We start from the raw sequence: 115,343 nt of genomic DNA, 5'->3' as shown, positions 1-115,343 counted from the left end.
GCAGCAGCATCGAGAGCCTTCGCGGGATATGCCCGTTCCTGAGCCAGGATTATCAGGACGCCGCCCTCGTGCCATTGCGTGACCGGCATGGACTGATGGGGTTGCTGTTGGCCCTTGCGCACCAGAAGGGCTATTTCGACCGGGATCGACTGAACTTCCTGCAATCGGTGGCCAACATTCTGGCCGGGTCCATTCAGCGCGGACGCAGCGAAGAGCAACTGGCGCATTCGCGGCGCCTGGATGCACTCGGTCAACTGACCGGCGGCATAGCGCACGATTTCAACAACCTGCTGACGGTGATTTCCGGCAATCTGCAGTTGCTGGAAATCGATGCGCCGGACGATCCGTCGACACGGGAAACCCTCGCCAGCGCGTCGCGTGCGGTTGAACGTGGCGCGGCACTTACCCGCAAGCTGCTTACCTTCTCACGCCGCCAGCATTTGCTGCCGCGTGCCGTGCGCACCGTGCAGCTGCTGGCCGATCTGAGCGGGATGCTGGGTCGGACGCTGGGCGAACGCATCACCGTGACGGCCGAGTGCAACAACGACGTACCTGCCGTATACGCCGACGAGGGAGAGCTGGAAGCGGCCTTGATCAATCTGGCGCTCAATGCGCGCGATGCGATGCCGCGCGGCGGTCGTCTTGCGATCGCGGCACGCTCCTTCACCGTCGCCAGGTCCGAGGAAGACATCCGGCTTGCGGCCGGCTCGTATGTGGTCTTCAGCGTATCGGATAACGGTGAAGGTATCGCGCCGAAAATTCTGGAGCACGTGCTGGAACCCTTTTTCACTACGAAGGAAGTCGGCAAGGGCAGTGGCCTCGGTCTCAGCATGGTGTATGGCTTCGTGAAACAATCCGGCGGCCATTTCCATATCGAAAGTCAGGAGGGCCATGGCACCCGTGTCGAGCTTTTCCTGCCGGCCGCAGCGTCAAGGCCTACGGAAGAGCCGACGCCCGCCCCTTCGCGCCATGGTCGCGAAACCGTGCTGGTCGTGGAAGACGAACCCGAGGTGAGGCGTGTTGCCATCACTTTCCTGCGCACGCTTGGTTATATCCCCTGCGAGGCCGGCGATGCCGTTGCAGCGCTGGAGCAGTTGGCGAAACAGCCGGAAATCGATCTGCTCTTTACGGATATCGTGCTTGGCGGCGAAATGACTGGTTTCGAACTGGCAGCGAAAGCACGCGAGCGGCATCCGCATCTTCCTGTGCTCTTCACCTCCGGCTACGAATACGCCTCGATGGATATCGATATCCGTACCTTTGGTGCCTTCGAATTGCTGCGCAAGCCTTATCGGCGCGAGCAACTCGGCACCGCCATCCGCCGCGTGCTCGATCGTGACGGCGACGCGTGACGTCGCTCAGTTCAACGCGGTGCTTACTCCCGCCATCGAACGCAGCCCGTTGGCATCCAGCACGCGTACTTCGCGACGCTGCACGGCGATGTAGCTCAAATCGTGGAGGTGCGACAGTGCCCGGCTTACGGTCTCATGCTTGAGTGCCAGGAAGCTGGCCATGTCGATGCGGCTCATGCGCAGGATAAAGTGTTTCGCGCTGTAGCCCAGTCGCGCATAGCGTGCGGCGACGTCAAGCAGGAAGGCCGCCACGCGACGCTCCGCGGCGAGCGTGCCCAGCATCAGCATCCATGAACGATCGTTGCGGATTTCCGCGGCCAATGCCGCGGTAAGGTGCGATTGCAGCTCCGGCGCGCTGAGGCAGGCACGCATCACCGCCGGGTACGGCAGTTCCCAGGCTTCGCTGCTTTCCAGAGCGATCACATCGCTCCCATAGGTTTTCTGGCCAATGGATTCCATGCCGATCAGGTCGCCACGCATGCGAAAGCCAGTGACCTGTTCGCGTCCGTCTTCCGCCAATTCGCAGATCTTGTAGGAACCAGCGTGCACCAGGTAAATCGCATGGAAAGGCTGGCCGGCGTGATAAACACCCTGTCCGGGGGCATGCTTGCAGCGCCGCACCAGAGCGTGTTCGCGGATCGCTTCGATATCCATGCCAAGGTCGATAGCGGAGGTCGCCGGGATCATGGCAGCCTGAGGATTATTTGCCTGCGTGGTGCGTATGCCAGTCGCCAGCGCTGTCATGTCAGGTGCTCTCGAGATGCAGTCACGATTGACTGCGGTGATGACTCTAGGCCCTGACCGCAACGGCAATAGTTCGACTCGGCAACGGTTTGTAACGATTTGCAACGCGGACCCGTCTCGGCAGACGCTTGATGCATATCAAGCCGCCCTTGCCGGGCCGACCCGGGACCGATGGCGTATTCCAGCCTGGTGACCACCATGCGCGCCGCCGACATCGGGACTTCCGCCGTCATCCAGTTGAACGAGTCGTCCACCATCCACGAATACCGGCATGCTTCCCGGCGGTCTCGTGACCGACCGTGACCTGAGCATCCGTTTCCGGCGAAGGACGCGGGTAAAGAAAAGGTCCTGCGCGACATTCAATCGCTGCGATTGGCGACCTGCCGTGCGGACGCGAAGTTCGATGAACTCGTCGACACGATGCTGGGCCGCCACGGCCGGCGCGTACCGATCGTGGATGAAAAAGTCCAGTTGATCGGCATCGTGTGCATGGACGATGTGATCGCCGCGCTGGTCGAACTGATGCAACGCGCCTCCCAGGCACTCACCGGGGAGCGGACTTTCGACCGAGCTGCCGTTCACCATGTGGCATGCATGCAGATGACGCGATGTCGACCATATGCATCACCAGACTCAGTGGGCCAACAGCACCGGCAACGGGGCGTGCTTGAGCACATGTCGGGTCGTACCGCCAAGTATCAGCTCGCCTATTCGCGAGTGACCCCACGCGCCCATCACCAGCAGATCTGCATGCATGGCGAATGCCTGAACAAGCAGCGCTTCACCGGCATTGGCTATTGCCGGGAACTGCTGCACCGAGTGCAAGGTAATGCCCTGCCGCGTGAGCCAGTCGCGCACCGGCAAGGGCGGTGGAGTGATGCCGGGCAATTCGTCGCCGGCACCATCGACAAGGCACACGCTTTTGGCCCTGCGCAGAAACGGCACGGCAGCGCGTAACGCACGCATGGACTCCTGCGTGCTGTTCCACGCCACAAGAATCCTCTCCTGCCGGAAGCTCCCATCCCATTCCCGCGGAACCAGCAACATCGGAGAAGCCGCCGTGAGCAATACCCGCGTCACATGGTCCATGCCGGAAGGATAGCCGGCTTCATGATCCGGCAGCCGGCTTACCGTGATGTCCGCCATGCACGAACGCCGTGCCAATACCGGCACGTAGACGCCGCGAATCACTTCCCAGGCACCATTGACGCCGTGTTCGCAACATTGCTTCGCCCACCAGGTATCGCATTGCCTGGCTTCATGCTCCTGCGTCGCCAGTACGGTCATGACATCGGGCATGGCCATGGTCGCCGGGAATACCTCGACGATATTCAACCCCGTCGCGTAGGCGTCATGGCGGCTCGCCAGCGCCAGGCCCGTTTGCACCACGGGATTGTCATCGCGCATTTCGTCGATATTGATGAGGACTTCGAACATGACGCTGCTCCGTGGCTAGATTCGATGCTTCAACATTCGTCCAAATGCGGGCCTCTCCCCTTGATCTGGGTCAACCGCCATCAACACCACTCTGGCTCGCCGTCCGCTCGGGCTCGCCGTCCGCAATGGTGCGATCTCCGCTTCACTTGATTACCGTCAAGTGCTCGCAGGCATTTACCCGCTAAAAGGCATGTGCAAAGCCCACAACCAAGCGAGGTCGTCATCATGTCTTCCATCCAGAAACAACCCGAGGGCGCTCTTGAAGGCGATCACTGGATCGAGTCCCTGCGCGACGGAACACGAGTGCTGGTGCGCCCGTTGCAGCCGCAGGATCGCGCCATGGAGGAGGAATTCATCCGCCGGCTTTCGCCCGAGGCGCGGCGCTTTCGCTTCCTGGGCAATTTCAAGGAGCCCGACAAGGCCCTGCTCGACCGTTTGATGCATGTGGACTACGTCCACGACATGGCTTTCGTGGCGATGGCGCACGACAACGGTCATCTGCGCGAAGTCGGCATCAGCCGCTATTCGACCACGGGCGACGGCGGGCAATGCGAATGCGCCGTCACGGTGGCCGACGACTGGAGGCATCGCGGCCTGGCGGTTCTTCTCATGCACCACCTTATCCACGTCGCGCGCCAGCAGAAACTGACCCGGATGTTTTCCATCGATGACGTCAACAACGAGCCGATGCGCGAGCTGGCCAACTATCTCGGCTTCAAGCGCGAATCGCATCCGGACGATCCGCGCTCGGTGGTGTATTCGCTGGCCTTGTGAAAGCCCATGCACTCGCCTGCAGGAGATATCGCCATGCTCGCCGATGAATCTCGCGAAACGTCCGACGCCAGGTCGAACTTGGCAAAGCCGGCGACAACGCAATTCCGCGACATCCTCGCCCTCGCCACGTCCACCGGTCCGTGGAGTGCTGCGGTATGGGCGGCCACCGACCTCGCGGCGCGGTGGCATGCCAATGTCACCGCTTGCTACGTACCCGGCAGCCTGCGCGAACAACGAGTTCATCAATCGGATCCCACGGTGATGAGTTTGCTGACGGATACGGAACATGAGCACCCGGACGAGTCTTCCGCGTTTCATGCCTTCGCCACCGGGCGCGGTGCGCATCGCGCTTCATGGGTGGTGACGCATGAGGGGATTGCACCTACGCTGCGCAAGCTCGGCGCGTGGCATGACCTGGCTGTCATCGAGCGTGACATGGTCGACGAGACCGGCGTGTTCGATATTCTCGGTGAAGCGATGTTGAGCAGCCGCATCCCCTGCCTCGTGTTGCCACCGCACTGGGGCCATTCCGTCGTTTTCGATCGCATCGTGATCGGCTGGAACGGCAGTTTCGAAGCCACCCGAGCCCTCCAAAGCGCTCTTCCGCTGATGCAGAACGCGAAGCAGGTGGTTCTGATCAATGGTGCAGCGCATGCGCCCCAAGACGGCCAGGTCAGCGTGAGGGAGCCCGATCCCATCCTCTACCTGAGGCATCACGGTATTGCCGCAAAACCACATTATCTCGATGTTCCCGCCGGCGAAGCCGGCAAGGGCCTCCTGAAAAAGGCGCGCGACGTGGGTGCGGACCTGCTGGTGATGGGCGCTTACGGGCATTCGCGTATCCGCGAACGCGTACTTGGCGGTGCGACGCGCCATGTCATGGCGAACGCCGATATCCCTGTCTTCATGCACCATTGATCGAAGGAGATCGTCATCATGCCTGAATCGATGAAAGCTGCCGTGGTGCGCGCTTTCGGTGCGCCGCTGACGATAGAAGATGTGCCGGTGCCCGCACCCGGGCCGGGCGAAGTCCTGGTGCAGATTCACGCCTGTGGCGTATGCCACACCGACCTGCACGCGGCAGAAGGCGATTGGCCAGTCAAGCCGTCCGTGCCGTTCATTCCCGGCCACGAAGGTGCGGGAACCGTGGTGGCCCTGGGTGCCGGCGTCACGCGTCTCAAGGAAGGCGACCGGGTCGGCATCGCCTGGCTGCACGATGCCTGCGGGTGCTGCGAACACTGTGTCGGCGGATGGGAAACCCTGTGCGAATCGCAGCACAACAGCGGCTACGGCGTGAACGGTGCCTTCGCCGAATATGCGATCGGCTCGGCAGCCTACGTGGTGCACCTGCCCGATGCGATCGACGCGGTATCGATCGCGCCGATTCTCTGCGCCGGCGTCACGACCTACAAAGGCATCAAGGAAACCGGCGCACGCCCCGGCGAATGGATTGCCATCTCGGGCATTGGCGGCCTTGGCCATGTCGCCGTGCAATACGCCAAGGCGATGGGACTGTACGTGGCGGCGATCGACGTGGGTGCCGAAAAGCTCGCACTGGCCAAGACGCTGGGGGCCGATATCGCCGTCGATGCGAAATCGGACGACGCCGTGGCCCAGGTCATCAAGGCCACCGGCGGTGGAGCGCACGGCGTGCTGGTTACCGCGGTATCGCTGCCGGCCTTTGACCAGGCGCTCAAGATGGTGCGCCGGCGCGGTACCGTCAGCCTGGTCGGCCTGCCGCCGGGTGATTTCCGGACACCGGTGTTCGATGTCGTGCTCAAGCGCATCACCGTGCGTGGATCGATCGTCGGCACACGCAATGACCTGGCCGAAGCGATCGCTTTCGCCGCCGCAGGCAAGGTGCAGGCGCATGTCCACCGCGCCCGACTGGACGACATCAACCGCGTTTTCAGTGATCTGAAAGCGGGGCGAGTGGACGGAAGGGTGGTGCTGGACTTCGGTTGATTGGAGAAAGAGCCACCAGGCGCCGGTCGTTCGCCTGATTCGATGATGCGGGCCACGGAAGGATGCCCTGGACGCCGGCAAGCGATCAGTGCTGCAGAAGCAGCGGTATCTTCGCGTTCTCCAGCATACACCTGAACACGCCGCCCGCCACCCGTTCACGAAGACGCGAATGGCTGAATGCGCCAAGCACAAACAAATCGGCACGAAGCCGCTGCGCCTCCCATATCAAGGCACCCCCGACGATCTCCACCTCACGATCAAATCGGCGCCGACGGGCCTCTACACCGTGTTGCGCGAGAAACCGATAGGGATCGAATCTGGGCATGTCAGGATTGTCATCGCCGTCCTCGTCGGCCCCGTCCAGGATCCAGACCTCTTTGGCGCCCGGCAAGAATGGCATCGCCGCGTGAATGGCGCGAGTAGCCTGAGGGCTGCCGTTCCAGCCGATGACGATACGTTCGAAGGGCGGCAGGTCCGCGCATCGCTTGGACAGCAGGACACAGGGCAATCGGCAGGCCCACAAGAGGTGCGTCAGGAAGGTCAGCAACTCGCGCACTTCCATCATGTCGCTTTCAACCACTGCCAAATCGTGCCAGGCGGCAAGTTGCGAGATGGCGCCTTCAACATCGACCTGCAGAGCCGCCCAGTTCGTCCCGGCGACGCCGTTCTGGTTGGCAAAGACCATGAAGTCGGTCGCGCTCGACATGTCGAAAAGAACATCGTCACGAACCAGCGCGGGGATCGTCGACTCGACATCCGACACCCCGAAGCCGCGCAGGATGGGGTCCACGAAGCAGCCTGTCAGCACGGACCCATGGCACGAAGCCAAGGAAGCGCCCATCACCGCGGCGGGGCTCCACGGGGTACTTGATGTCAAAAACGCCACGATATTCGGGATCGACATCGCGTTGTGCGTTTGCGATTTTTCGTCATCATGGGCAAGGGGCACCTCGGGCAGCTCAGCCATGGCGTTTCTCCATTCATGCTGGATTTTTCGGGGATATTCCGCAGTACGTGGCTCGATCGAGCGTCTACAGGCTACACGGATCGAGGGAGTGCCGATTGATCTCAATCAACCGTCCGCAACGCCAAAGCAGCGCCCTGGAGAACAGTCGTTTCGGGCCATCAACAGACGCCCCCGACGACTGACGCCAGGAGCCTCGCTCTTTGGCAATCCATCCGATATCAGTGGCAGACCAGCACCGGGATATCGGCGCAACTCAGCACCTTGCTGGTCTCTCCGCCGAGCACCAGACGATCCAGCCCGGTGCGGCCATGCGTGCCCATCACGATCAGATCGCAACCGTATTGTCGTGCCGCACCGACGATGGCGGTATAGGGGCGATGGTCGAAAGTGCAATCACCATCGAACGGTACATCCGCCTCGCTCGCCAGCGCATGGATCGCCTCGAGCCGCTGTTTCGCACGATGAATCGCTTCATCGCGGTAGTCGTCTGCAGCATGTCGAATCAGATCCGAAAAACAGGCGACGGCCGCCAGCGGTGCCGATACGTGATACCCATGGACGCGCGCACCGACCTGTTTGGCCAGTGCGATACCCAAGCGCGCAGCTCGCAATGATTGATCCGAGCCGTCGGTGGGCAGAAGGATATTCTGGAACATCATTTACACCGAGGTTGGAGAAACGTTGGGCTACTTGCGCGCGTCGTTGACCAGGCGGGCCACCAGCGCCACCACGCCGAAGCCACAGACCCAGGCTGCGATGCGCCGGACGGGTTCGTAGTCCCATACGACGCTGGCCAAGGCACCGACCACGGTGCCGGCCACCTCAATCAGCAGAAGACTGATCGACAGCGTTGAAAGCGCTCGTCTGGCGGCATGGCCTTTCATCGCACACCTCGCATGGATCTCCTCGTCATGGCATGCCAACAGCAACCTGGCGCCGCAATCAGCGCGCCTTGAGGAGCATTGGTCGGAACAAATGTCGGGCGCCATACCGGCGACTCCGTCAGGACACCAGGCAGAGCGCGACCAATGGCGCCAGGTTGAACAAGAGGATTCCTATCTTGTAGACGGCAAGGCCGGTGTAATGGATTGCGTCGAATGTCTCGATCGAAAACTTGAACCAGCGGCCATGCATTCTGTACATCCAGTCATGAGCGAGGACAAAGGCGCCGAACCAGATGAATAGAACCGCATAGTTGAAGCCCGCACACCAGAGAAGAAGGTCCTTGATCTCGTTCGTCGTCACGGCATGTCTCCTCGCTTCAGCATATTCATGATGACCCCCTTGCGATCAACTCGATGGCAGCTTACGCAAGCCTTCAGACCCCGCCTTGATGTCGATCAATTGATCACTGCCCTCTCGGCAGCGCAAGGCGACAGCCTGCCAACAGGCTATTACGCGACGAGTTGACCGCGATCAATATCACGGCCGGCGTTCAAGTCACCATGACATCCAGCGCAGCCGAGTGCAGGCGCGACTTCTCAAGACGCGGGGAGCTCTGTCCATGTCCACTGAAACTGCTGCAAGTCTGAAGCCAACCGATGCGCCACGAAAGGCGCTGTTCCAGCACCTGCTCCTGCCGATCGATGGATCGGATCTGTCACTGCGGGCCTTCAGCATGGGCCTGGACCTGGCCAGGACATTCGGCGCCAAGGTGCTGGCACTGCACGTCGTGCCGCCATTCAACTCCATCGCCTACATGACCGAGCTTCTAGCCGCGGCGGAGCTGAGTTTCAGCCAACATGCGGTGCAAACCGCTTCACGCTATCTGGACAAGGCAAAAACACTGGCCAAGGCCGCACAGGTACCCTGCGAATGCCACTACGCCTTCGGTGAACGCCCCCACCAGGCGATTCTGGACGCCGTCAACGAACATCATTGCGACCTCATCGTCATGGCCACACATGGCTGGCACGGCTTGAACCGAATGATACTGGGCAGCGAAACGCAAAAGGTTCTGCTGCAAAGCACGATTCCAGTACTGGTCTGCCGCTGAAATCTCGACGAAATGCATGCCGCGCGACGGGCGCTGCAACGGTTGAGCTGGTCACCACGAGCGACATGCAGTCATCACGGTTCGCTTCGCGGTCTGCATGCCTGTCGTGCGTGCAACGTGTTCCATCTCAAATTACCGGCGCCTTCGGCGGCATTTCCATGCCGGGGACAAGGTCGTGCAGATGCTGGCCGGGTGGGCACGTCTGTGTGCCTCCGCCACCTTCCGCGCTGGCTGGGCAACGATCGGTCAAGTCGCACCGGCCCCCCCCCCAGATCGAGCGCCAGATAGGCCGTGCCGGGCATCGGGTTGTCGTAATACGGCGCCACCGGCAGGAAGCCAAGCTCGGCATACAGTCGCCGCGCCGCCTGCATCGAGGCCAGCGTATCCAGCAGCGCGCGCCGGTAGCCTGCACACGCGGCCCAGTCGATCACCGCGATGGCCAGTCGACGGCCCAGCGCCTGTCCGCGCGCGGCAGGCCTCACATAGAGGCGCTTGATCTCGCAGATGCCCGGCTCCCGCCAGGGCCGCAGCGCGACGCAGCCCAGGGCCACGCCGGCGGCATCGCGCGCAACCAGGATGACGCCCCGCGGCGACGCGTACTTGCCGGGCAGTTGCGCCAGTTCCGCATCCACCCCCTGAAAGGAAAGGTCGATGCCGAGGCTGCGGATGTACTCCGCGAACAGCGCGCGCACGATCTCGATGTCGTCCGGCAAACGGGCGGGGGCAATATCGATGGATTCGAGAGGGGGCATGGCCAGAATATCTACGGAACGTCTTCGCCACACGATAGTCAATCTGGAACCTGCGCGCTTGGACAGTCCTGACCACGGTGACCACCGCCATCGGCAAGCGCGGGACCGATCACCGACGACGCGCGTGATGCCGTCGACGCACGCCATTCACGCGCCAACGTCACGCGCCGCCGTTATGATGGAACCTTGGATTCGCCCGATGGAGTTCGCCCGATGAAACCACACTGCACCGCGCTTGCCGTTGCCTGTGTCATGGCGCTGACCGCGCCGGCCGACGCCCGCGCGACGTCTGCCGCCAGCCTCACGATCTATCGCAGCGACAACGCTTCCCTGTACGCCAGCAGCGGCGACGGCAGCGTCGACGACGGTTACGCCGTGGTGCGCGAACAGCGCGCCCTGAAACTTGCGGCCGGCACGCAAGACGTGATTCTCGGCGACCTTCCGATCCACATCGACCCCGAGGCGATTGCCCTGGGCTTCCCGGATGGCGGCGCCAGGATCGTCTCGCAGCGGCTGTCGCTTGCCCAGGGCGCCTCTGGTGCGCTGACCGGGCTGGTCGGGCACGCGGTCCACGTGCTCGGCAGCAATGGCGAATCGCTGGCCGATGGCACCCTGGTGCGGGCCGGCGATGGGCTGCTGGTCAAGGGCGTCCTGGGTACCACCCTGGTGCGTCACTACGCGGCCGTGCGTTCGGGCGACGGCTCATTCCCGACCGGCTCCAGCCTGGACCTGCGCGTGGACGCCACCCGCAATGCCTCGGTCGAGGCCGCGCTCAGCTACCCCACCGCCGGGCTCGGCTGGCGCGCCGCCTACGTGGCCACGCTGCAACCGGGCACGGCATGCCGCATGCAGTTCGAGTCGCGCGCCAGCATCGCCAACCGCAGCGGCCGCGACTGGAACGATGCGCAGCTGACCCTGATCGCCGGCGAACCGAACATGGCCAAGCCGTCGGCACCGCGGCCGATGATGGCGATGGCGCGCGGTTTCAGCGCCAAGGCCGAGGCCATGCCGCAGCAGGACAGCCTCGGCGACTATCGCAGCTTCACCCTGCCCGGCGCGGTGAACCTGCCCGATGGCAGCATCAGCCAGGTACCGCTGTACGCCCCGCGCACGCTGGATTGCGTGCGCACCACGCTGCTCGAAAACGGCAATGCGTTCCAGCCGCAGCAACCCAATCTCAATCGCGACTCCTACGAGGGCAGCGGCGCCATCGTCAGCACGCTGAAACTGAAAGCGTTCGACAGCCTGCCTGCGGGCTACCTGCGTGTGCTCACCGCCGATCGCCGCGGCGTGCCGCAATTCGTCGGCGAAGGCCGCATCGACGACACGCCCAAAGGCAGCGATGCCACGATCAGCCTGGGCACGCCGTTCGACCTGCGCGCCCAGCGCACACGCACCAGTTTCCATGTGGACAAGGAAGGCCGCACGCTGGATGAGGCCTTCCGCATCGAGCTCAGCAATGCCGGCGACAGTCCACGCACGGTGACGGTGCGCGAACATCCCAGCCGCTGGCGCCAGTGGAAGCTGGTTTCCTCCAGCAGCAAGCCCGCCACCCAGACGGCCGACACGCTGGAGTTCCAGGTCGAGGTTCCCGCCAACGGCAAGGCCACGCTCACCTATGCAGTGCGCTACAGCTGGACTGCCGATCAGCAGTCGCAGTGACCCCTTCGGAGCCTGGGCGGTAGAAACGCAAGCGGCTGCGGCTGCGCCGTTTTGACCATCTTCCGCGCCGCTTTTCGGCCCATAGAACCACTATGGCCCTTCAAATCGTCACGCAAGCTGCCTCAAAACGGCTTTGCCTCGCCCGCTTGGTTTCTACCGCCCAGGCTCCCAGGAGTACACCATGCTCGACCTGACCACCCATGACCACGCGATCCGCGAAATCCGGCTGGCGCGGCCGCCGGTCAATGCACTGAATCTGGAACTGCTGCGGGCGCTGCGCAAGGCGATCGACGGCAGCATCCGCGAAGGCGTGCGCGGCATCGTGCTGTCCGGCGCGCAAGGGCTGTTCTCCGCCGGCGTCGACGTGCCTGCCCTGCTCCAGCGCGACCGCCAGGGCGTGCTCGAATACTGGCGCGAATTCTTCGCGCTGTGCGGCGACCTGGCGCGCGCACCGATCCCGCTGGTGGCCGCGATCACCGGCCACAGCCCGGCCGGTGGCGCGGTGCTCGCACTGTTCTGCGACTACCGGGTCATGGCCGAAGGCCCGTACCGGATCGGCCTCAACGAAGTACAGGTCGGCCTGATCGTGCCCGAGGCGATCCAGCTGGCGCTGCGCCGCGTGGTCGGAGCCTATCGCGCCGAGCGGCTGCTGGTATCCGGCGCCATGATCGATTCCGCCGAGGCGCTCGCCTGCGGTTTCGTCGACGAACTGACCGGGGTCGACCAGGTCACCACGCGCGCGCTGCACTGGCTGGGTGAACTGCTGGCGCTGCCTTCGCACGCGATGCTGACCACCCGCCGCCTGGCGCGCGCCGATCTTGCCGGAGCCTACGCCGACGTGGATGCGCTGCCGCTGGACGATTTCGTCGAGGCGTTCTTCCACCCCGAGACGCAGGCCGTACTGCAGCAGTTGGTCGCAAGCCTCAAAGCCAAGAAATGAACCACGCGTAGGAGCCCGCTTGCGGGCGATGCTGTTGTTCTTAATCTTCCATCGTGCATCAGAGCAACAGCATCGCCCGCAAGCGGGCTCCTACGCGAGCGGAAGCTCAATCGGTGGCGACGGGACGCGCCGGATCGCTGACCCAGCCGCTCCACGACGGTGCATACAGCCGCGAACCATGCAGGCCGGCGTATTCCATCGCCAGCAGGTTGTGGCAGGCGGTAACGCCGGAGCCGCACATGTGCACCACCCGCGATGGTTCGGTCGCACCGAGTACAGCCATGAATTCGTCGCGCAATTGCGCCGCCGGCTTGAAGCGGCCATCGCTGCCGAGGTTGTCGGCAAACGGCCGGTTCAACGCGCCGGGCACGTGGCCGCCGACCCGATCCAGCGGTTCGACGTCACCGCGGTAGCGCGGCGTGGCGCGCGCATCCAGCAACTGGCCGGAAGCACCATCGGCGACCGCCGCGTGATCGAGCACAACCTGGCTTTCGTCATAGTGCAACGACAGCTTGCTGCCTGCCCGCGAAGTGGCCGCGCCGGTTTCAATCGGCAGATCCGCGGCCAGCCACGCGACATAACCGCCATCCAGCACGGCAGCCTGGATGCCCACCAGGCGTAGCAACCACCACAGGCGCGCCGCGGCCAATGCGCCGCCGGCGGTGTCATAAGCGACCACCTGCATGCCGCTGCGCCAGCCCCAGCGCGACAGCAGCGCGTTGAACGCCGATTCCGGCGGCAGCGGATGCCGGCCCAGCCCTTCGGCCTGGCGCGACAGATCCGACAGGTCGCGATCGAGGCTGGCATAGACCGCGCCCGGAACATGGCCGTCGCGATAATCGCGCTCACCCTGCGCCGGATCCGCCAGCGCGAAACGGCAGTCCACGATCAGCACCGATTCCGGCGGCAGCGCCGCAAGCTCGGCAGCATCGATGAGGGTGGTCTTCAGCGTCATGTCCGCTCCATCCTTTGCAGCAGGTTGCAGAGCATCGCGGCGGTAGCACCCCAGATGCGATGCCCGGCGTGGATGAACTCCACCATCGGGCGCTGGTGGCCGCGAAACTCCATGGTGTAGCGGCGCAAGTTGGCCGGATCCAGCAGGAACGCCAGCGGCACCTCGAACACCTCGGCGACCTCGTCCGGCGCGGGGTACAGGCGCGCATGCGACGCAATCTTCGCCACCACCGGGGTGATGCAGAAACCGCTGATCGTCTCGAAACGATCCAGGTAGCCCAGCGGCATCACCAGGCTGCGATCGAGGCCGATTTCCTCCTCACTCTCGCGCAAGGCGGTGGCCAGGGCATCACCATCCTCGGGCTCGCTGCGGCCGCCAGGAAACGCCACCTGGCCAGCATGGTCCTGCAGGTGGTCGGTGCGCACGGTAAGCACCAGCCGCGGCTGCGCGCCCTCACGAATGCCGACCAGCACCGCCGCCGGCTGGCGCGTACGGTTGCCCAGCAGGTCGCTCATCTCGGCGTGGTTCCAGCCCGGCCCCGTCGGCGGCGCCGACAGCGGCAGCAGCGCCTGGGCCACGGCCTCCATCACGGCTGCCTGCGGCCCGGCAGGATCACCTGCATGACATGCAGCCGTTCGAAGTCGCTCATCGCCCGCCAGCGACCGATTTCCTCGCCCGTGCGCCGGCAGCCCACGCAGTAGCCACGCTCGTCCAGCCGGCAGACGCCGGTGCAAGGAGTCAGAGGAAGGTTTTGCAGGGGATCCGGGGCGTTCGACATGCCGGTTCATGGTAACACCGGCACCACTCAGGGCTGCTCATGATCGGACTTGATCGCCAGCAGCTTGATCTCGAACACCAGCGCCTCGTTCGGCCCGATCCGTGGCAACTCGCCTTCTTCGCCATACGCCAGCTGCGGCGGAATCACCACCTTCCAGCGATCGCCCACATGCATGCGCGGGATCACGTCGCGCCAGCCCGGAATGACGCCGTTCACCGAAAAACTCACCGGCGCCCCGTGCGCCCAGGTGCTGTCAAATTCAGTGCCATCGACCAGCATGCCGCGGTAGTTCACCGTCACCCTGCTGGTCACGGTCGGACTGACCGTACCGGAACCCTTGCTCAGCACCAGGTACTGGATGCCCGAGGGCAGTTGCACCACACCCGGTTGCTGCCGGTTGTGCGCCATGAAGTCGGCACTCTTGCGCGCATTGGCCGCGGCGATACGCTTGAATTCGGCCAGCGCATTGGCATGCATCTCGCGCTGGAGGCTGCGCAGTTGCGCATGCATGTCCTGCATCGACACGCTGGGATTGCGCTTGGCATAGGCATCGGCGATCGCCCGCTGCAGCGTGGGCAGGTCCACGTCCGGCGTGCCGTCGGCGAATCGGCTGCCGATCTGGTAGCCGATCGCATAAGACAGCTTGGCCTTGTCGGGCTTCGTCGCGGGGCTCGGCGCGGGAGCATGGCCCTGCGCGTGCAGCGCGCCGCCGAGCAGCATGCCCACGAGCAGGAATCCACCCAGATGTGTCGCGCCAGTCGCCATCGATCCATGCCTTGAGTCGTGAGAAGGATTCGCGTGCGCATCCCTTGCCGTCCGCGTGCATGCGCGTCGAGCACGCACACGGCCTTGAGAACCCCGCCGCCGGCAAAGGTTCCCGCTGCTACCATCGTCAGCCGAGTCTTCGAAGGAACCTGTCATGGCCTATCGCAACCTGGAAACCAGTAACCGCGGCGCGGTGCGCACGATCGTAGTGAACCGCCCCGACAAGCTCAACGCGCTGAATCGCGAGACCCTCAACGAGCTGACGCTGGCATTCGCCCAGGCCGCCCAGGACGATGCCGTGCGCGTGGTGGTACTGACCGGCGCCGGCGAGAAGGCGTTCGTCGCCGGTGCCGATATCGCCGAGATGCATGGTTATGCGCCGGTCCAGGCGCAGGCATTCTCGCGCACCGGCCAGCGCCTGATGAGTTCGATCGAGCGGCTGGGCAAGCCGGTGATCGCGCGCATCCAGGGTTTCGCGCTCGGCGGCGGCATGGAACTGGCGATGGCCTGCCACCTGCGCGTGGCCAGCGAAAAGGCCAAGTTCGGCCAGCCGGAAATCAACCTCGGCCTGATCCCCGGCTTCGGCGGCACCCAGCGCCTGCTGCGTCTGGCCGGTCGTGGCGCAGCACTGGAGCTGTGCCTGACCGGTGCCGTGATCCATGCCCAGCGCGCCTTCGAACTGGGCCTGGTCACCCGCCTCGTCGCCGCCGAGGCGCTGGATGAGGCAGTGAACGCACTCGCCGACCAGTTGGCCGCGGCCGCGCCACTGGCGGCAGCGGGCATTCTCGACGCGGTGCTGCAAGGTGGCGAAACCGCGCTCGACCAGGGCCTGGAGTTCGAGACCCAGGGCTTCGCGCTGGCCTTCTCCACCGACGACATGCGCGAAGGCACGGCGGCGTTCCTGGAGAAGCGCAAGGCCGAGTTCAAGGGGTGCTGACCCAAAGCCCCCGTAGGAGCCCGCTTGCAGGCGATGCTCTTCCGAATCCCGAATCCCGAATCCCGAATCCCGAATCCCGAATCCCGAATCCCGAATCCCGAATCCCGATTTCCGAATTCCGATTTCCGAATCCCGATTTCCGAATCCCGTGAAAAGAGCATCGCCCGCAAGCGGGCTCCTACGGGTGGGCGGCAATCCGTGGGACCACGATCAATCATGCCCGCCGGCGTATTTCTTCTCGCCGGCGGTCACGCGCAGATTCAGGCGATTTTCCGGTGGCGCCAGCGGGCAGGTGGCGAACGGCGTGAAGGCGCATGGCGGGTTGTAGGCCTTGTTGAAATCCAGCACGACCTTGCCATCCTTCGGCGGATCGATATAGAGGAAACGCGCGGCACCATAGGTTTCCTTGCCGCTGGTACGGTCGGCGAACACGATGAAGTATTGCGCGTCGCCGGGTTCCTCGATCACCGGCAGCAATTCGAAGTGCTTGCCGTCGCGGGTGAATTCCAGCTTGCCCGGCACCGGGAACTTGTCGATGGTGCCGATGGCGGTGCCCATCTCCAGCGTCTCGCCGGGTTTGGCCGGCACCCAGGCGGCCTCGATCCGCCAGGACGGGTCGATCGGGAACGAGTCGATACCGACGAAATGCCTGCGACCGGGTGACTCGGTGTCCTTCACGCGCAGCCCCTTGCGGCCGTCGCGATCGATCACGTAGAAGCTCGCGGCGCCGAAACTCACCGTGGTCGGCGTGGCGTCGCCGGCGTGCGCATCGTCGATCAACGTCGCTTGTTGCGCGGCCTTGCCGTCGACGAGGGCCCCGCTACCCGCGGCCAGGGTGATCTGCACGCTGCCATCTGCGGCAAACGTCACCACACCCAGATGCGCCGGCCCGGCTTTCAGCACGATGTCGTTGTCCGTCGCGCTACCGACCCGGTTGGCGCCAGGCTTGAGCCACTCCAGCCCGATCAGGCTCAGCCAGCCGTCGGGTGCGGTCAACCGCTCGACGCGACCGGCATGCCACTGCTCGATGCTGTGCTTGTAACTGTCGACGTCGGTGGCGTGCACGGTAACGACTCCCAGAATAGTGGCGGCAACAAGAAAGCTGGTACGAAACATCGTCAACTCCAGGGGAACGGTTTCATCGGGGCAGGTCAACGACCGCGCATGAACAACTTGTCGAGCTCGGCCACGCTCAGCTGCACCCAGGTCGGACGCCCATGATTGCACTGTCCGGAACGCTCGGTGGCCTCCATCTCGCGCAACAGGGCGTTCATTTCCGGAATGCTCAGGCGGCGACCGGCGCGCACCGAGCCATGGCAGGCCATGGTCGAGAGCAGCCCGTTTTCCAGTTCCTGCAGCCGGCGCGAACTGCCGTGCTGGGCCAGCTCCGACAATACGTCACGGCTCAGCTGCGCGACATCGGCGCCTTCCAGCAAGGCCGGAATGCGGCGAACCACAATGCTCGCCGGGCCGCTGCGCGACAACTCGAGACCCCAACCGGCCAGCGCTTCGGCGTATTCCTCCGCCGCCGCCGCTTCCTTCGCGCTGACCGCGATCGACAGCGGCACCAGCAGCATCTGCGAGCGCAGGTTGCTGCCGGAGCGGCCGGACTTCAGTTTCTCGTAGGTGATCCGCTCGTGCGCTGCGTGCATGTCCACCAGGATCAGCCCGTGCGCATTCTCGGCTAGCACGTAGATGCTCTTGAGCTGGGCGATCGCGAAACCCAGCGGCGGGGCCTCGCCGGGCTCGGCCTCGGCCTCGGCCAGCGGCGACGTACGCGGCGATTCGCCAAGCAGCGCGGCATAGTCGGCCAGCGGTTCGTCGCGCACGCCCAGTGACAAGCGGCTCTGGTCGGCGCGCGCCGACCAGGCCTGCGGCATGGGCATCGGCGTCGAGGTGCCGGACATGCGCAGACTGCCGCCAGCCTCCTGTGCCTGCGAAACCACCTGCCCGGCACGCGTCTGCGCCAGTGCCTCGTGCAGGGTGCGAAACAGGAAATCGTGCACCAGCCGCTGCTCGCGGAAGCGCACCTCGTGCTTGGCCGGGTGCACGTTCACGTCGACCCCGGCCGGATCGAGTTCCAGGTACAGCACGAAGGCCGCATGGCGGCCGTGGAACAGCACGTCGGCATACGCCTGGCGTACCGCATGCGCCACGATGCGATCGCGCACCAGCCGACCGTTGACGTAGAAATACTGCGAGTCCGCCTGCGCCCGCGATGCGGTGGGCAAGCCGACCCAGCCGGACAGATGCAGTCCGGCCGCGGCGTGATCGATGCGCAGACTCTGCGCCGGAAACTCTGCACCGAGCACCTCGGCGACCCGCTGCAGCGCGGCCTGCTCATCGCGCGCCACTTTCCAGATGCGCACCGGCTTGCCGTTGTGGCTGAGCCGGAACTCCACCGCGCTGCGCGCCAGTGCCAGCGACTTGAGCAGGTCGTCGATGTGGGCGAACTCGGTGCGCTCGGCGCGCATGAATTTCCGTCGCGCCGGCACGTTGTGGAACAGGTCGCGCACCTCGACGCTGGTGCCCGGCGGATGCTGCGCCGGTCGCGCCGCCTGCAACTTGCCACCGTCGACCTCGACCCGGAACGCCGCGTCCTGGCCGCGCACGCGCGAGGTCAGCGCAAAGCGCGACACCGACGACACCGAGGCCAGCGCCTCGCCGCGAAAACCCATGCTGGCGACGTGCTCCAAGTCGTCGAAACTGCCGATCTTGCTGGTCGCATGCGAGGCCACCGCCAGCGGCAACTCGTCGACGTGAATGCCGCCGCCGTCGTCGCGCACGCGGATCAGGCGTGCGCCACCGGCTTCGATATCCACCTCGATCCGCGTGGCGCCGGCATCGAGGCTGTTCTCGACCAGTTCCTTGACCACGGACGACGGCCGCTCGATGACTTCGCCGGCGGCGATCTGGTTGATGAGTTCGGGAGGAAGCAGGCGGATCGCGGACATCCGCGAACTTTAGCAGCGAACGAGTGCCGCGCCGTCAGCTCGACGGAATCGTCAGCAAGGCCCCGGCACGCACGCTGTTGCTGTTGATCTGGTTTGCGCTCTTCAGCGCGCCCACGCTGACCCCATATTGCCGCGCGATGCTGCTCAGGCTCTCGCCGGGCCCGACCTTGTGCGTGTCCGAACGCGAGGATGGCTGGCCGATCGCGGCGACCGCCGCGCCCGCACCGCTGACGGAGGCGACGCGGGTGCCGTTGCGCTGCGCGGCCTGCGCCGCGAACCACGTGCCAAGCGGCGGCGTCGACTCGAAATAGTTCTTCACGCCGCTCATCACCGCTTCGGCGAGCAGCTTCTGGTGGCCGGGGTCGCGCAGCTTGCGCTCCTCCAGCGGATTGCTGATGAATGCGGTCTCGACCAGGATCGAGGGCACGTCAGGCGAACGCAGCACCACGAAGTTGGCGCGCTCGACGTAGCCACGATGGGTCGGCCCCAGTTTCGCCAATGCCTTGAGCACGTTGCCGGCAACCTCGTCGCTGGCCTGCATGGCCCAACCCTGCTGCAAGTCCAGCAGCACCTTGGCCAGCCCGTCGTTCTTGTCGTCCAGGCTGACTCCACCGATCAGGTCGGACCGGTTCTGGCCATCGGCGAGCCAGCGGGCGGCCATGCTGGTCTTGCCGCGCGACGACAATACCCACACCGACGAACCCCTGGCGTCGTCACTGGTGAAGGAGTCGGCGTGGATCGAGACGAACAGGTCGGCGTTGTTCTCGCGGGCGATCTTGTAGCGCTGGGCCAGAGGAATGAAGTAATCGCCATCACGGGTCAGCACCGCCTTCATGCCCGGCTGGCGATTGATCTGCGCCGCCAGGTCGCGCGCCACCGCCAGGGTGACGTTCTTTTCCAGGGTGCCGCCGGGGCCGTGGGCGCCCTGGTCCTTGCCGCCGTGGCCTGCGTCGATCGCCACCACGACCGCGCGCTGCCCGTTGAGCATCGCCGCCGCCTGCTCGGCGGCCACCCGGCGGCTGTGGGTCGGGTTGCTGTACGACGGGGCCGCCGCAGGCGGTGCCTGGGTGGCAACGCTGCCGGCAAGCTTGGCCTTGCCCGGATAGAGATCCAGCACCAGCCGGAAATCCTCGCCACCGGCGGGGGCAAGCACGAAGCTCTTGAGCTGGCTGGACGGGTCGACGTTGGCGGTGAGCCGCAGATTGTTGCCGCTGCGGGCCTGGCTCAAGCCCCGGTAGAGCCCCTGCGCCGCAGGTGCGGAAAAATCGGCCGCCGCCTGGCTGTCGCCCAGCTCGACCACGATCTGGCCGCCCTTCTGCTCGATCTTGTATTGCAGGGGGCCATTGGCATCGAGCACCACGCGGGTGTACTCCGGGCCGGCCCATACCCGTGCATCCTTCACCTCGGCGGCGCGCGCGCCGCCCAGCGGGGCACCCGCCAAAAGCGCAGCGACGACAAGACCGGCCAAGTTGTTCAGGTAGCCCCTCATGAGCCGCATTGAAACGCAGTCATGGGTCGAATGCAATAGGGGTTTTTCTTTTAATATCCAAGGCCTGCGCGTCATTCATCAGGCGATATCAAGTTATTGGCTGCAAGTCGCGCATTCCGAACAGATCCTTGCCGGAATCAGGGGATCAGGGAAATATCAAGCAAAAATCGGCACTTGGCCACGTTCAAGACAACTGTCGGAGCAACCTGTCGCCACGCGGAGTGAACGCGCGCAGCTGCGCCTGACGGCCCTCGCCGGCATAGTCGAGGCGAAGCTCGAGATCAGCGGCCGGCAACGCACCCGCGCCGCGCTCCGGCCACTCCACCAGCACCAGCGCGCCCGGGTCGGTCAGCGCGTCCAGACCCAGCCATTCGAGCTCGCCCGGATCGGCAATGCGATACAGATCCAGGTGCCAGGCCGGCCGTTCCCGCGCCATGTAACCCTCCATCAGGCTGTAGGTCGGGCTCTTCACCCGCTCCCCCACGCCGAGGGCGGTCAGCAAGGCACGCGCGAAGCTGGTCTTGCCGGCACCGAGCGGACCGTGCAGGTAGAACACCAGCCCGTCATCCAGCAGCGTCGCCACGCGCATTGCCAGCGCCGCCGTCGCCGCCTCGTCGGGCAATGGCCAGATTGGACCGATTTCGATCTTCCCGTTCATGCCCCCGGGCCGCCGCTCGACAGGCCGTTGCCCAGCGCGCGCAGTGGCGCCAGCAGGTCGCTGGCCAGCAGGCCGCGTTCACCCGCTTGCGCGGCGCGGTCTCCGGCGCGAGCATGCAGGCCCGCCCCGATGCAGGCTGCCTGCCATGCATCGCAGCCCTGCGCCAGCAACGCCGCAATGATCCCGGTGAGCAGATCGCCCATGCCGCCGGAAGCCATGCCGGGATTACCCCACGAACAGACGTCCAGACGTCCATCCGGATCGGCGATCAGACTGCCGGCACCTTTCAGTACCACCACGGCGGCATGACGACGCGCAAGCTCCCGTGCGGCCGCAAAGCGGTCGCGTTCGACCTCGGCCGTGGACACGCCGAGCAGGCGGCCCGCCTCACCGGGGTGCGGGGTCAGCACGGTGGGCCCTGAGAACGGCCGCGGCTCGCTCGCCAGCAGGTTCAGGCCGTCGGCATCGAGCACCAGCGGCCTGCCGCTGTCCAGCGCCGTCAGCCACAATGCGTGCCCCCACGCGGAGCGGCCCAGTCCGGGTCCGAGCGCCAGCACATCGGCACGTTCGAGCATCGGCTGCAGCGCCTGCGGTCCGTCGACGCCATGCGCCATCAACTCCGGGCGCGCCGCGTTCAGCGCGAACACGTGCGCGGCGCGAGTCGCCACGCTGACCAGCCCCGCACCGGCACGCAGCGCCGCCATGCCTGCCAGTTGCACGGCGCCGGCCATGCCGTGGTCGCCGCCGATCACCAGCACGTGGCCGTGATTGCCCTTGTTGGCGTAGCGCGCACGCGGCGGCAGGTTTTCGGCGGACAGCAGTCGCGCATCGGGCAGCACGTGGGCGTACGCCGTGGCCGGCATGCCCAGGGTCGCCAGTTCCAGCGCACCAACATGATCGGCCGCGCGCCCCGTATGCAGTCCGCGCTTGTGCGCAATGAAGCTGACCGTGACCTCCGCGCGAACCGCCACGCCGGGACATTGCCCGCTGTCCGCGTTCAACCCGGAAGGAACATCCAGCGCCAGAACGGGTGCCCCGCTGGCGTTGATGCGTTCGATCAGGCTCGCCGCAGCGGGTTCCGGTTCGCGATCGAGGCCGATGCCGTACAGCGCATCCACGTGCAATTCGGCCTCGGGCAGGCTGCCGTGCGCCGCCCACGGAAGCACCTGGCCGCCACCCTCCTCCCACGCGGCACGCGCCGCCACGGCATCCCCCCGGGAAACCGGCGTCAAGGCCACCAGCTCGACATGAAAACCGGCCTCGCGCGCCAGCACGCCGAGCAGGAAGCCATCGCCACCATTGTTGCCCGGGCCGCAGTGAATGCAGATCCTGCGCAACTGCGGCCAGTGCCGTCGCAGGCTGTCCAGGGCAGCGCGGGCGGCACGTCGCATCAGCTCGACGCCGGAGATGTCCAGCGCGGCCAGCGCCGCGCGATCGATTTCGCGCATGCGCTCGACGGTATACAGATCGCGACTGTGCTGGTGCCCGGACATGCGGTGGATTATAGGGGCAGGCTTACAATGGGCCGATGTCCATGGCTGCTCCATCTGATCTTCCCGACTACGCCGCACTCGCGCGCGACATCAAGCGCTGGGCGATCGAGCTGGGTTTTGCCGAGGCGGGTATCAGCGGCACCGGGCTGGCCGAGGACGAGCGGCACCTGCAGCGCTGGCTCGATGGCGGCCACCATGGCGAGATGGAATACATGGCGCGCCACGGCACCCGGCGCAGCCGCCCGGCCGAGCTGGAACCCGGCACGCAACGGATCATCTCGGTGCGCATGGACTACATCCCGCCGGGCGCGGCGAATGCTTGGCAGGTGCTTGGCGATGCCGAGGCCGGCTATGTGTCGCGCTACGCGCTGGGGCGCGACTACCACAAGCTGATGCGCAACCGCCTGCAGAAACTGGCCGAGCGCATCCACGACGTGGTCGGCGACTTCGGCTATCGCGCCTATGTCGATTCCGCGCCCGTGCTGGAAAAGGCACTGGCACGCAATGCCGGCCTGGGCTGGATCGGCAAGCACACCGTACTGATCAATCGGCGCGCCGGCTCGTACTTCTTCCTGGGCGAGCTCTACACCGATCTGCCGCTGCCGATGGACACGCCGGCCAACGAGCACTGCGGAACGTGCACGCGCTGCATCGACGTCTGCCCGACCCAGGCGATCGTCGGGCCGTACCAGCTCGACGCCAAACGCTGCATCTCCTATCTCACGATCGAATTGAAAGGCAGCATCCCGGAGGAATTGCGTGCCCCGATGGGCAACCGCATCTTCGGCTGCGACGACTGCCAGTTGGTGTGCCCGTGGAACAAGTTCGCGCAGGTCGCCACCGAAGCGGACTTTGCACCGCGGCACCGTCTGGACGGCGCGAAACTGGTCGAATTGTTCGGCTGGACCGAAGAGGAATTCCTCAAGCGCACCGAAGGCATGGCGATCCGCCGCACCGGTTACGATGGCTGGTTGCGCAACATCGCGGTGGCGCTGGGCAATGCACCGCCCTCCGCCGCCGCGCGCGATGCACTCAACGCCCGCGCCGGGCACGCTTCGGCGATCGTGCGCGAACATGTGGCATGGGCACTGGAGCGTCAGGCTGACGCCGCCGTTGCGGGCTGAATCAGGCGGCCGCCATCTGCTTGGGGATCGAGCGGTTGGTGTGGCTGATGCGATTGTTCTCTTCGACGTAGACGCAGGTGGGCTGGAACTTCTCCAGCTCTGCCTCGCTCAGCTGGGCGAACGCCGCGATGATGATCAGGTCGCCCACCTGCACGCTGCGTGCGGCACTGCCGTTCACCGAGATGATGCCCGAGCCTTCCTCGGCGCGCAGCGCGTAGGTGACGAAACGCTGGCCGTTGTCGATGTCCCAGGCGTGGATCTGCTCGTACTCGCGGATGCCGGCGGCGTCCAGCAGGTTGCCGTCGATCGCGATCGAACCTTCGTAGTGCAGTTCGGCATGGGTGACCGTCGCACGATGGATCTTCGACTTGAACATGTTCAGTTGCATGACGTTACTTTCCCGCAGGGACAGCCTGCAAAGTCGGCAATTATCGAACCGTTGACGTTGCGCTGCAACATCGGCGATATCGACTCCAATATGGGTCTGGGTCAGTCAAACAGCAAGTTGTCGATCAGGCGGGTCGAACCGAGGCGTGCCGCGATCAGGGCGATCAGGCCGTCGCGCTGGCCCTCAACCGGCTCGGCCAGGTCCTCGGCGCGGCGGATCACCGCATAATCCGGCACGAATCCGGCACGTGTCAGGCGCGCCGCGGCGACCTGCTCCAGCGCATGCCAGGCATGGCCCTTGCCGAGCAATTCGCGCATTTTCAGCAGGGTATCGTGGATCAGCGGTGCCTGTGCGCGCTCGGCGGCAGACAGGTACTGGTTGCGCGAACTCAGCGCCAGGCCGTCGTCGGCGCGCAGGGTCGGCGCCGCGAGCACCTTCACCGGCAGTGACAGGTCGCGCACCATGCGTTCGATCACCTTCAACTGCTGGAAATCCTTCTGGCCGAAGACGGCCAGATCCGGTTGCACCAGGTGGAACAGCTTGCACACGACGGTGGCCACGCCATCGAAATGACCGGGCCGGTGCGCCCCTTCCAGCACCTCGGTGATTTGCGGCACGCGCAGGCTCACACCATGTCCGGCGCCGAACGGATAGATCGTGTCCACCTCGGGCGCGAACAGCAGGTCGCAGTCTTCATCGGCCAGCGCCGCCTGATCCTGCACCAGGGTGCGCGGATAGCGTTCGAAATCCTCGTTCGGGCCGAATTGCGTGGGGTTGACGAACACACTGGCGACCACCCGGTCCGCGCGCGCGCGCGCCAGCCTGATCAGCGATTGATGGCCGGCGTGCAGGTTGCCCATGGTCGGCACGAAGCCCACCGTCTGGCCCTTGCCGCGCCAGCCGCGAATCGCGGCGCGCAGGGCCGGAGCATCTTGTACGGTTTGCATGACGCGGTGACTCGCTGCTCAGTTGAAACAGTGTTCCGGCGCCGGGAAGGCGCCGCTGCGCACATCTTCGGCATACGCGGCGATCGCCGCACCGACAGAATCACGCCCGGCCAGGAAATCCTTGCTGAACTTGGGTCGCTTGCCCGGCGTGATGCCGAGCATGTCGTGGATCACCAGGACCTGGCCATCGCAGTGCGGGCCGGCGCCGATGCCGATGACCGGAATCGCCAAGGCCTCGGTCACCCGCTGCCCCAGCGCCACCGGCACACCTTCCATCACCAGCAGCTCCGCACCGGCTGCCTGCACCGCCAGCGCATCGGCCAGCACCCGATCGGCGGCCGCCTGTTCGCGTCCCTGCACGCGGAAGCCGCCGAACCGATGTACCGACTGCGGAGTCAATCCCAGGTGCGCGCACACCGGGATCGCGCGCGCGGTCAGTGCCGCGATCGCGTCGAGGACATGCGCCGCGCCACCTTCGATCTTCACCATCGCCGCTCCCGCTTCGCCGACCAGCCGGGCGCCGGCCTCCAGCGCGTGCGCCACGTCGCGGTCCGCCATGAACGGAAGGTCGGCCACCAGCAGGGTCGCCGACAATCCGCGCGCAACCGCCGAGGTGTGATAGACCATGTGCTCCAGCGTCACCGGCAAGGTGCTGGTGTGTCCCTGCACCACCATGCCCAGCGAATCGCCGACCAGGGCGACATCGACACCGCCAGCCTCCAGCTGCCAGGCGAAACTGGCGTCGTAGGCGGTGAGCATGACGATGCGTTGCCCCTGTGCCTTCATCGCGCGCAGGCCAGGCACGGTCACCGGCTTGCGGTCGGGGACACTCGCGTTTTGCACGTACACGGCACTTCCTGATCGAATGGCTGGTCGCCGATTATGGCTCAAGCAGCCTCTCGCAACCGGCCGGATCGATCCGGACCAGCAGCTCCGCTACCGTGCCGAGCCCCGGCAGGGTCAATCCCGGTGCCACGTCGTTGAGGGGCAACAGCACGAAGGCCCGATCGGCCATGCGCGGATGCGGCAGGGTCAGCTCCGGGGAGTCGAGCTGCACGCCGTCCACATGCAGCACGTCCAGATCCAGTATGCGCGGGCCGTTGCGCTCGGCGCGCACCCGACCCGCCCGTTGCTCGATCGCCAACAACGCCTGCAACAACGCCGATGGCGACAGTCCGGTATCGATTTCGACGGCCGCATTGATGAACGACGGCTGCTGCAGCACACCCCACGGCGGCGTGCGATAGAGCGCCGAACGCCGCAGCAAACGCGTTTCCGGCAAGCCGGCAAGCGCCGCGACGGCGTCGAGCACCTGTTGCCGGGGATCGCCGAGGTTGCTGCCCAGTGCAACGTAGGCCAGCGTCACACGGAACCCGGTTGGTCAGCGCGCTTGCGGCGGCGCCGACGCGGCCTGGGCGGTTTTTTTGCCGCCGACACCGGCGTCGGCTCGACGGCGGCAGGGCCGCCTCCCACCGGCAGGGCCGCGGCGAGTACCTCTTGCGGCAACTGCTGGGCGTGTGCCCACCATTGGCCCAGTTCGCGCATCGCGACGGATTCGTCGGCGCGCAGCAGCAGGAAATCGAAGGCGGCACGAAAGCGCGGGTGGGCCATCAGGCGAAACACGCGCTTGCGCTGGACCTGCTCGAACCGCGGTTGCAGCGACCAGATCTCCTCCATCGTGAAGGTGAACCGCCGCGGGATCGCCACGCGCTGGCACTGCTCGCCAACCACCTTGGTCGCTGCGCGTTCCCAGGCTTCGTTGCCGTCCTGGCCGCGCTCGATGGCCTGCAGGGCCAGGTCGCGCACCTCGCCCCACAGCAGCACGGCGAACAGGAAGGCGGGGGTAACCGATTTGCCCTCGCCGATCCGTGCGTCGGTATTGGCCAGGCCCTGCTCGACCAACGAGCGCAGTGCGGCGTCGCCGCGCTTGAGCGCCCGCGCGGTGGCCGGAAACAGGAACCTCAGCAGTCCGGACTGCTCCAGCATGCGGAAGCTCTTCAAGCCGTTGCCGCTGAGGAACATCTTCAGCGATTCATCGAACAGGCGTGCCGGCGCGGCATCCGCCAGCAGGGGACCCAGCGATTCGAACGGCGCCATGGCGGCGGCATCAATGCGCATACCGAGCTTGGCCGCCAACCGGGCGGCCCGCAGCATGCGCACCGGGTCCTCGTGGTAGCGCACTTCCGGATCACCGATCAATCGCAGCACGCGATCCTCGAGATCGCGCATGCCACCGACATAATCGCGTACGGAGAAATCGCTGATGTCGTAGTACATCGCGTTGACGCGGAAGTCGCGGCGAATCGCGTCCTCCTCGATCGTGCCCCAGATGTTGTCACGAACGATAAGGCCGTCCACGATATGCCGATCGCCTTCGCCGCCTTCCTCGCCGGTACCGCGAAAGGTCGCCACCTCGATGATCTCGGGCCCGAACACCACGTGCGCAAGCCGGAAACGGCGACCGATCAGGCGGCAATTGCGGAACAGCTTCTTCACCTCGTCCGGGGTGGCATCGGTGGCGACGTCGAAATCCTTCGGCTGGACCCCGAGCAGCAGGTCGCGCACGGCACCACCGACCAGATAGGCCGCATAACCGGCCTCGTTGAGCCGGTACAGCACCCGCAGCGCCGCCTTGCTGATGTTCTTGCGCGAAATGATGTGCTGGTCGCGCGGAATGATCCGCAGCGTCGGGGCGAGGTCGGTCCGTGATTCGAGATTCAAGCGGTTGAAATCCTTGCGAGGCCAGACCGCCTCGTGGTTGCCGTGAGTCACGATGCCGAGCATCGCCGATCGCCCCGCGTGACGGCAACAAGCGCATCCGCGAGGGCTGCCTCGAACGCTGCCGGCGGCGTCAACCGCGCATTGCCGTCCGAAACAATTCCGCTATACTAGCGCGCTTCGCAGGATAACGCTCCCTTCGTCTAGTGGCCCAGGACACTGCCCTCTCAAGGCGGGAACACGAGTTCGAGTCTCGTAGGGAGCACCATTCGCTTGTGCGATCATCCATGATCGCGGCTGTCTGGAAATATCCGGATAACCCGACGTTTCAGGCCGTTGGCTGAACTAAAGGCGGCCATCCATGGCCGCACTCTTCACAAGAGAAAGCCCTCCGCCGAACTTCGCAAGAGCCCTTCGGTGTACTTCGCGAGAGCACTCCGACGCTCTTCAACAAGAGCCCTCCGACCGCCTTCTTTACAGCTGAGTTGATCCCATGACTTTCGTCGTCATCGACAATTGCATCAAGTGCAAGTACACCGATTGCGTCGAGGTGTGTCCGGTCGATGCCTTCCACGAAGGCCCCAATTTCCTGGTGATCGATCCGGACGAGTGCATCGACTGCACCCTGTGCGAACCGGAGTGCCCGATCAACGCGATCTACCCCGAAGACGACGTGCCGGCCGGCCAGGAGGCGCTGGTGGCGCTGAATGCCGAACTGGCCAAGGGCTGGCCGGTGATCACCGAGCGCAAGGATGCTCCGGCCGACGCAAAGGATTGGGAAGGCAAGCCAGGCAAGCTCGAACTGCTGCAGCGCTGATCGACGCCGCATGACCCGGACAAAAGGAAACGCCGCCCAAGGGCGGCGTTTCCTTTTGTCCGTGCGGCCTGCTGCCGCGAGGAATCACTTCTTGCCAAGCTTCGATTTCAAGGTATCGATCACGCTGGCCACCGCAGCCAGCGAATCGCTCTGGGCGCGCACTTCGCTGGCATCGGCGCCACTGCTGGCGATGCTGATCTGCACCTGGTGCACGCCACCGCCGGTGGTGCTGGCGGCATCGCTCTTGTCGCGCCGGAACAGTCGGCTGAAGAAGCCCCGCTTCTTCTGCTTCACGTCGGCGCCGCTCACGCTGACCACGTAGGCATGCGTGGCATCGTCGTGGCTCACCGTCTGGCCCAAGCCACCCGCGGCCACGATCTGGCCCACCCGCTGGTAGACGCTGTCGACACTGCCGGGATGCACGAAACCATCGGAAATCTGACCAGCCTGGCCGGGAACCCCGGCCACGGACGCCGTTGCACCATTTGCCGTCGGCTGGTTCGCCCCCGGCGGCGGGATCACCAGGGCATCGCTGGTGGACGGACGATCGAGGCTTGGCGGAACCTCCAGCGGCGACTCCTGCTGGGCTTTCTCCCAGGCATTGTGCGAGCGGAACATGCTGCAACCGGTGAGCAGCAGGCCGCCGAGGGCCACTGCCGGCAGGACCAGGAGGAGTGAAGTTTTCTTCATTGAGTCAAATTCCGTGAGGTAAGTCGGGCAGGAATCAACCGGCCACAGTCGCCAAGGATGCCAGACTGGACAGCGCCTCGTGCAATCGGGCGCGATCCGGACCGTCGTTCAATTCCACCAGCGGCAGACGCGGCAAGCCCAAACCCAGTCCCAGGGCCGGCATGCCGGCCTTGACCGCGATCGGGTTGGGGGCGCAGTCCAGTGCCCGCAACAACGGCTCCAGTGCGGCATGACACCGTCCCGTCGCCGCCTGATCGCCGCCGGTAGCCGCGTCGCACAAGGCGCGGAATGCCTGCGGCACCAGATTGGCCACCACCGAGACGGTGCCCGCCGCACCAGCCAGCATCGCCTCGCCGGCGCTGCCGTCGTCGCCGGACAGATAGACGAAATCCGCGCGCACAAGTTCCGCCAGCGCCGAAATCCGCTCGCGGTCGCCACGCGCCTCCTTGATGCCGATGATCGCCGTGTGCTCGCGCAACCTTGCCACGGTGTCGGGCAGCAGGTCGCAACCGGTACGGCCGGGCACGTTGTAGAGAATCACCGGCAGGCCACCCTCGTCGGCAACCGCGGTGAAATGCCGGAACAGGCCCTCCTGCGTGGGGCGCACGTAGTACGGCGTCACCACCAGGGCTGCGTCGGCGCCCAGGGCCTGCGCGCGACGGGTCAGCGCCACCGTCTTGGCGGTCCCCGCCTCGCCGGTACCGGCAATGACCGGCACCCGACCGCCCACATGCTCGAGCGCAAACGCGAGCAGGCGGTCGAACTCGTGGTGTTCCAGCATGTGCGCCTCGCCAGTCGACCCGGCCACCACCAGCGCCTGCGTGCCGCCGCCGATCTGGTAGTCGAGCAAACGGCCAAACGCGGTCAGGTCGAGCGCACCGTTGGCCGCAAACGGGGTGACCAGCGCACAGATGCTTCCACGAATGTTCACGACTCGGGTTCCACGGTCAAGGCAAGCCCTGCATGTTACTTGCCGCCTCGCAACGCGGGCAAGTAAGCTCGACGGGAGTAACCTGATGCTTCCGCATCGGGCGATACGATGCCCACAGGTGGACTTTCTTGAAACCTTCCTCCACTGCTTCCCTCGCGGCCAACCGCACGGGCAGCGACAACCACCTGCTGATCCAGGCGCTCACCCCGGCAGGCAAGTCGCCGTTGCTGGCACTGGCGCGGCGCATTGCCGATGCCGGCTGCAATCTTTCCGAATCGCGCGTCTCGACGATCGGCACGGAAGTCTCGCTGATGTTGCTGGCCAGTGGCGCCTGGGACGCGCTGGCCAAGCTGGAAACGGCACTGGCCAAGCTCGCCCGCGACGAAAGCCTGCGCCTGGTGCACTACCGCACCGGCCCGCGCGAAAACAGCGCGCACCTGCTGCCCTACCTGGTGGAGGTGGTGGCGGCCGACCGGCCCGGCATCGTGGCCAGGATCGTGGAGTTCTTCAGCCAGCACGAGATCAGCGTGGAACAACTGAACTCCACCCGCTATCACGCCATGCAGACCGGCGCGGAAATGTTCCAGGCCCAGTTCACCATCGGCATTCCGGCGGATATCCACATCGCCGCGTTGCGCGACGATTTCCTCGAATTGTGCGACGGCCTGAATCTCGACGCGATCATGGATCCGGTGAAATTCTGAGATCCAGCAGTCCGCCGAGCATCGCGCGAACCTGTCGCCCTGACAAGGCCTGTCATCTGCTGCCCTGCCCGCGCTAGTCTGTGAGCGTGACCTTGCCGGAGGGACGTTGCATTGCAAGCTGCGAGTCGATTCATGCCAGCGTTTTCCGGCACGCCAGGACAGCTCGCCCGCCTCGCTGCAACGCCGCCATCCATGTCACGCCACCCAACCCTCAACCCTCTGGCACGGCGACCCGCCGCCGTGCAGGATCCGTCATGCTCGAAATCGGCAAAAAGCTGCCCGCGCTGAAAGGCACCACCGGCGACGGCAATGAACTGAAGCTGGCCGACCTCAAGGGCCAGTGGCTGGTGGTGTACTTCTACCCGAAGGACTCGACCCCCGGCTGCACCAACGAGGCAAAGGACTTTCGCGATCTGCACGCCGCCTTCCACAAGCGCCACGCGCAGATCATCGGCGTGTCGCGCGATTCGCAGAAATCACACGTCAATTTCGCCACGAAGCAGGAACTGCCGTTCCCGCTCGTGTCCGATCCCGACGAAACCTGGTGCCGCGCATTCGACGTGATTCACGAGAAGGTGCTGTACGGCAAACGCTTCATGGGCATCGTGCGCAGTACCTTCCTGATCGACCCCGACGGCAAGTTGGCACGCGAGTGGCGTGGCGTGAAAGTCCCTGGCCATGCCCAGGCCGTGCTCGACGCCATTCCCGTCCGCTGACTGCCCGCCTTCCATGGTTTTCGTCCGCCACCTCTTTCCACCCACCAGCGAGGACACTTCCGCATGACCGGAAGCAAGCGCATCTACGCTCTCGATACCAACGTCCTGCTGCATGACCCGACCTCGCTGTTCCGTTTCGAGGAACACGACGTCTTCATCCCGATGACCGTACTGGAGGAACTCGACGAAAAGAAGAAAGGCGCCTCGGAAGTCTCGCGCAACGGCCGCCAGGTCAGCCGCTTCCTCAACGAACTGATCGAACTGGGCAAGCAGCATGACCTTGGCGAAGGCCTGGAACTGAGCAATCCGCAGGGCATCAAGCTCAAGCGGGGCGGTTCCGTCGGCCGGCTGTACTTCCAGCACCGCACCAGCAGCAACGGCCACGCCAAGGCCGACAACCAGATTCTGGCCGCCGTGCTCGAACTGCGCGACCAGAATCCCGACCGGGACGTCATCCTGGTCACCAAGGACATCAACCTCCGGATCAAGGCCAGCATCAACGGCATCGTCGCCGAGGATTACGAGAACGATCGCGCGCTGGACGATTTCTCCCTGCTTTACACCGGGTCGACCGAGCTGCCGACAGACTTCTGGGATCGGCACCCGGAAGTCCGCTCATGGACCGAGCACGGCCGTACCTACTACGAACTGGGCCGGCGCGAGGACGAGCCCTGGCACCCGAATGAATGCCTGTACCTGCCGGGAGAAAACGAAGTCGAACTGCGCGTGCTGCGACTCGACGACGACCACGCCACCCTGGTCCTGCTCGACGACCACTCGCACGCCAACCACCACGTGTGGGGCATCGGCGCACGCAACCGCGAACAGAACTTCGCGCTCAACGCGCTGATGGATCCGGACGTCGACTTCGTCACTCTGCTCGGCAACGCCGGCACCGGCAAGACCCTGCTGGCGCTGGCCGCCGGTCTGGCCCAGGTGATGGATCAGCAGCGTTACCGCGAGATCATCATGACCCGCGCCACCGTCTCGGTGGGCGAGGACATCGGCTTCCTGCCCGGCACCGAGGAGGAGAAGATGACGCCGTGGATGGGTGCGCTGACCGACAACCTCGAGGTGCTGGCCAACCCCGAGGACGGCGGTAGCTGGGGCCGCCAGGCCACCAACGACCTGCTCGCCTCGCGCATCAAGATCCGTTCGCTCAATTTCATGCGCGGGCGCACGTTCCTCAGCCGCTACCTGATCATCGACGAGGCGCAGAACCTCACCCCGAAGCAGATGAAGACCCTGATCACCCGCGCCGGCCCCGGCACCAAGATCGTCTGTCTCGGCAACGTCGAACAGATCGACACGCCCTACCTCACCGAAACCACGTCGGGCCTGACCTACGCGGTCGACCGCTTCAAGGACTGGGAGCATTCGGCCCACATCACCCTGCGCCGCGGTGAACGCTCGCGGCTGGCGGATTTCGCGGCGGAGATGCTTTGAAGAGGGAAATCCGGGACGCACACATAAGGGAATGGGCGGCCTTGCCGGCGCCGCCCGCCCCCGCCCGGCGGCTGCCGCAGATCGCCGGCAGCCGCCTCAAGTGCAGACAGCGTCGGTTGCCGTGGATCCCGGCCAGCTTGCGGTAGCCTCGGCCATGCCTCTGCGCAGTCTCATCTATCGTCACCGACTGCTCGCCAAGCGAGTCATCGCGACGGCCGTTCGTGTATTGCCGGGAGCGGCAAGCCGCCGATTGCTGGCACTGGCCGAACGCGTGGCGTTCAGCGTCACGCCGCAATACCAGGGCGACACGCTGCCACCGATTTGCCACTACTGGACGGGACGCTATCTGGCAGACGAGGCGCGGCGCCTGGGTTTCGGTTCGGCCGAGGCGCTGTACCGCGACCGCATCGTGCAACGGAACCGGGAGACCGGTGAACCCGTGCGCGTGGCGAGTGCCGGCTGCGGCGCCGCCGGCATGGAGATCGAGCTAGCCCGCGGCCTCAAGTCCGACGGCATACCGGTGCTGATCACTTGCTTCGATTTCAACCCCGGGTTGATGCGGCACGCCACGGACATGGCGCAGGCGGCAGACGTGGCCGATACCATGCGATTCGAGGTACGGGATTGCAACCAGCCGTTCGCCCTGCCCGCGCAGGACGTGATCATCGTCAACCAGTTCTTCCATCACGTGACGGCACTGGAAACGTTTTGCACATCGCTGCGGCAATCGCTGGCGCCCGCAGGTGTGCTGCTCAGCTCGGATATCATCGGCCGCAACGGCCATCAGCTATGGCCCGACGTGGCGCTGGTGGTGGAGCGATTCTGGGCCACGCTCGCGCCGGCGCAACGGCATGACCGACATTTCGGTCGCGTCTGCGAAAACTACCGGTCGATCGACCACGCCGCCTATTCGAACGAGGGAGTGCGCGCGCAGGATGTCGTCGCCTGCCTGCTGGCCGCATTCGACTTCGAGCTCTTCTACAGCTTCGGTGGCGCGATCATGCCCTTCGTCGAGCGCCGCATCGGCTTCAATTTCGACCCGGCCAATGCTGCCGATCGCACCTTCATCGACAACGTGCAGCAGGCCGATGCAAATGTCCTCGCCGAGGAGCGCTACCCTGCGGCGAACATGGTGGCCGTGTTGCGGCACCGGGGCCACGCGGTGCAGCCCGTCCACGTACCCATCAGCCCGCAGCGCCACGTGGAACTGACCGAGCGGCAACTGCGGCGGCTTCGCGACGCTGCCGGGCCCGGCCCTGTCCCGGCGGAGTAGAATACGGCTACGCGACCATCACGATCCCCGTTTTCATGATATTTGCTCCCCGCCTCGTCCTGCTGGCTCTGTTCGCCGTCTTCGCGCTATGCGTGCTGCTGGTGCACCTGCGTGGCCGCGTGCGGTTGCGCTTCGATCGCCAGCTGGTCGATCATTCGGCGATCTTCGCGCCGTACAACCTGCTGATGTATGCATTCTCGGCGCTGCCCGCGCGACCCATCCTCGACCGCCGCGGCTTTCCGCAGCTGGACCTGCTGCAGGCGAACTGGCAGGCCATCCGCGACGAGGCGCTGCACCTGTTCGACGAGGGTTACATCCGCGCCGCGACGAAGAACGACGACGCCAGCTTCAACAGCTTCTTCAAGCAGGGCTGGAAGCGTTTCTACCTCAAGTGGTACGGCGAGCCACTGGCCTCGGCCGAGGCGCTGTGCCCGAAGACAGTCGAGTTGCTCAACGCCATTCCCGGCATCAAGGCGGCGATGTTCGCCACGCTGGCGCCGAACAGCAAGCTCAACCCGCATCGCGACCCGTTCGCCGGTTCGCTGCGCTACCACCTGGGCCTGATCACGCCGAACTCGCGCGATTGCCGCATCTTCGTCGACGGCGAGGAACACGCCTGGGGCGACGGCAAGGACGTGGTGTTCGACGAGACCTTCGTGCACTGGGTGGAGAACAAGACCGACCAGACCCGGGTGATCCTGTTCGCCGACGTCGAACGGCCGTTGCGCACGCGCTGGATGAGCGCGATCAACCATCGAGTCGGTGCCTTCATGGGCAGGATCACCGCCTCCCCGAACAGCGACAGCGGCGCGGAGAAAACCGGCTTCGTGAACCGTCTCTATGCGATGAGTCAGCGCAAGGGCGCCACGCATCGCTGGAAGGCCGGGTTCAAGCGCCGCCACCGGAAGCTGTACAAGGCGGGCAAGTACGCCGGCATCCTGCTGCTGATGTGGCTGATCTTCCTGGCCCCGTGGCCGCTGTTTCGATAGGTGACGTTCCGCTGAGCCTGTCACATCGCGCGATGCCCATGCGTCCTGGTTGACGACCTCGACGGAGACAAATCATGGATCCGCAAACCGCACTGTTCCAGCAACACCGCCAACGCCTGTTCGGGCTGGCCTACCGCATGCTCGGCACGCCCGGCGATGCCGAGGACGTGCTGCACGACGCCTGGCTGCGCTGGCACGCGCAGGACACCGATGCGCTGGACGATCCGACGGCATGGCTGGTCACGGTGACCACGCGCATCGCGCTGGATCGCCTGCGCCGCGCCAAGACCGAACGCGCGCATTACCCCGGCCCGTGGCTGCCGGAGCCGGTGATCGCAGACTCCGAGCAGCCCGAAGCGCAACTGGAACGCGCCGAAAGCCTGACCCTGAGCTTCCTGCTGTTGCTCGAACGGCTGAGCCCCGAGGAACGCGCCGCCTTCCTGTTGCGCGAAGTGTTCGATTACAGCCATGCCGAGACGGCGGCGATGCTCGACATCGGCGAGGACGCCTGCCGCCAGCGCGTGCATCGGGCGAAACAGCGGCTGCGCGAGGATCGCCCGCACCAGGCGATGCCGAATATCGACACCCAGCGGCGCCTGCTCGAACGCTTCATGCAGGCACTGCAGCAACCCGACATGCCCACGCTGCGCGCCCTGTTTGCCGAAGATGCGATGAGCGTCGCCGACGGCGGCGGCCTGGCGCGGGCCACCCTGCATCCACTGCACGGCGCCGAGCGGCTGGCCCGGCTGTACATGCAGCTTGGGTTGCAGCTGCAACACTATGGCGTGCGTCACGAGATCGGCCAGCTCAATGGCACGCCGGCCCTGTTCGGCTGGCATGGCGACACCCTGGTCTCGGCCAGCTGGATCGACGACGACGGCGAGCGCATCACCGCGATTCACTCCCTGCGCCACCCCGGCAAACTCGCGCGGCTGGCGGCAGTCACGAAATCGGCGACATCCACGTACCTGCACTGAACGGCCGACCCTGCAGAATCGCTACCTCGCCGACAGCCACGCGAGCGAGGCGACGACCAGCGTTTCGACGCCGGTGCGCAAGGTCGGCTGGATGACCGGCGCGAATTTCGGATTGTGATTGGTTGGCAGATCGTTGAGTCGCCCGGCAGCAAGCGCTTTCGCGTAGACCTCGGCATCGGTGCCGCCGATGAACCAGAACACCGAGGGCACCTTCCACTGTGCGCCGAAACAGCCGAAATCTTCGCTCGCCGAGGTCGGCAGGGTTTTCTCGACGCGTTCCTCCGGGAAATACTGGCGGAACGCATCGCCGACTTTCCGGTTCGCGTCGGCATCGTTGACGACCAGCGCGTAATGGTCCAGCGGCGTGATTTCCGGTGGCCTGGGCGCGCCCGATGCGGCCGCCTCGGCGTTGACGATGCGCGTGATCGCGGCCAGCACGCGCTGGCGTACGCCCTCGTCGAAGGTGCGCACGTTGAGCTTGATGATCGCCTCGTCGGGGATCACGTTTTCCTTGGTGCCGGCCTGCAGCGAGCCGATGGTTACCACGGCGGCTTCGGTCGCGGCGAGCTCGCGCGACACGATCGTCTGCAGGCGCAGCACGGTCGAAGCGGCCATCACCACCGGGTCGATGCTCGCCTGCGGCATCGAGCCGTGCGCGCCGCGGCCGAACAAGCGGATCTGCAGGCTGTCGCCGGCCGAGGTGATCACCCCGGCGCGGCCGCTGATCGTGCCGGCCACGCCGACCATCACGTGCTGGCCGAGCACGATGTCGGGTTTCGGGAAGCGCTGGAACAGACCGTCGTCGATCATCGCCTGCGCACCGGTGCCGGTTTCCTCGGCGGGCTGGAACACCGCCATCACGGTGCCGTTCCAGTGCTCGCGCGCCTGCGCGAGCAGGGTGGTCGCGCCGACCAGCCAGGTCACGTGCATATCGTGGCCGCAAGCGTGCATCACCGGCACCGTATGGCCGTCCTTGTCCTTCGCGGTGACCTTGCTGGCGTACGGCAGGCCAGTCGCCTCCGCGACCGGCAGCGCGTCCATGTCGGCACGCAGCATCACGGTCGGGCCGTCGCCGTTGCGCAGCAGGCCGACCACGCCGGTGCCGCCGACGCCGGTGGTCACTTCGAAGCCGGCCTGGCGCAGATGGGTGGCAGCAAGGTCGGCCGTGCGCGTCTCCTGCATCGACAATTCCGGATGGGCGTGAATGTCGGTGTAGAGCGCTTCGAGATCGGGCAGCAGGCTCGGCAGGTTCGCGAACCACTGGCCGGAAACATCCGCGTTTTTCGTGTTCATGCAACCCTCTCGGCTTGGACGTGGCAGGACAGTCAGGTCACTTTTCGCGCGTGCAGCCGGCGCATGGGCTCTCAGTCTTCGCGCGGGTGCACGGTCAGCACGCGCTCGACGAACAGGTGCAGCTCCTTCATGTAGTTGCTCAGGAACTCGGCGGTGGAGTCGTTGGTGACGGCGCCATCCTCGGTGATCAGGCCCGGGGTGAACTGGATATACGCCTCCAGCGTGTTCATCAGCGGCGAGTTGCAGAAGCACATGACCCCGCGCAACTGCTGCTGGGCGACCGCAGTGCCGATCGAGCCCGGCGAGGTACCGATGATTCCGGACGGTTTGCGCGCGAAGGAATTCTTGCCCCACGGCCGGCTGGCCCAGTCGATCGCGTTCTTCAGCGCGCCGGGGATCGAACGGTTGTATTCCGGGGTGACAAACAGCACGCCGTCGACGTCGGCGATCGCCTGTTTGAACGCGCGCGCCACCGCCGGGAAGTCGGCGTCGTAGTCGTAGCTGTACAGCGGCAGGTCCTTGATCGGGATCTCCACCAACTCCAGTCCCGCCGGTGCGAGGCGGGTGAGCGCCTTGGCCAGCAGGCGGTTGATGGAGCCCTTGGCGAGGCTGCCGACGAGATAGCCAACTTTGTAGGTTTTCATGCGGGTTCCCTGGATGAGGCTGCCGATGGACGGAGTTCGATGCGGGACGCGGCGTCAGTAACCGACGGTGAAACGTTGTCGCGAGTGTTTCGGCATTTCCAGCTCGTCGGCGAAGGCGACCGCGTAGTCCTCCATCGAGATCCAGCTTTTGCCGTTCGCGTCGCTGAGCAGTTGATCGCCACCCAGGCGGAATGTCCCGGTCCGTTCACCCGGGGCAAACTCGGCCGAGGGCGACAGGAAGGTCCAGTCGAGGTCATTTTCCGCACGCAGGGTGTCGAGGGCGCAGCGTCCGGCTGCTGCTTCGGCTTTGTAAGCCTCGGGAAAGCCCGGGGCGTCGAACAGTGCCTGGCCGGGGGCCACTTCCAGGCTGGCCGCGCCGCCGACCACCACCAGTCGAGGCACGCCGGCCTGCTTCACCGCGGCGATCAGTGCGTTCGGGTCGGATGACTGAAAGCGCATGGCGCTGATCACCACGTCGTGGCCCGCCAGCAGCGGGGCGAGCTGTGCCGGTTGGGTTGCGTCGCCGGCCTTCAGTGCCAGCCCGGGGCGGCTCGCCAGTTTCGCGGTGTCGCGTACGATGCCGGTGACGCTGTGGCCACGGTTGAGCAGTTCCGTCAGCAGGCGCGAGCCGACATGGCCGCTGGCTCCGATCAATGCGACTTTCATGAGAATCCTTGGGCAGGGTGGTTTCCGGGTTCGCACGTGGAGGCGCTGCCTGATAGCCTTCCCTCGGGTTCATCAAGGCCCCGCCGATCACGCCAGACTAGCGCGGCATGTGTAACCGATATGTGCATGCACTGACGTTGGTTCGGCCCGTTCATTGCCACCCATGGGAGATGCCATGACAACGCGTATGCCAACCGTCTTCTTCGGACACGGCAACCCGATGAACGCCCTGCACGACAACGACTGGACCCGGGGCTGGGCCGCGATCGGCGCAAGCCTGCCACGGCCGCGCGCGGTGCTGTCGATCTCGGCGCACTGGTACCTGCCCGGCACGGCGGTCACCGCGACAATCGCGCCGCGCACGATCCACGATTTCGGCGGCTTCCCGCGCGAGTTGTTCGAGGTGCAATATCATGCGCCCGGCGACCTCGACCTGGTGCGCCGCGTGCGCGAACTGCTGAACCCGCTGGAAGTGCGCGCGGACCTTGGATGGGGGCTGGATCACGGCACCTGGTCGGTGCTGCGCCATGTGTTTCCCGCCGCCGACGTGCCGGTGGTGCAGCTCAGTGTCGACGAGTCGCAGCCAGCGGCCTTCCACTACGGCTTGGGCAAACTGCTGCGGCCGCTGCGCGACGAAGGCATCCTGCTGATCGGCAGCGGCGATGTCGTGCACAACCTGCATGCCTATGCCTGGGGTCGGCATCCGGCGGAACCGTTCGACTGGGCGCTGCGTTTCGAGGAGCAGGCGCGCGCGCTGATGTTGCAGGGCGACCATCAGTCGCTGGTGGATTACGAATTGCTGGGTGAGGACGCGGAGTTGTCGGTACCCACACCCGAGCACTACCTGCCGCTGCTGTACGTGCTCGGCGCCAGCGACGAAGGCGACGCGGTGACGTTCCCGGTCGAGGGCATGGACGGCGGTTCGATATCGATGCTGTCCGTGCAGTTCGGGTGAACGCGTGCGGCTTCGATCTTGACCGTGGCCGTGTGTTCCGGAAAGCGTGCTAGAAAACCAGCCGCGCACCGAGCATCCAGGTGCGGTCGGGGCCGGGTTCGAAATAGCGGCCATTGCCATCGTTGACGATCACCGAACCGATATAGCGTCGGTCGGCCAGATTGCCCACGCGCACGCTGAGCTGCAAGCGTGCAGTGGAAGCCACGGCGAAGGTGTAGCTGACATCGGCGTCGACCAGGCCATAACCGGCCGCGCGCTGCGAGTCGGTGTCGTTGACGGTGACCGAACCCACGCCGCTCAGGGTGAGACCTTCACGCCAACCCAGGTCACTGCCATGCTGGATCCGCAGCGAGCCGTAGTCGTCAGGCACGCCGGGAATGCGTGAGCCGGCCACTACCGGCAGCTGGGCCACGGTGCACGGCGCGCTGAGGCAGGTGAAGAAGGTACTGCGGAAACGCGCCTGCAGATGGGTGAAGCCGGCGCCGATCTGCCAGGCGTTGGCGAGCTGTCCGGTCAGCGAAAGCTCGATGCCCTGGCGACGCGCGTTGCCTGCGTTCTGGTAGGTGGAGCGTCCATCCACGTTGGTCGCCACGGCGAGCTCGTCATCCGTATCGGAACGGAAAGCGGCCACGTCGAATTCCAGTGCATGGGTCACCTGCCATTTCGCGCCCGCCTCCAGGTGGCGGCTGCGCGCCGGCCGCAGGTTGAACGCCAGGCCGGCGCGACCATCGCTGCGGTAGCCCAGTTCGTTGAAGCTGGGCGTCTCGAAGCCCTTGCCGTAACTGACATAGAGGCGCAGCCTGTCGGCCGGCCGGAAATCCAGTGCGGCCACCGGTGTGGTCGCCGCATAGTTCGCGTCGCCGCTGTCGTCCGGATTGAGCGCCGTGATGTAGAAATCGTGTTCGCTGAAACGCAGGTCGTCATGCCGTACCCCCAGCAGCACCGCCCAGCGTTTGGTGAAGTGCCAATACCACTGCGCGTACTCGGCGACACTGTTGACATTGTCGTCCTCGTTGCGGCGGAGCTGGCCGATCACGCCCAGGGTATCGCCGATGAAGTTCTCGTAGCCCAGGCGGTGCTGGCGCTGGTAGTCGCCGCTGGCGCCCAGCACGAACTCGTAGCCGCCGCCGGCCAGTTCGCCGCGATGGGTCCAGCGCGCATCGAGGCCGCCGTAGCGGGTGGTCGGCGCCACCACGCCGCCGGACTGCAGCGGGTTCTTCTGCGTGCCGGGTGGAATCGACAGGTATTGCACGATGCTGCGCTGGCCGTAGTAGGCGAGGAGCCGCAGCTGGTCCCCGCTGTCGAACGACTGCTCATAGATCGCACCGATCTGGGTCTGCCGGCCACTCTTGCGCGTGTCGTACTGGCTGGCGACCGCCGTGGCCTGGCGCGGGTCGGCATCGGCCTGGGCCCGGGTGAGCCCGAGCGGATCCTGCGCCGTGGGCTGGTTGTAGCGGTTCAACACCAGGGTGAGATGGCGGCGCTTGCCGAGGTCGACGCCGAACTTCGCGTTGTCCGACTCGCGGCGCACCCGACTGTGCTGCCGGTAGCCGCCGGAGAGAAGTTCCGATACGACGATGTTGTAGTCGACCGGCCCGACGCTGCCACGCGTGTTGGCGCTGTAGCGGAAGGTGTCGTTGCTGCCGGCGTTCATGCCCAGCGTGGTCACTGGCGTCGGCGTGCCGCCTGCACTCCACACTTGCACCACGCCGCCGGCAGCGTTGCCGTACAACACCGAAAACGGACCGCGCAGCACTTCCACGCGCTCGGCGCTGTCCAGGTTGAAATGCGCGACCTGGCCCTGGCCGTCGGGCAGCGTGGCGGGAATGCCGTCGACATACAGCCGGATACTGCGCACGCCGAACGTGGCCCGCGCGCCGTAGCCGCGGATCGAGATCTGCTCGTCCTGCGCGTAGTTCTGCCGGTCGCGCGCCAGGATGCCCGGGATACCGACCAGCGCCTCGGAAAGATTCACGCCGGGCTGGCCGGCATCGGCCGGGGCCACGGCAACGACGCTGAGCGAGGCAGGCAGGTCGAATGGCGGGATGTCCATTCGTACGGCGTTGACCTGCACCGCAGGCAGGGTGGTGGTCTCGATCGCCCATCCCGGGGCCGCGAGCAGCATCCCTGCGACGCCGGTGCAGGCGATCAGGTTGCCCCCTGCTTTCCGCATGGTGCAGCATCCTTCATGTAGTTCGAGCTTGGCTTGGGACGGCACCCACAGAACCCGCCGCAGTCCAGCCACAGCGAGGATGCCTACGACCTCGGCTACATCAGCGCGCGTCCGCCGTCACCCGCCAGACCGTGTCACCGACATCGTCCGCGATCAGCAGCGCGCCATCCTTGTCCGTTGCCAGCCCGACCGGCGCACCGTACAGCTGCGTCTCGTCGTTCGAGTGGAAGCCGGTGACGACGGGCTGGGGCAGGCCGACCGGCTTGCCGTTCTGGAAGGCGACGAAGATGACGCGGTAGCCGCTCAGTGGCGAGCGGTCCCAGCTGCCGTGCTCGCTGATGAAGGCACCACCGTGATACTTCACTGGCAGCGCATTGTTGTCGGAGAACAACAACCCCAATGCGGCGACATGTGACCCCAGCGCGTAATCCGGCTTGATCGCCTTGCTGACCAGGTCCGGTCGCTGCGGCATCACGCGGCTGTCCACGTGCTGGCCGTAATAGCTGTAGGGCCAGCCGTAGAAACCTCCCTCCTGGACCGAGGTCATATAGTCCGGCACCAGATCCGCGCCGATCTCGTCGCGTTCATTGACGATGGCCCAGAGCTTGCCGGTGGTCGGTTCCCATTGCAGCCCGGTCGGATTGCGCAGGCCTGAGGCGTAGATCCGGCTACCGCCAGTGGCCACATCGACTTCGAGCACGTCCGCGCGGCGGTATTCCACGGCCAGCCCGTTCTCGGTGATGTTGCTGTTGGAGCCGACGCCGGCATACAGCTTGCTGCCGTCCGGGCTCGCCAGCAGTGCCTTGGTCCAGTGGTGGTTGATGGTGCCCGGCAGGTCCGCGAATGGCACGCCGGGTGCCGTGATCTGTGTTTCTCCCGTCACGTAGGGAAACTTCACGATGGCGTCGGTGTTGGCGACATAGAGGGAATCGCCGATCAACTGCACGCCGAACGGCGAGTGCAGGTGCTCGATGAAGACGTGCTTCTCCCATGTGCCATCGGTGCCATTCTTGCGCAGCAGGGTGATCCGGTTGCCGCCCTTGGCACCCTTGCCCGAGAGGTTCTTTACCTTGCCGGCAATCAACTGCTTGGGGGTCGTCACCGGCTCGGTACCGGGGCCATTGGACTCCACCACCAGCACGTCGCCGTTGGGGAGTGTCAGGAGCTGGCGTGGGTGCATCAGGCCACTGGCGATCTTTTCGATTTTCAGTCCAGGTGCCACCTTGGGTGCCTGGCCCTGGGCCCAGCCAACTCCCTTGGGAACCTGCATGGGCGGTACCAGGAAGTTCCGGGCCTGGGGCAGTGGCGGGTTGTCGCCCGACTGCTGCGCAGGCTCAAACGCCGCTTTTCCGCTGCAGCCGGCGAGGATGACCACGAAGGCCAGCGTCAGTGCGCTGCGATAGGCGATCTTATTCATGGACGAAATCCCCCGCTGCGGAGTGCTGCACGGCAATGGCCATGTGGGCGATCGACAGCAGGATGACCGTGCAGACCGAAAGCCAGAGGCCGGCGGGAACCACCGCGTAGGCATCGCGGCTGTGCACGAAAGCGTTGAAGATCCCCGCGACGATGGCAACCAGGTTGAGCCAGAAGTCGAGCTTGTCGGCGTTCGTGGAGTACCGCCTGCCGGTGATCCAGACCTGCACCAGGTTGATCAGGCGCGGGATCACCGCAAACAGCAGCCCGAACACGATGAGCCACGCCGCACCTTTTCCCCACATCACCTCGGCGCTGCGGGCATAGATGATGTCGAAGATCAGCGCGGCGACGAAGAAGCCGAACGGGATCGGGTTGAGAAGTCCGTAAACGGCATTGGCCACGACGGAGCGACGGGGTGCGGTACGAGAGCTCATGGGCTGCTGCCTCGATAGGATGAGGGAATAAGCGTGGGCTTGCGGCGCTGCGCGTTGCTGTTCCCAAGGTCCATGCGCGCCGTTGAATTATCGGTGCAGGCCAGCCGGTTCGATGTGTGGAGCAAGTCGGAATGCAAGGTGCGTTCTTGGGAACAGGAATCAGTCTACAGTTCTTTCAGGCATGTCGAACGGGTGCCTGGACTGACCCCGTTACGGTGCCACCGGTGCCAGGTTGTCCGGGATTGCGTTGTCAGCAAGCACTTGTAATTTGTGATGGGCATTCTCACCAAGTGGAGATGGTGCCGTCGGGGGATTACCCAACACTCAGAACGTCACCTGCGTGTACAGGCCGATCACGAAGGCATTGGGGATCTTGCCGGTGCCGTTGGGACGGATAACGTACTGCAGGTTGGGGCGCAAGGTGAGCCAGGGTGCGATCTTCGCGCCGTAGTCGATTTCAGCGACGCTTTCGTAGATCTGGATGCCCACGCTGCCGGGCAGCACGCGGTCGCGGTCGCGCTGGTAGCGGGTCAGGCGCGGGTTGGTGCGGCCGCTGGCAACCATGAACGAGACCACGTCGTTGTCGCGGCCGGGAAAAGTACCTTGGTAGTGGCCGCCGATCACCCAAAAGTAGCGGAAGCGTGCGGTGGCTGCGTCACCCACGCCGGCCATCGCGCCGAGGGTGAGTCCGCGATTGGAGTCGGGGCCTTCGCGGTAGACCATGCGGTCGGCGATGACATAGCCGCCGCTGCGGCCGTTGTGCTGCAGGAAGGCGGCGTCGGTGAGGCCGGCGGGCTGGCCGTTGACGTCGGTGTATACGTCCGGCGTGCCGGCGGTGTTGTAGTACGCGCCGAGCTTGAGATCGCCGGGCAACTGTCCGCTGCCGCGGCCGCTCGACCAGCCCAGTTCGACCGGCACGAACACGCCGCTGTGCTTGAAGCTGAGGTTCCAGCCCTGGTCCTTGTTGCCGGCGTTGGGGTTGTTGAGATAGGCGCCGACGGTGGCGTAGAAATTCGGCGTGACGCGCCATTTCACGTGACCGCCCCATTGCGCGGTGGGAAAGTTGTGCGCGCCGCTGTTGGTGGTCATCGCGTTGGCGTGGCCGCAGATGATGCCGTTCTGGAAGTTGCAGAACGCCGGCAGCCGCGCGAAGTCGTCACCCACCGGCGACCAGCCCAACTCCATGAAGACCCGGTGGTCGAGGAAATCCTGTTGCCAGTTCAGTTCGGCGAGGCGGAAGTTCTGCCCCGCGCCATACAGTTCCTGCACCGAGAACTGGTTGCCCAGTGCATCGCTGCTGAGGCTGCGGCCGTCGCGCTCGGTGACGGTGAACTGGATCTTCGCGTTCGGCACGCCCCATAGCTTGTCGAGGTCGAAGTCCGCGCCGGCGTCGAGCTGCTGGGTGTAGCGCGCGGTCTGGTAGTGGCCACCGGAGACGTTGCCCGCGCTTTCGGTGGTCCAGTGCGCGCGCAGGGTGATGCCGTCGTCCTCGAGCGTGCTGCGCGTGCCGCCCCAGTCGCCGGTCAGGGTGGGCTGGCTGAGCCAGCCGTCGCTGGCTTGCTGCGCCAGGGCCGGCAGCACGCACAACCACAACATGCCACCGAGGCTCAGGAGTCGGGTCATACGGGAAAGGGTGCGCATGAGCTCAGGCCCGCCCAGCGGAAGCCCGGCGCCGCCGGCGACGAACCCGCAGCACGATGACGAGGACGATCAACAGGGCGATGACGGCCAGCGCCAGTCGCGCCAGCGCCACCAGATGCGACGGCGCGCCGCCCGCGCGCAGTACCCCTACCCGTGCAGCATCGACCGTCGCGGCCGGGTTGCCGTAATGCCGGGTGAGGTAGTTGGCCAAGGTGGCGATCTGCTGGTCGCTCAGGTCATTGGCGAAGGCCGGCATGTGCACTCCGCTGGCGTCGGTCCAGTGGATGCCTTCGAGGATCACCAGCACCAGGTTGTCCGCACGGGCACGGCCGGTGGCGGTGTTGTGGAACAGCGGCGGCAGGCCGCCGTCGAAGCTGCCTTCGCCGCGGGCCTGGTGACAGCTGGCGCAGTGCGCGTCGTACAACTGTGCACCGCTCCATTTCTCCGCGTCGTCGGGAAATGGCGTGCCGCGTTGCTCGGCCACCCCGTCGAACGCCGCGCCCCAGCTGTCGACAGCCTGGATGTCGGCCGGGTCATGTCGCGCCGGAACCGTCTTCAGGTAAGTGGCGATCGCCTGCAGGTCGGCGGGTTCGAGATGCTGCAGGCTGTGCTCGACCGCCTCGGCCATCGGCCCGGCGGCCTGTGCCTTGCCACGGGCATGGCCGAGCTTGAGGTAGTCGACGAGATCCTCTTCGCTCCAGCCGCCGATGCTGCTGTTTGCGTCGGAGGTGATGTTCGGTGCCAGCCAGGTGCCGACGGCACCACCGGCCAGTTCGCGCGACGACTGTTCCGCCATCAGCAGGTTGCGCGGCGTGTGGCAGGTGCTGCAGTGGGCCAGCCCGCGGACCAGGTAGGCGCCACGATTCCAGTCGGCGCTTTTGCCAGGGTCGGGCGCGAACGGTTTGCTGTCGAGGAATAGCAGATTCCATGCCGCCATCGACAGGCGGATGTTGAACGGAAACGGCAGCCGGGTCGGTGCCGGTTTGCTGTCCACCGGGGCCACGTCGTGCATGAAGTACGCGTACAGCGCATGCACGTCGTCGTCGGTGATTTGCGCGTACGCGGTATACGGCATCGCCGGATACAGCCGCTTGCCGTCCGCGCGGATGCCCTTGCGCAAGGCATCGCTGAACTGCTGCTCGGTGTAGTGGCCGATGCCGGCCGTGGCCGACGGCGTGATGTTGGTGGCGATGATGTTGCCGATCGGCGTGGGCACGGTCAGACCGCCGGCGAATGGTTTGCCCGCGGGCGCGGTATGGCAGGCCACGCAGTCGCCGGCGGTGGCCAGGTACTGGCCGCGTTGCAGCAGTGCGGCGTCGGTGCTGTCGGCGGCATGGACCGACGCCGTGGCGAGCAGGCCGAGCAGCAGCAGGCAGCAGGTCGATGCGTTCATGCGAGGCTCGTTTCGTGGCCGACATGCGCGGTGGCTGCGTGTGAGTTCTTCGCCGGCAGGATGTGCTCGGCGGTGCGCAGCGCCAGCGCCACGCCGGTGAGCGTGGAGTTCATCGTCGCGGCGGTGGGCATCACGCCGGTGCTGCAGACGAACAGGTTCTCGTGGTCGTGCGTGCGGCCGAACGCGTCGACCACCGAGGTCGCCGGGTCGTTGCCCATGCTCATGGTGCCGGTGATGTGCTGGTTGTTGGCGAACTGGCCGTCCGCGCTGTAGCGCAGGCCGGTGCCGCCCATCAGTTCGGCGATGCGGGCGAAGTCGGCCTTGGACACTTCCGCGGCGCGGCGTGTGTAGTCGTCGATCGCGTAATGCGCCTCGGGCTTCGGAATGCCCATGGCGTCCTTTTCCGCGCTGAGCGTGATGCGGTTGTCGGGGTTGGGCAGCACTTCCAGCACGTTCTTCACGTTGATCTGGCGCGCGGCACGCCAGCGCAGTTGCTTCTCGAACTCGGCGCCGTACACGCCCTCCTTGATCAGGTCGTTGGTGACGTTGAGCACCTGCGAGATATTGGTGAAGTCCAGCCGGTACGGCGCGTGCTGGGAACGGAACGCGCCGTCGCGCAGGGTGTTGATCGAGCTGGGGCTCTGCGGGCCGCGGCCCAGCCACAGTTCCTCGTCGGCGTAGAATGTGAGCGAGGTGCTGGGGTGGTCCATCAGGTGGCGGCCGACCATGCCGGAGCGGTTGGCCAGCCCGTTCGGGTACGTGTCGCTGGCTGACAACAGCAGCAGTTTCGGGCTCTCGACGCCGTTCGCGGCGAGGATGAAGGTCGTGCCGGTGACGCGGTGTTCGCTCTTGTCCGGCGCGTAGTAATGCACCGCCGCGATGTGCCCCTTGACGTCGTGCTCGATGCGGTAGACCACCGCGTTGGGGATCACCTTCGCGCCGGCGGCTTCGGCCGCTTCCACCGCGTTGATGCCCAGGTACTGCGCGTTGACCGGGCAGATCGGCTGGCAGCTGTTGTTGCCCACGCAGGCGGGGCGGCCGTCGTAGCCTCGGCTGTTGCGCGCCACCGTGTTGGCGACCACCGGATACGCCGGGGCCAGTCGCTCGCGGACGCGGCGCATCGACCAGGGTTCGGCCACCGGCGCCATCGGGAACGGATGCTGGCGCGGCGAGCCGGTGTTGTCGGCGCCGGCCACGCCGAGGAGCTCCTCCGCCTCCTGGTACCACGGATCGAGTTCCTCGTAGCTGAGCGGCCAGTCCACGCCGACGCCGTACAGGCTCTTGATGCGCACGTCGTTCGGCACCAGCCGCCACGCCTGCGCCGCCCAGTGCCAGGTAGTGCCACCGACCGCGCGGATGTACTCGGCCGGGTACGGATACGGCCCGGCCTGTTTCAGGTAGCCGTTGTCCTGCGGCACGTAGATCGGATGCGGTGCCCACGGCGACGGCGGATAAGGTGCCATCCAGTTGCCCTTGAACGGCGAGTTGCGGAACGCGGCGACGACACGGGCGCGCTCCAGTCGCGGCCCGGCTTCCAGGATCAGCACCGAGGCGCCCTGCCGCGCCAGCCGCTGCGCGGCCAGCGCGCCGACGATGCCTGCGCCGATGACGACGATGTCAGCCGATAGCTCTGCGGACATTTCGATGGCGCTCCTTCAGGAGGGTTTACCAGTCCAGCTTCCGTACGCGCCGTAGGCATAGGTGGGCGGCTTCAGCACGTCGGCCACAATCACCGCGTCGAGCGCGGTTTCATAAGCGACGCAACGCGCGTTTTCGCCGCTGCCCACCACGCCGAGGGTCCAGGCGCTCATGATCGAGCGCGGCAAGGGCGCCAGCGGCGAGTGCTCGCCGTCCAGCACGCCTTGCAGCTGCAGCGGGTCGATGTGGCGTTCGTTGATCAGGGTCAGCAGCGCCTGCACGTCGGCCGGGAAGTGCGGGCTGGCGGTGGCGAGGGCGTCGTACAGGCGGGTCGCCTGCGCCGCATCGAGTGCCTGCCGGCCGACCAGGAGCGCGGAGAGTGCGGTGAATGCACCGCGATCGGCATGCGGTGCCGGCTGCGCCAGCGCCCACGGAATCAGCGAGGCGGTGTATGCCGTCAGCAGGCCAGCCAGCAAACGACGGCGCGACGGATCGGCGGGATGGTCGTGGCTTGCCGAAACGCCATCGAGTTTGTCCGGAACCATGGCCCGCCCCCGCGAAATGCAACGCAACCGGCGGCCGAAGCAGAGCCGACAGCACGGGACGTTACTCCGTTTTCCACGCAAGGCGACGTGAAGATTCAAACCGATGGCAGCGATGCAAACGGCGGCAGGTCACCGCAAGAAATCACGCATCCGACAGTCGTCCGGTTGGCAGCTGTCACGAAATCCACGTGGCCCACGTCCTTGCACTGAACGGCCACTACCGGCCGCATATCGCAAGGAAAACCCCATGCCCCGTTTCAATGCCTACAAACGCCCCGAAGCCGTCAAACCGCTGCTCGCCCTGGCCGATTACGTCAGGAACTCGGGCATCGAACAAAACCTGATCGAACTGGTGCTGATGCGCGCCTCGCAGCTCAACGGCTGTGCCTACTGTCTCGACATGCACAGCAAGGATGCCCGCGCCGCCGGCGAGACCGAACAGCGCCTGTACGTGCTGCAGGCCTGGCGTGAGGCACCGTTCTACAGTGCACGCGAGCGTGCCGCGCTGGCCTGGTGCGAGGCGGTGACCCGGCTCGATCCGATCCATGGCGTGCCCGACGAGGTCTACCAGCAGGCTCGCGCCGAATTCAGCGAGGAAGAGCTGATCGACCTCAACATGGCGGTGGTCCTGATCAACGGCTGGAACCGCATTGCGATTCCGTCGCAGGCGGAGCCCGGTCACTACCAATCAGGCAAGCACTGATCGCCGTCATGGCCACGATCAGGCTGTATCGCCACCCGGGCTGCGCGAGATGCGCAGGCTACGCGCGATGGCACCGCCGGCTTGACTGGCTTGGCCGTTTCGAGGATTCCACGGAGGTTTCGCCCGTGGGCCGGCTGCGCATGGGCGAAGTCGTGGTGCGGGATCTGCGCAGCGGCGAAACTTTGCGTGGCACAGCGGGGTTCGCCCTGCTGTGCCGACAGATCCCGGCCTACTGGCCGCTGCTGCCATTGCTTTGGATTCCCGCCCTGCGCCGGCGGGTCGATCGCCAGTTCAGCGGCTGCGCTGGTACCGGTTGCACGCTGGACTGAAGTCCGAATCAGCGGACCGTGCCTGTACGACGCGCAAGCGTCGTTGATGATGGCGGGTGGCGGCACCAGAGCATTCCACGAACCACATGACCCGGTCGAACATCCCGGCTGCCGAACCACGTCGGGCCCACCAAAAAGCCGCGGGGCAACCGCGGCTTTTTCATGGCGACGGTGAAAGCGATCAGGCCGCGAGGTGCCTCACGATCGCGTCGGCGAAGCTGTCGGTGCTGCCCTTGCCACCGATATCCGGCGTCACGCTGGCGCGGTCGTTCGTCATGGTGGCGCGGATCGCCTGGCGCAGCCGGTCACCCTTCGCCACCATGTCCAGGTAATCGAGCATGTCGGCCGCCGCCAGCAGCAGCGCACACGGGTTGGCGATGCCCTTGCCCGCGATGTCCGGCGCCGAGCCGTGCACGGCTTCGAAGATCGCCGCACCCTCGCCGATGTTGTCGCCCGGTGCCAGGCCAAGGCCACCGACCAGGCCGGCGCACAGGTCGGAAAGAATGTCGCCGAACAGGTTGGTGGTGACGATCACGTCGAACTGCTCGGGCTTCATCACCAGCTGCATGCAGGTGTTGTCCACGATCATCTCGTTGAACTCGATCTGCGGGTATTCCCGGGCGATCTCGCGCGCCACGTTGAGGAACAGGCCGGAACTGGTCTTCAGGATGTTCGCCTTGTGCACCGCGGTGATCTTCTTGCGTCCCTTCTTCACCGCCAGCTCGAATGCGTAGCGCACGATGCGCGTGCTGCCCTTGCGCGTGTTGCGCGCAACCGACTCGGCGATCTCGCCGTCGGCGGACAGCGTCTGCCCCTCGGAGCGGTACGCGCCCTCGGTATTCTCGCGCACCGTGATGATGTCGATGTTCTCGTAGCGCGACTTGGTACCCGGGAAACTGATTGCCGGACGCACGTTTGCGTACAGATCAAAATGACGGCGCAGGGTGACGTTGATGGAAGTAAAACCGTCGCCGATCGGCGTGGTCAGCGGGCCCTTCAGCGCCACCTTGTGTTCGGCAATCTTGTCCAGCGTGGCCTGCGGCAACAGCTCGCCATGCTTGTCCAGCGCGACCATGCCGGCGTCGACGAAATCGTAGGAAAGGCCACAATCCAGCGCGTCGAGCACGCGCAATGTGGCACTCATGATCTCCGGGCCGATGCCGTCGCCGGGGATCACGGCGATGGTTTTGTTCATGGGGATACTCCTTGGGGCTGATCGCGCGTGCGGCGCAATCGCGCACGTCAAGACCGCCCATTATCGCCCATGCGGCGGTTGGCGGACAGCAGACAGGTTACCCAAGGCGCTGCAAATCCTCGCACGGAGCGTTGCGAAAACTCGCACGCCCCTCTACACGTAGGAGCCCGCCGACGGGTGCTCAGGCGTGGTCGGCGCATTCCGGCGAGGCGGGCTCGCCGGACTCCAGCTTGTCCAGGAAATCCACCGCACGGCGCAAATGCGGGATCACGATCGATCCGCCGACCACCAATCCCACACTGAACACCTCGAAGAACTCGTCGCGCTGCACGCCGGCCTGCTTGCACTGGGCTACGTGGTAGCTGATGCAGTCATCGCAACGCAGCACCATGGAGGCGACCAGGCCAAGCATCTCCTTGGTCTTCACGTCCAGCGCGCCGGCCTTGTAGGTCTGCGTATCCAGCGCGAAGAAACGCCGCACGACCTGATTGTCCTCGGCCAGGATGCGCTCGTTCATGCGCTGGCGGAAGGCGCTGAACTCGGCAAGTTTGTCGCTCATGCCGAGTGCTCCAGCAACTGCTTCAGCCTGCCGCTGTGATCGGCCGCCGCCAGCTCCTGGAATCCACCGACGTGCTGATCGTTGATGAAGATCTGCGGCACCGTGCGGGCACCGCCGCTGCGCACCAGCATCATCTCGCGCTGGGCCGGATCGGTATCCACGCGCACCTCGGTCCACTCCAGTCCACGCGACTTGAGCAGGTTCTTGGCGGCCACGCAGTACGGGCATACCGCGGTGGAATAGACCTCGATCTTGGACATCACGACAACTCCGGACAACGGGTGGACTGTGGGTTAAATGGGGTTTGGCCGATCCCGAGACAAGCCTTGGAACCGACGCCGCCAGAGGCGGTCACAGTGCTATTGTCGCGTACCCATGGCCATGACACCACGACGCCCCGCCGCGCGCCTGTTGACCGCGCTGATCACCGCCAGCCTCGCCTGCAGCGCCGGCGCCCAGGACGATGTGCGCCTGCCCGACCTGGGCAGTTCGGCCGATGCGCTGATCTCGCCGCAGGAAGCGCAGGACTACGGCGCCTCCATGCTGCGCCAGATGCGGGCGCTGAACATGGTGGTGGACGACCCGCTGCTGGACGACTACGTCAACGATCTCGGCCACAAGCTGGCAGCCAGTTCCGACAAGCCCAAGGACCATTTCGCCTTCTTCGTCGTGAAGGACCCGGAAATCAACGCGTTCGCGGCACCCGGCGGTTACATCGCGGTCAACTCCGGCCTGATCACGATCGCCCGCAACGAGAGCGAACTGGCCGGGGTGATCGCGCACGAGATCGGCCACATCACCCAGAACCACCTGCAGCGGGCATTCGAGGCCTCGAAGAAGGATGCGCCGCTGATGGCGCTGGTGCTGCTGGGTGCGATCGCGGCCGGTGCCGGCAGCCACAGCGGCGACGCGCCGATGGCGGTGCTCGCCGGCGGCCAGGGCCTGCTCGCGCAGAAGTCGATCAATTTCACCCGCAAGGATGAGATCGAGGCCGATCGCGTCGGCATCCAGACCCTGGCCAAGGCCGGGTTCGACCCGAATGCCATGGCGGATTTCTTCCAGCGCATGCAGGACGTGCTGAGCGCGGGCGCCGGCGGCGAGGACGTACCGGCCCTGTTGCAGACCCATCCGGTGACCACCATGCGCATCAGCGACGCCAAGGCGCGCGCGGGCGCCCTGATCGCCGCGCAGAAACTGCGTCCCACCGCCGGCATGGATGCACAGCAGTGGGCCAGGACCACCGCACCGATCGCATTCGTGAAGAATCCGGGCGCCCTGCTCGGGCCACCGAAGGCCGGCCCGATCGACACGTTTGCACTGATGCGCGAACGCGTGCGGGTACTCGCCGGCGACGCCACCAGGGAGGCGACTTATTACGGCTCCAACCTGCAAAGCCGGCATGATTTCGATACGCCGGCAAACCACTATGGCTACGCCTTGGCGCTCACCCGCAGTGGCCGCGGAGCGCAGGCCATCGCCCAGTTGCAGCCGCTGCTGCTGATCTCGCCGGACAACCTGATCCTCAGGCTCGCCTTGGCCGACGCCAGGCTGCAGGCCGGGCAACGCGCGCCGGCGCTGGAAATCTACCAGGCCCTCAACGCGCAGTCGCCGCGCAATCGCGCCGTGGCGCTCGCCTACGCCAAGGCGCTGACGGCGGGCGGCGACAAGACCCAGGCCAGCCTCGCCGCGAGTCTGCTCCGCCCCCTGCTGGACGACGCCAGCGAACCGGAAATCTACAGCGCCTACGCACGGGCCAGCGAGGAGGCCGGCGACGACGTGCGCGCCAGCGAGGCGTATGCAGACGCCAGCTACTACGCGGGCCGGCCGTTCGATGCGATGGAACAGCTGAAGCGCCTGCTCAAGCGCAATGACCTGGATTACTACGCCCGCGCGCGCATCCAGGCCCGCATCACCGAACTGACCCCGCTGGTGCTTGAGTTGCGCAAGCGCAAGATCCAGACCGAGGACAACCCTGACGGACGGCAGCAGCTGCAGCAGGATGGCGACTGCCTCGGGCGGCTGTGCCTCGACTTCGGCACGGCGCCCGTGGACGCATGGCACTGAACAACGCGCCGGATTTGCACACCCGGACCCGCACCGGCTGAACGTTGCCGCGTGGCGCGATGTATTTGGCGCGCGCCATGCGCCAGAATGAGTCATGTCCAGACCCTCCACCCGCCTGACGACGCCCGTCGTCGATCTCTGCGCCCCGCAGCTGTATCTCAGTCGCGAACTGGCCGCGCTGGAGTTCAATTTCCGCGTGCTGGCGATGGCCCGCGAGGCCAGCGTGCCCCTGCTCGAGCGCGTGCGCTACCTGAGCATCGTGGCGAACAACCTCGACGAGTTCTTCGAGGTACGCGTGGCGATGCTCAAGCATCACCATGCCTACGGCTCGGCCGCCCCGGGTCCGGACGGCATCCCGTCGGGCGAATTGCTGGCGCGGATCCGCAGCCGCGTACTCGACCTGGTCGCCGAGGTCTACGCCGCGTGGCAGGAACAGATCCGCCCGCAGCTCGACGCCGCGAAGATCCACATCCTGACCCGCAAGAACTGGAGTCCGCGCCAGCGCCGCTGGCTGCAGGGCTATTTCGAGCACGAGGTGCTGCCGGTGCTGTCGCCGCTGGGGCTGGACCCGGCGCATCCGTTTCCGCGCATCCTCAACAAGACGCTGAACCTTGCCGTGGTGCTGAAGGGGCGCGATGCGTTCGGCCATGAAGGCCACATGGCGCTGGTGCGGGCACCGCGATCGCTGCCGCGCATCATCCGGGTGCCGTCGGAAGTCAGCGGTCCAGGCGAGCATTTCGTGTTCCTGGCCGAACTGCTGCAAGCCTTTGTCGACCTGATGTTTCCGGGCCTCAAGGTGGTCGGTTCCTATCAGTTCCGGGTCACCCGCAACAGCGAACTGATCGTCGAGGAGGCGGAGGTGGAAAACCTCGCGCTGGCCCTCAGCGAGGAACTGGTCGGCCGCGGCTACGCGCGTCCGGTGCGGCTGGAAATCGCCAACGATTGCCCGCAGGCGATCACCGCCATGCTGGTGCAGAATTTCCAGCTCGACGACAGCGACGTGTACCGCTGCGATGGTCCGGTCAACATCATCCGCGCCGGCCTGATCTACGACTGGCTGGACCGCCCGGAACTGAAATTCCCGCGTTTCACGCCACAGTTGCCGGCCGCCCTCGACAGCAGCCACAACAAGTTCGAGTTGATCGGGCGGCGCGACGTGCTGCTGCATCATCCCTACGAGAGCTTCGCCGCGGTCATCGACCTGTTGCGCCAGGCCACCGCCGATCCCCAGGTGCTGGCGATCAAGCAGACCCTGTACCGCGCCGGCGAAGACACGCCGCTGGTCGACCTGCTGGTGGAGGCCGCACGCCAGGGCAAGGACGTCACCGTGGTGATCGAACTGCGCGCGCGCTTCGACGAGGCGGCCAACATCCGCCTGGCCACGCGCCTGCAGGAGGCCGGCGTGCAGGTGGTCTATGGCGTGGTCGGCTACAAGACCCACGCCAAGATGATGCTGATCGTGCGCCGCGAAGGTGACGGCCTGCGCCGCTACGCCCATCTGTCCACCGGCAATTATCACCAGGCCAACAGTCGCGTATACACCGACATCGGCCTGATGACAGCTGACCCGGAGATCGGCGAGGACCTGCACAAGGTCTTCCAGCAGCTGTCCGGGCTGGGCCCGATCATCGAGTTGAAGCGACTGCTGCATTCGCCGTTCACGCTGTACACGGAAGTCCTTTCCAAGATCGAGCGCGAGATCGCCCACGCGCGCGCCGGCCGCCCCGCCCGCATCGTCGCCAAGCTCAACGCGCTGAACGAGGCGCGCGTGATTGCGGCGCTGTACCGCGCCTCGCAGGCCGGCGTGGAGATCGACCTGATCGTGCGCGGCGCCTGCACCTTGCGTCCGGGCCTGCCCGGCATCTCCGAACGCATCCGGGTGCGTTCGATCGTAGGGCGATTCCTGGAACACAGCCGGGTGTACTGGTTCGCCAACGACGGCAACGCGGAAATCTATTGCGCCAGCGCCGACTGGATGGAGCGCAACCTGATGCGGCGCATCGAAATCGCGTTCCCCATCCTCGACCCCGAGCTGGCGACGCGCGTGTTCGAGGAGACCCTCGCCAACGGCCTGGCCGACAACACCCAGGCCTGGCTGCTGGGCAGCGATGGCCGCTACGTGCGCGCCGAGCCTGGCGACCAGCCGCCGTACAACGCGCAACAAGGCCTGCTCAAAAGGCTTTGCCCGTGAGGGTCGGCGACTGCACCGACATTGCCCATGCATGCGAGAATCCGCGCTTTGCCGCTGCGGGAGCCATGGCGTGAGCCAGACCGAACAGACACCGATCCGCGATGGCGAGCTGATGGCGGCCGTGGACCTGGGTTCGAACAGCTTCCACATGGTGGTGGCACGCATGGAGCACGGCGAGCCGCGCGTGATCGACCGCCTGCGCGACACCGTGCGGATGGCCGCCGGCCTGCGCGCCGATGGCAGCCTCGATGCTGAACGGCGCGCCCGCGCGATGGCCTGCCTGGCCCGCTTCGGCCAGCGCATCGCCGGCTTGCCTACGATGCGGGTGCGCGCCGTGGCCACCAACACCGTGCGCCGGCTGGCTTCGCCGCAGACCTTCCTGACCTCCGCCGAGGCCGCGCTCGGTCATCCGGTCGAAGTGGTTTCCGGCCGCGAAGAGGGTCGCCTGATCTTCCTGGGCGCGGCGCACGACCTGCCCGCCTCGCGCGAGCCGCGCCTGGTCATCGATATCGGCGGCGGCAGTACCGAGTTCATCATTGGCCGCGGCCTGGCGCCGCTGCATACCGAGAGCGTGCAGGCCGGCTGCATCGCGTCGACCCTGCGCTTCTTTCCCGGCGGCAAACTGACCCGCGCGCGCTGGCAGCGCGCCATCAGCGAAATCGGCGTGCTGCTGCAGCAGTTCGCCGAGGACTATCGCGAGTCGGGCTGGCAGGACGCCTACGGCTCGTCCGGCACCGCCAAGTCGATCGGCGCGGTCGTCCAGGCAATGAATTTTTCCGATGACGGCATCACCGCGGCCTCGCTGGCCGCGCTGCGCGACGCCCTGATCGACCACGGCCAGATCGGCACGCTCAAGCTGCCGGGCCTGGTCGCCGATCGCGCACCGGTGATTGCCGGTGGCGTGGTGATCATGGAGGCGGCGTTCGCCGCGCTCGGCATCGAACGCCTGCGCGTGTGCGAAAGCTCGATGCGCGAGGGCCTGCTGTGGGACCTGCTGGGCCGCGCCGGCGGCAGCGACCCGCGCACCGCCAGCATCGATGCGCTGGCGACCCGCTACGGCGTCGATCGCGCCCAGGCGCGCCGCGTCGAATCGACCGCGCTGATGTTTTTCGACCAGGTGGCGCGCAGCTGGAAACTGGACGCCGACGCCCGCGAGTGGCTGTCCTGGGCCGCGCGGGTGCACGAGATCGGCCTGGCCATTGCGCACAGCCAGCACCATCACCACGGCGCGTACATCCTGCGCCACGCCGATCTGGCCGGCTTCTCGCGACAGGAGCAGGAATTGCTTGCCGCCGTGGTCGAGCTGCACCGGCGCAAGCCGGACAAGTCGATCGTCAGCGCCCTGCCGCTGCGCTATCGCGCGCTGTCGCGGCAGATCACCGCCCTGCTTCGCCTTGCCGTATTGTTCCGGCGCGCCCGCCGGGCCGAATCGCTGCCACAGATGCAGCTCGGCGGCAGCAGCAAATCGCTGCGCCTGAAACTTCCTGCCGCCTGGCTCGATCAGCACCCACTCACCGCAGCCGACCTGCAACAGGAACAGTTGCCGATGGCGGAACTGGGTGTGAAGCTGGACAACTCGAGCAAGTGATGGCGGGTGGAACGCAAACCGGCCAATCGCGTTGCCGCGTATCATGTACGCACATTCGGACCGCGCCATGCCCATGCTGAAATCCCTGCTCGCTGCCGCACTGCTGCTCCTGCCGTTGACCCTGGCGGCACAAACCGCCAAGCCGGTGCAGGCTGACTCGACGTCCGCCGCGGCCAGGCCGCAGGTGCTGCTGCACACTTCCCAGGGCGACATCACGCTGGAGCTGTACCCGGACAAGGCCCCCAAGAGCGTGGCCAATTTCCTGCAGTACGTGCGTGACGGCTTCTACGACGGCACCGTGCTGCACCGGGTGATTCCCGGCTATCTGGTGCAAGGCGGCCTGTATACCCGCGAACTGCAACCCAAACGCACGCGGCCGGCCATTCCCAGCGAGGCGGACAACGGCTTGTCGAACCTGCGTGGCACGATCGCCGTCGCCCGCGGCGCCGACCCGAATTCCGGCACTGCACAATTCTTCTTCAACCTGGTCGACAACCGCCGGCTCGATTTCGTCGGCAACCAGAGCGGCCTGACCTGGGGCTTCGCCGTGTTCGGCAAGGTGACCAAGGGCCTGGACGTGCTCGACAAGATTGCCGCGCTGCCGACGCGCCCGCTCGGCCCGTTCGCCGGCGACGTGCCGAATCCGCTGGTGGTGATCGACAGCGCCCGCGTCATCGGCGAGGAAACGCCCGCGTCGGGCGGCAGCGTCGCCACGCCGGCCAAATCCGGGCCCACCAAACCTGGCCCCGCAAAGCCGGGCAAGAAGCCCGTCAAGCACGCCGGCAACGGCTGACCGGCATGGCTTCGCTGTTCATCGCCGATCTGCACCTGGACCCCGCGCGCGCGCAGATCACGACCCTGTTCGAAAGCTACCTTGCCAGCGACGAGGTTCGTCACGCCGACGCCCTGTACATCCTCGGCGACCTGGTCGAAGCCTGGATCGGCGACGACGATGACGCCGAACTGCCGCAACGCATTGCGGCCGCCACCCGCGCCGTGCGCGATGCCGGCGTGCCGGTGTATTTCATGGTCGGCAACCGCGACTTCCTGCTCGGCAAGCGCTTCGCCGAGCGCGCCGGCCTGACCCGGCTCGACGACGGCACCGTGCATGACATCCAGGGCCGCCCCACTCTGCTGATGCATGGCGACGTGCTGTGCACCGACGACGTCGCCTACCAGGCCGTGCGCCGCCAGGTGCGTGCGCCGGAATGGCAGGCGCAGATCCTGTCGATGCCGCTCGATGCGCGCCGCGCGTTTGCCGCCAAGGCACGCGCGGACAGCAAGGCGCACACCGGCAGCACGATGGAAAGCATCATGGACGTCAATCCGGATGCGGTAGCCGAGGCGATGCGCAAGGCTGGCGTGATCCGGTTGATTCATGGGCATACGCATCGGCCGGCGGTGCATCGGTTCGAGCTCGACGGGAAAGCCGCTGGGCGGATCGTGCTCGGGGATTGGTATGAGCACGGGTCGGTGTTGCGGGTGAACGATGATGGGGCGGAACTGCGCGGGCTTGCGATCAGCTGAAACAGCCAGTGCGTCGAAATCCTCATCTTCGCCAGATACGCAAAACGCCGCTTCGATGGGGTGCGATGTCACGTATGGTCCGCAGGGATTGTTTGGCCCATCCATGGGCCGAACCCTTCCGCGCTGCGCGCTCCAGGGCCAGCCTTCGGCTGTCCAATTTTGTTCCAGACAAAATTGTCGAACCGTTAGGGTTCGTCCACCACCTCTCTCCGCCAGATACGCAAAACGCCCCTTGCGGGGCGCTTTGCGTATCTGGCGGAGAGAGAGGGATTCGAACCCTCGATCAGGTTTTTGACCCGATACTCCCTTAGCAGGGGAGCCCCTTCGGCCACTCGGGCATCTCTCCGGGGTTTTGCCGCATTGCTGCGGAGCCGGCAAGGATACTGACCGGCGTGGTCGAGGTAAAGTCCTGATTTGTTCGATCAGTGCTCGCCTGCATCGTCTGGCGTGCTGTCGGAGTCGTGTTCGCCCTTGATTCGCTGATAGATTTCTTCGCGATGGACGGCCACGGTTTTCGGTGCATTGATGCCGATGCGCACCTGATTGCCTTTCACGCCAAGAACGGTGACGGTCACCTCGTCGCCGATCATCAGGGTCTCACCGACCCGGCGGGTCAGAATCAACATGATTGCTACTCCATAAAAAGCTGCTGGTCACAGGCTTGCGGATCGACGCTGCCTCACCCCTGAGCGTCCGTCCATCCGCGGTTCGACGTTTCGATCCGCCGAAGGCCCTACCGCCTTCCCGGCTCACAGCCAAAACACCTCCTGAGGGTCCTGACTGGCGACTTTGCCGTGCTGGCGAAGCCGACCTCTGCGGATACTAGCTGAGCCTGAATCCCCGGCGCAATGCGGCCGGCCAAGGCATCACCCGCCGAAACCACTCAACCTCACCGGCTGGATACCCAATTTGCCAACCCCTCCAGTATCGCGGGCAGATCGGTGGCGTCGGATCCGCCGCCCTGGGCCATGTCCGCCCGACCGCCGCCCTTGCCGCCGATCCGCGCGGCCACGTGCGCAACCACGTCGCCCGCCTTGACCCGATTCAATGCGCTGCCGTGCACACCGGCGATCAGCGTCACCCTGCCCTCGGCGGCACCAGCCAGCAACACCACGCAATCACCCAATTGCTGCTTGAGCTGGTCGACGCTGTCGCGCAGCGACTTCGCGTCCAGCCCTTCCAGACGCGCCGCGACCACCTTGATGCCTTCGACATCGACAACTGCGGTGGCCAGGTCCGCGGTGGCGGAACCGGCCGCCTTGCTGCGCAGGGAATCCAGCTCGCGCTCCAGCTTTTTCTGGCGATCGAGCAACTGACGCAACTTGGTCACTACCTCATCGCCACTGCTGGACAGCAGCTGCGACAGCTCGTCCAGACGATGCTCTTCGTCGGCCACCCAGGCCAACGCCCCGTCGCCGGTCACCGCTTCGATGCGGCGCACGCCTGAGGCCACGCCGGATTCGCCGACGATCTTGAACAAACCAATGTCGCCGGTACGGCCGACATGCGTGCCACCGCAAAGCTCGGTGGAGAAATCGCCCATCTTCAGCACGCGCACCTCGTCGCCGTATTTCTCACCGAACAGCGCCATCGCACCGAATTCGATCGCCTGGTCGTAGCCCATGTTGTGTGTCTCGGCGGCGGCGTTGCGGCGCACTTCGGCATTCACCATTGCCTCGACCTGGTCCAGTTCCTCGCGGCTGACCGGCTTGAAGTGCGAGAAGTCGAAGCGCAGACGTTCCGGCGCCACCAGCGAACCCTTCTGCGTGACGTGGTCGCCCAGCACCTTGCGCAGCGCCGCGTGCAGCAAATGGGTGGCCGAATGGTTGAGCACGATCGCCTGGCGGCGCGCGCCATCCACCGCGGCATCGAGCCGGTCGCCACCACGCAGGGGCTGCTCGCCACGCCAGACGCCGACATGGCCGAAGAACACGCCACCCAGCTTCAGGGTATCGCTGACCTCGAAGCGGCCGGCGGCGCTCGATAGCGCGCCGGTATCGCCGACCTGGCCACCCGACTCGGCGTAGAACGGCGTGCGATCGAGGATCAGGACCCCTTCCTCGCCATCGGCCAGTTGTTCCAGCTGACGGCCGTCACGCACGATGCCAAGCAGCGTGCTGTCGCCGCCCGACAAGGCGTCATAACCCATGAAGATGGTGGGCTTGAGCTGGCTGGCGAGATCTGCCGGCAGCTGGCCCTTGGCCTCGAACTTGCCGGCGGCACGGGCGCGCTCGCGTTGCTCGCTCATGGCCCGCTCGAAACCGGCCATGTCCACTTCGAGACCGCGTTCGCGCGCGATGTCGGCGGTAAGGTCGACCGGAAAACCGTACGTGTCGTAGAGGCGAAACGCCTCGTTGCCCGGAATGGTCTTGCCGGATTTGCCGGCAACGTCGTCGAAGAGGCGCATGCCATGCTCCAGCGTTTCACCGAAACGCTGCTCTTCGGTGCGCAAGGCGTCTTCGACCAAGGTGCGCTTTGCAACGAGTTCGGGATAGGCCTCGCCCATTTCCTCGACCAGTGGTGCCACCATCTTCCAGAAGAAATCACCGCGCACGCCGAGCATCCAGCCGTGCCGCAGCGCGCGACGGATGATTCGGCGCAATACGTAACCGCGCCCCTCGTTGGACGGCAGCACGCCATCGACGATCAGGAACGCACAGGCACGGATGTGGTCGGCGATCACCCGCAGCGACTTGTTGCCCAAGTCTTCTGTATCGGTCAATTCGCCAGCAACGCGGATGAGGTGCGCGAAAAGGTCGATCTCGTAGTTGGAGTGCACGTGCTGCAGGATCGCCGCGAGCCGCTCCAGGCCCATGCCGGTATCCACGCACGGCGCCGGCAGCGGACTCAGCGTACCGTCCGGCGCCCGGTCGAACTGCATGAACACCAGGTTCCAGATCTCGATGAAACGGTCGCCGTCCTCGTCCGGCGAGCCGGGCGGGCCGCCGGCGATGTGCGCGCCATGATCGTAGAAGATCTCGGAACACGGTCCGCAGGGGCCGGTATCGGCCATCTGCCAGAAATTGTCGGAGGCGAACGGGCCGCCCTTGTTGTCGCCGATGCGGATGATGCGCTCGGCCGGCACGCCGATCTCGTCGCGCCAGATCGCGTAGGCCTCGTCGTCGGTGTGGTACACGGTGACCGTGAGCCGCTCCGGTGGCAGCTTGAACACCTGGGTCAGCAATTCCCAGGCCCACGCGATCGCCTCCCGCTTGAAGTAGTCCCCGAACGACCAGTTGCCCAGCATCTCGAAGAAGGTGTGGTGGCGCGCGGTGTAGCCGACGGCATCCAGGTCGTTGTGCTTGCCGCCGGCGCGCAGGCAACGCTGCACGTCGGCCGCGCGCACGTAACCGGGCTTCTCGCTGCCCAGGAACACGTTCTTGAACTGCACCATGCCCGAGTTGGTGAACATCAGTGTCGGGTCGTTGCCCGGCACCAGCGAGCTGGACGGCACGATGGCATGGCCACGGGAACGGAAGAAGTCGAGGAAGGCGGAGCGGATTTCTGAGGTTTTCATGCGTATCGCGGTGGCTGGCCCGGGAGATTCACGCTGCAGACGGGCCGTCCGATCCATGCCCCGGTCATCCCGGGGATGATGGATTTCAGGACATGTCGTCGGCGGCTTCGTCCGCGTCGGCGTGGGTGACACTCCGTACTGTGGCGGCGGCAAAGCCGCGGCGCAAGAGGAATTGCGCGCGGCGGCTGCGTTCGGCGGGGTCGGCCGTGCCTGCACTGCCGTAGCGGCGGCGCAATTGGGCGGCAGCGGAAGCGTCCCAGTCGACCTCGGCCGCGTCCAGCAACTCACGGATGCGCGCATCGGCCAGACCGTGGGTTTTCAGCTCCATCCGCAATCGCATCGGGCCGTAGCCCTGCGCGATCCGGCTGCGCAGCAGCACCTCACCGAAACGGTCGTCGTCCTGGTAATGCTGCTCGCCAAGCCGATCGATCGCGGCGCTGGTTTCCTCGCCCTCGTAGCCGCCCTGGCGCAGCTTGGTTTTCAGCTCCTTGCGCGAATGTTCGCGCCGGGCGAGCAGCCCCAGTGCCTTGTCGTAGGCGCTGCGCTTCGGCTTGGCCGGGTCGTCCTTGTCGGGCGGGCGTTTCATGGCCATTCCAGCTGATACCTGATTGGGGCGAATCTCTCCAACCGTTCGCCCTGAGCGTAGCGCAGCGGAGTCGAAGGGCAGCCCTTCGACTTCTGCCCTTCGGGCCTACGCTCAGGGCGAACGGCCGAGGCAACACGCTTTGCCAGGTTGAACCTTGGCATGAGGCCCGAACGCACATGGCCCGGACAAACCGGGCCATGTGCGTTCAACGGATCGCCAGCGATCACGCCTCACGCTTCCTCGAGTGCCTCTTCCGGCGCGGCGGCGGCAGGCTTGCCGACCGGCACCAGCAGGCGTTCGCGCAGCTGCTTGTCGATCTCGTTGGCGATCGCCGGGTTGTCGCGCAGGAACTGGCGAACGTTCTCCTTGCCCTGGCCGATGCGGTCGCCGTTGTAGCTGTACCAGGCGCCGGACTTGTCGATCAGGTTCTGCGCCACGCCCAGCTCGATGATCTCGCCTTCGCGCGAGGTGCCCTCGCCGTACAGGATCTCGAATTCGCACTGGCGGAACGGCGGTGCCACCTTGTTCTTGACCACCTTGACGCGGGTTTCCGAACCGATGATCTCGTCGCCCTTCTTCACCGCGCCGATGCGGCGGATATCCAGCCGCACCGAGGCGTAGAACTTCAGCGCGTTGCCGCCGGTGGTGGTTTCCGGGCTGCCGAACATCACACCGATCTTCATGCGGATCTGGTTGATGAAGATCACCAGGGTGCCGGACTTCTTGATGTTGGCGGTGAGCTTGCGCAGTGCCTGGCTCATCAGGCGGGCATGCAGGCCGACGTGGGAATCGCCCATTTCGCCCTCGATTTCCGCCTTCGGGGTCAGCGCCGCGACCGAGTCGACCACGACCATATCCACTGCACCCGAACGCACCAGCATGTCGGCGATTTCCAGCGCCTGTTCGCCGGTATCCGGCTGCGACACCAGCAAGTCGTCGACCTTGACGCCGAGTTTTTCGGCATAGGTCGGGTCGAGTGCGTGCTCGGCGTCGATGAACGCCGCGGTGCCGCCGGCGCGCTGGCAGCTGGCGATCGCCTGCAGGGTCATCGTCGTCTTGCCGGACGATTCCGGCCCGTAGATCTCGACCACGCGGCCACGCGGCAGGCCGCCGACGCCGAGTGCGATGTCCAGCCCCAGCGAACCGGTTGAAACGGTTTCGATCGCCTCGTTGACGCGATCGCCCATGCGCATGATCGCACCCTTGCCGAACTGCTTTTCGATCTGGCCGAGGGCGGAGGTAAGAGCCTTGCGCTTGTTGTCATCCATCGTCTTGTATCCGGTTGGGCTGTGAATGGGAGGCATGATGCCCGGGTCGAATCTCACCGGCTGCGATCACGCGGCTCGGGCCGAACTGGCGCGATCGCGGATATTCGGCAGTTGGATGTCGCAGTATCCCACACCCGTCAAGCCGGTCTGGCGGTCCGCAGCGCATCATTCCGTCAGGGTTTTCCGCAAACCTTCGAGCGCGGCGGCCACGGTTTGCCGGCGCACTGCCTCGCGATCCCCCGGAAAATGGAACATCCGGGCGTGCGCATAACCACCACGGCGCTTCCAGCCGACCCACACCGTGCCGACCGGTTTGTCCGGCGTACCACCGGTGGGCCCGGCGATCCCCGTGACCGCCACCGCCACGCCGGCACCGAAGCGCGCCAGCGCACCGGATACCATCTCCAGCACGGTTTCCTCGCTGACCGCGCCGGTGTGTTCCAACGTGCGCGGGTTGACGCCCAGCAGGGCTTCCTTCGCCTCGTAGCTGTAGGTCACCACGCCCGCGTCGAACCAGGCCGAACTGCCCGGCAGGTCGGTCAGCGTCTTGGCGATCCAGCCGCCGCTGCAGGATTCGGCCGTCACCAGCATCAACCGGCAGCGCTGAACCTCGCCGGCTACCTCGCCGGCCAGCGCCAGCAACTCGGCATCGGTGGGAACAGACGACAACTCCATGCGAGACTCCCGGGCTTGAATGCGCTTTGCGCCACACGCAGAGGCACCGTTCTACCCGTTCCGCGCGGCCACGCCAAGACCCGCATGAGCCAGGACGACCTCGCCAGGCACGCCCAGTTCATGCGCCAGTACCTCGCGCGTCGCTGTTATTTCGCACGGACAATTTCCACGCGGATTCACGCGAGGCGCCGCGGTTGCTCGACAACATCTTTGCCCGGCGTGGGCAGTCGCCGAGACGACGATTCCTGGTACGCCATCCATGATCCGGGTCGTCACGGCACACCTGTCTTCGGGATGTGCGGACCCGGAGGGTTGCCAATGGAGTCTGGCGGGCAGGTTGGTCGAAGCAGGCCAAACCGGTCAACGTCGCCCGGATTTGGTACAGCGCAACCGGTTGGTCACGGTGATCTCGGGACGAAGCCGTGGATGGCCGAGCCAGACAAATCGGATAAATCAGTCAGTCGGACGGCGACCAGACCTGGGGTTTCAGGTAGACGCGTGGCTGTTCACCTTGTCGACGAATCAACGCGTTCCGTCCGATGCTTGGGCAACAACTTTTCAGTACTCCAAGGGCGGGCCGCCGGAAGGTCTCCATCCGCCGCCATGTCATCGACCGTGTTCGGCCTGCGTTTGGCCGCCAGGGCCTCCATCTGCGATTGCAAACCCTTCAGCACCACTGTATGACGGTGGAGCGCGGCCATGATGGCCCACAGCAGCACACCATTGACAATGAGCAGAATGCCAAGGCTGGTGACGGTCATCGGTACGGTTCCTGGTTGCAACATCTGCGGCGACGCCCGGCGTCGATATAAAACGATCGCATGTCCGTCTCATGACGCCACGAAGGCGACCTGACCCGGACCTGCAAACCCGTCAAGTCTTCAAGCAAATTCCAAGCCATGGCCGACAGCGCGCGGGAGCCGTTATCCCCATTCCGGCCACGCCCCCTTGTGCCAAGCCAAATCGATTTCTGCGCCAAGGATACTGCGAATCTCAATTCCATTGGCAGACCGCGTGTTTTCGACCGCGGAGCTGACCCTCAAGGTCAAAAAGCTGACACTCCGCGTCAAGCAAGCGGAATCGGCCATCCAACTGGACTGGACACGCCACTCAACTCCGCAGCACTCATGCCGCCAATGTTGTCGGTGTGGGTCAGGAGTCGCACAGTTGCCGTGCAGTCCCGCGGTGCTGCGATGTAATCACCCAGTGAAGTCCTGCTCAGGGTTACCTTTCCCGAGGACACACCGATGAGCAACGTGATGGACGAAGAGATCAAGCGCGGAGCGGCACGGTGTGAGTCGTCACTGGTACTGGACATCATTCAGGGCAAGACGACCGTCGCTGAGGCCAGCCGGCAGTGCAACCTAAACCACAGGTGGATTGCCCGCCTTCGTGTCAGCGAGCCTCTTCGCGACCCACTCCTGAGCGTCAGTGGCCGGTCCGACGCCATCGACATGCCTGGGCAGGCGAGCGGCACGCTCCAGTCGATGCCGGAAACCGAGAAACGATCGCTCGATCAAAAAGTACGAAAGCAGTGCCGCGACAACGGCGAAGACGATATTCTGGGGAAACGCGTTTATCCATTGATTCGAGTCGCGGTCGAGGAACAACTGCTGCCAGAGATAAAGCGAATAGCTGAGTACGCCGACGAACGCGACAGGCTTCCAGTTCAGGAAGCGCCCGGCCAGGGTCCCGTCGTGTCGCGTCGACGATTCGATCAGCAACGCGATGCACACGTTCAATAGCGGCGAACAGAAAAGCAAAACCAGCGCATGATTGGAAAAGCGGGTGATCACCAGGATCACAGGCACCGTCGCCAATAACCAGGGGCTGGCCGTCAGACGCACATACCATCCCTGCGCAAGCAGCCAAGGCCGCAAAAGCGCAAGCGCGCATCCAGTGGCCAGGTAATCGCACATCGCCGGAAAGACGACAATGCCGTGCAGCGGTGAGTGCGGATGTCCGCGGCCCAGCCATGAGATACCCGCACGCACCAGCGGGGCCGTGAAAATCGCGACGATCGCGACGACCAGCGCGCGACGCTCACGGAGAGCAAGCAAAGCCAGCGGCCATAACAGGTAGAACTGTTCCTCGATTGAAAGGGACCACAAATGCCCGACTTGCCAGGAACGATAGGCGTCGTAGTTGATCGTATAGGTCAGTGCAAACGCAAAATCACGGCCGTTCAGGGAAATCCAGCCCAGCAGGCTGGCGAGAAAAACAACGAGGATCAGCGCGTAGAACGCCGGAAAGATCCTCAGAACCCGGCGGAAGTAGAACTGTTTCAGCGAAATCGAGCCGGTCTTCTCGCGCTCACTCATGAGCAGCGAGGTAATCAGGAATCCGGAGATTACAAAGAAAACCAGCACCCCCAAGTGAGCTACGTCACCGAGCGAGTGAGAGTAATTCACTATGCTGACCGGGAAGCCGTGCGTGCCACAGAGATGCCCGTAAACCACCAGCAGGATCGAAATGGCGCGGAAGCCGTCGAGCGAAGGGATTCTATTGGAGCTGTGGGCCATGATGAATGGAAAACTCCTGGTGGGAACGGATGAATACGAGAACCTGTCCTTGCATGTCGCAAACAGATCAAGGCAATTCTCGGCTCACTCTGGAGGGTCGGTGAAACGAGAATCCGGCTGTCAAGTTCCGGGGGATTTCATGGGTCGGCGAACATGGCACCAGTCGTTCTTGGCATAGCCATAAAACTCGAAATTCGACGAACTTGGTCAGCCTTGTGCGACGAACTGTTCCGCGAGCAGGCCGCCCTTCACGACGTTCACAGTAATTTGCGATAAACCGCCAGCGTGCGCTCGATCACAATGCGCTCGTCAAAATGCGCGACTGCCTTTGCGCGCGCAGCAGCACCCAGTCGCGCCGCCAGTTCGGGCGAATCAATCAGACGGACAATCGCGTGGGCCAGCGCGCTGGCATCGCGCGGCGGGATAAGCAGACCATCCACTTCGTTTGTCACGACCTCGCGACAACCCGGCATGTCGGTGGTGACGAGCGGCAACGCACACGCGGCTGCCTCGATCAGCGATTTCGGCAGGCCCTCGCCGTAATAAGTGGGCAACGCCAGGATGTCGACGGACCGGAACAGCTCGCTCGTGTCGTCGACGTGCCCCAACCACTCGATCACTCCCTCCTCCACCCACTGGCGCAAAGTGGATTCCGGCACCGCAGCGGGATTGCCGGAATCGGGCATGCCCGCGAGGAGAAAGCGAATGGTTCTGCCTGCCGACCGCAGCAAGCGCGACGCTTCGACATACTCGGCCACCCCCTTGTCCCACAACAGGCGCGCAGCCAGCAGCACACAGGGTTGAGGCCTGGGCGCCGCACTTCCTTCCGAGCGTGGCGTGAAGCGCGTGCAATCCACTCCGGACCCTGGAATCAGGTCGATGCGATCGGGCCCGATCAGGCCGGATCGCTCGAACATCTCCAGGTCGTCGGGATTTTGCAGGATAAGTCGCGTGTATCTGCCGCGAAGCGCCAGGCGCAACATCACCCGCACCATGGGTCGCAGCCATCGCGCCTTGCGATCGTTACTGGCAAAAACATACCCCAGTCCGGCCACGGCGTTGACGCGCGCCGGCACCCGCGCCAGCTGCGCCGCCAGCGACCCGTACACGGCGCACTTGATGGTAAAGCCATGTACCAGCGCCGGTCGCTCACGACGGAACAGCGCCACCAGACCCCACAGGACCTGCAACTCGGTGACGAGGTTGAGACTGCGACGGTCCATCCGCGCGAGCGGTCGCCAATCCAGGCCCAGGCTGCGCAACCGCGCGCCGTATTCGCCAGGCGGCGAGATCAACAATATTTCGTACCCGCGCGACTGCGCCGCGAGCGCCAGTGAGCGGCGGAAATTGTAGAGGTACCAGTCGGAGTTGGCGAAGAAGATGACTTTCACAGCCGGCATCGCACAGGTCACGGAGTCGCAGCGGACCGCGGCGAGGAATTACCCGCCACGCAAGATGCACGCACCGCATGAATCGCGGCGACATATTCCGGAAAATTGGCGGCGACCGGGCCCGCGCCGTAGTCGCCTGCCGTTTGCCACGCACTTCCGTACCCGTAGATCCAGACATAGCGTGTGGCGGCGCCAAACGCGGATTGCAATTGCCGGGCAAATTCCGTCGGGCTGCCACGAGCGGACTTGTCGGTATAGGAATGTCCCAGCGGCCAAAGTCCGGGCGACGCGCTGAGGTCGGTCCGCCGATCGTGACTGGCACCCATGAACGACGCGTAATTTTCCTGCGTCTGCCGGACTGACGCGGCGATATCGGATCCATCGTATGTCCCTTCTGTCGCAATCACCACGTGCGACCAGTTGACCGAGAACAGGCCGCGCAGAAACGGCACCGACAGCGCATAGCCCCCATGCCAGAAGTGCTTGGCTGGAGCGGGTGGCTGATCCAACTGTGGGATCACCTGGCTCAACGGTGCATGTGGGTGGATCTGGCGCAAACCATCCTGGATCACGATAAGCGTCATGTCTGGATACGCGGCCAGCATCGCTCGGGCGATGGCTGCTCCCTGAGCCTGCACCGTGCTGGCCATATCACCACTGTCAGCCCAGGTCGGTTTGTACGGTTCCAGGTCCAACGCCACGCCCTTGAACCCCGCATGGCGTGCAAGTGCTGCAGCGTGGGCAAAATGCTCGACGATTTCTCCACGTTGCTGGGGGTCGTTCCAGTCGACCGGGTGGTAAAGCGCGACCTTGATGAAGTTGTCAGTGACTCCGTACTTCGCGTAAACAGCCTGAAACCGGCTCACTTGCTGCCAAAGTTTGCTGTCGGAATCGGTACCGACGTCATCCTGCCAGGACGGCATCACGCGATTGACGAAGAATCCCTGCACACCAACCGTAACGCCCCAATAGTTCGCTTGCTCGGCATTGGTCTGGGTCTGAAAATTGGTTCCATCGAACATCAGCAATTTCGGGCACAGAGCGGCCGCTGGCATCATCGCCATGGCCAGCAGGGCGAAAGCGACGAGCCGGCCTTTCCATCCTCGCGACGATGATGCGCATTGTGCAGTCATGGTTTGGTACCTCGCAGATCGGCCCCTGCTTGATGCCGCTTCAGCAGGCTTTCGAACGCAGCAGAAAGACCATCTCCTGCGACAGCGCCGGGGCAATCCAGACGCGGCTGAGTACATCGAATTCGGGTGACAGTTCCGCGCAGGCCTGCGCAACGCTGCAAAAGCACAGCGCATCCCTGCCGCCGCCGAACACGGCCGCCCTGACCCCACGCCGTGCCCTGTGGAATCCGTTTTCAATGCCAAACGAGACAATGGTGTAGGGAGCTACCCGGGAGAATTCGCCAAGCATCCGTTTGCGCAACGCCGAGGGCACACGATGCATGAGCCGCAGGCACACCACGACATCGAACGAGTCATCGTGGAAATTCGCCAGGTCGGTGGCATCCTCGACCCGGAACGTGGCACCCTCGCAACCGGCCCGCGTATATTCCGCTTCTGCCAGTTTCAGCATGCTGGCGGAAATGTCCGACGCCACCACGCGCGTCCCCAGGGCTGCAAAAATGGCGGCCAGCTTTCCCGTCCCGGCAGGAAGATCCAGCGCCGTTCGATGCGGCACGCGGGTCAACAAATCCTCTATCGCCCGACATTCCCGCCGCGCCACCACGCGCGACGGAAAATTGCGCCACCCTTTCGGCGACATGAACATGGCGTGGTAGCGCTGCGCCGTTTCGTCGTTCTGGTAGAACTTCCGGGTATTGCGCTCGTAGTCATAATTCATGATGGGCGGCCCAGCGGTTGAGTTGCATGAAATAGGCAGACAGATAAGGCCGGCCGATGATTCGTTTCGGCCCACTCATGTTGCGTAACGCCTTCTCTGCAAAATGCCTGCGCATGGCGATTGTTTCGCGCAAAAAGTAATTCAGCAGGATGCGGTCCAGCGAACGCCCGGAAGCCTGTTCGTAGTTCGAGATCAAATCGTCGATCTCGAAATCCCGCCACAGCCTGACTGAACCGCCCTGGCCCCAGTTGATCATCAACAGGGAAATGACGAATCGCGCCAGATCGTCCTCCGGCATGCCGAGGAACACGTGTTGTGGATCAAAGAAGAACCAGCCCTTCTGGCGGCGATCAAACCTGAAATTGCGCACCTCGAAACCGCCGATGAAGAGCGTCCTTTCGCGCGCGCCGATGCGCTTTGCCACCTCCGCATCGGGGACCAGGTATCCGTTGTGCAGATAGTCCTTGAGCGGATAATCGGGCGTGTCATGCAGGGCACCGTGCAACTGCGCGAGCACCATCATGGCTTCGCGCAGAGTCCTCGTACGTTGCCGGGTGTCGGCGGCGCCACGCTGCTGCTGCAGGATCGGACGCATGTCCGGGCCCGACAGCTGCGGATAAACGATACAGGCATGGTCGAGTTGTACCGGCTCGCATACTCGACCGCTCAGACGACCCAGGAACAATGTGTCGGCATACTCACGGCGGGCCTTCTCCATGCACACCGGGTCCAACCAGTCGCGCTCCGGGTCGTCACTCCGGCGGAAGATCTTGTAAAACCAGCCCGCGGATGAAGCAACCCAGGACTCCTTTCGTGGCGTGAAGGCAAGCCCATCGATCCACCCCGCAGCCTCCGTCACCGGCGCAGGCTTCACGGCTGAATCCAGCGCGCTCATGCCACTACTCCGTCGCGTGCAGTCATCAGGCTGCACGTGGCTTGCAGCAGCCTTGCCTGAATCAGCGGGATGCCCTGCTGCCGGTCGGCTTCACCGCTTCCTCCCGCAACCTGGCCGGCCGACATCATCTCCTGGTCATGCTCGAACAGACGATCAGGCGATACCTCAATCATGGTGTTCTCGAGCAAACGCGTGAGTGTGCCAGGTCGTTGCTTGTTCACGCGCACTCTGCGAGCTGCGCGATTCACGATGAAACGCGTACTGGTCGCAGCCCGAGCCGAGGATACCGGTAAGGAGATGCCTGCTCCCCTTGACAAACTCGCGATCAACCGCGAATCCCATCCGCACCAACAGCGCGCGACATTCGTCCGGAGTGATGGATTGATAAGGGTAGCCACCAAGCCAGTCATGCACGTCGTTGTAATAATCCATGCCACGGCATCCGTAGTCCCTCACGTACGCATCGAAATCCCGACCCTGCACTTTGAAGATGATCTTGCGCAGAAAGACGTACATTCTCCTCGCCCGTTGCTGGGACGCGGGAGGGGCCTTTGAATACCACCGCTTGATGAAACGCCACATGCCGCAAAACAGTGTCTTCCGGTACAGCGCAAGGTAAAATTCCCCGCCCGACCTGACCAGAGCAGCGGCGGTTTCGATGGCTCGGACCATGTCTCCCGTGTGGTGCAGCACACCCCATGAATAGACGATGTCGAACGTCCCGAATGTGGCCGCCGACATTTCGAACACGCTGCACACCTGGAAATCGGCGGGCGATGTGGGCGCAAACCGGGCGAACACTGCTCTTGCTGCCTTCACCGAATCGGGATCGATATCGACGCCTGCGACTCGACCCGCGCCCAGTCGCATGGCGGCAAGAGCGGACAGTCCAGACCCGCAACCGATGTCCAGGAAGCTCATGCCATCGAGGCGTTGCCGGCCGCTCAGTCGACGCAGGTCGTCCATGGCCCGGGAGATCTTTTCCTCATCGATTTTCCTGGCGTAGTCCAGCCAGTTCTCGCCGAAGGCGAAATGTGATTGCTGGTCAAGCAAATTGTCCTGTTTCATCGAATACTGACTCCTTCGATTGATCCACGAGACCCTGTTTTGCCTCATCATCTTGATGAATCGAATTCCTGCCGCTATTTTCCTCACCGCCCTTCTGCGCGACGTGACATCGGCAGTCAGACTCCCCCTGAAACGTCCAGGGAGCACACCGCCGTTGCCATGTCGCATGACCGTGTGCTGTCACGCCCCGCTTCTTCGAGCCACGCCTGAAACATCAACACGTCCCACAGCCGCCCCCCTTCATTGACTCGTCCGGCGAGATGGTCAGCCAGCATCGCGCGCACGTATTCGGGTTCGAAGTAGCCCTCCTCGCGCAGCCGACGCGGATCCAGCAGCGATTCCGCCCAATCACGCAGTGGTCCGCGCAGCCACGCGCCCATCGGAACGCCGAAACCTTTCTTGGGGCGATCGATCAGCTGACGCGGTACGTGCCGGTAAAGCACCTGGCGCAGCAGCCACTTGCCTTCCCTGCCCCGTACTTTCTGATGCATGGGCACGCGCCACGCGAATTCGACCACCCGGTGATCCAGCAGCGGCACGCGTGCCTCCAGGCTCACGGCCATGCTGGCCCGGTCGACCTTGGTGAGAATGTCGCCCGGCAGGTAGGTGACCAGATCGCTGTACATCATCCGCTCGAAGACTTCCCTCACCTCGGGACCCAGATCGGGATCGCTGAGCTCGGTGGGGGGCTCGCTGGCATGCAGCACCACGCTGGCGGGGTCGCGCAGGTGCGACATCAACAGCCGGTAACGCTGTTCCTGCGGCCCGGCCTCAAGCATGCTGGCGAGCACGCCGATCTTCGAGCGGGGTCGTTTCAGCCTCATTCCGGCGGGCACGCAGCGGTTGACGCCCGCCAGCAACGACTCGTAGAAGCCGGCCCTGCGCGTAAGCGAGCGTGCCGCATGTCGTCGCATGCGCGCCGGCATCCAGGCCAGGCAGCGCTCGATGTCGCGCGCCTTGAAATAGCGCTCGTAGCCGCCGAACAATTCGTCGCCGCCGTCGCCGGACAGGCTCACCGTCACCTGGCTGCGCGCAAGCCGGGACAGCAGAAACGTCGGTATCTGCGATGCATCTGAAAACGGCTCATCGAACATCGCCGGAAGTTTCGGCACCACGCTCAGCGCATCCTGCGCCGTCACGTACAGCTCATGATGCTCGGTGCCCAGATGCCTGGCCACGGCACTGGCGTGGACCGCTTCGTCGTAACCTTTCTCCCGGAAACCGATGGAGAAGGTCTTGACCGGTCTCGCGGCCTGCGCCTGCATCAGCGCGACCACCAGCGAGGAATCCACCCCGCCGGATAGAAACGCTCCCAGTGGCACGTCCGCTTCCATTCGCAGCGCCACCGCATCACGCAAGAGCTTTTCGAGCTCATCGGTGGCATCGGCATCGGAGAGGCGCATGCGATCGGCCACGCCGGCTTGTGCGACATCGCGGGCAGACCAGTACGTCAGCGCCCTGGCCGCGAGGGCCGTGGTGTCGGCGCGAGATGTCGCCATCTCTCGGGTAATGGTCAGAGATGTGCCCGGCTGCAGCTTGCAAATGCCCTGATGAATGGCATACGGCGCGGCAATGTAATTGTGACGAAGCAACAGGCACAGGGCGTCGCGATTGATCGGATTGGCGAAATCGGGACACCGCCGGAGCGCCTTCAGTTCGGAACCGAACACGAACAGCGAACCAATCCAGCCGTAGTACAGGGGCTTGATACCCAGACGATCCCGAACCAGCGCGAGCGAGTGCTCCCGGCGATCCCAAAGGGCGAACGCGAACATCCCCACGAAACGCCTGATTGCCCGTTCGAGCCCCCAATGCTCGATCGCTGCCAGCATGACTTCCGTATCCGAATGCCCGCGGAACGTCGCGCCGAGCGGAACCAACTCGCGCCGCAGGCTCTGATGGTTGTACACCTCGCCGTTGAACACGATCACGTAACGCCCGCTGGCGGAGTTCATCGGCTGGTGCCCTTCGGGCGACAGATCCAGCACGGACAATCGGCGGTGCCCCAACACCACGCCGGCCGCGACATCCTGGAAGTGCCCGTCGTCATCCGGGCCCCGATGGTTCAACGCGTCCGTCATGCGGCGCACGACGGCGCGTCCGTCCTCGGCTCTCAAAGCGTGGAAGACATCCCAGATTCCGGCAATTCCGCACATGGTCAATGTTCCTGCACGAGCAACGAATACAGTTCGGAGTAACGCCGAGTCCGGAGACTGCCGGTGTAGTAGTTGACGATGCGATGCCGCGCGCGCGCGCCCAGATTGCGCCGGTCCCGCGGGGCAAGTGAGGCAAGCTCGTTCCATCCCTCGCTGAGTGCGACAGGATCACGCGGAGGCACCACCACGCCTGTGTCGGCCACGATGATGGGCACGTCGCCGACATTGGTGGCCACGCAAGGGACACCACAGGCCATGGCCTCGGCGATCGCATTCGGAAATGCCTCGCCGCGCGAGGCCAGCGTCGCGATGTCGAATGCCGCGTTGATTTCGGAGATGTCCGTACGCCGACCCAGCAGGCGCACATGACCTTGCAGTTGCATGGCATCGATCAGCCTGCCCAGTTCCGGATTGTCGGCGGTCGCGCCATCGCCAACCAGCACGAATGCGCTGCGCGGATGTCCGTCCAGGAACCGCCGCGCCGCGCGCAGGAAATTGCCGTGATCCTTCGTCGGATGCACGCGCGCGACCATGCCGATCAGCATGCAATCGTCAGTCACTTCAAGCTCCCGCCGTATGCGCGCGCGCGCCTCGGGATCCGGCCGCAGGGCATTCGTGTCATAGCCATTCGGGATGACTATCGTGCGCTCCCTGCAGAAACCGTAATCCTCATGCTGGGATGCGCTCAGCTGCGAGGCATACAGCACGCGACGAGGTTGCGCCGAAAGCATGGCATTGAGTCGGATGACAACTCTCGTCATGCGCTTGTCGGTGGCCAGATCGGTCAGGGAGTGATGCACACTCCACAAATGCGGCACGTGCTGGCCCCACAGCGCCAGAGACGTCAGCAGGTGAGCGTGGTACATCCATGCGTGTACAAGATCGGCTGACTCGCTCCGGAGAAGGCGCCGAAGCCGCAGCACGTCGCCAGGCCCGGCCCAGCCTGGTCGAATGTGCAGATGGTGCAGTACGGCAGATCCGGCAACCCGTTCGCTGAGTGCACCCTGGCTTCCCAGCGTCACCACGACATGGTCGAAATTCGGCGACTGCAACGTCTCCAGCAATCGGCACAAGGCAATCTCCGCTCCGCCCGAGCCCAGCCCCGTAATGACGTGACAGATCCTCATCCGGCCACTCCGGCCTGAACCAGGCCGGCCTCCTGTACCTCGACGATTTCGCGCCGCTGCAGTGCCTGCCGCGCAAGCATGAACGTCACCGCGATGATGATGACCGGACTCTCGAGCAGGTTGTGCGAAAAGAAACTCGCAATGATGATCTGCAGCACCAGCATGCGTTGCAGGCCCGACGTCGCGCGCCATAGCAGGGTCATCAGCACCAGATAGAACGCCAGGCCGAAAACCCCTCCTTCGACGAGAAAGCGCAGATACATGTCATGCGGACCAACCGGGAGAGCCCACTCATAGACATAGCCGCTGCCGCGCCCGAATAGCGGAGTCTGCGCAGCCTCCTGCAACGAATACCAGATCAGGTCGGTGCGGGCGGCGGCGGAGTGGCCCGACAGCGAGGAATCGCCGACGCCCATGCGCGCCAGCGTGTTGGGGTCGAAATAGCGAGCGAGCGGCGTGCCGGCCAGCAACGCCCCCAGTTCGCCGGAGAACAGTGCCAGCAGAAGGCCGAAGCCCACCACGGTGGACACCGTCATCACGGCAAGCTTCCACTTCGCGTTGTGCGCGCGACCTCGCCAGCCAAGCCAGACCACGGTCACCCCCCACATGATCCACGCCGATCGCGAGAAGGTGACCAGCACACCCACGCCGCATACCAGCACAAACAGCCAGCGCAGCCGCGCCGCGACACTGTCGATGCCGCAGAGCATTACCAGTGCAAGCGCGTACCCAGCCTCGTTGGGGTTGATATAGAGCCCGGCGGCCCGGCCTGGCACCTTGGAAAAGCGGGGGTGGATGAAATCGAGAACATTCATCCCCGTATCGAACAAGGCCAGCAGCAGGAATACCGCGGCGAGCATGCGCAATCGCTGCGGGTGCACCATCAACGTCGAGAACGCCATGCCAAGCACCACCATCTCGGCCAGCGTAATCAAGGCCTGCAGCGCAACCTTGCTTTGCGACGACTCCAGAAAAATCAGCACGCCATAGAGGACATAGAGCAGTAGCCAGGTGGCAAATCGACGGGTACCCCGCGCCCCCAGCATGGCCAGGGAATGCCCCGAGGCGCCCTGGGCGACGGCATAGAAGACCGCAAAGGCGATCACCGCAACATAGGAATAAAGCGGTTTTGTCCCGCGCGCCAGAAACAGAAAGTCGCTCGCGTTGCTGCCAAACCAGAGGACGAACCCCGCAAGCAGGGCATCGATCGGCGAGCGCGGCAGCAATCGGGCGTTCATGACGCCAACCCGCCCAGCGGGCAGTCGCAGCGGCATACGTTCTCGAGCACCCGGGCCGAGCTGTTGACCAGCTTCGCGGTACTGAAGTGATCAACGACTCGCGCCCTTGCAGCAAGCGCCGTCGCGCGGGAATCGCTTTCAATCCGCCGCTGCATCTGCGCGATACCGTCGCGCAGCGCTTGCGGTTCACGCGGCGGCACGACAATACCGGTATCGGCCACCAGGTAGGCAGAATCACCCACCTGCGTGACCACGCAGGGACGGCCACACGCCATCGCCTCAGCCACGACGTTGGGGAAACCCTCACCGAATGACGAGGATACGACGATGTCCATGGCACTGTAGGCCGCAACCATGTCCTCGCACGATCCGGCCCACACCATTCGGTCCGCCAATCCCAGCTCGCGTGCCTTCGCCGTCAGCTCTCTGGCGTATGCCGAGCCACCCTCGCCAACACAGACAAAACGCCACTGCGCATGGTCGGCGACAAGCAGCGCAGCGGCTTGCAGAAACGTGGGATGGTCCTTCATCGGATCAAGCCGACCGATCAGCCCCACCAGCACGTCCTGATCGGATGCACCCCACTCGCGCCGCATCTGCTGGCGGGCAGGCTCGTCGAAACGGAAGTGCTCGACATCGATGCCGTTGGCAATCACCACAAGCCGGTCCGCGGGATAACCACGCGCACCATGCAACCTTGAACCCGCCTGTGAGTTGAAGATGATCCGATCCGCGCGACGGGCCATCCTGCAGCTCAGCGCAAAGGTGAGGCGTGACATCCAGTCGTAGCGCTCTCGATCGATGAAGGACGAGCGAACGCCCCAGACCACGCGCGAACCCGGACGGGCCACGCGTCCCATCAGCGACAGCAAATTGCCGACGGTGAGGTAGCCATGAACGATGTCCGGTTCGAATTGGCGGAGCGCGCGCCACAGACGCCACAGGAAGCCGATGACGTCCCACCGGCCGCGCTTGTGCAAATCGATGATGGGTACGCCGCCGCGCTCGAGTTCGCGCTGGAAGGCGCCTCCCGCATAGAAGCAGGCCACTGCGACTTCCCAGCCGGATTGGCGCAGCCCGCTCGCCAGCACGGTCAGTTGCCGTTCGGCACCACCACGCCCCAGCGAGCGGATCAGGAACAACACACGCGGCTTGCGCGCAACATCAGGCTGCGACGACGCACGCCGGGCGGCATGCATGCCGGCCGGCGGCGCACCCGTGGCCTGTCGACCTGACTCGTCGCACCCCGTCGGTGACAGCAGGATCGCCAGAAGCGAATCCCAACGGGCAAGGACGGATCGCAATGAATGGGTTTCCCGCACCTCGACGGCGCACGCTCCAATCCGCTGGCGCAGCGTCTTGTCGTTCATCAGCACCTCGAGCGCCTCGGCGAGTGCGGGTGCGTCTGCCACCGGTACCAGCCAGCCATTGCTGCCTGAATCGATGATCTCGCGTGGCCCCGTCTCGCAGTCCGAGCTTATGCAACAGAGCCCCAGCGACATGGCCTCCAGCAACACGTTGGGCATGCCTTCGTAGCGCGAGGACAGCACGAAGATGTCCGCCTCTCGCATCGATGCCTGAAGGTCGTTGTCGAAACCGGCCAGTTGCACGCGTCCGCCCAGTCCGTGGCGCGCGATTTGCTCGGTCAGGGCGGCGCGCGCCGAACCCTCGCCGGCAATGCGCAGGTGCCAGTCCGGATGCTCGGCGGCGATCATGGCGAATGCATCGATCAGGATGTCGAAACCCTTCTCGACCCCCAGGCGTCCGGCAGCCAGGACCAACTGGCCACGACCGCACGGCGCAACAGGCGCAGCCGCCGATGGCAGATCCCGGACGGGGTTTGGAATCACCACGATCGGGCGGTCCAGCCTCGCTTCCAGATCAGCCGCGCCACGGCGCGTCTGCGCCACGACCGCGGCGGCGCGACGGTAAAGCATTCGGTAAACAAGCCGCCACATTCCGCGCGGCGGATGTGCGCCGACAAACGACCGCTCCGAGACGATCACCGGCACGCGCCATCCGCTGACGGCGAGCAACACGAGCAGATTGACCGTGGTGGTGAAGCTGATGACGGCATCGGGCTTTGCCGCTCGAAGCGCGCGGCGCAGCGACCGCAGCCGCACCGCGTTGTTGCGCAGCGCCGAAAAGGCATGCGGCGACCGGGCTGCGACGCCCAACGCGACTCGATCGACCTTGGCATCCAGCAGGTATTTGTCGCCGCCGCGGTCGGCCAGCGTGATCAACGTGACGGCGGCACCTTCGGCAGCCCATGCGTTGGCCAGGGTGGTCATCACGCGCTCTGCGCCTCCTCCGCCCAGCGACGGGATCACCAAGGCCAGCCTGATCACGACGCGTTTGCTCCTCTCGCCGCGCCGAAGATCGATGGCTCGATGCCGAGACGCGAGCGGACGACCCACCATGCAAGGCCGCGCCAGGCAAACAGGGACACCACCGCACCGATGGCCGCGCCAGTCGCTCCCAGCGCCGGCACCAGCAGCCATGCCACGACACCGTTGGCAGCCACGCCCACCAGCACCAGCACCGTGGCCAGCTTCTGGTATCTGGTCATGGACAACATGAAGCCGACTTCACCCAGGGCCATGGTGGCGCAATAACCCCACAGCAGAACCATCAATGGGGCATAGGCCGAGTCGAATCCCCGGCCAAACAGCGCCAGCAGCCAGCGGCCCGTCACCGTGAAGAACAGGCTCACGGCGAAGGCACCGGCAAATGCGAAACGTGCGGCTTGCTTGGCGACCAACTGCAGACCGCCCAGGTCATGCGCGTCGTAGCGATCGGCGATCATCGGCGCGAGCACGACATTGACCGCCCCCTGGGCAAACAACGCAAACCCCGCCATGCGCACCGCTGCGTAATACGGCCCCACATCGCCCGTACCCATCAGCGCGCCCAGGATGAGCACGTCAAAGCGGGCCCCGGCGACCATGACGATCGACAACACGGACATCTGCAAGCCGACGGTCAGCCACCGTCGAATCTCGTATTTTGGCGGCATCCGCCGCCCCTGCTCGGGCCATTTGTGCACCAGGTGCCAGGCCGAACCTGCAAGCGCCAGCGTCGCCGACGCCAGCGTGGCCATCGCCGCCCATGGTGCGTCGGCGTCACGTACCGTCAATGCCAGCACACCCATCAACACGATGAGCAGCAGCGGGCGCCCCAGGGTCTGGTAAAGCCCGCTTACGACCGGTCGCTTGAATGCCTTGTGCAGCGCGCCACTTTGCTGCAGTTGGGTCAGTATCGGCAGCATCGCGAAGCCGACGTAGAACGTGTTGCGCCAGCTCGCGCTGTGTTCCGCACCAATCATGTACACCACCACACTGCCGGCGATGGCGATGCAGCAGCTGATGGCGAATACCATGGCTCCCACGCCGCGCCGCAAACCGCGCACCTCGCCCCAGGCGCCGTCGCGGATATAGGACGGCAACAGGCGAATCAGGCTGATGTCCTGACCGGCCTGCGCCACCACGGCAAGTACGCTGATCCAGCTGAACATCAATGCATAGACGCCATATTCCTGCCGCCCGATGACCCGTGCCATCACCAGGTTGGCGACAAAGCCCAGCCCCGTTCCGCAAACGGACACCACGAACGCTCCCGATGCCCCGCGCGTCAGAAGCTGCAGGCTGGACGCATGCAGGGAAGGCAGTGCGGCAGGTACCCGCGGTGGTAGTGAAGCGTCTATGGCTTCCACGATGCAGCGTTCCTCCACTTGCTCAAGATTCAAACGCCCGGCATAGAAGCGCGTCGAGCGTGCGCGCAGCCTCGTTTTCACCCTCCCAGTTCGACATCAATCCGGCACAGCGCGGTTGCCGTCCTGCACCGCGCAGCGCGTGCACGCAAAAGAAAGCGATCAAACGCCGATTTGCTTCGACTGGAGAACGTCCCAATTCGCTGACCAGCCGGTGTTCGAGGGTGGCGGCCAGGGAGGCCGACCGAATGCCGCCGAGCCTCGCCACGGCATCGAGATAGCAGATCAGATCGTAGTCGGCAGGGTACGCGTCGCCCGCATATTCCCAGTCGAAGACACACAGACAACCGTGTTGCCGGAATGAATTGACCGGAGTGAAATCGCCGTGTGCCAGACCTCGTGACGAAATGAGCTGTGGCTCGGTTGACAGAATCTTGATTGCGCGATCGAAGCGCTGTCGCCACGGCTGCGCCAGATGATCTCCGAGACGCTCGACTTGCGCGGCCCAGTCGCCGAGCAAAGACACCCCGCTTCTGGCCCACCTGGATGCCGTTCGAATGACCAGCTCCTCGAGGAAGGTCAGATGCAACGCGTCAAGATCAGTCATGCAGCTGGCACCTGTCGTCCTGACCGTATCCGTTGCGAGAATCGCGGTGCCACCGCGTACCTCACTGAGCAAGACACGCGGAATCCACGCCGATTTCAGGCCGATTGCACCGAGAAATCGCAAGGTTTCCGCTTCGCGCACAAGCAACGCATGCACGGCAGGATTGAGCGACACTTTCGCGTAGGCCCTGATGCGACCGGTGTCGTCCATCAGTTGCGCGCTCAATTTGCGGTGTGGGCTGGGAGTGCCCGTCAGGAACGCACAGTGACGGGCACCGCAGTCAACCATGCGCGCGAAGTCGCTCGCCCCGGAAATGTGTACCTGGCGCGGCAGCAAGAATCTGGTCAGGCCGAGGCGGGCCCCGACGATAGCCAGGCCCTTGACCGCGCGCGGAGCGAAACGCACCGGCTGGACCAGAGCCAGCGAAGCTGCGCTGACCGCCCGCGGACGCGCAGGGAGCAGGAAAAACCTCGAACCGGTTCGGCCAGACAACACCCCAAAGGGCGCAGACCCCGGATGCGCCTGCAACTGCACGCGCAAGCCGATCGCCTCCATTTCCTGCACAGCTGCATCGAAATAGGTGTCGGAAACGAAACCCGGTCGACCGCGCGGCGTCGGCCCATTCATGACCGGCTTGCGTGGCACGAGCTCAACCAGGCCCGTGGTCTTGGCATCGATCATGAGACTAAGCCGTACCCGAGGGCAGCGTAAGTGGAAAAGCCGCCACTGCGCTTCTCCATGCCGTTGAATACCACGCCCTTGATACTCACCCCGGCCTGTTCGAACCGCTGCATGGCCAACTCGACTTCCCGCGACTGGTTGAGCCCGAAACGCACCACCAGCAGACTGGTGCCCACGTTATGCCCGATGATTGCGGCATCGGTGACGGCCAGAATGGGCGGACTGTCGATGACAATGAGGTCGTAGGCCGGCGAAAGCCGCCTCAGCAACGTGCCGAAGTACGGCCGCATCAGCAGCTCCGACGGATTGGAAGGCTTGCCACCGCTCGGGATGAAATCCAGACCTTCCAGGCCTTCGACGGAACAGATGGCGTCGGCGACCTCCAGTTCGCCGGCAAGCAGCTCGGACAGGCCGTATTCCGCGCGGACTCCAAGCACTTTGTGCAAGTTGCCGTCGCGCATGTTGGCATCGATCAGCAACACCCGCAGCCCGGCCTGTGCGTTGACCGCCGCGAGATTGGCTGCCACGAAGGTCTTCCCTGTCTGGGCGCTGGAGCCGCAGACCATCAGGCGATTGTCGGAGGCCCCCAACTGGGTGAATCGCAGGCTGGTACGCAAACTGCGCATGGCCTCGGCCGCCACGTCGTCAGGGGCGGCGATAGCCAGCAACGCGGAACGACCTTTCCCGAGAAGGCGCGGGCGGTTTTGCGCCAGCTCGATCTGTCGCTCGCTCAATGGAATTGCGGAATAAACCTGCACTCCAAGCTGCTCGATCTCGGCTGGGTCCTCCAGGCCGCGCCGAAACATTTCCTTCAGGAAAACGCGCGCCACAGCAAGGAATGCTCCGACAAAGGCGCATCCGAGTATGGTCAGGAGCTTTCTCGGTTTCGCCGGCCTGCTGACGTCAACCTCGGGCGTATCCACGATACGTGCGGTACCCACCGTACCAGCCTGCGCGAGCTCAAGCTGCTGCACCTCGTTGAGCAGACTGGTATATGTATTGTTCAGCACCTGGACGTTTCCGTTGAGGCTCAACAACTGGCGTTGCGTGTCGGGAAGCGTGGTCATCTGCTGCTCGATTGAGGCTCGCCGCGCTTGCAGCTGTCCTATCTGCCGCGTGACCGCCTCATAGGCGGGATGCTCGGGCGTGTAAAGCCGCTCCACCTCGACCTTCTGCGTGTTGAGCTGGTCGATATTGGTGTTGATCGACGCAAGTTCGCTCAGCAGATTCTGTGTCTGCATGGGCACATCCACCGAATGCGCCTTGAGCTGAAAGGCGCTCAGTGCGGATTGTGCGGCTGCCAGTTTCCGTTTCACCTCCGGCAATTGCTGCTTCACGAACTTCAGGCTGTTGGACGCCTGTGCGGAATTGCGCCCTACATTCTGTGCAAGGAACGCGTTGACGATCTGGTCGAGCACGTTGACCGCCATCTGCGGTTCTGCACTGTCGAAGCTCAGGGAAATGATGTTGGAGTCCGGCACAGGCTGGCTGGTCAGGACCGCTTTCTGCATTCTCGCGATGGTGGTCATTACATCGTTGCGCACCACGTGGAAGCGCATGCCCGCATTCGCCCGCAGGGTCTTGACGAGCATGGTCACGCCCGACCCCGTGGCAACCTGCCCCACGCGGCCCCGCAACAGCACCAGGCCCGGGCTGAATGGAATGTCACTGTCCTCGGTCAGAACGTATGTACCGCCCTTGTCCGCCGTCAATGTCAGATCCTGCCCGAGCAGGCTGTTTGGAACGTCGAGCCGTTCCATTTCAAGTTGCGAACCGCCCCATCCGTAACTGCTCAGTCCGAACCAGGGTGCACCGACGTCCGTCGATGTTCCGGAACCATGGATGCGGGCAGCCAGACTCCCGATAAGCGGGACCCGGTATGGACTTGTCTCGATATAGAGACGCAGATTCCGCACCGCCTGTCCGATCACGGATTGCGAAGTGAGTATTGCTTTCGCGTCGGCAGCGGCAGGACTCGACGCGCCACCCTGCTGCTCCGCGAGGGTCAACCCGGGCAAGTTGGGCGCCTGCTCGACCTGCACCATCGCCTTGGCCTCGTACTGCGGCGTCACCGCCAGGACGTAGGCAAGGCCGAGCACAAGAAACCCCAGGGTCATCTTGATGATCGGCCATTTGTGATCCAGCAGCATGCCAAGCAAGGCACGCGGATCGATTTCATCTTCAGGCTGAACCTGAATCCTGGGACCACCGATGGCTTTCATTGGATATTCTCCAAAGGGAAGCTGATCACGCGAATGGCTGCAGTGGTCCTTGCTTCCAAAGATTGATCAATTGAAGACAATCGAACGACGGCGCCGACACCCGGCTTGCGATCGAGGCCATGCCATGAATCTCGGCAACCTCGGCTCCACTGCAATGAGTACGTCGGCGAAACGCGTGCGCACCCGGCTGGCAGCTTGAACAAACGGCGCATCTGGTCTTGCGCCTCCAGCGACACCAGCCACGTCTCGGCGTCGATGCATCGGGTACGTACCGCACATTTGCAATTCATCATCGTACGGAAGGCCCGGCGTGCAAGGAGGAAACAATCCCTCCAGACAATCCATTCATGTCTTCGCAATATGCAGCCAGCGTAATTTCATGGCTAACCCGCATTTGTACTCATTATCTCGACAATCAATATTTATGCGCCGCTCCGCGGCCGGCAAAAAACAAAATCCGACAAGGGTACCGTAGCATCCAGTGCGCTCCAGAACGGCCGTCGACGACTGGTGACGCCTTGGCTCAACCGCGAATCACACGTTCAAATCCACCAAATCCACGCCGCCTTAATCGATTGTGAAATGACGCAAACAATTACGTTTCAAACAATTTGGCGAAATCTTTTGCGAATTGGCCCGTTACGATGTTGTGATGCTGCATGCGCCTTGCCAACGGCGCATTTGCACCCGGCAAGATAAATTTGTCAAGACCGAATTAGAAACCCGGAAAGTTAAGGTTTAATAAAATTATCGCCAGCTGAACGCCATCATGAATACGAATTAAATTTCACGTCTTCTGGCTCACTAAAATCATCACCAATCAAACACAACCATGAATATGAATTAAATTGTGCAACCTCAGGTTCACTGGACAAAAGTAGCTAAAGGGTGGATTAGTAAATGGGCTCGGTATCGTATTTTTTACCTGACCCTAACCGTGATCGAGGAGTTGTCGACATGGCCAAAGACCTGATTTCCGCGATCTCGACACTGCGATGCCACGTCGCACCGCTTTCTTGCGTCATCATCAGAAGTCAGCCCCGGCGCACCTTGGTCGAGGAGGTCGGGTCCCGGGCGTCCGCTGACGGCCACCTTGCGGCAATGCGTGATGTGCGGGGCAGGCACCGGGATGCCGGGGCCGCAGGCAATCGACGCGTGGAACACCTTGCGATTGACAGGCGTCGCCAAGCGAAGCGGCTCATGAGGTCGCCAATCGGGTTGATTCGCGGCTTGATCTGCCTTTTCCTGGTGGCCTTGCTCAGCAGCTGCGTCTGGGCACCCGGCCAATCCATGACAAAGAGCTCGTCCGGCAGTAGCGAAAACGGCTATGTGAAGCTCGTTTCGATCACACCGACCCTGCTCGAAACGCAGGAACAGCACGCGGACGCAGTTTCGACATCCACATCCACGATTCCGACCGCCTTGCTGAACTACCGCCCCGAGCCCTATCGGATCGGCCCTGGCGACTCGCTTTACATCACGGTGTGGGACCACCCCGAGCTGACTTCACCTGCAGGCCAGCAACAGCAGACCGCCGCCAACGGGCGTTTGGTCCGGCCTGACGGAACCGTGTACTTCCCCTATGCGGGCGTGCTGAAAGTCGCCGGCAAGACCATTGAACAGGCTCGACAGAGCATTGCTTCCGGCCTTGCGCACTTCATCAAGAATCCGCTGGTGGACGTCAGCATCGAGAATTACGCCAGTCAACATGTGTCGATGGAAGGGGCCTTCGTGAAATCAGGCCCGCAACCGCTTACCGGCGTGCCGTTGACGCTGGGAGAGGCCATCGGCGTGGCCGGGGTGAACAGCCAGAATGCCGATCTCTCCGATGTGGTGCTGACGCGGGATGGCCAAACCTACCATCTCGATCTGAATACGCTTCCCGGGGCTGGCGTGCACGTGCAGACAGTTTATTTGCAGGCGGGTGATCGCATATATCTTCCCTACAACTTCAACCAGGAAGTCTACGTGATGGGCGAGGTGCTTCGCCCGCAGGCGCTCCGCTTCACGACGTCCCACCTTACGTTGACCCAGGCACTGGGGCAGGCGGGCGGCCTCAACGAGATCACTTCCAGGGGCATGGTGTACGTGGTACGCGGCGCCCTCAACAAACAAGGCACCACTCAGGAACCCACCGTTTACGAACTGGATGCCAAGTCACCCTCCGCCTTTGCGCTGGCCGACAATTTCGTGGTCAGACCCGGTGACGTGGTGTTCGCCAGCGCCGCCGGAGTCACCCGCTGGAATCGCTTCATGAGTCAGCTGCTGCCTCTCACCAGCGCCTTGAGCGCGACAGCTTCAAGCCAGTACTACATCAACAACAGCAAGTAGCCATGCTGTTGCAGCGGCGGCAACGCGCATTGAAATCGCCCGAGCGCCCCGCAAAAGAAGCTGACCATCACAGAGTGTTCAATTATTGAAGCCGTTCGCATCGAGGTCTGGATCGGCTTCAACAGTGTCAACGAACGACGCGCCCGCGGTTTTAACGCCTGAAGGCGTCGAACCTGCCGGCGACGTACCAAACTGCAGGATTCCTATGACGTTCGATCCGCGGATATTCGACGCCTGCGCGCTGGCCACAAGCGTATCGGCCGTCTCCCTTCTGTTCCTGCTGCCGCTGAGTCGACAGCTGGGCCTGGTTGATTACCCCGACCAAGTCCGCAAGAGACACGCCTTCAACACACCGCTCGTCGGCGGCCTCGCCATCGCCGTCGGCATGCTGGCCGGGTGGTGGTACGCAGGCACGTTCAGCAAGTTCGAAGATGCCGTTGTCTGTACCGCACTGATGCTGGTCGTGGTGGGCGTCGCCGACGATTTGTTCAACCTCCGGGTCTCGGTGCGGGTGATCGCCCAGCTTGCCGCCATTGCCACCGTCGTGATCAGCTCGGGCGTCTATATCCATTCGCTGGGCAACCTGCACGGTCACGAACTGACGCTCGGGTGGCTGGGGATCCCGTTTACGGTGGTCGCGGTCATCGGCCTGTTGAATGCCTTCAACCTCATCGATGGCATCGACGGCCTGGCCGGATGTCTGACACTGGTTGCTGCAGCCAGCATCGAATTTCTCAGCAATCGCAGTGGATCGACTGCGCAACTGGCTTCGGTTGCAGTAATCGCCGCTGCCGTGCTCCCCTACCTCGCCGCCAACCTGGGCATGTTTGGCCCCAGGGGCAAGGTATTTCTGGGCGACGCAGGCAGCGTCATGCTTGGATACCTGCTGGCCTGGTCGTTGATCGGCTTGAGCCAGAGCACGCCGCGGCAGATTTCACCCGGACTGGTGCTTTGGTGCGTCGCGCTGCCCATATTTGACACCTTGACCGTGATGTTTCGACGCATGCACCGTGGAGAGTCTCCCTTTACGGCAGATCGAGGCCACATCCACCACCTGTTGATGGACGCGGGCCTGAAGCCACGCGATGCATTGCTCTGTCTGGTGGCATTCGCCGCCGTTCTGCCGATGCTGGGTTACGTGATTCACCAGACTGCGGGAGCCATGGCAAACGCGCTGGCCTTCGCCACGTTATTGGTGATGTATGCGGTCTTTACCGCGCGCCTGGGTCGACAACGGGAGAAGAGGCAGCTGCTGTCTCAGACAGTCTCCGAAATGCTCATCAGCATGCAACTGCCGGCGCACAACCCGGAGCGGATCCGACGACGGTTCGGTCAGCGTGGACCGCTCGATGCAAAAGCCCGGATTCAGCGCGAGACCGACTTGCCGACGTGAAGGTTGGCTCTTCCCGCGGAACCTCGGGCGCATCCGCCCAGCGATTCACGTCTCCAGGCACGTGACGCCGTTCAAGGCTCGTGCGGACTCGGCTTCCGACATTGGCTGGGTGTCGACCGGTCGATCAGGCCGGCCAGAACCCGGGTTCGTGCTCGCCGATCTGACTCGGCCAAAAGGTGGCCTCGCCACGACCGCGTGGACATTCCTCCCGACAAATGACTGATTCCACGAAAAGTCATTGAATTGCCGATCCCGACCTGATCCACGAACGCCGTCGGGCGCCATCACCGTCGTTCGATTGGCCTGCGCCGGTGGACCGTGCCAGACTCGCTCCCTACTTTTGCACACTTGCCGGTCCGGCGAGCCGTTCACCGTGTTGTTGCCTGTTCCAATCCTGATCGCATGAGCCACGAAGATATATCCAAGCACACCCCGTTCATGCGCCAGTACCTCGCAGCCAAGGCCGAGCATCCGGAGGTACTGCTGTTCTTCCGCATGGGCGACTTCTACGAGCTGTTCTACGACGACGCGCGCAAGGCGGCGCGGCTGCTCGACATCACGCTGACCCAGCGTGGACAGTCGGCCGGCGCGCCGATCCCGATGGCTGGCGTGCCGTATCACGCGGCGGAGAATTACCTCGCGCGACTGGTGCGGCTCGGCGAATCGGTGGCGATCTGCGAGCAGATGGGCGACCCGGCACTGGCCAAAGGCATCGTCGAACGCAAGGTGGTACGCATCGTGACGCCCGGCACGGTGACCGATGCGGCGCTGCTGGAAGAACGTCGCGACAACTTGCTGCTGGCCATCGCTGCCGGCACGAACGGCGCTTATGGGCTGGCCTGGGTCGATCTCAGCAGCGGCCGCTTCCTGCTCAGCGAAGTGCCGCATGCCGAAGCGCTGGCCGCCGAACTGGCCCGGCTGCAGCCGGCCGAAACCCTGGTCGACGAAAGCGTCGCCTGGCCGAAACTCGTCGGCAACCTGCCCGGCTTGCGCAAACGGCCGCCGTGGCACTTCGACCGCGATGCGGCGAAGCGTGAGCTCAACCGCTTCTTCGGCACCCGCGATCTCGGCGGTTTCGGCGTGGACAACCTGCCGCTCGCCACCGCCGCGGCCGGCTGCCTGCTTGGCTATGTCGAGGAGACCCAGAAGAGTGCGCTGCCGCACCTCACCGGCATGGCGGTGGAGAGCGCCAGCGAGACGATCGCGCTGGATGCCGCCACACGCCGCAACCTGGAACTGGACACGCATCCCAGCGGCCGTACCGAACATACCCTGCTCGGCGTGCTCGACGAGACGGTGACGCCAATGGGCGCACGCCTGCTGCGTCGCTGGCTGAATCGGCCGCTGCGTTCGCGCGAACTGCTGCGAAAGCGCCATCAGGCGATCGGCATGTTGATCGACAGCCGCCGCTACGACTCGCTGCGCGAACAGCTGCGTGGCATCGGCGACCTCGAGCGCATCCTTGCCCGCGTCGCATTGCGTTCGGCGCGACCACGCGACCTGTCCACCCTGCGCGATGGCCTCGCCGCGGCGCCGGTATTGCGAGAGCAGATCGCTGCGCTGGACAGCCCGCTGCTGCACGTCCTGGTCGAGCGCATCGGCGACCACGCCGACAGGGCCGCCCTGCTCGCCCGCGCCGTGGTCGAACAGCCGCCGGTGCTGCAGCGCGACGGCGGCGTGATCGCGGACGGCTACGACGCGGAACTGGACGAACTGCGCCGCCTGTCCACCCATGCCGACCAGTACCTGGTCGAACTGGAGGAACGCGAGAAGGCCGCCAGCGGCATCAGCACGCTGAAGGTGGGCTACAACCGCGTGCACGGCTACTACATCGAGATCACCAAGGCGCAGTCGGACAAGGCGCCTACGCATTACACGCGGCGGCAGACGACGAAGAATGCCGAGCGCTACATCACCGAGGAACTGAAGACGTTCGAGGACAAGGTGCTGTCGGCGAAGGAGCGCTCGTTGATGCGCGAGCGCGCGTTGTATGAGGCGCTGCTGGACACGCTCACCGAAAAACTCGAACCGCTGAAAGCCGCCGCCGCCGCGATGGCCGAACTCGATGTGCTGGCGACCCTGGCCGAACGGGCCGAAGCGCTGGACTGGAGCGCGCCCGAGCTCACCGACGAACCCGGCGTCACGATCGAACGCGGCCGCCATCCGGTGGTCGAGAAAGTCCGCGACGAACCGTTCGAGCCGAACGACCTGAAGCTCGACGACAGCCGCCGCATGCTGGTCATCACCGGCCCCAACATGGGCGGCAAGTCGACGTACATGCGGCAGAACGCGCTGATCGTGCTGCTGGCGCACATCGGCAGCTACGTGCCGGCGGCGAGTGCGGTGATCGGCCCGATCGACCGCATCTTCACCCGCATCGGTGCCGGCGACGACCTCTCGCGGGGCCAGTCCACCTTCATGGTGGAGATGAGCGAGACAGCGAACATCCTGCACAACGCGACCGCCGACAGCCTGGTCCTGATGGACGAAGTGGGCCGCGGCACCAGCACCTACGACGGCCTGTCGCTGGCGCGCGCCGCCGCCGTGCACCTGGCACGCCACTGCCGCGCCTATACCCTGTTCGCCACGCACTATTTCGAGTTGACCGAACTGGCCAGTGAATTTCCAACGATCGCCAACGTGCATCTGGATGCGGTCGAGCTTCACGATCAAAAGCGGGGCGAACAACTGGTCTTCATGCACGCGGTGAAGGAAGGCCCTGCCAACCGCAGCTTCGGTCTGCAGGTCGCCGCGCTGGCCGGCCTGCCCAAGTCCGTTATCGCAGACGCCAGGCGCACCCTGGCCGAACTGGAAAACCATCCTGCGAGCCAGGCGACCGGTGCCCGATCCAATGCAGGGGAATCTCCACAATTGGGCCTGTTTGAACGACCTCGCGCCAGCGCCGTCGAACAGGCACTCGCTGCAATGGATCTGGATGAGCTCAGCGCACGTCAGGCGATCGATCGCCTGTACCATCTGAAATCACTGCTGCCCTGATCGCCCAGACCCATCATGGCTGGCTTTGCTGCGCGTCCCTCTGCCGATCGGCACGCTGATCACATGAAGCAGCGGGTTGATCGACCGCGCTGCAGCGAGCGATGAAACACGAGAGCCTCTCCGCCCGCAGCCGGAGAGGCTCCTGATCCCGCAGCAAAAGATTCAAATTGCCGCAGCCCGGGATATCAGTGCCGCTGCTTGCGGATATGCCGGCTGTTGCGATTCTCCGACTTGTTGAGGTTGTGCTGCTCGCGCTTGGTCAGGTGGCCGTTGTGCCTTGCCTCGTCTGCGCTTTCACGCTGTGCAATGTTGGCATCGTGCCTCTCGTCGCGTGCTTCCTGTTTGGCGTTGACCTGGCCCTTGGCCACGCCGTTCTGGATGCGGTTCTGCTGGTTGTCGAGCCGCTGGTTCACCTCATTGACGCGCGGGTGGCCCGCAACGGTCTGATCGGGTGTCGCGGACTGCGCCATGACGGCGCCGGAAACCAGCGCAGCGGCGAGAATGCATCCGATCAGGCTGGAACGAATCATCGACTTCGTGTTCATGGGCAAGGACCTCATGGTGGATTGACGTGAAGCAGCGGTACGCTGCAGGGACCGACGATGCCATTCCTGATGAGCGGCCAGCCGGTTCGATACCCCAGGGATTTCGTGGGCTCCAGGAAACGTCGAACCATCCATCCAGCGTGGCCCCCTCATCCCCCAGCGCCGTTCACGCACCTGGCCCGTTGAAAAACGCGCACGGCGGAATCGCGCCGACACGTGCCGCCGCGGCACATTCATCTTTCGTTGGGTTTCCCGGCCAATGGCTTCGATCTTACGCAGAGGCCGGCCATGCTGGAAAACGTCAAGCGCGAATGACCTGATCCGGGCAGGAGCGTCCGTCGCCGCCAGGCAGGCCGACGACCGAAACAAGAGGCTTCAGGCGACTGCGCCGGGCATCAGGGGAGCCGTCGTTCCATCACGGGTGCGATGCAAGTCGGCGCGGTTGCGGTGATCAGGCCACCTTGTGCAGGGCCATCGGCGAATGGGCCAGCGGTCTGACGGCGGTATCGTGTTCGCTCGCATCCGGCATGGCGATGTCCGGAATGGCATCCAGCGCTTCCGCCGACAACGCGGACAGCAGCGTGTTGACCCCGGTCGAGGCTTCGCGCGCGGGAAGTCGGCCGCACGCCACCAGATGGCCGATGCGCTCGTACACGTCGTCGCGGTCGAACGGCTTCTTCATGAAATCGTCGGCACCGTAACGCTGAAGGTAGAACTGCTCGGTGGCCTGCTGGTTGCCGCTGATCATGATGATCGGGATATCGCGGGTCAGCGGATCATGGCGCAGCGCGCGCAGCACGCTGAAACCGTTCATGCCGGGCATGACCACGTCGAGAAAGACCAGCGCCGGCGGTTCGCTCCGTGCCAGCTCGATCGCGGCGGCCCCGTCGGTGGCCTTGAGCACGTGGTAGCCGTCCTGGCCAAGCATCTTGCCGAGCACGGCGCAGATCGTGGGCGAATCGTCCACCACCAGCATGCGCGCACCGTGGGTGGTCTGCACATGCTGCGCCTCGGCCGAGTGGCCACCCAGCAGCCGCTTGATGAAACCGATGCCACTCATACGTACCAGTCCGTCCATGCAGGCTCTCCGGGTAGCGGGAGATGCGCGATCGGCGCACCTCGGGGATATGCGTGCATGCTTGCGCAGATGGTTGCGGCAATGTGCGACGCACTGCTCAGCCCGAACTTCTCAACGCAAGTCCTTGATCTTCCGCAACTGTCGTCGGGCCTGCTTGTCGGGGCGACGCGGCGGGTGATCGAACGCTGCGCCGCTCAATCGACGCTGTTCGCGCAGAGCCTCCCGCGCGGCGCGACTGACATCGGTTTCGCGATACAGATGTTGCGCCTCGCTGGCCGGTCCGCGTCGTGCAGACAGGGCCAATATGGATACTTCCAGGCGTTCCTCGGCGCGACCCACGCGCAGGTGATCGCCCACGCGCAAGCCTTTGGCCGGCTTGCAACCGGCATCATTGACCTCGACACGGCCCGCCTCGATCGCCTGCCGCGCCAGGCTGCGGGTCTTGAAAAAACGCGCCGCCCACAGCCACACATCGACGCGCAATTCGGAGGGCATGGAATCCGGCTGCGTCATGACGGCGGCTGCTCGACCAGACGGGTCAGGATGTTTCGCCCTGCGGCGGCACCATGTGCTGCGGATCGGGCATGGCGATGTCCGGAATGGCGGCATGCTCGTCCGGCGTGAGCGCCGGCTCCGCCGGCAAGGTCGGCGCGCTGGCGCGAGGGCGAACCACCAGTCGACCCGCCTGGGTCAGGTGCTGGATGCGCGCGAACACTTCGCTGCGGCCGAAAGGCTTCTTCATGAAATCGTCGGCGCCGAAACGCTGCACGTAGAACTGCTCGGTGGCCTGCAGGTTGCCGCTGATCATCACGATCGGGATGTGGTGGGTAAGCGCCTCCCGGCGCAGCGCGCGCAGTACCGCGAAGCCGTTCATGCCCGGCATCACGATGTCGAGGAAGATCAGGTCCGGCAGTTCGGTGCGAGCCAGCTCGAGCGCTGCCTCGCCATCGGCCGCCTTGAGCACCACATGGCCGTCCTGGCTCAACATCTTGCCGAGCACGGCCCGGATGGTCGCCGAATCGTCCACCACCAGAATATGGGCTTCCCTGGGCACGCCACTGCGCGGTGCCGCGCGGCGCTCGCCATGTTCACTGCCGAAAAATCGCCGGATCAGCTCAAAGCCTGACATGACGCGAGCCCCTGCCCCCGAGAATCCCGTGCCCAGTCTCGATGCAGCGCAGTCCGGACGCAAGCGCCATCACGGGGCCACGCCACCAATCAGGAGGTTGCCCAGCGGCACCGTCAGCAACGACAGCACGATGCCGGCGCCCAGCACGGTATTGGCCAGGGTCGGTTCCAGGCCGTACTCGTCGGCCAGGATCGCCGCCGACACCATCGGCGCCATCGCCGCCTGCAGCACGCCGACCGTGAGCACCAGTCCGCCAACCCCGGCCACGGTCCCGAGCAGCCAGCACAGCAGCGGGGCCGCCAGCAGTTTCCAGCCCAGCCCCCAACTCGCCGCACCGAACTGCCGCTGACCCGGGTGGAACTTGAACTGAAGTCCGACCGAAAACAGTGCCAGCGGGGTCAGCGTGGCTCCGATCGGCGCGAACACGCCATCCAGCCAGCTCGGCCAGCCGCCGAGCCGGCCCACCACGATACCCAGCAACAGCGCCAGAAACGGAGGAAATGAAAGAATGCGGCGCAGCATCAGGCGCGGCTGCGGCGTGCGTCCGGAATAGATCGAGGCCACCACGATGCCGGCGGACGCGAGCACCGGGAACGCCCCGAGCTGGTCGGCCACCACCGCCAGCGCCAGCCCGGCCTTGCCATGCAGGGCCTGGATCATCGGGTAGCCCATGTAGGCGGTATTGCCCAAGCCGCAGACCAGGATCAGCGCGCCGGTACGCTGTCGCGACCAACCCATGCGTGGGCCGAGCAGTCCGAACAGCAACCAGGCCCCACCGAAGGTGAGCCACATCGCCGCCACCGGAAACCACAGTTGCGCGTCGAACTTCAGCTTCGGGATCAACTCCAGCACCAGCGCGGCCAGCGCCACGTTCAGTACCCACCAGTTGATGCCCGGTACGATGCCCGCCGGCGGCTTGGCGAATCGCGCCACCAGCACGCCGAGGATCAGGCACACGAACAGCAACAGCAATGCGCTCATGGAATCACGGCAAGTCCCGGGATGAGTTGTCATTAGACGCGATACCGGCTCGCGCCGAAAGCAGTGGCCGTGCCCATCGGCGATAATCCAGCCTGTCCGTCTGCAAGGTCACCCGCGCTTCCCATGAATCCCGATCACCTCGTGCACGGACTGGCCGGCGATGAAATCGCGCCGGACTGGCCGGCGCTGACACCGTCCGAACTCGAGTCGTTGTTGTGGCGTTACTCGCAACCGGGCCCGCCGCTGCGCATTGCGTGGCACAGTCCGCGTCCGCTGTCGGCGGCCTGCCTGGTCGAAACGCGGCAGGGGGAGTTTTTCGTCAAGCGCCATCACCGCCGTGTGCGTTCCGCGGCCACGCTGGGTGAGGAGCACCGCTTCATGGCGCACCTGCGCGACCACGGCGTGCCGATACCGGTCGTGCTGCAGGATGTCGACGGTGCTTCGGTGGTGGCGCTGGGCGACTGGGTGTACGAAGTCCATCAGCGCGCCGCCGGCATCGACCTGTATCGCGAGACAGTTTCGTGGCAGCCGCTGACCAGCCGCGCACACGCGCGCAGCGCCGGCCGCATGCTCGCCGCCTTGCACGACGCGAGCACGGGTTACGACGCGGCGCAACGCGACACCCACATCCTCGTGGCACGCAGCGAGTTGATCGCCGCTCCCGACCCCGTGGCCAGCTTGCGCGCGCAGTTGCCGCAACGCCCCGGCCTGGCCGACTACCTGCGCCAGCGTGACTGGCAGGACGATCTCGCCGCCTTGCTCGCTCCCTGGCACGGCAAGGTCCAGCCACGGCTGACACGCGAGCCGCGGCTATGGACCCATGGCGACTGGCACGTCTCGAACCTGTGCTGGAGCGACCCGGGCGATGGCGCGAGCATTGCCTCGGTGCTCGACTTCGGCCTGGCCGCCGCGAACTGCGCGCTGTTCGACCTGGCCACTTCGATCGAGCGCAACGCGATCGCCTGGCTGGCGCTGGACACCGGCGACGCGGCGGCGCATCCCGACATCGCCTGCGCGCTGATCGAAGACTATCGCCGGATACGCCCGCTGGAAGGCGATGACATTCGCCTGCTGGCCGACCTGCTGCCGCTGGTCCACGTGGATTTCGCGCTGTCCGAGGTCGAGTACTTCCACGCGATCACGCATTCGAGCGAAAGCGCCGATGTCGCCTACGACACCTTCCTGCGCGGGCACGCCGGCTGGTTCCTCACGCCCGCCGGGCAAACCATGCTGCAGGCCATCCGCGACTGCGCCTGAGCCATTGCCCCGCCATTCGTGGTTCAATATGCATTCTTGAAGCGGGGGTGCCCGGCGTTGCCGGGCTGAGAGAGTCCCTTGGAACCTGATCCGGTTTGTACCGGCGTAGGGAGCTTGCAGAGTCGATGCGTCCAGCGGGCGTGTCGGCTCGCCGTCGCTTCGTCTGCAATGGAAGACGACGATGACACGCACCCCCCTTGTTCTTGCCCTGCTCGCCACGCTCGGCGCGGCCCATCCCGCACATGCCACCGACGTGCAACCCGCTCCCCCTCGGCACACCGAGCCAACCGGCGCAGCGCAGGCGACCAACCTCGGCACCGTGCATGTGCAGGCACGCGCGCCCGGAGACCGGCACGACACCGCGATCGACAGCTATGGCAACGCCTCGCTGCACGACACGCCAGCCGCGGTCACCGTGGTCACCCGCCAGCAACTGGATGACCGCCAGATCCGTACGCTCAGCGAGCTCGCTCGCGAGGACGCTTCGCTCGGCGACAACTACGCACCCGTGGGTTACTACCAGGACATCACGATCCGCGGTTATCCGCTGGACCCGGCCACGGGTTTTCGCGGCAACAACCTCGGCATCACCGGCGAGCAGAAGGTTCCGCTGGAGGACCGCCAGCGCGTGGAGGTCCTCAAGGGCCTGGCCGGGATCGAGGCCGGCGTGATGGAGCCGGGTGGCGTGGTCAACTACGTGAGCAAGCGACCGGCCGAGGTGCGTGAGGTGACCATCGGTACCGACTCGCACGGCTCCCGTTATGCTGCCATCGATGTCGGTGGCTGGCTGACGCCGGCGTTCGGCTTGCGCGTGAACGCGGCGCACGAGGCGATCCATTCGTACGTACAGCACGCCGATGGCCGGCGCAGCATGCTGGCGCTGGCAGCCGACTGGAAGATCAGCGAGCGCGCCACGCTGGAACTGGACAGCGACTACCAGACCAGCGGCCAGCGTTCGGTATCCGGCTACCAGTTGCTTGGCGGCACCGCAATTCCCGCCCATCCGGACAGCTCGCGCATGCTCGGTTTCGAGCCGTGGCAGCAGCCGGTCGGCATCAAGTCGTCCAACAGCAGCCTGCGCTTCGACTACATGCTCGACGACGACTGGCGCTTGCGCATGGCCGGCGGCCACAGCCGCAGCGCGATCGACGACAACGTGGCGTTCGCCTACGGCTGCTTCTATTCATCCGACTGCGCCAGCGGCGCCACGCCGGGATACTTCTTCGCCCCGAACGGCGACTACGACGTCTACGACTTCCGCAGCCCCGACGACACCCGCGTCAGCGACGAGGCGCGCGCCGTGCTTGAGGGCCATCTCGATACGGGTGCGCTGAGCCACGATGTCAGCATCGGCGCCAGCGCATTCCGCCGCACCATCGACAACCGTGCGTACGTGTACGACTACGTCGGCACCGCCAATATCGACGAGGTCGATCCGCCGTACTTCGCGCCCTCGCCCAACCAGCCCGGTCCCTCGGTGCGCCGGCTCACCAGCTGGCAGCATTCGCTGTTCGCGCTGGATCGCGTCCACCTCGGCGAGCACTGGCAGCTGGTCGCCGGCGAACGCTTCGTGCGTCTGCACGAACGCAGTTACGACGACACCGGTGCCCCGGAACGCGACACCCGTCTGAGCAAGGCACTGCCGCAGGCCGCCGTGCTGTGGCAACCGAACGCGCCAACCACCGTCTACCTGAGCTACAGCGAAGGACTTTCGCTGGGCATCCAGGCACCGTATTGGGCCAGCAATGGCGGTACCACGCTGGGCCCGCGCCTGTCGCGACAGGTCGAAGCGGGCGTCAAGGTACAGGCCAATGACGCGCTGGACCTCACCGCTGCGCTCTACCGCATCCACCAGCCCTACCAGTTCGCGCAGCCGGACGGCACGCCGGAGGGTTTCACCTTCGTGCAGCACGGCGAGGAGGTACACACCGGACTGGAGCTGGGCACACACGGCAAGCTCAGCGACAACCTCAACGTGGTCGCCAGTGCCAGCTGGATCCAGGCACGCGCCGAAAGCACCGGCACGCCATCGTACGAAGGCCACCAGGTGGTCAACGTGCCGCGCTTCCGCAGCGCTGTATACGCCGACTACCGGCTGCCGTTTGCGCCAAAGCTGAGTTTGCTCGGCGGCTGGCGTTATGCCTCGTCCAATGTCGCCACCCCGGACGGGCAGGTGCGTGTGCCGGCGTACCATGTGTTCGACGCCGGCCTGCGCTATGCCACGCGGTGGAACGGCCACGCGCTGACCTGGCGCCTGTCAGTGGACAATGTGTTCAACCACTTTTACTGGCGCGACACCGGTACCTCCGGCGGAGACAGCTATCTTTTCCCGGGCGCGCCGCGATTGGCACGTCTCTCCGCGAGCTACGCATTCTGATGGCCTGGATCGAACTCGTCGGCGCGCTGATCAGCGCCTGGGCGGTCTGGCTGACGGCCAGACGACGGTCGTGGTGCTGGCCGATCGGACTGCTGTCGGTGCTGATTTACAGCTGGATCTTCGTGGATGCGAAGCTGTATTCCGACGCGCTGCTGCAACTGGCCTTCGCCGGGTTGATCGTCTATGGCTGGCGCCGCTGGCTGCAGAACCTGGGTGACGACGGCCGCGTCCAGATCGCTCCACTGCCACGCGCGCAGGCCATCGGCCATGTGGCGATCGGCGCACTCGCGGCCATCGTGCTCGGCTACTCCATGCACCGCTGGACGGACGCCGCCCTGCCCTGGCTCGACGCCGCGCTGACCGCGTTCAGCCTGGTCGCGCAATGGTGGCAGGGCCGCCGGCATGTCGCCGCCTGGTGGCTGTGGATCGTGGTCGACGTGATCTATGTCGGCGAATACATCTACAAGCATCTGCTGATCACCTCGGTGCTGTACGCCGGCTTCGTGGTGCTGGCGGCGATCGGCTTGCAGGCCTGGCGCAACGCCGCGACGCGGAGTGCCGCTGAAGCATCCGCTGCACCATGAACCAGCCGTCCCCCTCGAGCAAGCGTGCACGGCGGCGCTGACGACCGTGCGTCAGCAGTTGCAGCCATCGGCTGGGGTATCCTGCGAGAGAAGGCATCGTGCCCGCCGAGGCCGCGCGGCGGCAGCGTCCTCGATCGACGAGGTGGGAAATGAAGGAACGAAGGATCGCCGGGGCAGTGATCGGGTTGAGCCTGTGCCTGGCCGCTCTTCCTGCATTTGCGCAGACCAACCTACCGGGCATCACGGTAACCGCGCCGTATACCTCGACGCACGGGGGCTACCTCATTTCGGGGGACTTCAAGGTCGACCCGCGCATGCCCCAGGTGGTCTTCCCGGCGCAGGCACTGGTCAAGGACGACATCCTCAGCGTGCAACCGATCCATCTGGCGGACGACGAGTATCTGGTGTTGCAGGAATGCGCGACCGCTGATTGCAGCCAGGCCGCCATCGTGCGCGTGTGGGACGCCGGTGGCGCGACCACGCTGGTGCAGAACAGCGAATACCGGATCTGGATCAAGCACGAGAACAAATACTTCATCTGGCTCAAGCGACTGCCATGGATCAGCTCGATGGCGGGCTGCCAGCAATGCGGCAGCCGCTTCACCTCGTTCGTGCGGATGAGCCCGCCGCTGACCCTGATTCCCGACGGGCAAGCGGCCGCCTACAACCGAAAGGCGCTGGCGGCGGCCGAAGCCGCCGACCCGATCCCGGTGCAGTCGCAGAAACACGAGGGCTCCACCTTCGTCGTCACTTTCGAGGGTGGCAGCACGGTCCGCATCAGGCGCATGCATGCAGCGGATTGAAGCGCAGTCCGTACATGCCGAAAGCGTCGCGTCCCTCTCATGCCACGCATCCGCGATGCGGCGGCAGCCTTTCACCCGACCTTGCCGGGTCATCGGCCAACATGCGCCATTCCCTCACCCATGATCGAGAAAAGTACCTTGTCTGACCTGTCGCACTTTCCCGTCACCGCGCGCTGGCCCGCGCAACATCCCGAACGCATCCAGCTGTATTCGCTCAACACCCCCAACGGCGTGAAGGTGTCGATCATGCTGGAGGAGACCGGACTGGCCTACGAGCCCCATCTGGTCGACATTGCGAAGAACGAGAGTCACACGCCGGCATTCCTGTCGCTCAACCCCAACGGCAAGATCCCCGCGATCATCGATCCCGCTGGCCCGGGCGGCCAGCCACTGGCGCTGTTCGAATCGGGCGCGATCCTGCTGTATCTGGCCGACAAGAGCAGCCGCTTCATTCCGGCCGAGCCGGCGCGCCGCTGGGAATGCATCCAGTGGGTGTTCTTCCAGATGGCCTCGATCGGTCCGATGTTCGGCCAGCTCGGCTACTTCAACAAATTCGCCGGCAAGAACATCGCCGACAAGCGCCCGCTGACACGCTACGTCGACGAATCAAAGCGCCTGCTGGCCGTGCTCGACGAGCGCCTGCGCGGACGGCGCTGGATCATGGATGACGACTATGGCATCGCCGACATCGCCACGCTGGGCTGGGTCCGCAACCTGATCACGTTCTATGAAGCGCGCGAACTGGTCGGCTACGATCGACTCCTGCACGTGCCTGCATGGCTGGATCGCGGATTGGCCCGCCCGGCAGTTCAGCGCGGACTGGAAATCCCGCGCCGGAGCTGATCCTCGGCGGGTTGCTGGACAGTCGTTGCAGCCCGGTGCAAGCTGGTCCGCAGGACGGCGGACTCGTCTGCCATCCACGCCTTGTTAATCCGTGTTGTCGCAGAGTGAGCGCTGCCATGGACACTTCAATAGCCAGACGATATGCGAGCGGCGTGGCCATCGCGCTGTTGCTGATGGCGCCCGCTGCCGCCGCGCAGAACATCTACAAGTGCACGCAGGGCGGAACCGTCGCCTACACGGACCATCCGTGCCCCGATGGCAAGGGCGAATTGCTGCACCAGGCCGACGACAGCGAGGTGATCGACCGCTACTTGCGCCTGGGCCAGGACAAGCTGGCCCGGCAATACGCCGACGCCCGCCACCTCGACGCGTTGTACAAGGATCGCCTGGCCGCCTATCAGCAGACCCAGGAAGAACAGGCGCAGCGCCAGCAGGACGAAGCGCTCGCCGCGCAGCAGCGTGCGGACGAGGCGCACCAGCAGGCCTTGTTCGACCAGGCTTCCGAGCGCAACCGGCTGCAGGCGGAGAATGACGCCTTGCGCCAGCAGAACGACCAGTACCGGGATGCGCTGTCCCAACCCGTGGACAATTACGCCCCGGCCTACTGGGGTGCTGTTGCACCGCCCTACGGGAATCGTCCGCCTCATCATGGTGGCGACAAGTGGGCCCCACCGAAGGCGCCTGTGTACCATCCCTGCACGCAGCTGGCAGGGGGCCGGGTTCAGTGTTGAGATCGCACGACCCCATCAACAACACTGCTGATTGCCCGCGCGCCACCATCGCGATCCAGATCAGCGCCAGCGCCGGGCGATCCCGGCATCTGGCGAGCAATAGACAGGTTGTGGCAGCGCGGGTGCAACGAAAACGTCAATGAGCTGGTGCGTCAGTACCTCCCAAGGGGGCGACATCCCCACGTTCTCGGACGAACGGACTCAGCAGATTGAAGACAAGCTCAACCAGCGACCGAGCAAAGAGATCAGGCTACAGAATCTGGCAACACGTGTACGACCAATCATCCAAACGCGCGTTGCAACGCGCAGTTGAACCCGCCCGGCAACTATTCTGACGCGGCGGGTTCCACCGATTGCGCCGGCCCAATTCAGTAATTGAGATTCCAGCTCATCAGCTGGCCAATCAAGCCGACCCAGACCACGCCAAGCAAGGCCAGTGCAACCAGCACACTCCAGATGCGTGACAGACGCGAAGCGTCGGTACGCATCATCCGCCACGCCACCCATACGCCAACCACGGCGGCCGCGATGGCGAGCAGTCCACTGACCTGCAACGAGCGCACCACGCCGTCGAGCGCGCTATTGTAGACCGCCACGTCACTGTTCAGTATCGGCTGGATCAGCTTGTACCACGCGAACAGGTAGACAGCGTCGAAAGCCAATGCGAGGCGTTGGTAAAGACGCAGCCGCTTCACCTCGGTCGACGCGCCGCTGGTGGCACGATCTGCCCGACGCAGCAAAGCGCCGAGTGGCCACAGCAACAGCGTGCTCAACAGGACAACAAGCGACAGGGTCAGCACGGTCAGGTTCAGCGGCGCCGAGTGCAGCAAGGAAGCCTCCTGCAGCACGGAAATCGGATTTTCGCTGTCGCTGACGGTCTTGACGCCATCAACATGGCTGAGTGCCAGCTTGTGCGTGCCACCCACCTCGCGCCATAGCTGCGGGGCGATCTCACGGAAGGTGATCGGTCCACCAACCAGCTCGTCCGGCATGGTGATCGTGCCATCGGGATTTGCCGTGATCACGGTTTGACTCAAGAGATAGAGCGCACTCAGAAAGCCATGTTCAACCCGGCGAGAGCTCTGGTAGCGGCCGGCGATCTGCCGAGCGTCGCTCCTGGCCGAGCTCGATACCGGTGGCTCGACTGTGGCAGTGGCAGGAAAATACCGATCCATGAAGCCGTCAAAAAGCTCCTTGCGCGCACCGTAGACGGCTTGATCCTTGCCGCGACTGTTGAAGCTGTAGAAGATGCCCACGCCTTCCTGCGGCAGCATGTCCAGTTCGGTATGGAAGACGATCGTGTCGCCGCCGTGACCAATCACGGTTCTTCCGTTCTGTGCCGCGGAGAAGAAGCCATGCGCCATCGTTGCAAAGCCAGGCGGCTCGGACTCGCTTGGGCTGTGCATCAAGGCGGTGGTGGCCGGATCGAGGATCGCGTGTCCGTCAACACTCCCCTGCTGCAGATGCGCGAGCATGAAGCGGGCCATGTCGGCGGCACTGGCAGAAGCGCTGCCCGCTGGCGACGTGATGACCAGTTCGAACGGCGTGGGTGCGGCGTCGCTCGCCGTGCGGTAGCCCTTCGCGATGAGTGGCGCGAACTTGGCAGGCAGTGGCTGGACCATGGTGGAGTGCGTCATGCCCAGCGGTTCGAAGATGTGCTGCGCGACATACTGCTCATACGGCTCGCCCGACACCCGTTGCACGATGTAGCCCGCCAGCGCGGCACCATAGTTCGAATACGCGGGCACCTTGCCCGGCGGGAACAACATCGGGCGCGGATGATCCTTCAGGTATTTTTCGTTCGATTCAAGGTGCGTCGGGTCATAGGCGAGGATGTCCTTCAGCCCCTCTTCAAAGCCGGCGCGATGATTCATCAAGTCGCGCAAGGTGATCGGCTTGCCGAATGTCTCGGGGATCTTGAAGTCGAGATAGTCATTGACGTTGCGGTCAAGATCGAGCTTGCCTTGCTGCACCAGCTGCATCACCGCCGTCCAGGTGAACAGCTTGGAGGTCGAACCGATGCGCATCATGGTCGTGCCGGCATCCATCGGCACCTTGGCAGCGACATCCGCATAGCCATAGCCTTTTTCGAACAACACCTTGCCGCCCTTGACCACGACCACCACGGCGCCGGCGATGTCGCCGCTCTTGAGCGCATAGGGAACCATTCCGTCAAGCCACGCCGAGAGGTCTGCTGCGTCAAGCGGATGCGCTTCGGGTTGCTCGGCGGTAGCCGGCACAGATTGAGTTGCAGGCGACTGGGCCTGCGCAGAAGGCGCGGGCTGGCCGGCGCAAAGCGCGGCGGTCATCGCGACCAACCCCGCCATTCCCGCGATCTTGAAGAGTTTCATCGAATCACTCCAGGTTGAGCTTCGGCCCGCATCGAGCAAGCCCGGGAAATCTCACGACCGTGGCCGAGTGGATTGACCAGAACAAGCTTGAGGGGCCAGAGACGAATTGCACTCACTTGTCCAGCTGCTCGATCGTCGCCGATGACGGCGGCTCGCTGGCCTGCAGCCGCTTCGCCACATCGGCTGCTTCGCGCATCACGCGCAACATGTTGCCGCCGGCCAGCTTGGCCAGATCCGCGTCGCTCCAGCCTCGACGGGCAAGTTCCCGGAACAGCGCGGGGTACTTGTCGACGCCTTCCAGACCCTCGGGCGTGTCGGGAATGCCGTCGAAGTCGGAACCGATGCCCACACAATCGATGCTGGCGATCTTGCGGATGTGCTCGACGTGGTCGGCCACCATCGCCAGTGTGACCACCGGCTTCGGATGCTCGCGATCCCATGCAGCCAGCGCAACTTTCGCCCGCTCCGGCTGGCCGATATAGAGGCCGGCATAGGGCGGCGCGTTGAAGCGGGTCTGCTCGGCAGCCCGATCCGCCGACCAACGGTTGTACGCATCGGACACATACGCGGTGGCAAAGGTCGCCATCACGATGCCGCGGTTGCGAGCCACCATCTTCAGCACATCGTCCGGCACGTCGCGCGGATGGTCGTCCAGTGCGCGCGCACCGGAGTGCGAGAACATCACCGGGGCAGCCGAGGTCTTCAGCGCATCGCGCATGGTGTCCGGCGACACGTGGCTGAGATCGACCAGCATGCCGAGGCGGTTCATCTCGTGCACGACGGCGCGCCCGAACGGGGTCAGTCCATGATGTTTCGGTACATCCGTGGCTGAATCGGCCCAGTCATTGTCCAGCGTATGCGTCAGCGTCATGTAGCGCGCGCCCAGTACATACATCTGGCGCAGCACTGGCAGCGAGTCGTCGATCTGGTGACCACCCTCGATGCCGATCAGCGAGGCGACACGACCGGCCTTGAACGCGCGCATGATGTCATCTGCCGAGTACGCCATCTGCAAGTCATTCGGATAACGCGCCACCATGTTGCGCACGATGTCGATCTGCTCCAGGGTCATCTTCACCGCCTCCGGACCGACTACCCTGGTCGGTATCCAGACCGACCAGAACTGCCCGCCGACATGCCCCTTGTGCAGGCGGGGAATGTCGGTCATCAGCGGCGACGCGATCTCGCCGTCTTCCATCTTCGGCGGCAGGTTCGCGGTGCTGACACTCAGGTCCGCACCGTATGCGTTGCCGTAGCGCTGCCGGATCTCCCAGGCAAGATCGTTGTGACCATCGATCAAGGGCACCGTCTTCAGCACATGCTCGACGCGCGCCGCGAGCACTGCGTCACTGGGCTGTTTCGCCGTCGCCAACGACGTGCAGGCAGCAAACAGGATGGTTGCCGCGGCAGCGAAAACCTGGGTCGAATGTCTGTTTTTCATCGTGGCGTTTCCCGGTGATGGTCGAGGACACGGATCAAGAAATTTCCGAGCAGATGCAGCCAACCTGTGGCTGCATGCGGATCGGGCAGGCTCACTGGATGATCGGCCTTCATGCGCCGGCTTGCTCGTTCAAGGCAGCATCGATCAGCCGATCAAATGACTCGCCGCCACGCATCGGATCGGCCGCAGGCATGCCCAGCTGCGTGGCCGTCCGCGCCAGCAGCTCCTGTGCTGCATCGGCGTCCAGATGCCCCGTATTCAGGCTGACGCCCGCGCAACGGATTGCCGGATTGGTGCGTTGACCGAGCTGGACCGTCAGCTCGATCACCTGCTGGATCGTCGGCAAGGCGAATTCCGGATGACCGAGAACATGAGTGCGGCCGGGCTCATGGCAGGCCACGAAGACGTCCGGCTGGCTGCCGTGCAGCAAGGCCAGCGATACGCCAGCATAGGCCGGATGAAACAGCGAACCCTGCCCTTCGATGACGTCCCAGTGCTGCGCGTGCGCGGCGGGGCTCAGCATCTCGGCCGCACCGGCCGAGAAATCGACGACCGTGGCGTCCATCGGAATGCCGCTGCCGGCGATCAGGATGCCGGTCTGGCCGCTGGCACGAAAATCGACGTCCACCCCGCGCATGGCGAAGGCGCGCGCCAACGCCAGTGCGGTGTATTTCTTGCCGAGCGCGCAATCGGTACCCACCGTCAGCAGGCGTTTGCCGGAACGCTTGTTTCCGCTGGCGATACGGATACCTCGCGGTGGCGTGCGCACGTCGATCAGACGCCGTCCCAGGCGCTCAGCCGCGACAGCCAGTCGTGGGATATCGGCCAGCCGCATGTGCATGCCGCTGACGATATCCAGGCCCGCCTCCAGTGCTTCAACCAGAGCAGCGATCCAGCTGTCGGGAATGAAACCGCCCGCATTGGCGACGCCGATCACCAGGCCATGCGCACCACGTGTCCTGGCTTCCTCCGGCGTGAGCATCGGCAACCCGGTGCTCACCGTGGCACCACACGACCATTCCCCGAGACACATATCCCCGGCCCAGTCACGCAAGCCATAGGCCGTCTTGGCGTAGCCCGGCTCGGTGGTGTCGCCGAGAAACAGCAGGTAGGGCTGCGGCAACAGACCCGCGGGTGAACCGTGCAACGCGGAAAGCGTACTCATGCTCCATGACTCCTGATGACTTGCCGGCCCACGTGGAGCGAACGACATCGGTCGCATCGATCCCGCTCTGGGGACGCCCCACCTGGTGACAATCCTTACTTTCCGTCGGCTACCGGAACAAAGTGCAGATCCTGATAATCCCAGCTGAAATCGGCCGTCGGCGAGATGGCTTTCATCGTCATCCGATCGACGCTGCCATCCGGATTCAGCGCAAAGGTGACGTAGGCATCCTCCACATCCGGCATCGCCCAGTGCGTGCGAAACGTGTCGTATTGCACGTGTTCCAGCGTGCCATGCAAGCCGGGCGTGCGATCGAAGCTGATGTTCAGCCCGCCCGTACCTTTTTTGCCCTGGCTGATCGTCGCCGTGCCGTACCACGAATCACGATAGACACCGGCGTAACCGGACAGCGGCAGCGATGGGCCACTGTCCGGATGGGTCGCCGCCTTGCTGGCCTTGAGTGCCGCCACGGCGCCAGCGTCGACCTGATCGAACACCTGCTTGTAGCTGGCCACCCAGTCCGGCGAAGGCAGGCCGAGCAAGCTGTCCAGCAAATGCTCGCGCATGGCGAACAAGGTACCGACGTCCTCGGAGTTGACCATGATGGCGAACGCCGCATGCTTCTCCGGAATGATCACCACCGCCGAAATGCCGCCCAGCACACCGCCGAGATGCGTGACGATCTTGTGGCCGCGATAGTCCTGCACCTCGAGCCCCAGCGCATAGGCGCTGAATTGCGGCTGGGCCAGCGCGATCGGCGTCGGAGCCTGACGAATGGGAATCAACGTCTGCGGCGTCCACAGGGCTTTCGACGCCGCCTCGCTGAACACGCGCTTGCCATCATCCAGCGCGCCATGACGCAGTTGCAGCTGCAGCCAGCGCCCCATGTCTGCCGCACTCACCTGCAGTGCACCGGCCGGCGCGAACACGCTGCCGGTCATCACCGTGGTGAGCACCTGCTGCTTGCCGACGCCGCGCACGGCGGTGGCGTTTTTCGCATGCAACGAGGCCTGGTCGGCGACGCGCGCGTCGATGCTCACCCGGGTATCGTGCATGCCCAGCGGATCGAGGATATGCTGTTGAACGAATTCCTCCCAGCGCTGGCCGGATACCGCTTCGACCAGTTGTCCGGCAACGATGTACAGCACGTTGTCGTAATCGTAATTCGCGCGAAAGGAATGGGCCGGTTTCAGAAAACGGATGTCATGCACCAGCTCGGCGCGACTACGGTCGGAGGTGGGGAAGATCATCAGATCGCCCTCGCCCAGCCCCAGCCCGCTGCGGTGCACCAGCAGGTCGATCACCGTCATCTCGTTCGATGCATAAGCGTCGTACATGCGAAAACCGGGCAGCTTGTCGACCACCCGATCGTTCCAGTGCAGCTTGCCCTCATCGACCAGGATCGCCAGTGCCGCCGCGGTGAACGCCTTGGTGTTGGAACCGATCGGAAAGATTGTATGAGCGTCCACCTTCGCCGGCGCACCGAGCTTGCGCACGCCGTAGCCATGCGTGGCGATCGTATCGCCATCGACCACCACCACAGCCATGCCAGGCGTGTCGAAAGTCTGCATGGCCCGATGGGCGAAGGCATCCAGTGCGGGCGACGCGGCGGCTGGCGGCACCTGTTCCGCAGCGAAGGCGCAAGGAAGCAGGGCCAGCGCAATCCAGCCGCTCATCAACCAGCGCGTTGCAGTACGACGGCGACGCGCAACGCGGCACGCGGTTTCCTGGTTCATGGTTTGCCCTCCGGCTGCCCTGGTCGCCACGTCACGCCAACGGCGCGATGCATGGATTCATTGATGCAGGCCTTCCCCCAGCCCGTTTCTGCCGGGATCGGACCTGCTTCAGAAGGTGTAATTGAAATTGGCCAGACCATAGGCAAGGATTCCCCACAGCGCATACAGCCCAGCCAGGCCCAGGAATACTTCGCCCAACCGTACCAGCCAGCCTCCGGGCCCGCGCAGGACACGCAGCACGGCCTCGACCAGAATCGCCACCGCACCCAGCCCCGCAATCACGCCGAGGAGGTACAGCGCGGTCAGGTGATGCGCAATGGTGTCATTGGACGCATCCAGGCCACCGGCAATCATCTGCACCCAGCCAAGCATCATCACCAGCAGCAGAACCACACCGAGCCGCGAAGCCAACCGCCAGCGCCTCTGTGCGACCGTCATCGCCAGCGGAGAATGGAAGCGTCGACGCACGATCCAGCCACCACACCAGGTCAGCAGGGTCAGCACCAGAGTCACCAGGAACAGCACGCCCACCGACTTGAGCATGCCGGCACTGCGCAGACCATGCACCGGCTGGAACAATTCGACCGGAAGGAAGTCGTCGGAGATCCAGTACTGGATGCGGCCATCCTTGTCGGCGACGAATTTCGTATGCGTCTGACCACCGACTTCGCGATAGACCAGCGGCCCGACTTCACGCCATGTCTTGGGTGTGCCGCTCAGGTCCTTGAGCGCATCGATCCGGATCGTGCCGTCGGCATGGGGGGTCACGCTCGACTGCGACAGCACCTGCAGCACCGAGAACGTGCTTTCGATGCGCCGCGTCGCCTCATACGAGCCAGCCACACGTGCCGCATCGGGTTGAGGGTTGGTGACGGTATCTTCGTGCGGCGGCGCATAGGGGTAATAGCGATCCAGGAAGGCGCGGAAAAGCGCGGTGCGCAGCCTGCCCACCTCGGCCTGCTTGCCGGCGCTGTTGAACGACACGAACAGGCCGACATGCTGGTCCAGCAGCAGATGCATGTCACTGTGGAAGGCGGCGGTGTCGCCAGCGTGACCGATGATGCGCAGACCGTTGCGGTTTTCCCGATAGAAACCCAGGTCGAAACCGTTCATATCCGGTGCCATGGTCGATTGCGGTGAATGCATCAACGCGATCATCGCCGGCGACAGGATCGCAGCGCCGTTGTACTGGCCGTTGTCCAGTTGCGCGAGCATGAAACTCGCCATGTCGGTGCCGGTGGCACTCAGCGAACCGGCCGGTCCCACCTCGATCGCCTCGAACGGAATGGTCTTCTTGTCCGATGCCGAGTGATAGCCCACCGACATGTTCGTGGCGAGCGATGCGGGCAGCGGCTGGTCGAAGCTCGAGTGCTCCATGCCCAGCGGCTTGAAGATGTGGTCGGCCACGTACTGGTCGAACGGCTGGCCGGAGACACGCTCCACGATGTAGCCCGCCAGAACCGCGCCGTAGTTCGAATAGGCCGTGAGCTTGCCTGGCGGGAAGATCCGTGCCGGCAAGTGCTTCTTCAGGTAGGCGCCGATCGGAAACAGCTGATCGGTCGACTGCATGAACTCATCGCCCACCGTCTCCTCGAAACCGGGGGTATGCGTCATCAAGTCACGCATCGTGATCGGCTTGCCCAATTTCTCCGGGATCCTGAAGTCGATGTAGGCATTGACGTCCTTGTCGAGGTCGATCTTGCCCGCGCCGACCAGTTGCATCACCGCTGTCCAGGTGAACGTCTTGGATATCGAGCCGGGTCGGAACAGGGTCTGGTCCGCGATCACCGGCTTGTGGTTCGCGACATCAGCATAGCCATAACCCTTCGCAAACAGGGGCTGACCGTCCTTGACGACCACGATGACACCACCAGCGATGTCACCACGATGGATCGCGTACGGCACCAGGCCGTCGAAGAACGTCTGGATGTCCTGCGCGGTCATTGCCTGCTCCACTGCAGCGACTTGCACCGCCACAGCGGGAACTTGCGTGGCTGTAGGAGCGGCGGGGTTCGGGACTGGCCGCGGCGAGGACGTCTGTCCCACCGCAAGACCAGAGCCTCCCGCTCCCATCGTCATCAGCAAGGCAAGCGTTGTCGCTTTCAATCGGGTGAACATGTCTCCTCCTCACCATGTATTGCTGGCGCGATGCGCTCGCGGATCAGAAGCGCGTGCCGCGTGCCACGACAGTGCAAACATGCGGCACCGGAACTCACGCGGATTCGACTTTTGGGAAAACTGACGTACCCGGTCACGGGCATCACTTGCGTTCGTGCGCACCTTGCCAGTGCCTGAAGGATGGCGAAGACCTGGCCCTGCCGTGGATTGATCGGTGCTGCCGCAGCATCCCCTGTACACGAGAGATGCCACGGCAACGATGCCCGCGCGCTGGATCGATCAGAAACTCCGGCTCACCGAGATGCCCATCAGGCGTGGCGTGATGATCGACGCGTTGTCTTCCAGCATGCCCGTGACGGGATTGGCCGCACCGGCTACAGGCACGTAGTTCTGGAACGAACTCGCCTGCACGATGCCCCGCTTGTTGGTCAGGTTCTTGACGTAGACGCTGATATTCCAGTTATCGCCATTGACACCGGCGCGCAGGTCGACAGTGTTGTAACCGGGGATGGTCGGACTCGCCGGAAGCGCAGGCAGCACGCCCGGGATCGGGTAGCTGAACGCGTAGTCGGTCGAGCGCTTGCCGATGTGCCGGAAGCTGGCCCCGACATAGCCATTCCAGCTATCGCTCAGCGCAAAGTTGTAATCGCCATTGAGGCCAAGCGTGAATTTCGGCGCGTAAGGCAAGGGATCGCCCTTCCTGCCGTTGGAAGGCGCTGGTGCATCCTTGGTCAGCTCGGCGTTGTTGTATGAGGCATTGAGCGAAAGCTTCAGGCCTTTTGCCGCGAGGAAGGCAATGGAAGCCTCGGCGCCCTTGCTCTTGGCCTGGCCGGCGCTGGTAAGAAACGTATAGGGGTTTTCGAACGTAGTCAGCGGGATCTTGGTCCAGTCGATGTAATACGCTGCAAGATCGATGGTCAGCCGGTTGTCCAATGCCGTCGACTTCAAGCCGAGCTCGTAATTGGTCAGCTTGGTCGGGCTGAACGTGTCAGGGACGCCAACGGCGCCGGGCGCGACCACGTTGGGACCACCTGGCAGGAACCCGGTCGCCACACGCAGGTACATCATGGTGTGTTCGTTGAAGTGATATTTCGGCGTAAACGAATAAGTGATGCTGCTGTCGGCGGACTGCTTGTTCAGCAGCTCGACCACGTCAGCGCCGCCGGTGAGGATGGCACCGTACCCAAGCTCCCGGTAATGCTGCTTGTCATGGCTGTAGCGCAGGCCGGCCTCCACGTCGAAACGATCGGTGACGTGCCAGGTAAGGCTGCCATAGCCCGCGTAGGCGATGTACGTGCTCGGCTGGATGGTGCCCCCGATGGGAATGCCCAACGGCGAGGGTTGCTCCACCCCGGTGTAGTAATCGGCGGGATAGATGTTCTGAATGGCGCTGCCGGTTTCATGGGTGAAGAACACGCCGCCCAGCCATTCCACCGTTTGCGACTTCGGCGAGGTGAGGCGGAATTCCTGGGTTGCCTTGGTCTGACCGATCGGCTCGGCTTCCAGCGTGGAGTAAGGCTGGCCATTGGCCTGTGGACCGAGATACAGCAGCGAAGTCGCATCTATCATCATGGAGCTGTCAAGCGTGCTGTAACTGCTTGACGACATCAGCGTTGCCCAACCGAAGTCGGTGTTGAAGGTGGCATTGTAGAGTCGATAGCGCGCATCGAAGATGCCGCTGTTGGCCGCCCCGCGCTGCTGCAGGTCGCCGTAGACCGGCTTCAGCGTATCCGGATCCAGTGCCACGGAGGGTGCGCCGTCACTGCTGAGGTTCTGCGCCATGGCGGTCAGACGCAACGAGGTCTTGTCGGTGGGGGTCCACAACAACGAGAAACGGCCACCCTTGACGCGGCTCTCGTTGACATCCTGCTTGCCCAGCCCGGCATCGTCGATGAAGCCCGGATCGGTCCGATCGTAGACATTGGCCCGAAGCGCCAGTTTGTCGGCTACCAGCGGCAGGTTGACCATGCCGTGCACACCGAAACCGCTGCCGCCGCCCGAGACGCTGTTGCCGTCGAGCTGCACGCGACCTTCGAAACTCTCCGTATTGGGCGCAATCGTGATGAACCGGATCACGCCGCCCAGCGCACCGGCACCATACAGGGTGCCCTGCGGACCGCTGAGCACCTCAATGCGATCCACATCGGCCGGATCGAGATCAGGCGTCAATGCCGCGCCGCCAGCGAACACGCTGCTCGATCCGAACGGGGTGTCATCGATATAGACCCCGACCGAAGCGCTGGGCTGCCCGGCACCCGAAGCAATGCCGCGAATGCTCAATTCGGTCATCCCCGGCTGCGACGAGACGACGTTGAAGCCTGGCACCGAGGCCGCGTAGTCGCTGAAGCTTTGCAGATGCTGCTGCTGGATGTCCTGATACGACACCACCGAAACTGACAGGGCGGCGTTTTGCTGTGTTTCCTCGCGACGGTTCGCCGTCACGACCACCGTGCCAAGCTGGGTCGCCTGCGCGCGATCGGGCTGCCTGGCGTTGGCGGCCTGTTGCGGCGTCGGCTGACCTGCCGGCCCGGATTGGTCCTGTGCCGTCGGCGTAGCCCCCGCCACAGAGCCCGTCACCGCTGCTTCCGCGTGGACGGAACCAGCAGCCATCGCCGTGGCAATGGCAAGAAACAAGGTACTGAATGTCCCGATGCTCTTGTGCACAGATCTCTCCCCCGAGGCAGTCGGCGCCTCTTTGGAGGCTAATATCGACCGATATTTCAATATTGTCAAATTTTTCTATATTTGAAATTTTCTGAGAATTCGCGTAAAACTCGGGAAACTTTGGGATCTGTGCGTTCCGGCTTCATTGTCGACTGGATCGCCATGCGCAAGACTAGGCACCGAACCGACACGATGACATCCAAGCCCATGCCACTGCACCACCCGAAGTCCCAGCCCGGTCTTGCCTTGCGCGATCTGCGCAAGCAGAAGCAGCTGACCCTGACCGAGCTCAGCGTGAGTACCGGGCTGCCGATCTCGACCCTTTCAAAGCTCGAAAACGGCAAGATGTCGCTGAGCTACGACAAGCTTGCACGGCTGAGCGCGAGCCTTGAGGTGGACATGGCGCAGCTGCTCGATCCCGATGCCGCCGCGCCGCAAACCAGGGTTCAAGGCCGGCGCAGCATTACCCGCGCCGGTGAGGGACTGGCGGTGGAAACCGAAAACTACAGCCACCTGTATCCGGGCGCGGATCTGCTCAACAAGCGGCTCGTCCCGATCGTTGCCGAGCCACATGCCCGCTCGCTTGCCGAGTTCGGCGAACTGATCCGCCATCCGGGCGAAGAATTCGTCTACGTGCTGGAGGGTACGGTCGACCTGCATACCGACCTGTATGCGCCGGCCCGACTCGAGGCCGGTGATTCGATGTATTTCGACAGCGGCATGGGCCATGCCTACATCGCGGTGGGGCTCAAGCGTTGCAGGGTGCTTTCGATCTGCACCGCAACCCAATCCCAGTTGATCGAGGCCCTGGGCGCTGACGAGACCAACCAGGTCAAGTCTCGCAAACGTGTTCCGACGCAGCCCGTGGCCAAGAGGCCATCGATGGCAAAGGGCAAGAGGCGAAAGAGCGCGAAGTAACCGCACCCAGCCACGGTCTGCTCGTTCGCGATCTTGAAACGGTTGTTTCACAAATTGAAATTGATGTTGCCGTGCTTTTTTCGGACATGCCACATGCCTCAACCTGGCGAAAATCGCCAGTGGACGTCGATGCGGCAATGGCGCCGAGGCACCTGACTCAATGATGGGAAGCATTCCGATGATGTGGACAACACGGTGTTGGAACACGGCACGCTCGAGAGCTTCCATGGCCTGCATGTTCGCGCTGCTGCTTGCCGCGGCACCTGGCGCTGCATCGGCACAGAAGTTCACGCTGGAGCAGGCACTGGGTTACCCCTTCCCCTACGGCCTGACTGCGGCGACGCACGGCAGCCGGATCGCGTGGGTATTCAACCTGCACGGATCGCGCAACGTTTGGGTAGCTGACGGCCCGGGTTTCGACGCACGACAGCTCACCCATTACACCGGCGACGACGGCATGCCGCTGGCAAGCCTGCGGCTGACGCCGGATGGCGCCACAGTGATCTATGCGCGCGGCAGCGAGACCAACAGCCAGGGCGAAGTGGCCGACCCGACCGGCAACGTGAAGCAACCCGAGCAGCAGGTGTGGGCAGCCAATGTGGCCGATGGCAAGCCTCGCTTGCTGGGCACGATGAATTGCACGTTCGAAGGCTGCGAAGACATCCAGGTTTCGCCCGACGGCAAGCAGGCCGTGTGGAGCGGACAACACAAACTGTGGCTGGCACCGGTTTCGGGTGAGGAGCCGGCCCGTCCGCTGGCCTATGTTCGCGGAAAAAACTCCCAGCCGCGCTGGTCGCCCGATGGAAAACAGATCGCCTTCGTCAGCAATCGCGGCACGCATGACCTGATCGGCGTCTACCGGCTGGGCGACGCCAGCGTACGCTACATCGCACCCGACGTCTTCCACGACACGCTGCCGCGCTGGTCGGCCGATGGCTCCCGATTGGCGTTCATCCGCATTCTGGGAAGTGCCGACTACTTCCTGCCCGGCAAGACACAACCTTGGGCGATCTGGGTATGGAACGCGGCCGATGGCAACACCACGCAGATCTGGCACAGCGCCGACAACGCGAATGGTTCATACGGCGGACTG

Annotated in this window: 101 protein-coding genes, 2 tRNA genes, 1 pseudogene and 1 riboswitch (2 of these 105 cut by a window edge); of the genes and pseudogenes, 36 read left to right on the top strand and 68 right to left on the bottom strand. The window is 64.6% G+C overall.

Annotated elements, in window-relative coordinates; translation table 11 throughout:
- A protein-coding gene (locus B0E47_RS10035) for a PAS domain S-box protein (protein WP_077514104.1) crosses the window boundary here: on the top strand, positions 1–1,352 show its 3' portion. The gene continues 682 nt to the left of window position 1, outside the view; only the last 1,352 of its 2,034 coding nucleotides appear in the window; its start codon lies off the left edge, out of view; the stop codon is at positions 1,350–1,352.
- A gap of 6 nt (positions 1,353–1,358) precedes the next feature.
- Here B0E47_RS10035 and B0E47_RS10030 read toward each other — a convergent pair whose 3' ends face one another.
- Genes B0E47_RS10030 through B0E47_RS10020 form a run of 3 tightly spaced genes read right to left on the bottom strand, consistent with a single transcriptional unit; the run spans position 1,359 to position 3,533 of the window.
- Complete coding sequence (locus tag B0E47_RS10030; protein ID WP_217318915.1) at positions 1,359–2,201, bottom strand: cyclic nucleotide-binding domain-containing protein; 843 nt, start codon at positions 2,199–2,201, stop codon at positions 1,359–1,361.
- Positions 2,202–2,234: 33 nt separating this feature from the next.
- Complete coding sequence (locus B0E47_RS17245; protein WP_254422886.1) at positions 2,235–2,681, bottom strand: hypothetical protein; 447 nt, start codon at positions 2,679–2,681, stop codon at positions 2,235–2,237.
- 48 nt (positions 2,682–2,729) lie between these two features.
- A complete protein-coding gene (locus B0E47_RS10020; RefSeq protein WP_077514102.1) occupies positions 2,730–3,533 on the bottom strand; it encodes a universal stress protein in 804 nt (267 codons plus the stop codon).
- 225 nt (positions 3,534–3,758) lie between these two features.
- Here B0E47_RS10020 and B0E47_RS10015 point away from each other — a divergent pair, with 225 nt between their 5' ends.
- The 3 genes from B0E47_RS10015 to adhP are packed head-to-tail and all read left to right on the top strand — an operon-like array spanning position 3,759 to position 6,272.
- Positions 3,759–4,307 carry a GNAT family N-acetyltransferase gene (locus B0E47_RS10015; RefSeq protein WP_077514101.1) on the top strand — a complete coding sequence of 183 codons (549 nt, stop codon included), beginning with the start codon at positions 3,759–3,761 and terminating at the stop codon, positions 4,305–4,307.
- A 33-nt stretch (positions 4,308–4,340) separates the two neighbouring features.
- Positions 4,341–5,225, top strand: coding sequence for a universal stress protein (locus tag B0E47_RS10010; RefSeq protein WP_077514100.1), 885 nt, complete (start codon positions 4,341–4,343; stop codon positions 5,223–5,225).
- An 18-nt stretch (positions 5,226–5,243) separates the two neighbouring features.
- A complete protein-coding gene (gene adhP / locus B0E47_RS10005) occupies positions 5,244–6,272 on the top strand; it encodes an alcohol dehydrogenase AdhP (RefSeq protein ID WP_077514099.1) in 1,029 nt (342 codons plus the stop codon).
- Positions 6,273–6,357: 85 nt separating this feature from the next.
- Here the strand turns inward: adhP and B0E47_RS10000 are convergent, their stop codons facing one another.
- From B0E47_RS10000 to B0E47_RS09985, 4 genes are all read right to left on the bottom strand, one after another.
- Positions 6,358–7,239 carry a universal stress protein gene (locus B0E47_RS10000; RefSeq protein WP_077514098.1) on the bottom strand — a complete coding sequence of 294 codons (882 nt, stop codon included), beginning with the start codon at positions 7,237–7,239 and terminating at the stop codon, positions 6,358–6,360.
- Between the two features lie 218 nt (positions 7,240–7,457).
- Entirely contained in the window at positions 7,458–7,895 is a 438-nt protein-coding gene (locus tag B0E47_RS09995; protein ID WP_077514250.1) for a universal stress protein, read from the bottom strand.
- Between the two features lie 30 nt (positions 7,896–7,925).
- On the bottom strand, positions 7,926–8,123 hold the full coding sequence (locus B0E47_RS09990) for a hypothetical protein (protein ID WP_077514097.1): 198 nt from the start codon (positions 8,121–8,123) through the stop codon (positions 7,926–7,928).
- Between the two features lie 118 nt (positions 8,124–8,241).
- On the bottom strand, positions 8,242–8,484 hold the full coding sequence (locus tag B0E47_RS09985) for a DUF6868 family protein (protein WP_077514096.1): 243 nt from the start codon (positions 8,482–8,484) through the stop codon (positions 8,242–8,244).
- Positions 8,485–8,743: 259 nt separating this feature from the next.
- Here B0E47_RS09985 and B0E47_RS09980 point away from each other — a divergent pair, with 259 nt between their 5' ends.
- A complete protein-coding gene (locus B0E47_RS09980) occupies positions 8,744–9,235 on the top strand; it encodes a universal stress protein (protein WP_254422885.1) in 492 nt (163 codons plus the stop codon).
- Between the two features lie 74 nt (positions 9,236–9,309).
- On the opposite strand, the gene B0E47_RS09975 is transcribed toward B0E47_RS09980, so the two are convergent.
- Positions 9,310–10,020 carry a GNAT family N-acetyltransferase gene (locus tag B0E47_RS09975; RefSeq protein WP_254422899.1) on the bottom strand — a complete coding sequence of 237 codons (711 nt, stop codon included), beginning with the start codon at positions 10,018–10,020 and terminating at the stop codon, positions 9,310–9,312.
- Between the two features lie 180 nt (positions 10,021–10,200).
- Here B0E47_RS09975 and B0E47_RS09970 point away from each other — a divergent pair, with 180 nt between their 5' ends.
- Together B0E47_RS09970 and B0E47_RS09965 are read left to right on the top strand one after the other, a co-directional pair.
- Entirely contained in the window at positions 10,201–11,649 is a 1,449-nt protein-coding gene (locus tag B0E47_RS09970) for a DUF4139 domain-containing protein (protein ID WP_077514094.1), read from the top strand.
- Positions 11,650–11,830: 181 nt separating this feature from the next.
- Entirely contained in the window at positions 11,831–12,589 is a 759-nt protein-coding gene (locus tag B0E47_RS09965; RefSeq protein WP_077514093.1) for an enoyl-CoA hydratase/isomerase family protein, read from the top strand.
- Positions 12,590–12,695: 106 nt separating this feature from the next.
- Here B0E47_RS09965 and B0E47_RS09960 read toward each other — a convergent pair whose 3' ends face one another.
- The 3 genes and pseudogenes from B0E47_RS09960 to B0E47_RS09950 all read right to left on the bottom strand — a co-directional run bounded on the left by B0E47_RS09960 (position 12,696) and on the right by B0E47_RS09950 (position 15,087).
- Complete coding sequence (locus B0E47_RS09960; RefSeq protein ID WP_077514092.1) at positions 12,696–13,544, bottom strand: sulfurtransferase; 849 nt, start codon at positions 13,542–13,544, stop codon at positions 12,696–12,698.
- Positions 13,541–14,322, bottom strand: a pseudogene (locus B0E47_RS09955) (CoA pyrophosphatase). The gene B0E47_RS09960 and the pseudogene B0E47_RS09955 overlap by 4 nt, the downstream one beginning before the upstream one ends.
- A 27-nt stretch (positions 14,323–14,349) precedes the next feature.
- Entirely contained in the window at positions 14,350–15,087 is a 738-nt protein-coding gene (locus B0E47_RS09950; RefSeq protein ID WP_077514091.1) for an FKBP-type peptidyl-prolyl cis-trans isomerase, read from the bottom strand.
- Between the two features lie 154 nt (positions 15,088–15,241).
- Here B0E47_RS09950 and B0E47_RS09945 point away from each other — a divergent pair, with 154 nt between their 5' ends.
- Positions 15,242–16,024, top strand: a complete 783-nt coding sequence (locus B0E47_RS09945; protein ID WP_077514090.1) for an enoyl-CoA hydratase-related protein — start codon at positions 15,242–15,244, stop codon at positions 16,022–16,024.
- 210 nt (positions 16,025–16,234) lie between these two features.
- On the opposite strand, the gene B0E47_RS09940 is transcribed toward B0E47_RS09945, so the two are convergent.
- From B0E47_RS09940 to B0E47_RS09920, 5 genes are all read right to left on the bottom strand, one after another.
- Complete coding sequence (locus B0E47_RS09940; RefSeq protein ID WP_077514089.1) at positions 16,235–17,140, bottom strand: DUF1684 domain-containing protein; 906 nt, start codon at positions 17,138–17,140, stop codon at positions 16,235–16,237.
- 35 nt (positions 17,141–17,175) lie between these two features.
- Positions 17,176–18,978, bottom strand: coding sequence for a DNA mismatch repair endonuclease MutL (gene mutL, locus B0E47_RS09935; protein ID WP_077514088.1), 1,803 nt, complete (start codon positions 18,976–18,978; stop codon positions 17,176–17,178).
- A gap of 34 nt (positions 18,979–19,012) precedes the next feature.
- Complete coding sequence (locus tag B0E47_RS09930) at positions 19,013–20,467, bottom strand: N-acetylmuramoyl-L-alanine amidase (protein WP_077514087.1); 1,455 nt, start codon at positions 20,465–20,467, stop codon at positions 19,013–19,015.
- Between the two features lie 184 nt (positions 20,468–20,651).
- Complete coding sequence (tsaE, locus tag B0E47_RS09925; protein ID WP_077514086.1) at positions 20,652–21,125, bottom strand: tRNA (adenosine(37)-N6)-threonylcarbamoyltransferase complex ATPase subunit type 1 TsaE; 474 nt, start codon at positions 21,123–21,125, stop codon at positions 20,652–20,654.
- Positions 21,122–22,618: a bifunctional ADP-dependent NAD(P)H-hydrate dehydratase/NAD(P)H-hydrate epimerase gene (locus B0E47_RS09920; protein ID WP_077514085.1), complete on the bottom strand. Its 1,497-nt coding sequence runs from the start codon at positions 22,616–22,618 to the stop codon at positions 21,122–21,124. The genes tsaE and B0E47_RS09920 overlap by 4 nt, the downstream gene beginning before the upstream one ends.
- 41 nt (positions 22,619–22,659) lie before the next feature.
- Between B0E47_RS09920 and queG the strand changes: the two genes are divergently transcribed.
- Positions 22,660–23,742 carry a tRNA epoxyqueuosine(34) reductase QueG gene (queG, locus tag B0E47_RS09915; RefSeq protein WP_077514248.1) on the top strand — a complete coding sequence of 361 codons (1,083 nt, stop codon included), beginning with the start codon at positions 22,660–22,662 and terminating at the stop codon, positions 23,740–23,742.
- A gap of 1 nt (position 23,743) precedes the next feature.
- On the opposite strand, the gene panD is transcribed toward queG, so the two are convergent.
- From panD to pcnB, 5 genes are all read right to left on the bottom strand, one after another.
- Positions 23,744–24,130: an aspartate 1-decarboxylase gene (gene panD / locus B0E47_RS09910; protein ID WP_077514084.1), complete on the bottom strand. Its 387-nt coding sequence runs from the start codon at positions 24,128–24,130 to the stop codon at positions 23,744–23,746.
- 101 nt (positions 24,131–24,231) lie between these two features.
- Complete coding sequence (gene panC / locus B0E47_RS09905; protein ID WP_077514083.1) at positions 24,232–25,077, bottom strand: pantoate--beta-alanine ligase; 846 nt, start codon at positions 25,075–25,077, stop codon at positions 24,232–24,234.
- An 18-nt stretch (positions 25,078–25,095) separates the two neighbouring features.
- Positions 25,096–25,926 carry a 3-methyl-2-oxobutanoate hydroxymethyltransferase gene (gene panB, locus B0E47_RS09900; protein ID WP_077514082.1) on the bottom strand — a complete coding sequence of 277 codons (831 nt, stop codon included), beginning with the start codon at positions 25,924–25,926 and terminating at the stop codon, positions 25,096–25,098.
- Positions 25,927–25,957: 31 nt separating this feature from the next.
- Positions 25,958–26,443 (bottom strand): 2-amino-4-hydroxy-6-hydroxymethyldihydropteridine diphosphokinase, encoded by a 486-nt coding sequence (gene folK / locus B0E47_RS09895; protein WP_077514081.1) that lies wholly within the window; start codon positions 26,441–26,443, stop codon positions 25,958–25,960.
- Positions 26,440–27,798, bottom strand: coding sequence for a polynucleotide adenylyltransferase PcnB (gene pcnB / locus B0E47_RS09890; RefSeq protein ID WP_077514247.1), 1,359 nt, complete (start codon positions 27,796–27,798; stop codon positions 26,440–26,442). The genes folK and pcnB overlap by 4 nt, the downstream gene beginning before the upstream one ends.
- Before the next feature lie 189 nt (positions 27,799–27,987).
- Here pcnB and B0E47_RS09885 point away from each other — a divergent pair.
- Positions 27,988–28,063 (top strand) — tRNA-Glu (locus B0E47_RS09885).
- 225 nt (positions 28,064–28,288) lie between these two features.
- The gene (fdxA, locus tag B0E47_RS09880) at positions 28,289–28,612 is read left to right on the top strand and encodes a ferredoxin FdxA (RefSeq protein WP_056714941.1); all 324 of its coding nucleotides are present in this window, start codon (positions 28,289–28,291) and stop codon (positions 28,610–28,612) included.
- A gap of 84 nt (positions 28,613–28,696) precedes the next feature.
- On the opposite strand, the gene B0E47_RS09875 is transcribed toward fdxA, so the two are convergent.
- Positions 28,697–29,302 carry a hypothetical protein gene (locus tag B0E47_RS09875; protein WP_077514080.1) on the bottom strand — a complete coding sequence of 202 codons (606 nt, stop codon included), beginning with the start codon at positions 29,300–29,302 and terminating at the stop codon, positions 28,697–28,699.
- 34 nt (positions 29,303–29,336) lie between these two features.
- Positions 29,337–30,233, bottom strand: a complete 897-nt coding sequence (gene dapA / locus B0E47_RS09870; protein ID WP_077514079.1) for a 4-hydroxy-tetrahydrodipicolinate synthase — start codon at positions 30,231–30,233, stop codon at positions 29,337–29,339.
- A gap of 128 nt (positions 30,234–30,361) precedes the next feature.
- Between dapA and B0E47_RS09865 the strand changes: the two genes are divergently transcribed.
- From B0E47_RS09865 to sigJ, 6 genes are all read left to right on the top strand, one after another.
- The gene (locus B0E47_RS09865; RefSeq protein ID WP_174566975.1) at positions 30,362–30,937 is read left to right on the top strand and encodes a glycine cleavage system protein R; all 576 of its coding nucleotides are present in this window, start codon (positions 30,362–30,364) and stop codon (positions 30,935–30,937) included.
- 254 nt (positions 30,938–31,191) lie between these two features.
- Entirely contained in the window at positions 31,192–31,653 is a 462-nt protein-coding gene (locus B0E47_RS09860) for a peroxiredoxin (protein ID WP_077514078.1), read from the top strand.
- A gap of 63 nt (positions 31,654–31,716) precedes the next feature.
- Complete coding sequence (locus B0E47_RS09855; protein WP_077514077.1) at positions 31,717–33,099, top strand: PhoH family protein; 1,383 nt, start codon at positions 31,717–31,719, stop codon at positions 33,097–33,099.
- Positions 33,056–34,372, top strand: coding sequence for a methyltransferase domain-containing protein (locus B0E47_RS09850; protein WP_139351414.1), 1,317 nt, complete (start codon positions 33,056–33,058; stop codon positions 34,370–34,372). Before B0E47_RS09855 ends, B0E47_RS09850 begins: the two co-directional genes overlap by 44 nt.
- A 35-nt stretch (positions 34,373–34,407) precedes the next feature.
- Positions 34,408–35,361 carry an aspartyl/asparaginyl beta-hydroxylase domain-containing protein gene (locus B0E47_RS09845; RefSeq protein WP_077514075.1) on the top strand — a complete coding sequence of 318 codons (954 nt, stop codon included), beginning with the start codon at positions 34,408–34,410 and terminating at the stop codon, positions 35,359–35,361.
- A 74-nt stretch (positions 35,362–35,435) separates the two neighbouring features.
- On the top strand, positions 35,436–36,338 hold the full coding sequence (gene sigJ, locus B0E47_RS09840; RefSeq protein WP_077514074.1) for an RNA polymerase sigma factor SigJ: 903 nt from the start codon (positions 35,436–35,438) through the stop codon (positions 36,336–36,338).
- Positions 36,339–36,359: 21 nt separating this feature from the next.
- Here the strand turns inward: sigJ and B0E47_RS09835 are convergent, their stop codons facing one another.
- The 3 genes from B0E47_RS09835 to B0E47_RS09825 all read right to left on the bottom strand — a co-directional run bounded on the left by B0E47_RS09835 (position 36,360) and on the right by B0E47_RS09825 (position 38,941).
- On the bottom strand, positions 36,360–37,631 hold the full coding sequence (locus B0E47_RS09835; protein WP_077514073.1) for a M20 family metallopeptidase: 1,272 nt from the start codon (positions 37,629–37,631) through the stop codon (positions 36,360–36,362).
- A gap of 71 nt (positions 37,632–37,702) precedes the next feature.
- Positions 37,703–38,275: an NADPH-dependent FMN reductase gene (locus B0E47_RS09830; RefSeq protein WP_077514072.1), complete on the bottom strand. Its 573-nt coding sequence runs from the start codon at positions 38,273–38,275 to the stop codon at positions 37,703–37,705.
- Positions 38,276–38,329: 54 nt separating this feature from the next.
- Positions 38,330–38,941 (bottom strand): NAD(P)-dependent oxidoreductase, encoded by a 612-nt coding sequence (locus tag B0E47_RS09825; protein WP_077514071.1) that lies wholly within the window; start codon positions 38,939–38,941, stop codon positions 38,330–38,332.
- A gap of 175 nt (positions 38,942–39,116) precedes the next feature.
- Here B0E47_RS09825 and ygiD point away from each other — a divergent pair, with 175 nt between their 5' ends.
- Entirely contained in the window at positions 39,117–39,896 is a 780-nt protein-coding gene (gene ygiD, locus B0E47_RS09820) for a 4,5-DOPA dioxygenase extradiol (RefSeq protein ID WP_077514070.1), read from the top strand.
- Positions 39,897–39,945: 49 nt separating this feature from the next.
- Here ygiD and B0E47_RS09815 read toward each other — a convergent pair whose 3' ends face one another.
- The 7 genes from B0E47_RS09815 to B0E47_RS09785 all read right to left on the bottom strand — a co-directional run bounded on the left by B0E47_RS09815 (position 39,946) and on the right by B0E47_RS09785 (position 49,139).
- Positions 39,946–42,069, bottom strand: a complete 2,124-nt coding sequence (locus B0E47_RS09815; protein ID WP_254422884.1) for a TonB-dependent receptor — start codon at positions 42,067–42,069, stop codon at positions 39,946–39,948.
- 100 nt (positions 42,070–42,169) lie between these two features.
- On the bottom strand, positions 42,170–43,486 hold the full coding sequence (locus B0E47_RS09810; protein ID WP_077514069.1) for a sorbosone dehydrogenase family protein: 1,317 nt from the start codon (positions 43,484–43,486) through the stop codon (positions 42,170–42,172).
- Positions 43,479–43,922, bottom strand: a complete 444-nt coding sequence (locus B0E47_RS09805) for a DUF2231 domain-containing protein (RefSeq protein WP_077514068.1) — start codon at positions 43,920–43,922, stop codon at positions 43,479–43,481. Before B0E47_RS09805 ends, B0E47_RS09810 begins: the two co-directional genes overlap by 8 nt.
- Before the next feature lie 324 nt (positions 43,923–44,246).
- Positions 44,247–45,545 carry a carbohydrate porin gene (locus tag B0E47_RS09800; RefSeq protein ID WP_254422882.1) on the bottom strand — a complete coding sequence of 433 codons (1,299 nt, stop codon included), beginning with the start codon at positions 45,543–45,545 and terminating at the stop codon, positions 44,247–44,249.
- Positions 45,546–45,567: 22 nt separating this feature from the next.
- The gene (locus tag B0E47_RS09795) at positions 45,568–46,956 is read right to left on the bottom strand and encodes a cytochrome c (protein WP_077514066.1); all 1,389 of its coding nucleotides are present in this window, start codon (positions 46,954–46,956) and stop codon (positions 45,568–45,570) included.
- The gene (locus B0E47_RS09790; RefSeq protein WP_077514065.1) at positions 46,953–48,596 is read right to left on the bottom strand and encodes a GMC family oxidoreductase; all 1,644 of its coding nucleotides are present in this window, start codon (positions 48,594–48,596) and stop codon (positions 46,953–46,955) included. The genes B0E47_RS09795 and B0E47_RS09790 overlap by 4 nt, the downstream gene beginning before the upstream one ends.
- A gap of 15 nt (positions 48,597–48,611) precedes the next feature.
- Positions 48,612–49,139, bottom strand: a complete 528-nt coding sequence (locus B0E47_RS09785) for a sugar dehydrogenase complex small subunit (protein ID WP_077514064.1) — start codon at positions 49,137–49,139, stop codon at positions 48,612–48,614.
- A 247-nt stretch (positions 49,140–49,386) separates the two neighbouring features.
- On the opposite strand from B0E47_RS09785, the gene B0E47_RS09780 reads away from it, so the two are divergent.
- Both B0E47_RS09780 and B0E47_RS09775 read left to right on the top strand, forming a co-directional pair.
- The gene (locus B0E47_RS09780) at positions 49,387–49,842 is read left to right on the top strand and encodes a carboxymuconolactone decarboxylase family protein (RefSeq protein WP_077514063.1); all 456 of its coding nucleotides are present in this window, start codon (positions 49,387–49,389) and stop codon (positions 49,840–49,842) included.
- 8 nt (positions 49,843–49,850) lie between these two features.
- The gene (locus tag B0E47_RS09775; protein WP_077514062.1) at positions 49,851–50,171 is read left to right on the top strand and encodes a hypothetical protein; all 321 of its coding nucleotides are present in this window, start codon (positions 49,851–49,853) and stop codon (positions 50,169–50,171) included.
- 181 nt (positions 50,172–50,352) lie between these two features.
- Here B0E47_RS09775 and B0E47_RS09770 read toward each other — a convergent pair whose 3' ends face one another.
- From B0E47_RS09770 to grxC, 3 genes are all read right to left on the bottom strand, one after another.
- Complete coding sequence (locus B0E47_RS09770; protein ID WP_077514061.1) at positions 50,353–51,366, bottom strand: isocitrate dehydrogenase; 1,014 nt, start codon at positions 51,364–51,366, stop codon at positions 50,353–50,355.
- 181 nt (positions 51,367–51,547) lie between these two features.
- Complete coding sequence (locus B0E47_RS09765; RefSeq protein WP_077514060.1) at positions 51,548–51,925, bottom strand: carboxymuconolactone decarboxylase family protein; 378 nt, start codon at positions 51,923–51,925, stop codon at positions 51,548–51,550.
- The gene (gene grxC / locus B0E47_RS09760; protein WP_077514059.1) at positions 51,922–52,185 is read right to left on the bottom strand and encodes a glutaredoxin 3; all 264 of its coding nucleotides are present in this window, start codon (positions 52,183–52,185) and stop codon (positions 51,922–51,924) included. Before grxC ends, B0E47_RS09765 begins: the two co-directional genes overlap by 4 nt.
- Before the next feature lie 115 nt (positions 52,186–52,300).
- Here grxC and B0E47_RS09755 point away from each other — a divergent pair, with 115 nt between their 5' ends.
- From B0E47_RS09755 to B0E47_RS09735, 5 genes are all read left to right on the top strand, one after another.
- Positions 52,301–53,989: a M48 family metalloprotease gene (locus B0E47_RS09755; RefSeq protein ID WP_077514058.1), complete on the top strand. Its 1,689-nt coding sequence runs from the start codon at positions 52,301–52,303 to the stop codon at positions 53,987–53,989.
- A gap of 94 nt (positions 53,990–54,083) precedes the next feature.
- Positions 54,084–56,180, top strand: a complete 2,097-nt coding sequence (gene ppk1, locus B0E47_RS09750; protein WP_077514057.1) for a polyphosphate kinase 1 — start codon at positions 54,084–54,086, stop codon at positions 56,178–56,180.
- A 70-nt stretch (positions 56,181–56,250) separates the two neighbouring features.
- The gene (locus B0E47_RS09745) at positions 56,251–57,768 is read left to right on the top strand and encodes a Ppx/GppA phosphatase family protein (protein ID WP_077514056.1); all 1,518 of its coding nucleotides are present in this window, start codon (positions 56,251–56,253) and stop codon (positions 57,766–57,768) included.
- A 73-nt stretch (positions 57,769–57,841) separates the two neighbouring features.
- Positions 57,842–58,561 (top strand): peptidylprolyl isomerase, encoded by a 720-nt coding sequence (locus B0E47_RS09740; protein ID WP_077514244.1) that lies wholly within the window; start codon positions 57,842–57,844, stop codon positions 58,559–58,561.
- Positions 58,562–58,566: 5 nt separating this feature from the next.
- Positions 58,567–59,295 (top strand): UDP-2,3-diacylglucosamine diphosphatase, encoded by a 729-nt coding sequence (locus tag B0E47_RS09735; RefSeq protein WP_077514055.1) that lies wholly within the window; start codon positions 58,567–58,569, stop codon positions 59,293–59,295.
- Between the two features lie 253 nt (positions 59,296–59,548).
- Here the strand turns inward: B0E47_RS09735 and B0E47_RS09730 are convergent.
- The 21 genes from B0E47_RS09730 to B0E47_RS09630 all read right to left on the bottom strand — a co-directional run bounded on the left by B0E47_RS09730 (position 59,549) and on the right by B0E47_RS09630 (position 84,808).
- A tRNA-Ser gene (locus B0E47_RS09730) sits at positions 59,549–59,641 on the bottom strand.
- A 76-nt stretch (positions 59,642–59,717) separates the two neighbouring features.
- Complete coding sequence (csrA, locus tag B0E47_RS09725; RefSeq protein WP_077514054.1) at positions 59,718–59,921, bottom strand: carbon storage regulator CsrA; 204 nt, start codon at positions 59,919–59,921, stop codon at positions 59,718–59,720.
- A 263-nt stretch (positions 59,922–60,184) separates the two neighbouring features.
- Positions 60,185–62,812 carry an alanine--tRNA ligase gene (gene alaS / locus B0E47_RS09720; RefSeq protein WP_077514053.1) on the bottom strand — a complete coding sequence of 876 codons (2,628 nt, stop codon included), beginning with the start codon at positions 62,810–62,812 and terminating at the stop codon, positions 60,185–60,187.
- 85 nt (positions 62,813–62,897) lie between these two features.
- Positions 62,898–63,404: a regulatory protein RecX gene (locus B0E47_RS09715; RefSeq protein WP_077514052.1), complete on the bottom strand. Its 507-nt coding sequence runs from the start codon at positions 63,402–63,404 to the stop codon at positions 62,898–62,900.
- A gap of 224 nt (positions 63,405–63,628) precedes the next feature.
- Positions 63,629–64,666 (bottom strand): recombinase RecA, encoded by a 1,038-nt coding sequence (gene recA / locus B0E47_RS09710; protein WP_072761930.1) that lies wholly within the window; start codon positions 64,664–64,666, stop codon positions 63,629–63,631.
- A gap of 165 nt (positions 64,667–64,831) precedes the next feature.
- On the bottom strand, positions 64,832–65,341 hold the full coding sequence (locus B0E47_RS09705) for a CinA family protein (protein ID WP_077514051.1): 510 nt from the start codon (positions 65,339–65,341) through the stop codon (positions 64,832–64,834).
- Between the two features lie 506 nt (positions 65,342–65,847).
- Entirely contained in the window at positions 65,848–66,102 is a 255-nt protein-coding gene (locus tag B0E47_RS09700) for a hypothetical protein (protein WP_077514050.1), read from the bottom strand.
- Between the two features lie 603 nt (positions 66,103–66,705).
- Positions 66,706–67,863 (bottom strand): acyltransferase, encoded by a 1,158-nt coding sequence (locus B0E47_RS09690; RefSeq protein WP_077514049.1) that lies wholly within the window; start codon positions 67,861–67,863, stop codon positions 66,706–66,708.
- A gap of 257 nt (positions 67,864–68,120) precedes the next feature.
- On the bottom strand, positions 68,121–69,263 hold the full coding sequence (locus B0E47_RS09685) for a glycosyltransferase family 4 protein (RefSeq protein ID WP_254422881.1): 1,143 nt from the start codon (positions 69,261–69,263) through the stop codon (positions 68,121–68,123).
- 8 nt (positions 69,264–69,271) lie between these two features.
- Entirely contained in the window at positions 69,272–70,387 is a 1,116-nt protein-coding gene (locus tag B0E47_RS09680; protein ID WP_139351413.1) for a hypothetical protein, read from the bottom strand.
- A gap of 40 nt (positions 70,388–70,427) precedes the next feature.
- The gene (locus B0E47_RS09675) at positions 70,428–71,105 is read right to left on the bottom strand and encodes a class I SAM-dependent methyltransferase (RefSeq protein ID WP_077514047.1); all 678 of its coding nucleotides are present in this window, start codon (positions 71,103–71,105) and stop codon (positions 70,428–70,430) included.
- Positions 71,095–72,000 carry a hypothetical protein gene (locus B0E47_RS09670; protein ID WP_077514046.1) on the bottom strand — a complete coding sequence of 302 codons (906 nt, stop codon included), beginning with the start codon at positions 71,998–72,000 and terminating at the stop codon, positions 71,095–71,097. Before B0E47_RS09670 ends, B0E47_RS09675 begins: the two co-directional genes overlap by 11 nt.
- Positions 71,997–72,173 (bottom strand): hypothetical protein, encoded by a 177-nt coding sequence (locus tag B0E47_RS17025; RefSeq protein ID WP_168171045.1) that lies wholly within the window; start codon positions 72,171–72,173, stop codon positions 71,997–71,999. The genes B0E47_RS09670 and B0E47_RS17025 overlap by 4 nt, the downstream gene beginning before the upstream one ends.
- Positions 72,166–73,068 carry a class I SAM-dependent methyltransferase gene (locus B0E47_RS09665; protein WP_168171044.1) on the bottom strand — a complete coding sequence of 301 codons (903 nt, stop codon included), beginning with the start codon at positions 73,066–73,068 and terminating at the stop codon, positions 72,166–72,168. The genes B0E47_RS17025 and B0E47_RS09665 overlap by 8 nt, the downstream gene beginning before the upstream one ends.
- A gap of 116 nt (positions 73,069–73,184) precedes the next feature.
- Positions 73,185–75,224, bottom strand: coding sequence for an asparagine synthase (glutamine-hydrolyzing) (gene asnB / locus B0E47_RS09660; RefSeq protein WP_077514044.1), 2,040 nt, complete (start codon positions 75,222–75,224; stop codon positions 73,185–73,187).
- Between the two features lie 2 nt (positions 75,225–75,226).
- Positions 75,227–76,351, bottom strand: a complete 1,125-nt coding sequence (locus B0E47_RS09655; RefSeq protein WP_254422897.1) for a glycosyltransferase — start codon at positions 76,349–76,351, stop codon at positions 75,227–75,229.
- Complete coding sequence (locus B0E47_RS17240) at positions 76,348–77,589, bottom strand: O-antigen ligase family protein (protein WP_254422880.1); 1,242 nt, start codon at positions 77,587–77,589, stop codon at positions 76,348–76,350. The genes B0E47_RS09655 and B0E47_RS17240 overlap by 4 nt, the downstream gene beginning before the upstream one ends.
- Complete coding sequence (locus B0E47_RS09645; RefSeq protein ID WP_168171043.1) at positions 77,586–79,937, bottom strand: glycosyltransferase; 2,352 nt, start codon at positions 79,935–79,937, stop codon at positions 77,586–77,588. The genes B0E47_RS17240 and B0E47_RS09645 overlap by 4 nt, the downstream gene beginning before the upstream one ends.
- Positions 79,934–81,301, bottom strand: a complete 1,368-nt coding sequence (locus B0E47_RS09640; protein WP_256363538.1) for an oligosaccharide flippase family protein — start codon at positions 81,299–81,301, stop codon at positions 79,934–79,936. The genes B0E47_RS09645 and B0E47_RS09640 overlap by 4 nt, the downstream gene beginning before the upstream one ends.
- A gap of 22 nt (positions 81,302–81,323) precedes the next feature.
- The gene (locus B0E47_RS09635; RefSeq protein ID WP_077514039.1) at positions 81,324–82,586 is read right to left on the bottom strand and encodes a phosphotransferase; all 1,263 of its coding nucleotides are present in this window, start codon (positions 82,584–82,586) and stop codon (positions 81,324–81,326) included.
- The gene (locus B0E47_RS09630) at positions 82,583–84,808 is read right to left on the bottom strand and encodes a polysaccharide biosynthesis tyrosine autokinase (RefSeq protein WP_077514038.1); all 2,226 of its coding nucleotides are present in this window, start codon (positions 84,806–84,808) and stop codon (positions 82,583–82,585) included. Before B0E47_RS09630 ends, B0E47_RS09635 begins: the two co-directional genes overlap by 4 nt.
- A 957-nt stretch (positions 84,809–85,765) precedes the next feature.
- Here B0E47_RS09630 and B0E47_RS09625 point away from each other — a divergent pair.
- The 3 genes from B0E47_RS09625 (at position 85,766) to mutS (ending at position 91,529) form a co-directional block, all read left to right on the top strand.
- On the top strand, positions 85,766–87,139 hold the full coding sequence (locus tag B0E47_RS09625) for a polysaccharide biosynthesis/export family protein (protein WP_343124529.1): 1,374 nt from the start codon (positions 85,766–85,768) through the stop codon (positions 87,137–87,139).
- 205 nt (positions 87,140–87,344) lie between these two features.
- Positions 87,345–88,532: an MraY family glycosyltransferase gene (locus B0E47_RS09620; protein ID WP_077514037.1), complete on the top strand. Its 1,188-nt coding sequence runs from the start codon at positions 87,345–87,347 to the stop codon at positions 88,530–88,532.
- 402 nt (positions 88,533–88,934) lie between these two features.
- Positions 88,935–91,529, top strand: coding sequence for a DNA mismatch repair protein MutS (gene mutS / locus B0E47_RS09615; protein WP_077514036.1), 2,595 nt, complete (start codon positions 88,935–88,937; stop codon positions 91,527–91,529).
- A 185-nt stretch (positions 91,530–91,714) separates the two neighbouring features.
- On the opposite strand, the gene B0E47_RS09610 is transcribed toward mutS, so the two are convergent.
- The 5 genes from B0E47_RS09610 to B0E47_RS09590 form a co-directional block, all read right to left on the bottom strand.
- Positions 91,715–92,074: a hypothetical protein gene (locus B0E47_RS09610; RefSeq protein ID WP_077514035.1), complete on the bottom strand. Its 360-nt coding sequence runs from the start codon at positions 92,072–92,074 to the stop codon at positions 91,715–91,717.
- A 451-nt stretch (positions 92,075–92,525) separates the two neighbouring features.
- Positions 92,526–93,152 (bottom strand): response regulator, encoded by a 627-nt coding sequence (locus B0E47_RS09605; protein ID WP_077514034.1) that lies wholly within the window; start codon positions 93,150–93,152, stop codon positions 92,526–92,528.
- A gap of 111 nt (positions 93,153–93,263) precedes the next feature.
- Positions 93,264–93,665 carry a S4 domain-containing protein gene (locus tag B0E47_RS09600; protein ID WP_077514033.1) on the bottom strand — a complete coding sequence of 134 codons (402 nt, stop codon included), beginning with the start codon at positions 93,663–93,665 and terminating at the stop codon, positions 93,264–93,266.
- Positions 93,666–93,690: 25 nt separating this feature from the next.
- Positions 93,691–94,281, bottom strand: a complete 591-nt coding sequence (locus B0E47_RS09595) for a response regulator (protein WP_077514032.1) — start codon at positions 94,279–94,281, stop codon at positions 93,691–93,693.
- Between the two features lie 69 nt (positions 94,282–94,350).
- A complete protein-coding gene (locus B0E47_RS09590) occupies positions 94,351–95,262 on the bottom strand; it encodes an AEC family transporter (RefSeq protein WP_174566974.1) in 912 nt (303 codons plus the stop codon).
- A 123-nt stretch (positions 95,263–95,385) separates the two neighbouring features.
- On the opposite strand from B0E47_RS09590, the gene B0E47_RS09585 reads away from it, so the two are divergent.
- The 6 genes from B0E47_RS09585 (at position 95,386) to B0E47_RS09560 (ending at position 101,857) form a co-directional block, all read left to right on the top strand.
- Positions 95,386–96,519 (top strand): phosphotransferase, encoded by a 1,134-nt coding sequence (locus B0E47_RS09585; RefSeq protein ID WP_077514031.1) that lies wholly within the window; start codon positions 95,386–95,388, stop codon positions 96,517–96,519.
- 33 nt (positions 96,520–96,552) lie between these two features.
- A riboswitch (TPP riboswitch) is annotated at positions 96,553–96,648 on the top strand.
- A gap of 52 nt (positions 96,649–96,700) precedes the next feature.
- Complete coding sequence (locus B0E47_RS09580) at positions 96,701–98,896, top strand: TonB-dependent siderophore receptor (RefSeq protein WP_077514030.1); 2,196 nt, start codon at positions 96,701–96,703, stop codon at positions 98,894–98,896.
- Positions 98,896–99,480, top strand: coding sequence for a nicotinamide riboside transporter PnuC (pnuC, locus tag B0E47_RS09575; RefSeq protein WP_077514029.1), 585 nt, complete (start codon positions 98,896–98,898; stop codon positions 99,478–99,480). Before B0E47_RS09580 ends, pnuC begins: the two co-directional genes overlap by 1 nt.
- 149 nt (positions 99,481–99,629) lie before the next feature.
- The gene (locus tag B0E47_RS09570) at positions 99,630–100,283 is read left to right on the top strand and encodes a hypothetical protein (RefSeq protein ID WP_077514028.1); all 654 of its coding nucleotides are present in this window, start codon (positions 99,630–99,632) and stop codon (positions 100,281–100,283) included.
- A 138-nt stretch (positions 100,284–100,421) separates the two neighbouring features.
- Positions 100,422–101,126, top strand: coding sequence for a glutathione S-transferase N-terminal domain-containing protein (locus B0E47_RS09565; protein WP_077514240.1), 705 nt, complete (start codon positions 100,422–100,424; stop codon positions 101,124–101,126).
- Between the two features lie 116 nt (positions 101,127–101,242).
- Positions 101,243–101,857 (top strand): DUF4124 domain-containing protein, encoded by a 615-nt coding sequence (locus tag B0E47_RS09560; RefSeq protein WP_077514027.1) that lies wholly within the window; start codon positions 101,243–101,245, stop codon positions 101,855–101,857.
- A gap of 368 nt (positions 101,858–102,225) precedes the next feature.
- Here the strand turns inward: B0E47_RS09560 and B0E47_RS09555 are convergent, their stop codons facing one another.
- From B0E47_RS09555 to B0E47_RS09530, 6 genes are all read right to left on the bottom strand, one after another.
- Positions 102,226–104,208 carry a serine hydrolase domain-containing protein gene (locus tag B0E47_RS09555; RefSeq protein ID WP_077514026.1) on the bottom strand — a complete coding sequence of 661 codons (1,983 nt, stop codon included), beginning with the start codon at positions 104,206–104,208 and terminating at the stop codon, positions 102,226–102,228.
- A gap of 112 nt (positions 104,209–104,320) precedes the next feature.
- Positions 104,321–105,649 (bottom strand): dipeptidase, encoded by a 1,329-nt coding sequence (locus B0E47_RS09550; protein ID WP_077514025.1) that lies wholly within the window; start codon positions 105,647–105,649, stop codon positions 104,321–104,323.
- 109 nt (positions 105,650–105,758) lie between these two features.
- The gene (locus B0E47_RS09545; protein ID WP_077514024.1) at positions 105,759–106,814 is read right to left on the bottom strand and encodes a DUF1611 domain-containing protein; all 1,056 of its coding nucleotides are present in this window, start codon (positions 106,812–106,814) and stop codon (positions 105,759–105,761) included.
- Positions 106,815–106,909: 95 nt separating this feature from the next.
- A complete protein-coding gene (locus B0E47_RS09540; RefSeq protein ID WP_217318914.1) occupies positions 106,910–108,550 on the bottom strand; it encodes a serine hydrolase in 1,641 nt (546 codons plus the stop codon).
- Between the two features lie 108 nt (positions 108,551–108,658).
- Positions 108,659–110,494, bottom strand: a complete 1,836-nt coding sequence (locus B0E47_RS09535; protein WP_254422879.1) for a serine hydrolase domain-containing protein — start codon at positions 110,492–110,494, stop codon at positions 108,659–108,661.
- Between the two features lie 453 nt (positions 110,495–110,947).
- On the bottom strand, positions 110,948–113,245 hold the full coding sequence (locus tag B0E47_RS09530) for a TonB-dependent receptor (protein WP_168171041.1): 2,298 nt from the start codon (positions 113,243–113,245) through the stop codon (positions 110,948–110,950).
- Positions 113,246–113,578: 333 nt separating this feature from the next.
- Between B0E47_RS09530 and B0E47_RS09525 the strand changes: the two genes are divergently transcribed.
- Both B0E47_RS09525 and B0E47_RS09520 read left to right on the top strand, forming a co-directional pair.
- On the top strand, positions 113,579–114,250 hold the full coding sequence (locus B0E47_RS09525; protein WP_217318913.1) for an XRE family transcriptional regulator: 672 nt from the start codon (positions 113,579–113,581) through the stop codon (positions 114,248–114,250).
- 226 nt (positions 114,251–114,476) lie between these two features.
- On the top strand, positions 114,477–115,343 hold the beginning of the coding sequence (locus B0E47_RS09520; protein ID WP_168171040.1) for a prolyl oligopeptidase family serine peptidase. Its footprint extends 1,236 nt past the window's final position; 867 of the gene's 2,103 nt are visible here — the first part of the coding sequence; it begins with the start codon at positions 114,477–114,479; its stop codon lies off the right edge, out of view.

Origin of the sequence: Rhodanobacter sp. B05 (genome assembly GCF_002001085.1) — a bacterium.
Lineage (GTDB): Bacteria > Pseudomonadota > Gammaproteobacteria > Xanthomonadales > Rhodanobacteraceae > Rhodanobacter.
This window is presented reverse-complemented; position numbering and strand designations above follow the sequence as displayed.

Bases quoted from the DNA above. Each gene is read 5' to 3' on its own strand.
- B0E47_RS09980 (WP_254422885.1), top strand. From the start codon at position 8,744: ATGTCCACTGAAACTGCTGCAAGTCTGAAGCCAACCGATGCGCCACGA.
- B0E47_RS09920 (WP_077514085.1), bottom strand. From the start codon at position 22,618: ATGTCCGGGCACCAGCACAGTCGCGATCTGTATACCGTCGAGCGCATG.
- B0E47_RS09990 (WP_077514097.1), bottom strand. From the start codon at position 8,123: ATGAAAGGCCATGCCGCCAGACGAGCGCTTTCAACGCTGTCGATCAGT.
- B0E47_RS17240 (WP_254422880.1), bottom strand. From the start codon at position 77,589: ATGAACGCCCGATTGCTGCCGCGCTCGCCGATCGATGCCCTGCTTGCG.
- B0E47_RS10000 (WP_077514098.1), bottom strand. From the start codon at position 7,239: ATGGCTGAGCTGCCCGAGGTGCCCCTTGCCCATGATGACGAAAAATCG.
- B0E47_RS09945 (WP_077514090.1), top strand. From the start codon at position 15,242: ATGGCCTATCGCAACCTGGAAACCAGTAACCGCGGCGCGGTGCGCACG.
- alaS (WP_077514053.1), bottom strand. From the start codon at position 62,812: ATGAAAACCTCAGAAATCCGCTCCGCCTTCCTCGACTTCTTCCGTTCC.
- B0E47_RS09960 (WP_077514092.1), bottom strand. From the start codon at position 13,544: ATGACGCTGAAGACCACCCTCATCGATGCTGCCGAGCTTGCGGCGCTG.
- B0E47_RS09545 (WP_077514024.1), bottom strand. From the start codon at position 106,814: ATGAGTACGCTTTCCGCGTTGCACGGTTCACCCGCGGGTCTGTTGCCG.
- B0E47_RS17025 (WP_168171045.1), bottom strand. From the start codon at position 72,173: ATGATTGAGGTATCGCCTGATCGTCTGTTCGAGCATGACCAGGAGATG.
- B0E47_RS09815 (WP_254422884.1), bottom strand. From the start codon at position 42,069: ATGCGGAAAGCAGGGGGCAACCTGATCGCCTGCACCGGCGTCGCAGGG.
- B0E47_RS09825 (WP_077514071.1), bottom strand. From the start codon at position 38,941: ATGAAAGTCGCATTGATCGGAGCCAGCGGCCATGTCGGCTCGCGCCTG.
- B0E47_RS09835 (WP_077514073.1), bottom strand. From the start codon at position 37,631: ATGAACACGAAAAACGCGGATGTTTCCGGCCAGTGGTTCGCGAACCTG.
- B0E47_RS09665 (WP_168171044.1), bottom strand. From the start codon at position 73,068: ATGAAACAGGACAATTTGCTTGACCAGCAATCACATTTCGCCTTCGGC.
- pnuC (WP_077514029.1), top strand. From the start codon at position 98,896: ATGGCCTGGATCGAACTCGTCGGCGCGCTGATCAGCGCCTGGGCGGTC.
- B0E47_RS09810 (WP_077514069.1), bottom strand. From the start codon at position 43,486: ATGAATAAGATCGCCTATCGCAGCGCACTGACGCTGGCCTTCGTGGTC.
- B0E47_RS10015 (WP_077514101.1), top strand. From the start codon at position 3,759: ATGTCTTCCATCCAGAAACAACCCGAGGGCGCTCTTGAAGGCGATCAC.
- B0E47_RS17245 (WP_254422886.1), bottom strand. From the start codon at position 2,681: ATGGTGAACGGCAGCTCGGTCGAAAGTCCGCTCCCCGGTGAGTGCCTG.
- B0E47_RS09965 (WP_077514093.1), top strand. From the start codon at position 11,831: ATGCTCGACCTGACCACCCATGACCACGCGATCCGCGAAATCCGGCTG.
- B0E47_RS09680 (WP_139351413.1), bottom strand. From the start codon at position 70,387: ATGACTGCACAATGCGCATCATCGTCGCGAGGATGGAAAGGCCGGCTC.
- B0E47_RS09595 (WP_077514032.1), bottom strand. From the start codon at position 94,281: ATGTCAGGCTTTGAGCTGATCCGGCGATTTTTCGGCAGTGAACATGGC.
- B0E47_RS09790 (WP_077514065.1), bottom strand. From the start codon at position 48,596: ATGTCCGCAGAGCTATCGGCTGACATCGTCGTCATCGGCGCAGGCATC.
- B0E47_RS09845 (WP_077514075.1), top strand. From the start codon at position 34,408: ATGATATTTGCTCCCCGCCTCGTCCTGCTGGCTCTGTTCGCCGTCTTC.
- asnB (WP_077514044.1), bottom strand. From the start codon at position 75,224: ATGTGCGGAATTGCCGGAATCTGGGATGTCTTCCACGCTTTGAGAGCC.
- B0E47_RS09715 (WP_077514052.1), bottom strand. From the start codon at position 63,404: ATGGCCATGAAACGCCCGCCCGACAAGGACGACCCGGCCAAGCCGAAG.
- B0E47_RS09765 (WP_077514060.1), bottom strand. From the start codon at position 51,925: ATGAGCGACAAACTTGCCGAGTTCAGCGCCTTCCGCCAGCGCATGAAC.
- B0E47_RS09800 (WP_254422882.1), bottom strand. From the start codon at position 45,545: ATGACCCGACTCCTGAGCCTCGGTGGCATGTTGTGGTTGTGCGTGCTG.
- B0E47_RS09780 (WP_077514063.1), top strand. From the start codon at position 49,387: ATGCCCCGTTTCAATGCCTACAAACGCCCCGAAGCCGTCAAACCGCTG.
- B0E47_RS09785 (WP_077514064.1), bottom strand. From the start codon at position 49,139: ATGGTTCCGGACAAACTCGATGGCGTTTCGGCAAGCCACGACCATCCC.
- csrA (WP_077514054.1), bottom strand. From the start codon at position 59,921: ATGTTGATTCTGACCCGCCGGGTCGGTGAGACCCTGATGATCGGCGAC.
- B0E47_RS09635 (WP_077514039.1), bottom strand. From the start codon at position 82,586: ATGATCGATGCCAAGACCACGGGCCTGGTTGAGCTCGTGCCACGCAAG.
- B0E47_RS09600 (WP_077514033.1), bottom strand. From the start codon at position 93,665: ATGACGCAGCCGGATTCCATGCCCTCCGAATTGCGCGTCGATGTGTGG.
- B0E47_RS09690 (WP_077514049.1), bottom strand. From the start codon at position 67,863: ATGGCCCACAGCTCCAATAGAATCCCTTCGCTCGACGGCTTCCGCGCC.
- B0E47_RS09970 (WP_077514094.1), top strand. From the start codon at position 10,201: ATGAAACCACACTGCACCGCGCTTGCCGTTGCCTGTGTCATGGCGCTG.
- B0E47_RS09605 (WP_077514034.1), bottom strand. From the start codon at position 93,152: ATGGACGGACTGGTACGTATGAGTGGCATCGGTTTCATCAAGCGGCTG.
- mutS (WP_077514036.1), top strand. From the start codon at position 88,935: ATGAGCCACGAAGATATATCCAAGCACACCCCGTTCATGCGCCAGTAC.
- B0E47_RS09805 (WP_077514068.1), bottom strand. From the start codon at position 43,922: ATGAGCTCTCGTACCGCACCCCGTCGCTCCGTCGTGGCCAATGCCGTT.
- grxC (WP_077514059.1), bottom strand. From the start codon at position 52,185: ATGTCCAAGATCGAGGTCTATTCCACCGCGGTATGCCCGTACTGCGTG.
- B0E47_RS09655 (WP_254422897.1), bottom strand. From the start codon at position 76,351: ATGAGGATCTGTCACGTCATTACGGGGCTGGGCTCGGGCGGAGCGGAG.
- B0E47_RS09755 (WP_077514058.1), top strand. From the start codon at position 52,301: ATGGCCATGACACCACGACGCCCCGCCGCGCGCCTGTTGACCGCGCTG.
- B0E47_RS09580 (WP_077514030.1), top strand. From the start codon at position 96,701: ATGACACGCACCCCCCTTGTTCTTGCCCTGCTCGCCACGCTCGGCGCG.
- B0E47_RS09930 (WP_077514087.1), bottom strand. From the start codon at position 20,467: ATGAGGGGCTACCTGAACAACTTGGCCGGTCTTGTCGTCGCTGCGCTT.
- sigJ (WP_077514074.1), top strand. From the start codon at position 35,436: ATGGATCCGCAAACCGCACTGTTCCAGCAACACCGCCAACGCCTGTTC.
- B0E47_RS09630 (WP_077514038.1), bottom strand. From the start codon at position 84,808: ATGAAAGCCATCGGTGGTCCCAGGATTCAGGTTCAGCCTGAAGATGAA.
- B0E47_RS09860 (WP_077514078.1), top strand. From the start codon at position 31,192: ATGCTCGAAATCGGCAAAAAGCTGCCCGCGCTGAAAGGCACCACCGGC.
- B0E47_RS09770 (WP_077514061.1), bottom strand. From the start codon at position 51,366: ATGAACAAAACCATCGCCGTGATCCCCGGCGACGGCATCGGCCCGGAG.
- B0E47_RS09590 (WP_174566974.1), bottom strand. From the start codon at position 95,262: ATGAGCGCATTGCTGTTGCTGTTCGTGTGCCTGATCCTCGGCGTGCTG.
- B0E47_RS09540 (WP_217318914.1), bottom strand. From the start codon at position 108,550: ATGAACCAGGAAACCGCGTGCCGCGTTGCGCGTCGCCGTCGTACTGCA.
- B0E47_RS09685 (WP_254422881.1), bottom strand. From the start codon at position 69,263: ATGCCGGCTGTGAAAGTCATCTTCTTCGCCAACTCCGACTGGTACCTC.
- ygiD (WP_077514070.1), top strand. From the start codon at position 39,117: ATGACAACGCGTATGCCAACCGTCTTCTTCGGACACGGCAACCCGATG.
- tsaE (WP_077514086.1), bottom strand. From the start codon at position 21,125: ATGAACGGGAAGATCGAAATCGGTCCAATCTGGCCATTGCCCGACGAG.
- panC (WP_077514083.1), bottom strand. From the start codon at position 25,077: ATGCAAACCGTACAAGATGCTCCGGCCCTGCGCGCCGCGATTCGCGGC.
- B0E47_RS09795 (WP_077514066.1), bottom strand. From the start codon at position 46,956: ATGAACGCATCGACCTGCTGCCTGCTGCTGCTCGGCCTGCTCGCCACG.
- B0E47_RS09620 (WP_077514037.1), top strand. From the start codon at position 87,345: ATGACGTTCGATCCGCGGATATTCGACGCCTGCGCGCTGGCCACAAGC.
- B0E47_RS09775 (WP_077514062.1), top strand. From the start codon at position 49,851: ATGGCCACGATCAGGCTGTATCGCCACCCGGGCTGCGCGAGATGCGCA.
- panD (WP_077514084.1), bottom strand. From the start codon at position 24,130: ATGCAACTGAACATGTTCAAGTCGAAGATCCATCGTGCGACGGTCACC.
- B0E47_RS10010 (WP_077514100.1), top strand. From the start codon at position 4,341: ATGCTCGCCGATGAATCTCGCGAAACGTCCGACGCCAGGTCGAACTTG.
- fdxA (WP_056714941.1), top strand. From the start codon at position 28,289: ATGACTTTCGTCGTCATCGACAATTGCATCAAGTGCAAGTACACCGAT.
- B0E47_RS09950 (WP_077514091.1), bottom strand. From the start codon at position 15,087: ATGGCGACTGGCGCGACACATCTGGGTGGATTCCTGCTCGTGGGCATG.
- recA (WP_072761930.1), bottom strand. From the start codon at position 64,666: ATGGATGACAACAAGCGCAAGGCTCTTACCTCCGCCCTCGGCCAGATC.
- B0E47_RS09585 (WP_077514031.1), top strand. From the start codon at position 95,386: ATGAATCCCGATCACCTCGTGCACGGACTGGCCGGCGATGAAATCGCG.
- B0E47_RS10020 (WP_077514102.1), bottom strand. From the start codon at position 3,533: ATGTTCGAAGTCCTCATCAATATCGACGAAATGCGCGATGACAATCCC.
- B0E47_RS09675 (WP_077514047.1), bottom strand. From the start codon at position 71,105: ATGAATTATGACTACGAGCGCAATACCCGGAAGTTCTACCAGAACGAC.
- B0E47_RS09700 (WP_077514050.1), bottom strand. From the start codon at position 66,102: ATGACCGTCACCAGCCTTGGCATTCTGCTCATTGTCAATGGTGTGCTG.
- B0E47_RS09740 (WP_077514244.1), top strand. From the start codon at position 57,842: ATGCTGAAATCCCTGCTCGCTGCCGCACTGCTGCTCCTGCCGTTGACC.
- ppk1 (WP_077514057.1), top strand. From the start codon at position 54,084: ATGTCCAGACCCTCCACCCGCCTGACGACGCCCGTCGTCGATCTCTGC.
- B0E47_RS09705 (WP_077514051.1), bottom strand. From the start codon at position 65,341: ATGGAGTTGTCGTCTGTTCCCACCGATGCCGAGTTGCTGGCGCTGGCC.
- queG (WP_077514248.1), top strand. From the start codon at position 22,660: ATGGCTGCTCCATCTGATCTTCCCGACTACGCCGCACTCGCGCGCGAC.
- B0E47_RS09560 (WP_077514027.1), top strand. From the start codon at position 101,243: ATGGACACTTCAATAGCCAGACGATATGCGAGCGGCGTGGCCATCGCG.
- B0E47_RS09995 (WP_077514250.1), bottom strand. From the start codon at position 7,895: ATGTTCCAGAATATCCTTCTGCCCACCGACGGCTCGGATCAATCATTG.
- mutL (WP_077514088.1), bottom strand. From the start codon at position 18,978: ATGTCCGCGATCCGCCTGCTTCCTCCCGAACTCATCAACCAGATCGCC.
- adhP (WP_077514099.1), top strand. From the start codon at position 5,244: ATGCCTGAATCGATGAAAGCTGCCGTGGTGCGCGCTTTCGGTGCGCCG.
- B0E47_RS09940 (WP_077514089.1), bottom strand. From the start codon at position 17,140: ATGTTTCGTACCAGCTTTCTTGTTGCCGCCACTATTCTGGGAGTCGTT.
- B0E47_RS09855 (WP_077514077.1), top strand. From the start codon at position 31,717: ATGACCGGAAGCAAGCGCATCTACGCTCTCGATACCAACGTCCTGCTG.
- B0E47_RS09535 (WP_254422879.1), bottom strand. From the start codon at position 110,494: ATGACCGCGCAGGACATCCAGACGTTCTTCGACGGCCTGGTGCCGTAC.
- B0E47_RS09735 (WP_077514055.1), top strand. From the start codon at position 58,567: ATGGCTTCGCTGTTCATCGCCGATCTGCACCTGGACCCCGCGCGCGCG.
- B0E47_RS09550 (WP_077514025.1), bottom strand. From the start codon at position 105,649: ATGAAAAACAGACATTCGACCCAGGTTTTCGCTGCCGCGGCAACCATC.
- B0E47_RS09610 (WP_077514035.1), bottom strand. From the start codon at position 92,074: ATGAACACGAAGTCGATGATTCGTTCCAGCCTGATCGGATGCATTCTC.
- B0E47_RS09670 (WP_077514046.1), bottom strand. From the start codon at position 72,000: ATGAGCGCGCTGGATTCAGCCGTGAAGCCTGCGCCGGTGACGGAGGCT.
- B0E47_RS09625 (WP_343124529.1), top strand. From the start codon at position 85,766: ATGGCCAAAGACCTGATTTCCGCGATCTCGACACTGCGATGCCACGTC.
- B0E47_RS09555 (WP_077514026.1), bottom strand. From the start codon at position 104,208: ATGAAACTCTTCAAGATCGCGGGAATGGCGGGGTTGGTCGCGATGACC.
- B0E47_RS09830 (WP_077514072.1), bottom strand. From the start codon at position 38,275: ATGAAAACCTACAAAGTTGGCTATCTCGTCGGCAGCCTCGCCAAGGGC.
- B0E47_RS09875 (WP_077514080.1), bottom strand. From the start codon at position 29,302: ATGAAGAAAACTTCACTCCTCCTGGTCCTGCCGGCAGTGGCCCTCGGC.
- B0E47_RS09570 (WP_077514028.1), top strand. From the start codon at position 99,630: ATGAAGGAACGAAGGATCGCCGGGGCAGTGATCGGGTTGAGCCTGTGC.